Source organism: Pseudomonas sp. 20P_3.2_Bac5 (assembly GCF_025466035.1).
Lineage (GTDB): Bacteria > Pseudomonadota > Gammaproteobacteria > Pseudomonadales > Pseudomonadaceae > Aquipseudomonas.
Genome location: NZ_JANLOA010000123.1, coordinates 1 through 96,665, shown reverse-complemented (window position 1 = coordinate 96,665; position 96,665 = coordinate 1). Strand labels below are relative to the sequence as shown.

The 96,665-nt window shown below is 61.6% G+C and carries 84 protein-coding genes, 3 tRNA genes and 1 other RNA gene; 49 read left to right on the top strand and 39 right to left on the bottom strand.

Translation table 11 applies throughout. The features are described from left to right. Window positions 1–99 precede the first annotated feature (99 nt). Both NTD88_RS22570 and NTD88_RS22565 read right to left on the bottom strand, forming a co-directional pair. Entirely contained in the window at window positions 100–1,047 is a 948-nt protein-coding gene (locus NTD88_RS22570; RefSeq protein ID WP_262154044.1) for a FecR domain-containing protein, read from the bottom strand. A 1-nt stretch (window position 1,048) separates the two neighbouring features. Then, entirely contained in the window at window positions 1,049–1,549 is a 501-nt protein-coding gene (locus NTD88_RS22565; protein WP_262154045.1) for a sigma-70 family RNA polymerase sigma factor, read from the bottom strand. 143 nt (window positions 1,550–1,692) lie between these two features. Here NTD88_RS22565 and NTD88_RS22560 point away from each other — a divergent pair, with 143 nt between their 5' ends. Next, window positions 1,693–2,700: a zinc-dependent alcohol dehydrogenase family protein gene (locus NTD88_RS22560; RefSeq protein WP_262128018.1), complete on the top strand. Its 1,008-nt coding sequence runs from the start codon at window positions 1,693–1,695 to the stop codon at window positions 2,698–2,700. Between the two features lie 34 nt (window positions 2,701–2,734). Here the strand turns inward: NTD88_RS22560 and NTD88_RS22555 are convergent, their stop codons facing one another. Then, window positions 2,735–3,364 carry an HAD family hydrolase gene (locus NTD88_RS22555; RefSeq protein ID WP_262154046.1) on the bottom strand — a complete coding sequence of 210 codons (630 nt, stop codon included), beginning with the start codon at window positions 3,362–3,364 and terminating at the stop codon, window positions 2,735–2,737. 136 nt (window positions 3,365–3,500) lie between these two features. On the opposite strand from NTD88_RS22555, the gene NTD88_RS22550 reads away from it, so the two are divergent. Continuing rightward, the gene (locus NTD88_RS22550) at window positions 3,501–3,713 is read left to right on the top strand and encodes a PLD nuclease N-terminal domain-containing protein (RefSeq protein WP_095159971.1); all 213 of its coding nucleotides are present in this window, start codon (window positions 3,501–3,503) and stop codon (window positions 3,711–3,713) included. A gap of 20 nt (window positions 3,714–3,733) precedes the next feature. On the opposite strand, the gene NTD88_RS22545 is transcribed toward NTD88_RS22550, so the two are convergent. Then, the gene (locus NTD88_RS22545) at window positions 3,734–4,348 is read right to left on the bottom strand and encodes a LysE family translocator (protein ID WP_095159970.1); all 615 of its coding nucleotides are present in this window, start codon (window positions 4,346–4,348) and stop codon (window positions 3,734–3,736) included. 138 nt (window positions 4,349–4,486) lie between these two features. Between NTD88_RS22545 and NTD88_RS22540 the strand changes: the two genes are divergently transcribed. Continuing rightward, window positions 4,487–4,939, top strand: coding sequence for an Lrp/AsnC family transcriptional regulator (locus NTD88_RS22540; RefSeq protein WP_095159969.1), 453 nt, complete (start codon window positions 4,487–4,489; stop codon window positions 4,937–4,939). Window positions 4,940–5,079: 140 nt separating this feature from the next. Here the strand turns inward: NTD88_RS22540 and rtcR are convergent, their stop codons facing one another. Further along, window positions 5,080–6,693: an RNA repair transcriptional activator RtcR gene (rtcR, locus tag NTD88_RS22535; RefSeq protein WP_262154047.1), complete on the bottom strand. Its 1,614-nt coding sequence runs from the start codon at window positions 6,691–6,693 to the stop codon at window positions 5,080–5,082. A 279-nt stretch (window positions 6,694–6,972) separates the two neighbouring features. On the opposite strand from rtcR, the gene NTD88_RS22530 reads away from it, so the two are divergent. From NTD88_RS22530 to NTD88_RS22515, 4 genes are all read left to right on the top strand, one after another. Beyond that, window positions 6,973–7,041: transfer RNA gene (locus tag NTD88_RS22530), tRNA-OTHER, on the top strand. 349 nt (window positions 7,042–7,390) lie between these two features. Next, a complete protein-coding gene (locus NTD88_RS22525; protein WP_095159967.1) occupies window positions 7,391–8,536 on the top strand; it encodes a slipin family protein in 1,146 nt (381 codons plus the stop codon). A 32-nt stretch (window positions 8,537–8,568) separates the two neighbouring features. After that, entirely contained in the window at window positions 8,569–9,789 is a 1,221-nt protein-coding gene (locus tag NTD88_RS22520; protein WP_095159966.1) for an RtcB family protein, read from the top strand. A 13-nt stretch (window positions 9,790–9,802) separates the two neighbouring features. Then, window positions 9,803–10,603, top strand: a complete 801-nt coding sequence (locus NTD88_RS22515) for a nucleotidyltransferase domain-containing protein (protein WP_262154048.1) — start codon at window positions 9,803–9,805, stop codon at window positions 10,601–10,603. 65 nt (window positions 10,604–10,668) lie between these two features. Here NTD88_RS22515 and NTD88_RS22510 read toward each other — a convergent pair whose 3' ends face one another. The 11 genes from NTD88_RS22510 to NTD88_RS22460 form a co-directional block, all read right to left on the bottom strand. Next, a complete protein-coding gene (locus NTD88_RS22510; RefSeq protein WP_095159964.1) occupies window positions 10,669–11,460 on the bottom strand; it encodes an outer membrane protein OmpK in 792 nt (263 codons plus the stop codon). A 249-nt stretch (window positions 11,461–11,709) separates the two neighbouring features. Continuing rightward, window positions 11,710–12,675, bottom strand: a complete 966-nt coding sequence (locus tag NTD88_RS22505; protein WP_262154049.1) for a 2-oxoglutarate and iron-dependent oxygenase domain-containing protein — start codon at window positions 12,673–12,675, stop codon at window positions 11,710–11,712. Window positions 12,676–12,898: 223 nt separating this feature from the next. Beyond that, entirely contained in the window at window positions 12,899–13,981 is a 1,083-nt protein-coding gene (locus NTD88_RS22500) for a BMP family ABC transporter substrate-binding protein (protein ID WP_262154050.1), read from the bottom strand. A 173-nt stretch (window positions 13,982–14,154) separates the two neighbouring features. Then, a complete protein-coding gene (locus NTD88_RS22495) occupies window positions 14,155–15,081 on the bottom strand; it encodes an ABC transporter permease (protein WP_095159961.1) in 927 nt (308 codons plus the stop codon). A gap of 60 nt (window positions 15,082–15,141) precedes the next feature. Next, window positions 15,142–16,242, bottom strand: a complete 1,101-nt coding sequence (locus NTD88_RS22490; RefSeq protein WP_262154052.1) for an ABC transporter permease — start codon at window positions 16,240–16,242, stop codon at window positions 15,142–15,144. 12 nt (window positions 16,243–16,254) lie between these two features. After that, window positions 16,255–17,790 (bottom strand): ABC transporter ATP-binding protein, encoded by a 1,536-nt coding sequence (locus tag NTD88_RS22485; protein ID WP_262154053.1) that lies wholly within the window; start codon window positions 17,788–17,790, stop codon window positions 16,255–16,257. Between the two features lie 264 nt (window positions 17,791–18,054). Then, window positions 18,055–18,446: a transfer-messenger RNA gene (ssrA, locus tag NTD88_RS22480) on the bottom strand. Between the two features lie 95 nt (window positions 18,447–18,541). After that, complete coding sequence (locus NTD88_RS22475) at window positions 18,542–18,820, bottom strand: hypothetical protein (RefSeq protein WP_095159715.1); 279 nt, start codon at window positions 18,818–18,820, stop codon at window positions 18,542–18,544. A 126-nt stretch (window positions 18,821–18,946) separates the two neighbouring features. Then, window positions 18,947–21,757, bottom strand: a complete 2,811-nt coding sequence (locus tag NTD88_RS22470) for an FAD-binding and (Fe-S)-binding domain-containing protein (RefSeq protein ID WP_262154054.1) — start codon at window positions 21,755–21,757, stop codon at window positions 18,947–18,949. Window positions 21,758–21,836: 79 nt separating this feature from the next. After that, window positions 21,837–22,982 carry an FMN-dependent L-lactate dehydrogenase LldD gene (lldD, locus tag NTD88_RS22465; RefSeq protein WP_095159717.1) on the bottom strand — a complete coding sequence of 382 codons (1,146 nt, stop codon included), beginning with the start codon at window positions 22,980–22,982 and terminating at the stop codon, window positions 21,837–21,839. 69 nt (window positions 22,983–23,051) lie between these two features. Continuing rightward, window positions 23,052–24,719, bottom strand: coding sequence for a lactate permease LctP family transporter (locus tag NTD88_RS22460; protein WP_262154055.1), 1,668 nt, complete (start codon window positions 24,717–24,719; stop codon window positions 23,052–23,054). Between the two features lie 254 nt (window positions 24,720–24,973). Here NTD88_RS22460 and NTD88_RS22455 point away from each other — a divergent pair, with 254 nt between their 5' ends. Continuing rightward, the gene (locus NTD88_RS22455) at window positions 24,974–25,741 is read left to right on the top strand and encodes a GntR family transcriptional regulator (protein ID WP_095159719.1); all 768 of its coding nucleotides are present in this window, start codon (window positions 24,974–24,976) and stop codon (window positions 25,739–25,741) included. 79 nt (window positions 25,742–25,820) lie between these two features. Here NTD88_RS22455 and smpB read toward each other — a convergent pair whose 3' ends face one another. After that, on the bottom strand, window positions 25,821–26,303 hold the full coding sequence (smpB, locus tag NTD88_RS22450; RefSeq protein ID WP_095159720.1) for an SsrA-binding protein SmpB: 483 nt from the start codon (window positions 26,301–26,303) through the stop codon (window positions 25,821–25,823). Window positions 26,304–26,512: 209 nt separating this feature from the next. On the opposite strand from smpB, the gene NTD88_RS22445 reads away from it, so the two are divergent. Further along, window positions 26,513–26,947 carry a type II toxin-antitoxin system RatA family toxin gene (locus NTD88_RS22445; protein WP_095159721.1) on the top strand — a complete coding sequence of 145 codons (435 nt, stop codon included), beginning with the start codon at window positions 26,513–26,515 and terminating at the stop codon, window positions 26,945–26,947. Between the two features lie 88 nt (window positions 26,948–27,035). Here the strand turns inward: NTD88_RS22445 and NTD88_RS22440 are convergent, their stop codons facing one another. Next, on the bottom strand, window positions 27,036–27,557 hold the full coding sequence (locus tag NTD88_RS22440) for an outer membrane protein assembly factor BamE (RefSeq protein ID WP_095159722.1): 522 nt from the start codon (window positions 27,555–27,557) through the stop codon (window positions 27,036–27,038). A gap of 97 nt (window positions 27,558–27,654) precedes the next feature. Here NTD88_RS22440 and fur point away from each other — a divergent pair, with 97 nt between their 5' ends. Beyond that, window positions 27,655–28,059, top strand: a complete 405-nt coding sequence (gene fur, locus NTD88_RS22435) for a ferric iron uptake transcriptional regulator (protein WP_095159723.1) — start codon at window positions 27,655–27,657, stop codon at window positions 28,057–28,059. Between the two features lie 63 nt (window positions 28,060–28,122). Here fur and recN read toward each other — a convergent pair whose 3' ends face one another. Then, window positions 28,123–29,796 carry a DNA repair protein RecN gene (gene recN / locus NTD88_RS22430; protein WP_262154057.1) on the bottom strand — a complete coding sequence of 558 codons (1,674 nt, stop codon included), beginning with the start codon at window positions 29,794–29,796 and terminating at the stop codon, window positions 28,123–28,125. 226 nt (window positions 29,797–30,022) lie between these two features. On the opposite strand from recN, the gene grpE reads away from it, so the two are divergent. The 8 genes from grpE to NTD88_RS22390 all read left to right on the top strand — a co-directional run bounded on the left by grpE (window position 30,023) and on the right by NTD88_RS22390 (window position 40,380). Then, window positions 30,023–30,589 carry a nucleotide exchange factor GrpE gene (grpE, locus tag NTD88_RS22425; protein ID WP_110968928.1) on the top strand — a complete coding sequence of 189 codons (567 nt, stop codon included), beginning with the start codon at window positions 30,023–30,025 and terminating at the stop codon, window positions 30,587–30,589. Window positions 30,590–30,691: 102 nt separating this feature from the next. Then, complete coding sequence (gene dnaK / locus NTD88_RS22420; RefSeq protein ID WP_095159726.1) at window positions 30,692–32,611, top strand: molecular chaperone DnaK; 1,920 nt, start codon at window positions 30,692–30,694, stop codon at window positions 32,609–32,611. A 192-nt stretch (window positions 32,612–32,803) separates the two neighbouring features. Next, complete coding sequence (gene dnaJ / locus NTD88_RS22415) at window positions 32,804–33,928, top strand: molecular chaperone DnaJ (protein WP_262154058.1); 1,125 nt, start codon at window positions 32,804–32,806, stop codon at window positions 33,926–33,928. A 12-nt stretch (window positions 33,929–33,940) separates the two neighbouring features. Continuing rightward, a complete protein-coding gene (dapB, locus tag NTD88_RS22410; RefSeq protein WP_175651980.1) occupies window positions 33,941–34,744 on the top strand; it encodes a 4-hydroxy-tetrahydrodipicolinate reductase in 804 nt (267 codons plus the stop codon). 267 nt (window positions 34,745–35,011) lie between these two features. After that, window positions 35,012–36,148 (top strand): glutamine-hydrolyzing carbamoyl-phosphate synthase small subunit, encoded by a 1,137-nt coding sequence (gene carA, locus NTD88_RS22405; RefSeq protein ID WP_110968924.1) that lies wholly within the window; start codon window positions 35,012–35,014, stop codon window positions 36,146–36,148. Window positions 36,149–36,255: 107 nt separating this feature from the next. Continuing rightward, the gene (gene carB, locus NTD88_RS22400) at window positions 36,256–39,477 is read left to right on the top strand and encodes a carbamoyl-phosphate synthase large subunit (RefSeq protein WP_095159730.1); all 3,222 of its coding nucleotides are present in this window, start codon (window positions 36,256–36,258) and stop codon (window positions 39,475–39,477) included. Continuing rightward, complete coding sequence (gene greA, locus NTD88_RS22395) at window positions 39,474–39,956, top strand: transcription elongation factor GreA (RefSeq protein WP_175651982.1); 483 nt, start codon at window positions 39,474–39,476, stop codon at window positions 39,954–39,956. The genes carB and greA overlap by 4 nt, the downstream gene beginning before the upstream one ends. Next, window positions 39,934–40,380 (top strand): MFS transporter, encoded by a 447-nt coding sequence (locus NTD88_RS22390; RefSeq protein WP_262154059.1) that lies wholly within the window; start codon window positions 39,934–39,936, stop codon window positions 40,378–40,380. The genes greA and NTD88_RS22390 overlap by 23 nt, the downstream gene beginning before the upstream one ends. A gap of 12 nt (window positions 40,381–40,392) precedes the next feature. Here the strand turns inward: NTD88_RS22390 and yhbY are convergent, their stop codons facing one another. Beyond that, window positions 40,393–40,701: a ribosome assembly RNA-binding protein YhbY gene (gene yhbY / locus NTD88_RS22385; protein ID WP_262127974.1), complete on the bottom strand. Its 309-nt coding sequence runs from the start codon at window positions 40,699–40,701 to the stop codon at window positions 40,393–40,395. Window positions 40,702–40,801: 100 nt separating this feature from the next. Between yhbY and rlmE the strand changes: the two genes are divergently transcribed. From rlmE to NTD88_RS22305, 16 genes are all read left to right on the top strand, one after another. Continuing rightward, a complete protein-coding gene (gene rlmE, locus NTD88_RS22380; RefSeq protein ID WP_095159733.1) occupies window positions 40,802–41,425 on the top strand; it encodes a 23S rRNA (uridine(2552)-2'-O)-methyltransferase RlmE in 624 nt (207 codons plus the stop codon). 210 nt (window positions 41,426–41,635) lie between these two features. Next, complete coding sequence (ftsH, locus tag NTD88_RS22375; RefSeq protein WP_095159734.1) at window positions 41,636–43,543, top strand: ATP-dependent zinc metalloprotease FtsH; 1,908 nt, start codon at window positions 41,636–41,638, stop codon at window positions 43,541–43,543. Window positions 43,544–43,551: 8 nt separating this feature from the next. After that, window positions 43,552–44,403 carry a dihydropteroate synthase gene (gene folP, locus NTD88_RS22370; RefSeq protein ID WP_262127973.1) on the top strand — a complete coding sequence of 284 codons (852 nt, stop codon included), beginning with the start codon at window positions 43,552–43,554 and terminating at the stop codon, window positions 44,401–44,403. A gap of 16 nt (window positions 44,404–44,419) precedes the next feature. Beyond that, window positions 44,420–45,760, top strand: a complete 1,341-nt coding sequence (glmM, locus tag NTD88_RS22365) for a phosphoglucosamine mutase (protein WP_095159736.1) — start codon at window positions 44,420–44,422, stop codon at window positions 45,758–45,760. A gap of 66 nt (window positions 45,761–45,826) precedes the next feature. After that, the gene (tpiA, locus tag NTD88_RS22360) at window positions 45,827–46,582 is read left to right on the top strand and encodes a triose-phosphate isomerase (RefSeq protein ID WP_262154061.1); all 756 of its coding nucleotides are present in this window, start codon (window positions 45,827–45,829) and stop codon (window positions 46,580–46,582) included. Window positions 46,583–46,585: 3 nt separating this feature from the next. Further along, complete coding sequence (secG, locus tag NTD88_RS22355; RefSeq protein WP_095159738.1) at window positions 46,586–46,975, top strand: preprotein translocase subunit SecG; 390 nt, start codon at window positions 46,586–46,588, stop codon at window positions 46,973–46,975. A 19-nt stretch (window positions 46,976–46,994) separates the two neighbouring features. After that, a tRNA-Leu gene (locus NTD88_RS22350) sits at window positions 46,995–47,080 on the top strand. Between the two features lie 99 nt (window positions 47,081–47,179). Beyond that, window positions 47,180–47,256 (top strand) — tRNA-Met (locus NTD88_RS22345). Between the two features lie 131 nt (window positions 47,257–47,387). Further along, on the top strand, window positions 47,388–47,846 hold the full coding sequence (gene rimP, locus NTD88_RS22340) for a ribosome maturation factor RimP (protein WP_157969672.1): 459 nt from the start codon (window positions 47,388–47,390) through the stop codon (window positions 47,844–47,846). A gap of 60 nt (window positions 47,847–47,906) precedes the next feature. Beyond that, window positions 47,907–49,388 carry a transcription termination factor NusA gene (nusA, locus tag NTD88_RS22335; RefSeq protein ID WP_095159739.1) on the top strand — a complete coding sequence of 494 codons (1,482 nt, stop codon included), beginning with the start codon at window positions 47,907–47,909 and terminating at the stop codon, window positions 49,386–49,388. A 26-nt stretch (window positions 49,389–49,414) separates the two neighbouring features. Further along, window positions 49,415–51,922 (top strand): translation initiation factor IF-2, encoded by a 2,508-nt coding sequence (gene infB / locus NTD88_RS22330; protein ID WP_095159740.1) that lies wholly within the window; start codon window positions 49,415–49,417, stop codon window positions 51,920–51,922. Between the two features lie 119 nt (window positions 51,923–52,041). Beyond that, entirely contained in the window at window positions 52,042–52,440 is a 399-nt protein-coding gene (rbfA, locus tag NTD88_RS22325) for a 30S ribosome-binding factor RbfA (RefSeq protein WP_095159741.1), read from the top strand. 3 nt (window positions 52,441–52,443) lie between these two features. Then, the gene (gene truB, locus NTD88_RS22320; protein ID WP_175651988.1) at window positions 52,444–53,361 is read left to right on the top strand and encodes a tRNA pseudouridine(55) synthase TruB; all 918 of its coding nucleotides are present in this window, start codon (window positions 52,444–52,446) and stop codon (window positions 53,359–53,361) included. 153 nt (window positions 53,362–53,514) lie between these two features. Continuing rightward, window positions 53,515–53,784: a 30S ribosomal protein S15 gene (gene rpsO / locus NTD88_RS22315; protein ID WP_095159743.1), complete on the top strand. Its 270-nt coding sequence runs from the start codon at window positions 53,515–53,517 to the stop codon at window positions 53,782–53,784. Window positions 53,785–54,036: 252 nt separating this feature from the next. Continuing rightward, on the top strand, window positions 54,037–56,142 hold the full coding sequence (gene pnp, locus NTD88_RS22310) for a polyribonucleotide nucleotidyltransferase (RefSeq protein WP_095159744.1): 2,106 nt from the start codon (window positions 54,037–54,039) through the stop codon (window positions 56,140–56,142). 257 nt (window positions 56,143–56,399) lie between these two features. Beyond that, window positions 56,400–56,750: a BON domain-containing protein gene (locus NTD88_RS22305; protein WP_262127971.1), complete on the top strand. Its 351-nt coding sequence runs from the start codon at window positions 56,400–56,402 to the stop codon at window positions 56,748–56,750. Window positions 56,751–56,856: 106 nt separating this feature from the next. On the opposite strand, the gene NTD88_RS22300 is transcribed toward NTD88_RS22305, so the two are convergent. The 15 genes from NTD88_RS22300 to dksA form a co-directional block, all read right to left on the bottom strand. Next, a complete protein-coding gene (locus NTD88_RS22300) occupies window positions 56,857–59,793 on the bottom strand; it encodes a DUF748 domain-containing protein (RefSeq protein ID WP_262154062.1) in 2,937 nt (978 codons plus the stop codon). Between the two features lie 99 nt (window positions 59,794–59,892). Continuing rightward, window positions 59,893–60,909, bottom strand: a complete 1,017-nt coding sequence (locus tag NTD88_RS22295; protein WP_262154063.1) for a class I SAM-dependent rRNA methyltransferase — start codon at window positions 60,907–60,909, stop codon at window positions 59,893–59,895. Window positions 60,910–60,985: 76 nt separating this feature from the next. Next, window positions 60,986–62,164: an acetyl-CoA C-acetyltransferase gene (locus NTD88_RS22290; protein ID WP_095159747.1), complete on the bottom strand. Its 1,179-nt coding sequence runs from the start codon at window positions 62,162–62,164 to the stop codon at window positions 60,986–60,988. A 135-nt stretch (window positions 62,165–62,299) separates the two neighbouring features. After that, a complete protein-coding gene (locus NTD88_RS22285; protein WP_262154064.1) occupies window positions 62,300–63,169 on the bottom strand; it encodes an oxygenase MpaB family protein in 870 nt (289 codons plus the stop codon). 127 nt (window positions 63,170–63,296) lie between these two features. Beyond that, window positions 63,297–65,231 (bottom strand): acetate--CoA ligase, encoded by a 1,935-nt coding sequence (gene acs, locus NTD88_RS22280; RefSeq protein WP_262154065.1) that lies wholly within the window; start codon window positions 65,229–65,231, stop codon window positions 63,297–63,299. A 161-nt stretch (window positions 65,232–65,392) separates the two neighbouring features. Then, window positions 65,393–67,057, bottom strand: coding sequence for a glucose-6-phosphate isomerase (gene pgi / locus NTD88_RS22275; RefSeq protein ID WP_262127967.1), 1,665 nt, complete (start codon window positions 67,055–67,057; stop codon window positions 65,393–65,395). 165 nt (window positions 67,058–67,222) lie between these two features. Further along, complete coding sequence (gene panC, locus NTD88_RS22270) at window positions 67,223–68,080, bottom strand: pantoate--beta-alanine ligase (RefSeq protein WP_262154066.1); 858 nt, start codon at window positions 68,078–68,080, stop codon at window positions 67,223–67,225. Then, a complete protein-coding gene (gene panB, locus NTD88_RS22265; RefSeq protein WP_095159752.1) occupies window positions 68,077–68,877 on the bottom strand; it encodes a 3-methyl-2-oxobutanoate hydroxymethyltransferase in 801 nt (266 codons plus the stop codon). The genes panC and panB overlap by 4 nt, the downstream gene beginning before the upstream one ends. Window positions 68,878–69,128: 251 nt before the next feature. Next, window positions 69,129–69,605: a 2-amino-4-hydroxy-6-hydroxymethyldihydropteridine diphosphokinase gene (gene folK, locus NTD88_RS22260; protein WP_175651995.1), complete on the bottom strand. Its 477-nt coding sequence runs from the start codon at window positions 69,603–69,605 to the stop codon at window positions 69,129–69,131. Window positions 69,606–69,610: 5 nt separating this feature from the next. Next, complete coding sequence (locus NTD88_RS22255; protein WP_262154067.1) at window positions 69,611–70,999, bottom strand: polynucleotide adenylyltransferase PcnB; 1,389 nt, start codon at window positions 70,997–70,999, stop codon at window positions 69,611–69,613. A 704-nt stretch (window positions 71,000–71,703) separates the two neighbouring features. Continuing rightward, a complete protein-coding gene (locus NTD88_RS22250; RefSeq protein WP_262127965.1) occupies window positions 71,704–73,140 on the bottom strand; it encodes a sigma-54-dependent transcriptional regulator in 1,437 nt (478 codons plus the stop codon). A gap of 22 nt (window positions 73,141–73,162) precedes the next feature. Then, on the bottom strand, window positions 73,163–76,117 hold the full coding sequence (locus NTD88_RS22245) for a sensor histidine kinase (RefSeq protein ID WP_175651998.1): 2,955 nt from the start codon (window positions 76,115–76,117) through the stop codon (window positions 73,163–73,165). After that, window positions 76,101–76,277 carry a hypothetical protein gene (locus NTD88_RS22240; RefSeq protein ID WP_010796831.1) on the bottom strand — a complete coding sequence of 59 codons (177 nt, stop codon included), beginning with the start codon at window positions 76,275–76,277 and terminating at the stop codon, window positions 76,101–76,103. Before NTD88_RS22240 ends, NTD88_RS22245 begins: the two co-directional genes overlap by 17 nt. Window positions 76,278–76,428: 151 nt before the next feature. Further along, on the bottom strand, window positions 76,429–77,316 hold the full coding sequence (gene gluQRS, locus NTD88_RS22235; RefSeq protein ID WP_262154068.1) for a tRNA glutamyl-Q(34) synthetase GluQRS: 888 nt from the start codon (window positions 77,314–77,316) through the stop codon (window positions 76,429–76,431). A 66-nt stretch (window positions 77,317–77,382) separates the two neighbouring features. Continuing rightward, on the bottom strand, window positions 77,383–77,826 hold the full coding sequence (gene dksA, locus NTD88_RS22230) for an RNA polymerase-binding protein DksA (RefSeq protein ID WP_095159757.1): 444 nt from the start codon (window positions 77,824–77,826) through the stop codon (window positions 77,383–77,385). 213 nt (window positions 77,827–78,039) lie between these two features. Between dksA and NTD88_RS22225 the strand changes: the two genes are divergently transcribed. Both NTD88_RS22225 and sfsA read left to right on the top strand, forming a co-directional pair. Further along, window positions 78,040–79,212, top strand: coding sequence for a pyridoxal phosphate-dependent aminotransferase (locus NTD88_RS22225; protein WP_175652001.1), 1,173 nt, complete (start codon window positions 78,040–78,042; stop codon window positions 79,210–79,212). Next, the gene (gene sfsA / locus NTD88_RS22220; RefSeq protein ID WP_262127963.1) at window positions 79,212–79,925 is read left to right on the top strand and encodes a DNA/RNA nuclease SfsA; all 714 of its coding nucleotides are present in this window, start codon (window positions 79,212–79,214) and stop codon (window positions 79,923–79,925) included. Before NTD88_RS22225 ends, sfsA begins: the two co-directional genes overlap by 1 nt. On the opposite strand, the gene NTD88_RS22215 is transcribed toward sfsA, so the two are convergent. Further along, window positions 79,915–80,232, bottom strand: a complete 318-nt coding sequence (locus NTD88_RS22215) for a Rieske (2Fe-2S) protein (RefSeq protein ID WP_095159760.1) — start codon at window positions 80,230–80,232, stop codon at window positions 79,915–79,917. The two genes, sfsA and NTD88_RS22215, sit on opposite strands and share 11 nt — an antisense overlap. Before the next feature lie 168 nt (window positions 80,233–80,400). Between NTD88_RS22215 and NTD88_RS22210 the strand changes: the two genes are divergently transcribed. Genes NTD88_RS22210 through NTD88_RS22195 form a run of 4 tightly spaced genes read left to right on the top strand, consistent with a single transcriptional unit; the run spans window position 80,401 to window position 83,989 of the window. After that, the gene (locus tag NTD88_RS22210; RefSeq protein ID WP_262154069.1) at window positions 80,401–81,282 is read left to right on the top strand and encodes a hemin ABC transporter substrate-binding protein; all 882 of its coding nucleotides are present in this window, start codon (window positions 80,401–80,403) and stop codon (window positions 81,280–81,282) included. A gap of 50 nt (window positions 81,283–81,332) precedes the next feature. Beyond that, on the top strand, window positions 81,333–82,316 hold the full coding sequence (locus NTD88_RS22205; protein WP_262154073.1) for a FecCD family ABC transporter permease: 984 nt from the start codon (window positions 81,333–81,335) through the stop codon (window positions 82,314–82,316). Beyond that, window positions 82,316–83,083, top strand: coding sequence for a heme ABC transporter ATP-binding protein (locus NTD88_RS22200; RefSeq protein WP_262154070.1), 768 nt, complete (start codon window positions 82,316–82,318; stop codon window positions 83,081–83,083). The genes NTD88_RS22205 and NTD88_RS22200 overlap by 1 nt, the downstream gene beginning before the upstream one ends. A gap of 9 nt (window positions 83,084–83,092) precedes the next feature. Beyond that, a complete protein-coding gene (locus tag NTD88_RS22195) occupies window positions 83,093–83,989 on the top strand; it encodes a ChaN family lipoprotein (RefSeq protein ID WP_410017305.1) in 897 nt (298 codons plus the stop codon). A 177-nt stretch (window positions 83,990–84,166) separates the two neighbouring features. On the opposite strand, the gene NTD88_RS22190 is transcribed toward NTD88_RS22195, so the two are convergent. The 3 genes from NTD88_RS22190 to NTD88_RS22180 form a co-directional block, all read right to left on the bottom strand. After that, on the bottom strand, window positions 84,167–84,439 hold the full coding sequence (locus NTD88_RS22190) for a TfoX/Sxy family protein (RefSeq protein ID WP_095159765.1): 273 nt from the start codon (window positions 84,437–84,439) through the stop codon (window positions 84,167–84,169). A gap of 156 nt (window positions 84,440–84,595) precedes the next feature. Then, a complete protein-coding gene (locus NTD88_RS22185; protein WP_095159766.1) occupies window positions 84,596–84,940 on the bottom strand; it encodes a pentapeptide repeat-containing protein in 345 nt (114 codons plus the stop codon). Between the two features lie 102 nt (window positions 84,941–85,042). Then, window positions 85,043–86,605 carry an AAA family ATPase gene (locus tag NTD88_RS22180; protein ID WP_262154071.1) on the bottom strand — a complete coding sequence of 521 codons (1,563 nt, stop codon included), beginning with the start codon at window positions 86,603–86,605 and terminating at the stop codon, window positions 85,043–85,045. 117 nt (window positions 86,606–86,722) lie between these two features. Between NTD88_RS22180 and mrcB the strand changes: the two genes are divergently transcribed. From mrcB to msrQ, 9 genes are all read left to right on the top strand, one after another. Then, window positions 86,723–89,044: a penicillin-binding protein 1B gene (gene mrcB / locus NTD88_RS22175; protein WP_262154072.1), complete on the top strand. Its 2,322-nt coding sequence runs from the start codon at window positions 86,723–86,725 to the stop codon at window positions 89,042–89,044. 25 nt (window positions 89,045–89,069) lie between these two features. Further along, entirely contained in the window at window positions 89,070–89,813 is a 744-nt protein-coding gene (locus tag NTD88_RS22170) for a tetratricopeptide repeat protein (RefSeq protein WP_095159769.1), read from the top strand. Further along, complete coding sequence (locus NTD88_RS22165; protein ID WP_095159770.1) at window positions 89,810–90,142, top strand: YqcC family protein; 333 nt, start codon at window positions 89,810–89,812, stop codon at window positions 90,140–90,142. The genes NTD88_RS22170 and NTD88_RS22165 overlap by 4 nt, the downstream gene beginning before the upstream one ends. A gap of 425 nt (window positions 90,143–90,567) precedes the next feature. Then, window positions 90,568–92,292 carry an acetolactate synthase 3 large subunit gene (locus NTD88_RS22160; protein ID WP_095159779.1) on the top strand — a complete coding sequence of 575 codons (1,725 nt, stop codon included), beginning with the start codon at window positions 90,568–90,570 and terminating at the stop codon, window positions 92,290–92,292. 1 nt (window position 92,293) lies between these two features. Then, the gene (gene ilvN, locus NTD88_RS22155; protein ID WP_042125802.1) at window positions 92,294–92,785 is read left to right on the top strand and encodes an acetolactate synthase small subunit; all 492 of its coding nucleotides are present in this window, start codon (window positions 92,294–92,296) and stop codon (window positions 92,783–92,785) included. 54 nt (window positions 92,786–92,839) lie between these two features. After that, window positions 92,840–93,856 (top strand): ketol-acid reductoisomerase, encoded by a 1,017-nt coding sequence (ilvC, locus tag NTD88_RS22150; protein ID WP_095159771.1) that lies wholly within the window; start codon window positions 92,840–92,842, stop codon window positions 93,854–93,856. A gap of 147 nt (window positions 93,857–94,003) precedes the next feature. Continuing rightward, complete coding sequence (gene pssA / locus NTD88_RS22145; protein WP_095159772.1) at window positions 94,004–94,861, top strand: CDP-diacylglycerol--serine O-phosphatidyltransferase; 858 nt, start codon at window positions 94,004–94,006, stop codon at window positions 94,859–94,861. A 66-nt stretch (window positions 94,862–94,927) separates the two neighbouring features. Beyond that, entirely contained in the window at window positions 94,928–95,941 is a 1,014-nt protein-coding gene (msrP, locus tag NTD88_RS22140; RefSeq protein WP_095159773.1) for a protein-methionine-sulfoxide reductase catalytic subunit MsrP, read from the top strand. Then, window positions 95,941–96,561, top strand: coding sequence for a protein-methionine-sulfoxide reductase heme-binding subunit MsrQ (gene msrQ, locus NTD88_RS22135; protein ID WP_262128047.1), 621 nt, complete (start codon window positions 95,941–95,943; stop codon window positions 96,559–96,561). The genes msrP and msrQ overlap by 1 nt, the downstream gene beginning before the upstream one ends. Window positions 96,562–96,665 lie beyond the last annotated feature (104 nt).

Genomic DNA, 96,665 nt, shown 5'->3' with positions numbered 1-96,665 from the left:
TGTTCCCGCCCAAAGGGCCGGGCATCGCCTCTGAACGCCGCGTTATTCCGTAGCCGTGCTGCCGACGAAAAATGGCCACCCCCGCAGCGAATTTATTTTTCAGGCGGCTTCGATGCTGACCCAGTAGCGGGTCAGGTAACGCACCTTGACCGGCAGCGCTGCACCGAGGTTTTCCAGCAGGGTGTCGGTGTCGTCGACGGGGAACGCGCCGGACAGGCGCAGGTTCGCCACCGCCTCAGCACAGCGCACCACGCCGGGCCGGTAGCGGCGCAATTCGGCGACGAAGTCGGCCAGGCGCCACTCGATCACCGTGAGCATGCCCTGGGTCCAGGCGTCGGCTCCCGGCGCGGCGGCGCCGGCTGGGGCGATGTGCTGGCGGTCGAAGCGCACGCTCTGTCCGGCGTCCAGGCGCAGGCTTTGTTGCGGTTGCCCGTGCGTGCGGATTTCCACCGCGTGCTGCTGCACGCTGACCCGGCTGACGCCATCATCGCTGCGCACGCAGAAGCGGGTGCCGAGGGCGCGGACGCGGCCTTCGCGGGTCTGCACGATGAACGGCCGGCCGCGTGGGTCGCTGGCGGTCTGCACGCTGATTTCGCCGCTGTGCAGGCGCAGCAGGCGTTGCTGGTCGTCGTAGTCGATGTCCAGCGCGCTGTCGGTGTTGACCTGCAACAGGCTGCCGTCGGCCAGTTCGATCCGCCGCCGCTCGCCCTTGCCGGTGCGCACGCCGGCAAACAGCGCCTGGGCGGGTGCGCTGTCCTGGGCGATCCAGCCGCTGGCACCGGCGGCCAACAGCAGCGCGAGGGTCTTGAGCACCGCACGGCGGCGGGCGCGGACCCCGGCGAGGGTCGGCAGCGCGACTTCCACCGGCAGCCGGCCCATCTGCGCCTGGACCTTTTCCACCCGCGCCCAGGCCCGGGCGTTGGCCGGGTTCTGTCCCAGCCAGTCCTGCCAGGACCTGAGCAAGGCGTCGTTGGGCGTCCCGGCGTTGAGCCGCACGTACCAGTTGGCGGCGGCTTCGAGGGTGTGCAATTCCAGTGGCAGGGCCATGTCAGTCTTCCGTGAGCAGCAGGCAGTGGGTCATGGCGCGGGCCAGGTGTTTCTTCACGGTGTTCAGCGACACCCCGACGCGCTTGGCGGCGGCGCTGTAGCTCAGGCCTTCCAATTGCACCGCGAGGAAAATTTTGCGGGTGCGCTCGCCGAGGCCGTCCAGCAGGGTATCCACCGCCACCAGGGTTTCGAGGATCAGCACGCGAGTCTCCGGCGATTCGACCACCCGTTCCGGGCGCGCCGCCAGTTCGGCGAGGTACGCCTGTTCGACGGCGCGTCGGCGAAATTTGTCGATCATCAGGGCGTGGGCGATGGAGCCGAGATAACTGCGCGGCTCGCGGATAGTCTGGGCGTTGCGTGCGTTGAGCACGCGGATGAAGGTGTCCTGCGCCAGGTCGGCGGCATCGCTGGCATTGCCCAGGCGGGCGCGGAGCCAGTTTTTCAACCAGCCATTGTGTTCGCTGTAGAGGGCATGCAGGGCGGCGTGTTCGGAAGTGGACATGGCGAAGGCGAGAGGTAATTGATAATTAGTCGCAATATTGTGGTCTGTTGGTCGATTCTGCAAGCGGGCGCGCTTGACCCCGGTCGGACTCGGGCCAAGACTGCTTGACTGTCCCTTCGCATCGGCTGGATTCAGGAGAACTCATGAGCAAGGCCATTTACGTTCAACCCGGCGGCGGTTACGACAAGGTCGGCGTCGGCAACAGCGACGCCGCCGCCCCGGCAGCGGGCGAGATCACCGTGCGCCTGCACGCCAACTCCCTCAACTACCACGACTTCGCAGTGGTCAGCGGCGTGTGGGGTCCGACCGCGCCACGCATCCCCATGGCTGACGGCGCCGGCGAGGTGATCGCGGTGGGCGCGGGTGTCAGCGAGTTCGCCGTGGGCGATTCGGTGGTCAGCACCTTTTTCCCCGACTGGCTGGATGGCGAACCGCTGGTGGAAGGTTTCGCCACGGTGCCGGGCGATGGCATCGACGGCTATGCGCGGGAAGTGGTGACGGCACGGGCGACCTCGTTCACCCGCGCGCCCAAAGGCTTCAGCCACGCCGAGGCCTCGACCCTGACCACCGCCGGCCTGACCGCCTGGCGCGCGCTGATGGCCGACGATTCCCTCAAACCCGGTGACACGGTGTTGGTGCAAGGCACGGGCGGGGTGTCGATCTTCGCCCTGCAGTTCGCCAAGCTGGCCGGCGCCACGGTGATCGCCACCTCGTCCAGCGACGAAAAGCTGGAGCGGCTCAAGGCCCTTGGTGCCGACGAGGTCATCAACTACCGCAGCACCCCGAACTGGGGCGAGAAGGTGCGGGCGCTGACTGACAACCGCGGCGTCGATCATGTGATCGAAGTAGGCGGCCCGGCGACTCTGGAACAATCGATGACCGCCGTACGCATCGGCGGGCATATCTCGCTGATCGGCATCCTCACCGGGGTGGCGGGGCAGTTGCCGCTGGTCCAGGCGCTGGTGCGGCAGATCCGCCTGCAGGGCGTGCTGGTGGGCAGTCGTGCGCAGCAGCAGGCGATGATCCGCGCCATCGACGCCAACGGCCTGCGTCCGGTGATCGACAAGGCGTTCGAGCTGGAGCAGATCGTCGAGGCGTTCCGTTATCAGGAGAGCAACCAGCACTTCGGCAAGATTTGCCTGAATTTCTGAAGGCAGCCGGCCCGGGCGCAGGCCGACATGCCTGTTACCGGGCGTCCTGCTTGAGGGCGTGCAATACGTCCTGGGCGAAAGCGGTCAGCTCGCGGTAGTCACCCTTGCCGTGGTGACGGTCCAGGAAGAATCCGCGTAGCCCGAAGGCCCGCGGGCCGTCCCGATCGCAACGCTGGGAATCGCCCACCATCCAGTTGGTTTCACCGGGCGATGCCAGCCGCTCGCAGGTGGCCTGGTAGATCGCCTCGTCCGGTTTCATCATCCCCAGTTCGCAACTGAACGCGTAGGCATCCAGCGTCGGATACAGGCGCTGGACCGCTTCGCAGTAAGGGCTGGCGAGGTTCGAGCAGACCGCCACGCGAATGCCCTGATCCTGCAGCAGCGCGACAGCCTGCACGCCATCGGCGTAGGCCTCGATGCTGGCCAGCTCATCGCTCAGCAACTGCTGCAGCGCGCTCAGCTGTTCACGGCTGACGTCGATCCCGAGGGCGTTGGCGGCTTCTTCCAGGGATAACGGAGTCTGCATCAGCCAGCGTGTGTCATCCGCTTGTGGCTTGCGACCTTGCGCCTGGCCTAGCTTCAACAGGCGGCGGTACGGATGCCGGGGGCGGCGGATATGCAGCAGGGTGCCAAAGGCATCGAAGATCACGGCGGGGTGTGGCATCGGCAGGTTCCGTGCGACAGGGAGATGGCATTTGAACATCTTGTCGCGCCGGTGTGCAGCCCGCGCCGGCAACAATCCGAATGAACCCCGACGCGTCTGGCACGCCTAACGTGAACAGCCAAACGGGAGACGTCTTATGGAACACGGCTACTTGTGGATCACCCTGGCGGTGCTGCTGGCGCTGCTGGAAATCTGGGCCATCAAGCGCATCATCGGCAGCACCGTGCGGGCCGAAAGCAAGATGATGTGGGTCCTCTTCGTGGTGTTCGTGCCGGTCATCGGGCTGTTGGTCTGGGGCGTCAACGGCCCCAAATCCCGACCCGACGTGCCGCTGTCCAGGGAAGGCTGAGTGCCCTCAATACAACCGCGTCAGGCCATCAACCGTTCCGACAACAGCACCACGGCGATGGCGATCATCGCCGCGCCGGACAGCCGGCTGACGTTCCGCGCCGCTGAAGGCCGGGTTTGCAGAACGCTGCGCGCGCCGAAACCCACCATCAGGTAAATGATTGCGCAACTCACGGCGTGCAGCAGGCCGAGGGCGATGATCTGCACGGGCAGCGGCCAGTTGGACAGGGGATCGGTGAACTGCGGCAGCAACGCCAGGAACAGCAGGAACACCTTGGGATTCAGCCCGCTGACGCAAAAGCCCTTGATCGCCCAGCTCGACCAGGAGTCCGCCTTCTGCTCGCCGGCCTGTGGCGTCGACGGTTTCCACAGCATGTTGATGCCCATCCACAGCAGATACAGCGCGCCGGCGATGGTCATCACCGACAGCGCCAGCGGATTGCTCGCCAACAAGGCACCGGCCCCCGCCGCGACGATCACTGTCGCCAGCAGATGCCCGGAGAGCAGACCCGCCACCGCCGGCACCACCCAGCGCCCGCGAATCCCTGCGGAGATGGCGTAGGCCCAGTCCACGCCGGGGGTAATCACGAACAACAACGACACCGCCCAGAACGCGGCCAGCACACTGACAGTCATTTGAGGCTCCAGCTTTTTCCTGTGATATGAAGGGCGAGCCGTGAGCCTCGCCGGGTTACCAGAAGAATAAGGAAGCTTGGTCAGGATTATCTTTCGTATATCCTGACGGTCCGCCTATTGAGTGGAAGAACCTTCCAGATGGACCGCATTGACCGAAATATTCTTGCCGAGCTGCAACGTGATGGTCGGCAATCGCTGACCGAACTGGCCGACCGCGTCGGCTTGAGCTTGTCGCCATGCCACCGCCGGGTGCGGGCACTGGAAGAGTCCGGGGTTATCCAGGGCTACCGCGCGTACCTGTCGCCCACCGAGCTGGGTTTGAGTTTCGCCGCGATCGTCTTCGTCACTTTGCGCGAGGGCCACCAGCAGGCGGTTCAGGATTTCGAAGCCGCCCTGCCGGAGATCCCGCAAATCCTCGAAGCGCAGCGCCTGTTCGGCGACCCGGATTACCTGCTGCGCATCGTCACTCGCGACCTGCCGGCTTTCCAGCAGCTCTACGACGAGCACCTGGCGCGGCTGCCCAATGTGCAGCGGCTGAGCTCGACGCTGGTGATGAAGCAGGTGATTCGGGATCGGCCGTTGCCGGTGTGAAAGGGAGGTTTCAGACAGAAAAAGCGCCTTCGTCCTCCGGCGTAATGGACGTATTCCGCGATGCCTATGTGGTCGAGTTCCTCATGAGTTTTACGCATTGAACATCGCGCCAACCGATAGCATTTGAAGCGGCAACCCCCTTATGGCTGCTCCAGCCTCACCCCCTGATCCCACACCAACCCGAACCGCCCCAGATACTTGCGCAACCGGTCCGCATCATTGGGCGTCTGTTTTGCCTGTCGTGAGACGGCGAACAACTGACGTCCGGCCTCGGAAAGGCTGCGGGCCTGCTGGCACACCTCGATCACCGCCTGTAGTTGCACCCGATCGAACAGGTCAAGGTTGTCCAGATCATCCCCCAGCAAGTCCCGCAACGGCTCGCGGGCGGGAGCGCAGCCCCAGGCGTGGCGCAGACGGTCGATTTCTTCCTCGACCAGCGCTTGGTCGATTCGGCCGCTGTCAGCCAGGGTCGCCATGCGCGTGATGGACGCGGACAGTTCGCGGAAGTTGCCGGCCCAGCGCGCTTCCGGCGAATGGGCGAATGCCAGGTAGTGACGCCGCGCTTCGAGGTTGAAGCGCACCAGTCGGCCTTGTTCCTGGGCATGCCGTTGCAGTTCGAAGTCGATGTTCGGTTCGATGTCTTCGCGCCGGCCAGCCAGCCCCGGCAGTTCGAACGTCCACAGGTTGATGCGGGCGTACAGGTCTTCGCGGAACAGGCCTTCGGCGACCCGTTCGCGCAGGTCGCGGTGGGTGCCGGCGATCAACTGGAAGTCGCTGCTGACTTCGCGGTCCGAACCCAGCGGGAAGAAGCGTTTTTCCTCGATGGCCTTGAGCAGCATGGCTTGTTCGTCCGCGCCCAGTTCACCGATTTCGTCGAGGAACAACATGCCGCCATCCGCCGCGCGCAGCAGCCCTTCGCGGGCGTTTTGCGCGCCGGTGAAGGCGCCTTTGATATGGCCGAACAGCGCCGACATCGCGCCATCGCCGCGCAGGGTGGCGCAGTTGACCTCGACAAAGCGGCCCTGGAACTGATGCCGCGCCCGCTTGAGTTCGTAGATGCGCCGGGCCAGGAATGATTTGCCCGCACCGGTCGGGCCGATCAGCAGCATGGGTGCGCGGGAGCGTCCGGCGACCCGCTCGATCTGCTCGATGGAGCGGTTGAACGCGGCGTTGCGCGTGGCGATGCCGGACTTGAGAAACAGCAGGCTTTCTTCGTGCTCGCGCCGAAAACGCGAGGCGATGCGGTCGTAGCGCGACAGATCTAGGTCGATGATCGCCACCCGGCCTTCGGGCTTCTGCTCTTCTTCCCGGCGCCGTGCGGGTGAGGTCTGCACCAGGCGGCCCGGCAGGTAACGCGCTTCGGTCAGCAGGAACCAGCAGATCTGCGCCACATGGGTGCCGGTGGTGATGTGCACGACGTAGTCTTCGTGCTCGGTGTCCACGGGGTAGGCGCTGACGAAATCATGCAGCGCGCCATACACCTCTTCGAAATCCCACGGGTCGCGCAGCCGCATCGGTTGCAGGCGGACTTCGGTCTGCGGCGACACTTCCCGCACGTCGGCGGCAATGCGTTCGGCCAGCCCGGTGTCGCGGGCGTCCATGCCGTGGATCAGTTCCAGGCGGTCGACTTGCAGTTCCGCCTGCTGGCACAGCCCCACGGTCGGCCGCCATTTCCCCCAGCGCGCGGCGCCCTTGCCGACACGGTCGAGGGTGGAGCCGAGGAATCCGATGGCGACTGTTTTCTTCGCTTTCATGAGTTATCCATAAAGATAAATAGCGATAGCAAAATATAAGAAAACATTAGTGCTTACTACGCTGGTTTCGGCCTTTCTGTGTGATGTCTCTATTTAAATTCTATTTAAATCAATAACTTAATATTTATTTAGCGTGCGAAAAATAAAGCTGGCACGCCGCTCGCAATATCCTTCCCGACCATCGCTGATGCAGCCCACGGGCCGAGGTTCACAACCTCGCCGGTGCCCGAGCCCACCCTGGTGTCGGCCTCGTGCATGCCGCTGTATCGAAGTGGGGTCAATGCGATAGCTCAGTTGGTAGAGCAGTCACCTTCGGGTGATCGGCCGCAGGTTCGACTCCTGCTCGCAGTTCGATAGCTCAGTCGGTTAGAGCGGCCATCCCGGATGGCTTGTCGCGGGTTCGATTCCCGCTCGAACACTGCCCTGTTAAGGCAGCTACTCATCACTGCACTACCGCCGGTGTGGCGCAGGGAAAAGCGTCGTCAGCCCACGTGGCCGGCAACGCCCGACCCGATGCCAACGCCGACCCGCCCGGTCCGCTGATCGGGCCCGCGACAAGACAGGCTTCGGCTGGAGGATCCGGCCACAGGGACAGGATGTCCGTATGCCGCGTCTCTTGCGGGCTTCATCGGCGATACCCGGCGGGCCGGCGAACACCGGCACCCTGGACGACGAAATCAGAGAAGGAAAACAGATTATGAAAATGTTCAAGCGCTTTACCGTGAAGAAGAACGAACGTGGCCTGCTGTACTCGGAAGGCGACTTTCTCGCCATCCTCGAGCCGGGCACCCACCGCCATTTCGACTTCCACAACCGCTTGAGCGTGGAGACGTTCAGCCTCAATGCGCCGCTGTTCGAGCACCGTCTGGCCGGTTACCTGCGTCAGTCCGAGCCGGCGCTGGTGGAGCAGTACTTCACCCGCATGGATGTCGGCAGCGACGAGGTCGGCCTGCGTTACGAAGAGGACTGGCTGGTGGAAATCCTCCCGCCCGGCAGCCGCCAGTTGTATTGGAAAGGCCAAGCCGGACAGCGTCTGGAACGGCAGGATTTCAGCCAGGATTACCGGCTGGATGCCGCGCTGGTGGCGCGGCTGAGCCAGTCGAACCTGCGGGGCCGGACCCTGGCAGGGTTGGACGCGGTGTTGATGGTGCAGGTGCCGGCGTATCAGGTCGGCGTACTGAAAGTCGACGGCGTGGTGCTGGAACTGCTGCCCGCAGGGCAGTACGGTTTCTGGCGTTACAACCGTCAGGTCAGCGTGGAATTGATCGACACCCGGATTCAGGCGCTGGAAGTCAGCGGCCAGGAAATCCTCACCCGCGACAAGGTGAGCCTGCGCCTGAACCTGATCGCCAACTGGCGTTACGGCGATGTACTGACGGCTTTCTCGCAACTGAGCAAGCCGCAGGAACACCTGTACCGCGAGCTGCAATTCGGCCTGCGGGCGGCGGTGGGAACCCGTAGCCTCGATGAGTTGCTGGAGAACAAGCAACTGATCGACGAGGCGGTGAACGCCCACCTTGCGGCGCGGTTGGCGGACAGCGGGATCGAGGTCACCGGGTTGGGCGTGCGCGACATCATCTTGCCTGGCGAGATGAAGACCCTGCTGGCCCAGGTGGTGGAGGCGGAAAAGTCGGCCCAGGCCAACGTGATTCGCCGCCGCGAAGAAACCTCGGCGACCCGCTCGCTGTTGAACACGGCGAAGGTGATGGAAGACAACCCCGTCGCCCTGCGCCTCAAGGAGCTGGAAACCCTGGAGCGCGTGGCCGAGCGGATCGACCGGATTTCGGTGTTCGGCGGTCTGGATCAGGTATTGAATGGATTGGTAACGCTGAAGCAGGCCTGAGCCAGGCCTGCGGGCAATGACGGAACACGATGATGAAAGACGCAACCTATCAACTGCTGGAAGTCGCCAACGGCAAGCCGGTGAAAGCCTGGATCGAAGGCGTGCCGCTGGAGCCCGATGCGCGCCAGCAACTGCTGAACACGGCGCGCATGCCGTTTATCTTCAAACACATGGCGGTGATGCCGGACGTGCACTTGGGCAAGGGCTCGACCATTGGCAGCGTGATTCCCACCCAGGGCGCGATCATTCCCGCGGCGGTGGGCGTGGATATCGGCTGCGGCATGATCGCCGCGCGCACCTCGCTGGTGGCGGCGGACCTGCCGGATAACCTGTTCGGCCTGCGCAGCGCCATCGAGAAGGCCGTGCCCCACGGCAAGACCTTCGGGCGCCGCGACCAGGGCGCCTGGGAGCATGTGCCGAACGCTGCTGATCAGGCTTGGTCGGCGATGGCCGGGCGCTTCAAGGCGATCACCGACAAGTACCCGAAGCTGGAGAAGACCAACAACCGTGCGCACCTGGGCACGCTCGGCGGGGGCAACCACTTCATCGAGGTCTGCCTGGATGAAGTGAATCGAGTCTGGTTCATGCTGCACAGCGGTTCGCGTGGGGTCGGCAATGCCATCGGCAACCTGTTCATCGAGCTGGCCCAGGCGGATATGCGTCAGCACATCGCCAACTTGCCGGATCGCAGCCTGGCCTATTTCGAGGAAGGCAGCCGGCATTACGACGATTACGTCGAGGCGGTGGGCTGGGCCCAGGACTTCGCCCGGCAGAACCGCGAGTTGATGATGCAGGCGGTGATTGCTACGGCGCGGCAGGTGATCCGCAAACCGTTCGAGGCCAACCTCGAAGCGGTGAACTGTCACCACAACTATGTGCAGAAAGAGCAGCACTTCGGCGAAGAAATACTGGTGACCCGCAAGGGCGCGGTGTCGGCGCAGAAGGGCCAGCTCGGGATCATTCCGGGCTCGATGGGGGCGAAGAGTTTCATCGTCCGCGGGCTGGGCAACGAAGAGGCGTTCTGCTCTTGCAGTCATGGCGCCGGTCGCACCATGAGCCGGACCCAGGCGAAGAAGCAGTTCACCGTCGAGGACCAGAAACGCGCCACCGCCCACGTCGAATGCCGCAAGGACAAGGACGTGATCGACGAGATTCCGATGGCCTACAAGGACATCGACGCGGTGATGCATGCCCAGCGTGAGCTGGTGGAAGTGGTGCACACGCTGCGGCAGGTGGTGTGTGTGAAGGGGTAGGGAGAACACTGCAATGAACAGAGAAGAGCGACATCCATTGCCCGCCGCGATGCGCGAGCGGGTGCTGGAAGAACTGCGGCGGGTCGAGCGCGAGCAGCAGGTGCGTGTGTTGTATGCCTGCGAGTCCGGCAGCCGCGCCTGGGGCTTCGCGTCGCCGGACAGCGATTACGATGTGCGCTTCGTCTACGTGCACCGGCCGGACTGGTATCTGCGCGTGGAAGAGCACCGCGATGTGCTGGAGCGTCCGCTGACCGACGAGCTCGACCTCAGTGGTTGGGAACTGCGCAAGGCCCTGCGCTTGCTGCGCAAGTCCAATCCGACCTTGCTGGAGTGGCTGGATTCGCCACTGGTCTATCGCCAGGACGAAGCAGCGAGCAGGCGCTTGCGCGAGCTGGCGCTGGAGTTCCATTCGCCGGCGGCGGTGCGGGCGCACTATCTGGCAATGGCGCGGAACCACTACCGCGCGTTTCTGCGCGGCGATGAAGTGCGCTACAAGAAGTACTTCTACGTCTTGCGTCCGCTGTTGGCAGTGCGCTGGATAGACCAGGGACGGGGCGTGCCGCCGATGGTGTTTGAAGAGCTGCTGGCGGCAACCCTCGATGACCCGGTCCAGTGCGCGGAGATCAATGAACTGCTGCGCCTCAAGCGGCAGGTCGGAGAGGCCGCGTGTGGCCCGGTTCGCCCGGTGTTGCAGCATCTGGTGGAAACCGAGCTGCACCGAGCCGAGAGCATGAGCGCTCCGCGCACGTACACAGGAGACGTGTCGAAGCTGGATGCGTTTCTGCGGGAGTGCGTGAGCGCTACGGCTGTTTGATCGGAAAGGCACTGGTTTGCACCGGTGCCTTTTTGGTCTGTCCCAGGCTGCGGTTCACTGGAAGCTCAGAAGTGCGCCTTGACCAACAAGCTGATAGCGCTCTGGTTGGTGCCGCCGAGGATTTCCTCGCCCAGGTAGCTGTTGTCGCTGATCCCGTACTTGTCGCTCCAGTAGTCGTACTCCACGCCTACGTAGAACTTCTCGCCCCAGCCCATGGCCTTGGCCAGGTCGTACTTGATCTGCGGGTTGAAGTGGAAGTTGGCGTGGTAGCTCTTGTCGTTGTCGACGACCCAGTCGATGAAGCCGTCGATCACCACGTTGGAGTTGCCGACCGGCACGGTATAGCTCCACACCGGGGTGATCTGCCAGACGTTCTTGCCGTCGCGCTTGCCATCCGGGGTGCGCAGGTAGGTGTTGAGCTGGAAGTAATCGAAGCCGGGGATGTTCAGGTCGACGGCCGGGCCGATCAGGTAGGCGTCGACATCGTCTTCGCCGAACTCGTAGGTCGCGGCGATCAGCACGTCCTTGATCGGGCCGAACGACAGGTTGGCGCCGCTGATCTTGCCGAGGGACAGGCGCGGGCTGATCTCGCCGTAGAAGCTGTGGCCGTCGCCCGCACCGTTGGTGGCTTCGGTGTTGTACTTGATGCCGTCGACGAAGACGAACAGGTCACCGAAGCTCCAGCCGCTGGCGTGTTCGAAGGTCACGGTCTGCTGCTTGGGCGGATCGACCTTGAAGTCGATGCCGTTGAGGTAAGTGAGGCTGTTGTCCTGCCACAGCAGAAGGTCGCCGGCCATGGCCTGACCGGTTGCCAGCAGACCGCTCGCCAGCAGCAGGGAAGTGGTGGTGCGAGTCATCGAAAGCTCCTGATTTTTGTGTTGTTCAAGCGTTGAACCTGTCGTGTTGGTCAGGCTTTTAATGAGAGAGCAAGAACGGCGCCAATTCCTGTCTTGCCGGACAGAATTGCGGTTTTTTCCGGTGTTTTTTCGTTATTGGCGGTGGGTGGGGCGATGGTGCTGTCACAACAGCGCGCAATGGCCTGGTTGCGCGCTATTGCTCAGGGCGGAGTTGCTTCAGGATGGCGCGTTGCTGCGCCATCGCGGGGCTCAGGCCTTGGTTTCCTCGCGGCGGTAGGCGTAGGTGTCGGCGAAGCGCGAGAGCATGTAGGCGCTGCAGGATACCGGCGGGTACTTGGGCGGGTTATCGCTGCCCGAGCAGTTGGGCAGGCAACTGATTTCGGTGTCCGGGTGCGGCTCGGCGAAGAACGGCATCGAGTAGCGGTCGACGCCCAGCGGGCTGATTACCCGGTGCGGAGTGGACATGTAACGGTCGTTGCTCCAGCGCGCCATCATGTCGCCAATGTTGACCACGTAGGTGCCCTCGATCGGCGGGGCATCGATCCATTCGCCAGCCAGGTTCTGCACCTGTAAACCACCGGCATTGTCCTGATAGAGCAAGGTCACGCAGCCATAGTCGGTATGCGCGCCGGCGCCTTGCTGATCGGCGCTGCTGGCGGTCTGGCGCGGCGGGTAGTGGATCATGCGGAACACGCTGATCGGGTCGGCGAAGCGTTGGTCGAAGAAGTCCTCCTCGATGCCCAGTGCCTCGGCCATGGCGCGCAGCAGGGTCAGCGACAGTTCGTGCATGTCCTGGTAGTGCTGCTGCAACAGCGTCTCCCAACCGGAAATGTCCGGGTGACGGTTGGGGCCGCGCAGCGGTTTTTCCGCGAGCACGTCGGGATGCTCGGCGCTCAGGTGGAAACCCATGTCGAAGGTTTCCTTGAGATCGCTCGGCCGGCTTGGGTCGAGTTGCTCGGTGGCAATGGCGCCGTAGCCACGGTGGTGAGCGCTGCGGGTGATGTCGATACGCAGTTTTTCTTCCGCCGGGCGGGCGAAGAAATCTACCGCGGCGGCGTTCAGTTCGGCGATGCGCGTGGCCGGGATCGGGTGCCCCTTGATGTAGTAGAAACCCCACTGGCGGCAGGCGGCGTCGATCTGCCGGGCCACGGTCTCACGGGCGGCGGGGTCGTCTTGGTACAGCGGGGCGATATCGATGATCGGCAGGGTGTTCATGGTTGGCTCCAAGAAGTGCGGACCCCGGTGTCGATGGGCGGGTCCGTGGTGCTGCGAGTCTTCTCGTACCCATGCAGCGAAGAGATCGGCGGGGCCGATCTTGTGCGCGGTTCTCCGGTAGGAGGGACGGCGACACAGCCTTGAGGCGGCGCGCGATGGGCGCGGCGCGGTTATGAAACAGACGGGAGCGGCTGGCGCTCCCGTCCGGCGTTTGCAGCGGTACTTACTTCGGCAGTTGCGCGGTGATGCCTTTGACGTAGTAGTTCATGCCCGCCAGTTCGGCGTTGCTGGCCACGGCGCCCTCGGCGATCTTGACTGCGCCGCTCTGGTCCAGGATCGGGCCGGTGAACGGGTGGAACGAGCCGTCCTTGATGCTGGCGATGATCTGTTCGGCTTCGCTTTTCACCTCAGCCGGAACCAGGTCGCTGATCGGCAGCTCGACCGTGCCTTCCGCCAGGCCGCCCCAGTAATCCTGGGATTTCCAGGTGCCGTCGATGACCGCCTGGGTGCTCTTGATGTAGTGCGGGCCCCAGTTGTTGACGATGGAGGTCAGCACGGCTTTCGGCCCGAAGTGCGCCATGTCCGAGGCGTAGCCCACGGCATAGACCCCACGGCGTTCGGCGGTCTGGATCGGTGCCGGGCTGTCGGTGTGCTGGAAGACCACGTCGACGCCCTGGTCGATCAGCGCGTTGGCGGCGTCGGCTTCCTTGCCCGGATCGAACCAGGAGTTGACCCACACCACCTTGATTTCGGTGCCGGGGTTGTACTTGTCCAGGGCCAGTTGGATGGCGTTGATATCGCGCAGCACTTCCGGGATCGGGAAGGAGGCGACGTAGCCGATCTTCTTGCTCTTGGTCATCTTCGCGGCGAGGAAGCCACCGACGTAACGGCCCTCGTAGGACGTCGCCAGGTAGGTGCCGAGGTTTTTGTCCTGCTTGTAGCCGGTGGCGTGTTCGAAGGTCACTTTCGGGAACTGCTTGGCGACCTTGGCGGTGGGGTTCATGTAGCCGAACGAGGTGGCGAACACCAGGTCGTAGCCGCCCTTGGCCATGTTGCGGATCACCCGCTCGGCGTCGGCGCCTTCCGGCACGTTCTCGACGAAGCTGGTGTCGACCTTGTCGCCGAACTGCTTGATCAGCGCCTGGCGGCCCTGCTCGTGCTGATAGGTCCAGCCGTGGTCGCCGATGGGGCCGATGTAGACGAAGCCGACCTTCAATGGATCAGCGGCGGAGGCGGACAGCGCGGTGCTCAGGCCGATGGCGGCGGCGAGGGTGCGCAGCAGGTTTTTGCTTTTCTTCTGATGCATCTGGGGTTGGCTCCTGTAGGTCTTTTATAGTGGCCGTGTCGGGCTTTTCCCTTACTGCAAAAAGCTGACCAAGCGGGCAAAAACTGGGTTTTTGCGGGGTGTGGCGGTTGGGGGGTAGCGGATCGGTTCTGGGATGGTGCGTGATGCTTTTCAGGTCGCCTTTTGCTGGTGCATCAGTGCCCCGCCTTCCACGGCTGCCCAAGGGAAACCGGCGCATACAGCCGGGTCTTGATCGCATCCCGCGACAGCACCACCAACACCAGGATGGTCGCCACATACGGCAGCATCGCCAGCAGGTTGGCTGGGAAGCTCACGCCGATTCCCTGGGCCACCAGATGAAGAATGCTGGCCAGGCCGAACAGGTACGCGCCGAGCAGCACGCGGAACACCCGCCAACTGGCGAACACCACCAGTGCCAAGGCAATCCAGCCGCGTCCCGCGGTCATGTTTTCCGCCCACATCGGTGTGTAGGCCAGCGACAGGTAACCACCGGCCAGACCGGCCATGGCCCCACCGAACAACACCGCCAGGGTCCGCACCCGCAGCACCGGCAAGCCCATGGCGCTGGCGGCGTCGGGGTTTTCGCCGACAGCTTGGAGGATCAGGCCGATGCGGCTTTTCAGCAGCACCCAGGCGATCAGTCCGAACAGGACGAAGGACAGGTAAACCAGCACATCCTGGTTGAACAGCATGTGGCCGATGATCGGCAGGTCGGACAGCAGCGGGATGGCCACCGGCTCGAAGCCGGTCAGCGGCTTGCCGACCCACGCCGCACCGACGAAGGACGACAGGCCGACGCCGAAGATGGTCAGCGCCAGGCCAGTGGCAACCTGATTGGCCTGGCAACCGAGCGCCACCAGGGCGAACAGCGACGACAGCAGCATGCCGGCCACGCAGGCCATCAGCACGCCGAGCCACAGGTTGCCGGTGGCGAAGGCGGCGATGAACCCAACCACCGCGCCGAACAGCATCATGCCTTCCTGGCCGAGGTTGAGTACGCCGCTCTTCTCGCACACCAGTTCGCCGAGGGCGACCAGCAACAGCGGGGTGCCGCAGCGCACCATGGCGTAGAGGATGTTGCCAAACAGATCGAGATCCATAGTTGAAGCCTCAGGCTGCGCGCCGCGAGCGGCAGCCAAGCGAAAGAGTGAGTGGGGGCGTCAGGCGTTGGCCGTTTCAGCGAGCGCGGCGCGGCGACGGCGATTCAGCTTCAGCCGTGGCGTGTAGAGGATCAGCACATCGCAGGCGAGCAGGTAGAACAGCATCATTCCCTGGAACAGCCCGGTCAGTGATTGCGGCAGGTTGAGGGTCATCTGCGCGTTCTCGCCGCCGAGGTAGAGCAGCGCCATCAGCAGGCCCGCAGCGAGGATGCCGAACGGATTGAGGCGACCGAGAAACGCCACGGTAATCGCCGCGTAGCCGTAGCCGGGCGACACCTGCGGCACCAGTTGGCCGATAGGCCCGGTGACTTCGCTGACCCCGGCCAGACCCGCCAGGCCGCCGCTGATCAGCAGGGCCAGCCACACCAGACGCTTCTCGCGGAAACCGACGAAACCGGCAGCGCGCTGGTCCAGGCCCAGCACCTTGATCTGGAAGCCGAGGAAGCTCTTGTGCAGCAGTACCCACACCGCGACCAGCGCCAACAGCACGAAGTACAGGCCGATGTGCACGCGGCCGTCTTCGAACAGTGCCGGCAGGCGGCTGGCGTCACCGAACATCGCCGACTGCGGGAAGCTGAAACCGTCGGGGTCCTTGAGCGGGCCGTGGACGAAGAACAGCAACAGGTTCAGGGCGATGTAGTTGAGCATGATGGTGGTGAGGATTTCGTTGGCGTTGAACCGCGTGCGCAGCCAGGCCGCGAGCCCGCCCCACAAGGCGCCGGCGAGGCTGCCGGCGGCAATCACCCAGATCAGCGCCCAGCGGCTTTGCCAATCGATAAGGTGGATGGCCAGCGCGCTGCCGGCCAGTGCGCCCATCAGCAACTGGCCTTCGGCGCCGATGTTCCAGATGCGCGCCTGGTACGCCACGGACAAGCCGAAGGCGCAGAGCAGGATCGGCAGCGCCTTGAGCAGCAACTCGGAGATGCCGTAGAAGTCGCTGATCGGCTCGATCAGCAGGGTGTGGAAAGTCTGCAACGGATCGTGACCCAGCGCGGCGAACAGGATCGCCCCGCTGATCAGGGTCAACAGCCCGGCGAGCAACGGCGAAAGCAGGAGCATGGCGCGCGACTGCTGGGTACGGGGTTCGAGGGATAACAGCATGGTGGGCTCTCGTCAGGCGGCGTCTTGCGGGGCATCGAACTGGCCGGCCATCCAGCCGCCGACCTCCACGGGATGGGTATCGGCGGTGGCCTTGATCGGCGACAGACGCCCGCTGCACAGGGCGCCGATCCGGTCGCTGATCTGGAACAGTTCATCGAGGTCTTCCGAGATCACCAGGATCGCCGCCCCGGCGTCGCGCAGGGCGATCAGCGCGCGGTGGATCGCGGCGGCGGCCCCCACGTCGACGCCCCAGGTCGGGTGCGCGGCGACCAGCAACTTGGGGTTCTGCAGGATCTCGCGACCGAGGATGAATTTCTGCAGATTGCCGCCGGACAGGCTGCGTGCTGCGGTGTGGGCGTCCGGGGTTTTCACCGCGAAGCGCTGGATGATCTCTTCGGCCAGCGCCAGCACCTTGCCCGAGCGGATCAGGCCACGGCTGACCAGTCCCTGTTGGAAGGCGGTAAGCAGGGCGTTGTCGGCCAGGCTCATGTCCGGCACAGCGCCGTGACCGAGGCGTTCGGCGGGAACGAACGCCAGGCCCAGGGCGCGGCGGGCGTCCGGGTACAGGTTGGCCATCGGCTGATTGTCGAGGGTGACGCGCTCGCGTTCGCTGGCGGGCAGGCGCGTCTCGCCGCTGAGCAGCGCGAGCAATTCGTCCTGGCCATTGCCGGCGACCCCGGCGATACCGACGATCTCGCCGCTGCGCACTTCCAGGCGCAGGTGCTCGAAGGACGTGCCGAACGGATCCTTGTTGCGCCAGCTCAGGTCGTCCACCCGCAGGCGCGGCAGGCCGCCGGCGGTCTTCGCGTAACTGGCCTCCAGCCCCTCCGCGTCGCCGACCATCAGCCGCGCCAGTTCCAGGTCACTGCAGCGGGCCGGCACGCAGTCGCCGGATACCCGGCCGCCGCGCAACACCGTGGCGCTGTGGCACAGCGCGCGGACTTCGCCGAGCTTGTGGCTGATGAACAGAATGCTGCAGCCCTCCGCGGCGAGGGCGCGCAGGGTGATGAACAGCTCATCGACCTCTTGCGGAGTCAGTACCGAGGTGGGCTCGTCGAGGATCAACAGCTTGATCTCCTGCATCAGGCAACGAACGATTTCCACCCGCTGGCGCTCACCGATCGACAGGCTGTGCACCAGCCGTTCCGGCTCCAGGCCCATGCCGTAGCGCTGCGACACCTCCCGGATGCGCGGCGCCAACTGCTTCGGCGTACCGGCTTCGCGACCCAGCGCCAGCGCGATGTTCTCCGCCACGGTCAGCGTCTCGAACAGCGAAAAATGCTGGAACACCATGCCGATGCCGAGACCACGGGCTTGTGCCGGGTCGCGCACCTGAACCGGCTGGCCCTCCCACAGCACCTCGCCGGAATCCGGAGCGGTAACGCCGTAGATGATCTTCATCAGCGTGCTCTTGCCGGCGCCGTTCTCGCCAAGCAAGGCATGGATTTCACCGGCGTCGATACGCAGGTCAATGCGGTCGTTGGCCAGCGTGCCAGGGTAGCGCTTGGTGATGGCACGCAACTCCAGGCGCAGGGGGGATTCGGACATGGGACTGCTCGGTGGTGATTGTTTTGAACAGCTTCAAAGCAAAAACATGGCCAAGTGGTCAGATTATTTGCTGGGGCCCGTGTCAGAGGGCTTCGGGGAGGGGTGTCAGAAGATTCTTGCGTGACGGGGTAGGGCGGGTGTGTGGTTTTGGGGCGCGGGGGAGCGCCAATCTGGTGCGGGGCGGGGGCTGTGCGTGAAGCGTTTTGCGCAGGCACAAAAAAGGCACTTTGCGAGATTCGCGAAGTGCCTGATTTGTTTAGCGTTTGGTGGAGCCGGGGGGATTTGAACCCCCGTCCGCCAGTGTTCCGCTGTCGGTACTACATGCTTAGCCGTGTCTACTGAGTTAATCCGCAGCCGCCCGACGGGCAGGGTGCTTTGGACGAGTTGTGTAAGTTTTAGCCGATTCGTCCACAACGTACTGCACGGCGATCCTGTTCTGTATGACAATCACTTCGGGTTTACAGGCATCCCCTGGTGATTGCTGGAGCCGAAGCTACCAGAAGAGCGGGCTCGGCTGCTTACGCAGCGAGAGCGTAGCCCTCGTAGGTTTCGTCATTGGCAACTATAGAAAGTTGCAACAGTGGATTTACGAGTTCTGTTACCAACTCGGCATGCACCTAGAGTTTCACTACCGGCGTCGAATCCTAATCGGCCCCAATTGTTGCTCTCTAGCTGAGCGCCGTTTCCGACGCGTGAGGCGGAGTATACGCCATCATCCGGGCGGCGTACACCGTCGCCCGGATGCGCTGGCTCACTGGTTACCGCCGCCTTTGGTGCTGTCTTCCAGATCCTTCAGGGCCTTCGTGGTGAGGGCGATGCAGTCCTTGTCGTTGCCTGCCGCCTGGGCGGCGCGGGCGTCGTCGGTTTGTTCCTTGACTGACTTGGCGAGGTTTTCCGAGGTCGTGCTGAGGGTGGCCGCTTGATCGTCGATTTTCTGCAGGTTCGCAGCACACAGGTCGTCCGCGGCAAACACAGGGGATGCAAGCAGTGCGGCGCTCATGAACAGTCCGGTAATCACAGTACGCTTCATGTGAATCTCCTTGGCTGGGAAGGCCTCGGGAAGATGGGGCCTATCAGGATGGACTTCGCCGCTTGCCAGGGGTTCAGATGAATCTCGCGGCGGGCCGTTGACCGGTAACGGCCCGCCGCGATTGGCTCAGATCGCGCGGGCGCGGGTCACCCGGTCCACCAGATAGACGAGCCCGTGATAGTCGATCCCGCCATGGTTGGACAGGCCGATCTCACAGGTCCGGCTGGTGGAAATGCCTTCGCTGCAATACTGCACGGCATCCTTCAGGCTGCGCAGCGAGTGGGCATTCAGTTCCGGTGTGGTGAAGCCCTTGTCGCCGGCAAACCCACAGCAATGAATACCTTCCGGAATCACCACGTCCTTGCTGCACATTCGCGCGAGGTCGATCAGTGCCTGGCTCTCGCCCAGGTGCTGGGTGCTGCAGGTCACATGCACGGCAATCGGGGCGTCCTGCGGCGTGAACTCAAGCTTGTCCAGCAGATGGGTGCGGATGAAGCGCACCGGGTCGTACATGTCCAGGCGGGTGTCGGCCAGGTCCTGCACCAGGCGCAGGGTGCACGGGCTGGTGTCGCAGTAGATCGGATCGAGGCCGCCACGGCTGGCATGCAGCAGGGCGCTGATCAGTTCCTGACGCTTGTGCTCGGCCTGTTCGGCGTAGCCTTTGGAGGCGAACGGCTGGCCGCAGCAGAGGCTGTCCTGGTTGTCCGGGAAGATCACTTGATAGCCGGCTTTTTCCAGCAGGCCGCGGGTCTTGTCCAGCAGCGAGGTCTGTTCGCGATCCGCCGCCGCCGGACCCATCACCCGCGACACGCAGGCCGCCAGGTACACCACGCGAGGCCGGGCATCGTTACTGGCGACACTCACCAGCGGGTTCTTCAGCGGTTGCGGCATGGCCGGCGTCCACTGTGGCAGGCGGCCGTTGCTGACCTTGCTCAACGAACGGCTGATGCGGCTCAGGCGCGGTGCGCCGAGCAGGTGACGAGCACCATTGGCGACCCGCAGGGTCAGTCGCGCGCCACTGAGGGCGGTGTGGAAATTCTCCGCCAGCCAGTCGGCGGTCTTGCCGTGATGGGCCACTTCACCGCGCAGTTTCTTCACCAGCTCGCCGGTGTTGATCCCGACCGGGCAGCGCTGGGCGCAGAGCCCGGTGGCGGCGCAGGTGTCGATGCCCTGGTACTGATAGTCACGTTCCAGCGCCGCGGTATCTTCGCCGGCGCGCTTCCTTGCCTGGATGTCCCGCCACATGACGATGCGCTGGCGCGGACTCAGGGTCAGCCCCTTGGACGGACAGACCGGTTCACAGAAACCGCACTCGATGCACTTGTCGACGATCTCGTCGGCGGCCGGCAACGGTTTCAGATTTTTCAGATGGATATCCGGGTCTTCGCTGAGCACCACATCCGGGTTGAGGATGCCGTTGGGGTCGAGCAGACGCTTGAGTTTCCACATCAATTGGTAAGCGTCGTTGCCCCATTCCAGCTCCACGAACGGTGCCATGTTGCGCCCGGTGCCGTGCTCGGCCTTGAGCGAGCCGCCGAACTCCACGGCCACCAGTTGCGCTACGTCGTCCATGAAGCCCTGGTAGCGCGCGACTTCCACGGCGCTGTTGAAGCCCTGGGTGAAGACGAAGTGCAGGTTGCCTTCCAGCGCGTGGCCGAAAATGATCGCCTCGTCGTAACGGTGCTTGTCGAATAACTGGATCAGGCGGTTGACGCCTTCGGCCAATTGTTCGACGGGGAAGGTGACGTCTTCGATGATTACCGTGGTCCCGGTCTGACGCACTGCGCCGACAGCGGGGAAGGTGTCTTTGCGGATTTTCCACAGCAGGTTGTACACCGCCGGGTCTTCGCTGAAGTCGACTTTCTGTTCCAGCGGGAATTCGGCGATGGAGGCCATGATCAGCCCCAGTTGCTCGTGCAGCAGGCTCTGGCTGGCGGCGCGGGATTCGATCAGCAGGGCGCAGGCATTGTCCGACAGGCCTTTCACCCATTCCGGCATGCCCGGTTTGTTCTGCACCGAGCGCAGGCTGCGACGGTCCAGCAGTTCCACCGCCGAGACCGGTTGTTGCTTGAGCACGGTGACGGCCTTGCAGCAGCTTTCGACGGTCGGGAAGACGATCAGCGCGGAGGCTTTGTGCGGGTGATCGACGACGGTGTCGTAGGTCACGGCGCTGATGAAGCCCAGCGTGCCTTCGGAACCGACCAGCAGGTGCTGCAGGATGTCGAGCGGCTGGTCGTAGTCCACCAGCGCATTGAGGGACAGACCTGTGGTGTTCTTCAGCCGGTATTTATGCCGGATGCGGTCAGCCAGTTCGCTATTGGCGCGGGTCTCGCGGCCGAGGCGGGCGAGTTCGTTCAACAGGTCGGCGTGGCTGTTTTCGAAGGCGGCGATGCTGGCCGGATCTTCGCTGTCCAGGCGCGTGCCGTCGGCCAGCACCAGGCGCAGGCCGGCCAGGGTGTGATAGGTGTTCTGTGCGGTGCCGCAGCACATGCCGCTGGCGTTATTGGCGACGATGCCGCCGATCTTGCAGGCGTTGATCGAGGCCGGGTCCGGGCCGATCTTGCGGCCGAACGGTGCCAGCCAGGCGTTGGCCTGGGCGCCGATGACCCCGGGTTGCAGGCGGATCTGCTCGCCCTGGCCGCGAATCTCGCGACCGTTCCAGTTGTCGCCGAGAACGATCAGCACCGAGTCGCTGATGGCCTGGCCGGACAGGCTGGTGCCGGCGGCGCGGAAGGTGACCGGCACGCGGTCGCGCTGGGCCAGGTGGATCAGGCCGACCACTTCGTCCTCGGATTCGACGCGCACCACCAGCTTGGGGATCAGCCGGTAGAAGCTGGCATCGGTACCGAAGGCCAGGGTGGAGGTGGGGTCGTCGAAGCGGCGGTCGGCGGGAATCAGTCGCTGGGCGTCGCGCAGGAACGAGGCGGGCAGGCTCATGCAGTCTCCTCGCGGGGCCGCGGCGTCTGGCGCGCCGCGTGCCCCGGTCAATCAGGCGGTGTGGGGTGTGGGCGCGCTATCAGGCGCCCAGTTCGCGGACCAGCGAGTCGCGAGTGATTTCGCTGATGGACTTGGCGCCCGTGAGCACCATGGCCACGCGCATTTCCTTCTCGAACAAGTCCAGCAGGTTGCGTACGCCGGCCTCGCCGTGGGTGGCCAGGGCATAGAGGAAGGCGCGGCCGATCATCACCGTGTCGGCACCGAGGGCGATCATGCGCACCACGTCCAGGCCACTGCGGATACCGGAGTCGGCGAGAATGGTGATGTCACCCTTCACCGCGTCGGCGATGGCCGGCAGGGCGCGGGCGCTGGACAGCACGCCGTCGAGCTGGCGACCACCATGGTTCGACACGACGATGCCGTCGGCGCCGAATTTCACTGCGTCGCGGGCGTCGTCCGGATCGAGGATGCCCTTGATGATCATCGGGCCGTCCCAGAATTCGCGGATCCACTCCAGGTCTTTCCAGGAGATCGACGGGTCGAAGTTGTTGCCCAGCCAGCCGATGTAGTCGGCCAGACCGGTGGGGTTGCCACGGTATTTGGAGATGTTGCCCAGGTCATGCGGACGCCCCAGCAGGCCGACATCGAGCGCCCATTGTGGGTGAGTCATGGCTTGCCAGACGCGGCGCAGCGGTGCGTTCGGACCGCTCATGCCGGAGTGGGCATCGCGGTAGCGAGCGCCGGGAACCGGCATGTCGACGGTGAATACCAGGGTCTTCACGCCGGCTGCCTTGGCACGCTCCAGGGCGTTGCGCATGAAGCCGCGGTCCTTGAGCACGTAAAGCTGGAACCACATTGGCCGGTCGATGGCCGGGGCAACTTCTTCGATCGGGCAGACCGAGACCGTCGACATGGTGAAGGGAATGCCCTTGGCGGCAGCCGCGCGGGCAGCCTGGACTTCGCCGCGGCGGGCGTACATGCCGGTCAGGCCTACCGGTGCCAGCACGACCGGCATGTTCAGGGTTTCATCGAACAGCCGGGTCTGCAGGCTGAGTTCGGACATGTTCTTCAGAACGCGCTGACGCAGGGCGATGCTGGCCAGGTCTTCGACGTTGTGGCGCAGGGTGTATTCGGCGTAGGCGCCACCGTCGGCGTAATGGAACAGGAATGGCGGCAGCTTGCTCTGGGCCGCGGCGCGATAGTCGGTGGAGGCGGAAATGATCATGGGGTCTCGCAGCGTTTGTGTGAGAAGGCGGCTGCCGGGCGCGCCGTGACGCGCCCGGCCCCTGTCACTTTAGTGGTGAACCAGCATCCCGGTCAGCCAGTAGGCCTGGACCAGAGTGATCACGCCAACGATGGTGGCGAAGAACAGGCTGTGCTTGAGGGTGAAGCGGAACAGGTCCGATTCCTTGCCGACCAGGCCGGTGGCGGCGCAGGCCACGGCGATGGATTGCGGGGAAATCATCTTGCCGGTCACGCCGCCGCTGGTGTTCGCCGCGACCAGGAGGGTGTCGTTGACCCCGATCTGGTGGGCGGTGGTGGCCTGCAGCGAGCTGAACAGGGCGTTGGACGAGGTGTCCGAACCGGTCAGGAACACGCCCAGCCAGCCGAGGAACGGCGAGAAGAACGGGAACGCGGCGCCGGTGCCGGCCAGTACCAGGGCCATGGTCGACGACATGCCCGAGTAGTTGGTGACGAAGGCGAACGCCAGAACCATGCCGATGGACAGGATCGGCCAGCGCAGTTCGTAGAAGGTCTCTTTCAAAGTGGTCAGACCAGTTTTGAAATTGATCTTCAGGACGATCATCGACAGCAGCGCCGAGATGAAGATCGCAGTACCGGTGGCGGAAATCGGGTCGAGCTTGAACACCGCCGGCATCGCGGTTGGCGCGGTGACGATCGGGGCGGTCTTGATGACCAGTTGATCCAGGTGCGGGATGGCGAAGTTGAACACCCAGTTGTACATCGCGCCACCAGAGGCGAACGCGGCCTTGAATGGCTTCAGGGTCCAGATGGTGACCAGCACGGTCAGGATCAGGAACGGCGACCAGGCCTTGAAGATTTCACCCAGGCTGTACGGCGTAGGTTGGCTGCCGGTATTGACCACGGCGGCACCGACGCTACCAGTGGCGGTAGTGAACGAGCGCTTGGGTTGCCAGACCTTCAGGAACAGGGTCAGGGAGATCAGGCTGGCGAGGGCCGAGGTGATGTCCGGCAGCTCTGGGCCAATGAAGTTCGAGGTGAAGTACTGGGTGACGGCGAAGCTCAGGCCGGCAACCAGGGCGGCAGGCCAGGTTTCTTTCACACCACGCAGGCCGTCCATCATGAACACCAGCCAGAACGGTACGAACAGCGACAGCAGCGGCAGTTGACGACCGGTCATCGCGCCGATGTGGAACGCATCGATACCGGTGACCTGGCCCGCGACGATGATCGGGATACCCAGGGCGCCAAAGGCGACGGGCGCGGTGTTGGCGATCAGGCACAGGCCGGCGGCGTACAGCGGGTTGAAGCCGAGGCCCACGAGCAGGGCGGCGGTGATGGCCACCGGAGCACCGAAGCCGGCCGCACCTTCAAGGAAGGCGCCGAAGCAGAAGCCGATCAGCAGCACTTGCAGGCGTTGGTCGTCGGTAATCGACAGCACCGAGCTGCGGATCACTTCGAACTGGCCACTCTTGACCGTCAGTTTGTACAGGAAGACTGCGGCGACGATGATCCAGGCAATCGGCCACAGACCATAGGCGAAGCCGTAACCGGCGGCAGCGAACGCCATGTCGGCAGGCATCTGGAAGGCGAAGATCGCGACCAGAATCGACAGGCCCAGCGTGATGCTGCCTGCAATGTGTCCCTTGAGGCGGAACACGGCCAGCGCCAGGAAGAAGAAGACGATTGGAATGACCGCCGCCAGTGCGGACAGGCCGAGACTACCAAGCGGGCTATAGATTTGTTGCCATGTTTGCATGTTGGGTGGCCCCTAATTGTTGTTGGTCAGGCACTGGCATTGGTTAATTGGTAATACCAATTTACAATGTCGAGGCGCTAGGTTAAAAGCCTCCTTATCGGTGTGTCAATTTGTCCCGGTAAAACTTTCGTCGGATGCCGTGGGAAGGGGCTGACTGAGTGGTAAGGAAACTTGCCAACTGAGTGGTGTGGCGGGTGGCCGGATAGGCCAAAATAGACGGCCCCGAACTGACTCGGGATTGTGGAGAGCACGTGATGGTTTTCGACCAGGTCCGCCAGCGCCGTTTGTCCGACGATATCGTCGAGCGGCTGGAAGGAATGATTCTTGAGGGCACCCTGACCGCCGGCGAGCGCTTGCCGGCCGAGCGGGTGCTGGCTGAACAGTTCGGTGTGTCGCGCCCGTCGTTGCGCGAGGCAATCCAGAAACTGGTGGCCAAAGGCATGCTGGTCAGCCGCCAGGGCGGTGGCAACTATGTGGTTGAATCGCTGGGGACGACCTTCAGTGATCCATTGCTGCAACTGCTCGAAAACAATCCTGAAGCCCAGCGCGACCTGCTGGAGTTCCGCCATACCCTTGAGGCGTCATGCGCGTATTACGCGGCCATGCGCGCCACGGATGTGGATCGTGAGCGGCTCAAGGCGGCGTTCGATACCTTGCAGGACTGCTACACCCGGTGCGACGAAGTCAGTCGGGCGGAAGAGGGCGCTGCGGATGCGCGCTTCCATCTGGCGATTGCTGAAGCCAGCCATAACGCGGTGTTGCTGCACACCATTCGCGGGCTGTTCGATCTGCTCAAGCGCAACGTGGTGACCAACATCGGCGGGATGTACAAGCAGCGCACGGAAACCCGCGACATGCTGATCAGTCAGCACCGCGATTTGTATCTGGCGATTGTCGAAGGACGCGCGCAGGACGCTCGCGAAGTGTCGAGCCGACACATTCTGTATGTGCAGGAAGTGTTGGAGGAGGTGAGGCAGGAGGTTCAGCGGGTGGCGCGGGCGGAGCGACGCAAGGGCCGTTGAATGATGTGCACGGCCATCGCTGGCAAGCGGAGCGCCGCCCGGCCAGCGATGAGGCCTTGAAAGACTGAATGCAGATGAATCAGTCTTCGCGCCCTTTGTTGCGCACTGCGCGCTGCAATTCGCGATCGGAATCACGCTCGCGCTGTGTGTCGCGCTTGTCGTATTCCTTCTTGCCCTTGCCCAGAGCGATCTCGCACTTGATCAAGTGCTTGCTCCAGTACATGGACAGCGCGACGCAGGTATAGCCCTTCTGCTGCACGCCCACGAACAGACGTTCCAGCTCGCGGCGATTGAGCAGCAGCTTGCGGGTGCGTGTCGGGTCGGCAATGACGTGGGTGCTGGCTGCCGTCAACGGAGTAATGTGGCTGCCCATCAGCCAGGCTTCACCGTCCTTGAGCAGCACGTAGCTGTCCACCAGGTGCGCCTTGCCGGCACGCAGGCTTTTTACTTCCCAACCGGACAGGACCAGTCCGGCCTCGAATTTGTGTTCGATGAAGTAATCGTGTCGCGCTTTCTTGTTCTGCGCGATGGTCCCTGTCGGATGTTTCGTTTGTTTGGCCATAGGGGCGGCATTATAGGCAGTCGTTGCGTCGTCGGCTACGGGGGAGTGGTGAGCTTGAGCCCTCGCAATGAATCCCGGACAATGCCCGCATTTTTCGGCCACTCCGCTGTCATCAGTGATGTGGCATTTGGCCGGTTGCCGGGTGCCGCATTCTTTGTTCTAGTGGCGCCGGTTTGCTTTTTTCGCTCAGTTTTGGAAATGACGCCTGGATGACTACCCATATTCAACGGTCGGCCCTGCTGCCTTATCCCGCTCGGTCACTCTACGATCTGGTCAACGATGTTGCGCGCTATCCGGAGTTTCTGCCGTGGTGCTCGGCGAGCACGGTACTGGAAGTCAGCGAGACGCATATGCGGGCCAAGGTCGAGGTGGCCAAGGGCGGTATCAGCCAGCATTTCGTAACCCGGAATGTGCTGGTGCCGGGGCAGTCCATTGAAATGAATCTGGAGGAGGGGCCGTTCAGTCAGTTGCACGGGCTCTGGGTGTTCAAGCCGCTGGGTGAGAAGGCCTGCAAGATCAGTCTTGATCTGTCCTTCGAGTATTCCGGGGCACTGGTGCGCGCGACCTTGGGGCCGCTGTTCAACCAAGCCGCCAACACGCTGGTCGATGCGTTCTGTCAGCGGGCCAAGCAGCTCAACGGTTGAGAGGGTAAGAAGGGTCTTCAATCAAGCCGGCCGCTGAAGGCAGACGTAAAAAAGCCCGAACATGTTCGGGCTTTTTTGTGGCTTCGGATCACTGCGTTTGCAGTGGTTCCTGAACCGGGACAGGCATGACTTCGATGGTATCGACGTCGCGCTGGATCTTGTCTTCCAGCGAGCCAGGGCGTGCTGGCTTGTCCACTTTCACCGGCTTGACCTGTTGTTCAGGCTGGGTGACGGTGGTGTTGCTCTCGCTGCCGAGGATTTCCTGGTCGCGGCTCACGCCTGGCATGAAGTCGCCGGACAGGCTGGCCAGTTGGTCGCTTTCGTTGAAGAAAATACTGATGCGTTCCTGTTGGCGCTCGCCGCCGCCTGGCTGCAGGCTATACAGGTAGTCCCAGCGATTGGTATGGAACGTATCCTGGATCAGCGGGTTGCCCATGATAAACCGTACTTGCCGACGGGTCATTCCGGGGCGCAATTGGTCTATCATGTCCTGCGTCACGACATTGCCCTGCTGGATGTCGATTTTGTAAACCCCGGGAAACGAGCAACCGGCGAGTGCGAGCAGTCCCACGAGGGTGAGGCTGGTTAGCAAGAGCTTGGTGTTTTGCATCGGTGGGCGACTTCCACTATCTTGGCTGGACAACGTAAACCCCGATCATACCCGTATTCAGAGAAGCTGCGAAGCAGCATCGGCGAGAAAGCTGACCATGGTTGAAAATAGCGAACTGCGCAAAGCCGGTCTCAAGGTAACCCTGCCTCGAGTCAAGATCCTACAGATGCTCGACTCCACCGAGCAGCGCCATATGAGCGCTGAAGATGTCTACAAGGCATTGATGGAAGCGGGAGAAGATGTTGGCCTGGCCACGGTGTACCGTGTTCTGACCCAGTTCGAGGCGGCCGGTCTGGTCGTGCGTCACAACTTCGACGGCGGTCATGCGGTATTCGAACTGGCCGACGGCGGCCACCACGACCATATGGTCAACGTGGAATCCGGTGAGGTGATCGAGTTCTTCGATCCCGAAATCGAGAAGCGTCAGAAAGAAATTGTTGCCCAGCATGGTTACGAGCTGGTTGATCACAATCTGGTGCTGTACGTACGCAAGAAGAAGTAAGCGCTAGCGCTTGCGGCAAAAGCTTCGAAGGCGACCTCAGGGTCGCCTTCGTGCTTTCCGGGGTCAGGCTTTGCTGGTCACGACCATCTTCTTGGCGTGGGCGAGAGATTCCTTGGTCAGATCGATGCCGCCGAGCATCCGTGCAACTTCCTCGACGCGTTCGCGCTTGCCCAGGCTGGCAACCGCGGTGTGGGTGGCATCGCTGTTGCGGACCTTGTGCACGAACAGGTGGTGATGGCCTTGCGCGGCAACCTGCGGCAGGTGAGTGACGGTCAGTACCTGGCCGCGTTCGCCGAGTCGGCGCAGCAATTGCCCGACGATTTCTGCGGTAGGGCCGCCGATCCCCACATCCACTTCGTCGAATACCAGTGTCGGGATGCGTGAGGTCTGTGCGGTGATCACCTGGATGGCCAGGCTGATGCGTGACAGCTCGCCCCCTGACGCCACTTTTGCCAGGCCCTTGAGTGGTTGACCAGGGTTGGCGCTGACCAGCAACTCCACCTGTTCCAGGCCATGCGGGTGCAGGTCATCGCTGTTGCCAGCGCGTAGCTCGATACAGAAGCGTCCTCCGGGCATTCCCAGGCGCTGAATTTCAACTTCTACCGCCGCGGCAAGCTGATTGGCCGCACTCCGACGCAGTCCGCTGAGCTCGCTGGCCTTCTCTTGGTAATGACGGGCATACGCCTTCAGTTCTTCTTCCAGCCGCTCGATGGATTCGTCGTTGGCATTGAGGCTTTCCAGCTCTTCGCCCAGGCGTTGTTGCAGGCTGATCAATTCACTGGGGTGCACGCGATGCTTGCGCGCCAGGGTGTAGAGCGTATCCAGGCGTTCTTCCAGCTGCTGCAGGCGCGCCGGGTCAGCATCGAAGTTGTCGAGGAAACGGTTGAGCTCGCCCACCGCTTCCTCGACCTGGATCTGTGCGCTGGCAATCAGGTTGGCAGCCTCGCCCAGGGCGTGCGGTGCGTTGTTTATCGCGGTCAGGCGGTTGAGGCTGACAGTCAGTGCGCTGAGCACGTTGCCCGAATCGTTTTCGCTGCAGTGGTCGATCACTTGGCGGCAGATGCCGAACAGCGCCTCGGCATTGGTCAGGTTCTTGTGTTCCTGTTCCAGTTGCTCCAGTTCGTTTTCGCCGAGGCCGAGATTGTCCAACTCTTCCAGTTGATAGCTGAGCAACTGGTGTTGCGCGCGCTGCTCGTCACCGGAATTGCACAGTCGGTCCAGCTCTGCGCGTGTCTGGCGCCAGCGCTGGGCTGCCATCTGCACCTGGCGGGCAAGATCGGTGGCGCCGGCGTACTCATCGAGCAGACGACGGTGGGTGTCGGTTTTCAGCAGCGACTGGTGTTCGTGCTGGCTGTGGATGTCGATCAGCAATTCGCCGACCGCCTTGAGGTCGCCCAGCGGGCAGGGCGTGCCGTTGATGTAGCCGCGGCTACGGCCCTCGGCGGTGATGACCCGGCGCAGAATGCATGGGCCGTCGTTGTCGAGGTCGCGTTCGGCCAGCCAGGTGCGTGCTTCAGGAATGTCGATCAGGTCGAAGGTCGCGAGGATGTCGGCCTTGTCCGCGCCGGGGCGCACCACGCCGCTGTCGGCACGATCACCCAGCGTCAGGCCGAGCGCGTCGAGCATGATTGATTTGCCAGCACCGGTTTCGCCGGTGATGACGCTCATGCCTCGGGCGAGTTCGAGGTCGAGGTGCTCGACGATGGCGTAATTGTGGATGGACAGGTGCACCAGCATTCGGGCGGCTCCCAGAAAAATGTCTGGTTATTTATACAGTGTTTTCAAATTCCCTGACAATGCCCGCGCTTAGTCCGATTCCGTCGCCGAGGCCGCGTTTTGATCGCGGACAGTTATGTCGTCGCCACATTGATGTTCAATCACCCTTGAAGCTGCTTTTTGCGACCCCATATAGGCCGGCAGATACGCGAGTCGAGCTCGCTGACGAAATGAGAGGAGAGATTTCATGGCTGATGAACAGATGCTGGACGAACAGAATCTGAACGCCGACAAATCCGCCGACGCGGGCGCCAACGAGCTGGCTGCGCGCGTACAGGTGCTCGAAGAGCAACTGGCGGCGGCCCAGGATCAGGCCCTGCGTACCGCGGCCGATCTGCAGAATATTCGCCGCCGCGCCGAACAGGACGTGGAAAAGGCGCACAAATTTGCTCTGGAGAAGTTCGCTGGCGACCTGCTGCCGGTGATCGACAGCCTGGAGCGTGGCCTTGAGCTGTCCAACCCGGATGACGAAAGCATTCGTCCGATGCGCGAAGGCATCGAGCTGACCCTGAAGATGTTCCAGGACACCCTCAAGCGCTTCAACCTCGAAGCCATTGATCCGCACGGCGAGCCGTTCAATGCCGAGCATCACCAGGCAATGGCCCTGCAGGAAAGTGCCGAGGTCGAGCCGAACACCGTGCTCAAGGTCTTCCAGAAGGGCTATCAGCTCAATGGTCGCCTGCTGCGCCCGGCCATGGTCGTGGTCAGCAAGGCTCCAGCGCCAGTTTCGCCTTCTATCGACGAGAAGGCTTGAAATTAACCTGGCGACCCCCATCTAGGTGTCAAGCGTTTAAGTGCTACCGCAGTTGGCCAACACCACTGCGGCAACCAAATCCAAAGTTTCGGGAGAGTTAACATGGGCAAAATTATCGGTATCGACCTGGGGACTACCAACTCCTGCGTCTCCATTCTGGAAAACGGCAACGTCAAGGTGATCGAGAACGCCGAAGGCGCTCGCACCACGCCGTCGATCATCGCTTACGCCAACGATGGCGAAATCCTGGTTGGCCAGTCGGCCAAGCGCCAGGCAGTGACCAACCCGCACAACACCCTGTACGCGGTAAAACGTCTGATCGGTCGTCGCTTCGATGAAGAAGTCGTGCAGAAAGACATCCAGATGGTTCCGTACAAGATCGTCAAGGCTGACAACAGCGACGCCTGGGTGGAAGTGAATGGTCAGAAAATGGCTCCGCCGCAAATCAGCGCCGAAGTCCTGAAAAAGATGAAGAAAACCGCCGAAGACTACCTCGGCGAAGCAGTGACCGAAGCGGTCATCACTGTTCCTGCGTACTTCAACGACAGCCAGCGCCAGGCTACCAAAGACGCTGGTCGCATTGCTGGTCTGGACGTAAAACGGATCATCAACGAACCAACTGCGGCCGCTCTGGCCTACGGTATGGACAAGGCCCGTGGCGACCACACCGTCATCGTTTATGACCTGGGTGGCGGTACCTTCGACGTGTCGGTGATCGAGATCGCTGAAGTCGACGGCGAGCATCAGTTCGAAGTACTGGCAACCAACGGTGACACGTTCCTCGGTGGTGAAGACTTCGACATTCGCCTGATCGACTACCTCGTCGACGAGTTCAAGAAAGAAAGCGGCATGAACCTGAAAGGTGACCCGCTGGCGATGCAGCGTCTGAAAGAAGCTGCTGAAAAAGCCAAGATCGAGCTGTCCTCGAGCCAGCAGACCGACGTCAACCTGCCGTACATTACTGCTGATGCGACCGGTCCGAAGCACCTGAACGTGAAGATCTCCCGCGCCAAGCTGGAGTCGCTGGTCGAAGACCTGGTTCAGCGCACCATCGAGCCTTGCCGCATCGCTCTGAAAGATGCCGGTATCGACGTCAGCAAGATCGACGATGTGATCCTGGTCGGTGGCCAGACCCGTATGCCGCTGGTGCAGAAAACCGTTGCTGATTTCTTCGGCAAGGAAGCGCGTAAAGACGTCAACCCGGACGAAGCTGTTGCCATGGGTGCTGCCATCCAGGGTGCGGTTCTGGCAGGTGACGTGAAAGACGTGCTGCTGCTGGACGTCAGCCCGCTGACCCTGGGTATCGAAACCATGGGTGGCGTGATGACCGCGCTGATCGAGAAAAACACCACCATCCCGACCAAAAAGTCGCAGGTGTTCTCGACTGCCGATGACAACCAGGGCGCCGTGACCATTCACGTGCTGCAGGGTGAGCGTAAACAGGCTGCACAGAACAAGTCCTTGGGCAAGTTCGACCTGGCCGAGATTCCACCTGCTCCACGTGGCGTGCCACAAATCGAAGTGACCTTCGACATCGACGCCAACGGCATCCTGCACGTCGGCGCGAAAGACAAGGCCACCGGCAAGCAACAGTCCATCGTGATCAAGGCCAACTCCGGTCTGTCCGAGGAAGAAATCCAGCAGATGGTCCGCGACGCTGAAGTCAACGCCGAGGAAGACCGCAAGTTCGAAGAGCTGGCAGTAGCCCGTAACCAGGGTGACGCGCTGGTTCACTCGACTCGCAAGATGGTCGCTGACGCCGGTGACAAGGTGACTGCTGACGAGAAGTCGGCGATCGAAGCCGCTGTTGTTGCTCTGGAAGCTGCTGTCAAAGGCGACGACAAGGCTGCTATCGATGCCAAGGTCGAAGAACTGTCGAAAGTCTCCGCTCCGGTTGCTCAGAAGATGTACGCCGAGCAGGCCGAGAAGCCGGAAGCGGGTGCTCAGGCACAGCAGGCTGACGAAGCCAAGCACGACGACGTCGTCGACGCGGAGTTCGAAGAAGTCAAAGACAACAAGTAATTGCTGCTTGTTGTCGGCCGGTTGACTGATGTTTGACGTTGACTGGTAGGATATCGCCGCGCGGGGGCTTGCTCCCGCGTTGGCGTGTCTGGAATACCCGAATTTTTACAGCACTGGTTCACATGCCGGTGCTGTCGGCACAGCGCTCAACGCGCAGAGGTTTGCCGAACGTCCTCAAGAGTGCATAGAACCATGGCGAAGCGTGACTATTACGAGGTTCTGGGAGTCGAGCGAGGCGCAAGCGAGGCCGATCTGAAAAAGGCCTATCGCCGCCTGGCGATGAAGCATCACCCGGACCGTAATCCCGACGACAAAGAGTCGGAAGAGAAATTCAAGGAAGCCAACGAGGCATACGAAGTCCTGTCCGATGCCAGCAAGCGCGCGGCCTACGACCAGTATGGCCATGCCGGTGTCGACCCAAGCATGGGTGGCGGCGGTGCGGGCTTCGGTGGCGCCAACTTCTCCGACATCTTTGGCGATGTCTTCAGTGATTTCTTTGGCGGTGGCCGCGGCGGCTCTCGTGGTGGCGCCCAGCGTGGAAGCGACCTGCGTTACACGCTGGAACTGAACCTTGAAGAAGCGGTGCGCGGTACCACGGTCAATATCCGTGTACCGACGCTGGTCAATTGCAATCCTTGTGATGGTTCCGGTGCGAAGAAAGGTTCTTCGCCGGCGACCTGCCCGACCTGCGGTGGCATTGGTCAGGTGCGCATGCAGCAAGGCTTCTTCTCTGTGCAGCAGACCTGTCCGCGCTGCCAGGGCCAAGGCAAGATCATCACCGACCCGTGCGACGCCTGCCACGGCGAAGGTCGCATCGAAGAGTACAAGACGCTGTCGGTCAAGGTGCCGGCTGGCGTCGATACCGGCGACCGCATTCGTCTTTCCGGCGAGGGCGAGGCGGGTACTCAGGGTGGTCCGACCGGTGACCTGTATGTCGTGATCAATGTGCGTGAGCACCCGATCTTCCGACGCGACGGCAAGCATCTGTATTGCGAAGTGCCAATCAGCTACACCGATGCTGCACTGGGTGGCGAGCTGGAGGTGCCGACCCTCGATGGTCGGGTCAAGCTGAAGATCCCGGAAGGGACCCAGACCGGCAAGCAGTTCCGTCTGCGCGGTAAGGGTGTCGCTCCGGTGCGCGGCGGCGGTGCCGGTGACCTGGTGTGTCGGGTGGCTGTAGAAACTCCGGTTAATCTCAGTCGCCGTCAGCGTGAGCTTCTCGAAGAACTGCGTGCTTCACTGGAAGGCGATAGTTCCCATTCTCCCAAGGCCAATGGCTGGTTCGAGGGTGTAAAGCGCTTCTTCGGCGATCTGTAAAAAGGAAAAGGCATGCGACGTATAGCGGTAGTGGGCGCGGCAGGGCGCATGGGCAAAACCCTGATCGAGGCGATTCAGCAGACTCAGGGTGCTGGCCTCACGGCGGCGGTTGATCGTCCCGACAGCACGCTGGTGGGTGCTGATGCTGGTGAGCTGGCTGCGCTGGGGCGCATTGGTGTGCCGCTTTCCGGCGACCTCGCGCGAGTCGTGGATGAGTTCGATGTGCTTATCGACTTCACTCACCCTTCGGTCACGCTGAAGAACCTGGCTTTCTGCCGCAAGGCGGGTAAGGCCATGGTTATTGGCACCACCGGTTTCAGTGTCGAGGAAAAGCAACTGCTGGCCGAGGCGGGCAAAGAGATTCCGATCGTCTTTGCCGCCAACTTCAGCATCGGCGTCAATCTGTGCCTGAAGCTACTCGACACCGCTGCTCGTGTGCTGGGTGATGAGGTGGATATCGAGATTCTCGAAGCTCACCACCGCCACAAGGTCGATGCGCCGTCCGGTACCGCGCTGCGCATGGGCGAAGTGGTTGCCCAGGCGCTGGGTCGCAATCTGCAAGAAGTGGCTGTCTACGGCCGTGAAGGCCAGACCGGCGCCCGTGATCGCCAGACCATCGGTTTCGCCACTGTGCGTGCCGGTGATGTAGTGGGTGATCACACGGTGCTGTTTGCCGCAGAAGGCGAGCGTGTCGAGATCACTCACAAGGCATCCAGTCGCATGACCTTCGCCAAGGGTGCAGTGCGTGCTGCGCTCTGGCTCGATGGCCGTGAGCCAGGTCTGTACGACATGCAGGATGTGCTCGACCTGCATTGATTTATCGCCTCATCTCTCTCGGAAACGGGCTGGTCAGTGACGGTCAGCTCGTTTTCGCAGCCCTTGTGATGCGACTTGTCGCATTCCTGAGCCTTTCAGGCACATCAGTGGTAGACCAAAAAAGCGCATTTCTGTAAGCTACAGCTTTAGTGTGTCCACTAAAAGCGCGCAGATAATTCGACGAAGAAAGCGGGGTGACGTGTCTATACGTCATTCCGCTTTTTTGCAACCTGCGATCGCCCCTTCAGGCTATTTACGGAGGTCTTCTTGACTAAGCCAGCCATACTCGCCCTTGCCGATGGCAGCATTTTTCGCGGTGAAGCCATTGGAGCCGACGGTCAGACCGTTGGCGAGGTGGTGTTCAACACCGCAATGACCGGCTATCAGGAAATCCTGACTGACCCTTCGTACTCGCAACAGATCGTTACCCTGACTTACCCACACATCGGCAACACCGGCACCACTCCGGAAGATGCCGAGTCTGACCGCGTATGGTCGGCCGGTCTGGTTATCCGCGATCTGCCGCTGATTGCCAGCAACTGGCGTAACACGCTGTCCCTGAGCGACTACCTCAAGGCCAACAATGTCGTGGCGATCGCCGGTATCGACACTCGCCGCCTGACTCGCATCCTGCGTGAAAAGGGCGCGCAGAATGGCTGCATCCTGGCGGGTGACAACATCAGCGAAGAAGCCGCCATTGCCGCCGCTCGCGGCTTCCCGGGCCTGAAGGGCATGGACCTGGCCAAAGTGGTCAGCACCAAGACTTCCTACGAATGGCGTTCCAGTGTCTGGGAGCTGAAAAGCGACAGCCACCCGACCATCGAAGCTGCCGATCTGCCGTATCACGTCGTCGCCTATGACTACGGCGTCAAACTGAACATCCTGCGCATGCTGGTTGCTCGCGGCTGCCGCCTGACCGTGGTGCCGGCGCAAACCCCGGCCAGCGAAGTGCTGGCGCTCAAGCCTGATGGCGTGTTCCTGTCCAACGGCCCTGGCGACCCAGAGCCTTGCGACTACGCTATCCAGGCCATCAAGGAAATCCTCGAGACCGAGATTCCGGTGTTCGGTATTTGCCTTGGTCACCAACTGCTGGCCCTGGCCTCCGGCGCCAAGACCGTCAAGATGGGTCACGGCCACCACGGTGCCAACCACCCGGTCCAGGACCTGGATACCGGCGTTGTAATGATCACCAGCCAGAACCACGGTTTCGCGGTCGACGAGGCCACGCTGCCGGCCAACGTTCGTGCGATCCACAAGTCGCTGTTCGACGGTACCCTGCAAGGTATCGAGCGTACCGACAAGAGCGCGTTCAGCTTCCAGGGCCACCCTGAAGCGAGCCCTGGCCCGACCGACGTCGCGCCACTGTTCGATCGCTTCATCGATGCCATGGCCAAGCGCCGCTAAGCATCCCTGCGAGAAGGCCCTGAACCGGCTTCGGCCTGGTTCGGGCGCGCCTGACCAAGATTGTTCAAGACGGCTTGCCGACTGACCTGCGGATTTGAGTGACAACCATGCCAAAACGTACAGACATTAAAAGCATCCTGATTCTCGGCGCTGGCCCGATCGTGATCGGCCAGGCCTGCGAATTCGACTACTCCGGCGCCCAGGCTTGCAAAGCCCTGCGCGAGGAAGGCTATCGCGTCATCCTGGTGAACTCCAACCCGGCCACCATCATGACCGACCCGGCCATGGCCGATGCCACCTACATTGAACCGATCAAGTGGCAGACGGTTGCCAAGATCATCGAGGCAGAGCGTCCGGATGCGCTGCTGCCAACCATGGGTGGCCAGACCGCTCTGAACTGCGCCCTGGACCTGGAGCGCGAAGGTGTCCTGGAAAAATTCGGCGTGGAGATGATCGGCGCCAATGCCGACACCATCGACAAAGCCGAAGACCGCTCGCGCTTCGACAAGGCCATGAAGTCGATCGGCCTGGATTGCCCGCGCTCCGGTATCGCTCACACCATGGACGAGGCCAATGCAGTCCTCGACAAGCTGGGCTTCCCTTGCATCATTCGTCCGTCCTTCACCATGGGCGGCACCGGCGGCGGCATCGCCTACAACCGTGAAGAATTCGAAGAAATCTGCGCCCGTGGTCTGGACTTGTCGCCGACCAAGGAACTGCTGATCGACGAATCGCTGATCGGCTGGAAAGAGTACGAGATGGAAGTGGTCCGCGACAAAAAGGACAACTGCATCATCGTCTGCTCCATCGAGAACTTCGATCCGATGGGTGTGCACACCGGCGACTCGATCACCGTCGCACCGGCTCAGACCCTGACCGACAAGGAATACCAGATCATGCGCAACGCCTCCTTGGCGGTGCTGCGTGAAATCGGCGTCGAGACCGGCGGTTCCAACGTTCAGTTCGGCATCTGCCCGGACACCGGCCGCATGGTCGTGATCGAGATGAACCCGCGCGTATCGCGTTCTTCCGCCCTGGCTTCGAAAGCGACCGGTTTCCCGATCGCCAAGATCGCGGCCAAGCTGGCGGTCGGCTACACCCTCGACGAACTGCAGAACGACATCACTGGCGGCCGTACCCCGGCGTCCTTCGAGCCGTCGATCGACTACGTCGTTACCAAGCTGCCGCGCTTTGCATTCGAGAAATTCCCGAAAGCCGACGCCCGCCTGACCACCCAGATGAAATCCGTGGGTGAAGTCATGGCCATCGGCCGTACCTTCCAGGAATCCCTGCAGAAAGCCCTGCGCGGTCTGGAAGTTGGCGTCTGCGGCCTCGACCCTAAAGTCGACCTGGCCAGCCCGGAAGCCTCGAGCATCCTCAAGCGTGAACTGACCGTGCCGGGCGCCGAGCGTATCTGGTACGTGGCCGACGCTTTCCGCGCCGGCATGACCCGCGACGAAATCTTCGCCCTGACCAGCATCGACCACTGGTTCCTGATCCAGATCGAAGACCTGATCAAGGACGAAGAGAAGGTCAAGACCCTCGGTCTGTCGACCATCGACAAGGACCTGATGCTGCGCCTGAAGCGCAAGGGCTTCTCCGACCAGCGTCTGGCCAAGCTGCTGGGCATCACCGACAAGAATCTGCGTCGTCATCGCCACAAGCTGGAAGTGTTCCCGGTCTACAAGCGCGTCGACACCTGCGCCGCCGAGTTCGCGACCGACACCGCCTACCTGTACTCGACCTATGAGGAAGAATGCGAGGCCAACCCGTCGACTCGCGACAAGATCATGATCCTGGGCGGCGGTCCAAACCGTATCGGCCAGGGCATCGAGTTCGACTACTGCTGCGTACACGCGGCACTGGCCCTGCGTGAAGACGGTTACGAGACCATCATGGTCAACTGCAACCCGGAAACCGTCTCCACCGACTACGACACCTCTGATCGCCTGTACTTCGAGCCGCTGACGCTGGAAGACGTGCTGGAAGTGGTTCGCGTCGAGAAGCCGAAAGGCGTGATCGTCCACTACGGCGGTCAGACTCCGCTGAAACTGGCTCGCGCGCTGGAAGAGGCCGGTGTGCCAATCATCGGTACCAGCCCTGATGCCATTGACCGCGCGGAAGACCGTGAGCGCTTCCAGCAGATGGTTCAGCGCCTGAACCTGCTGCAGCCGCCAAACGCCACCGTGCGTAGCGAAGACGAAGCCATTCGTGCCGCCGGCGTTATCGGTTATCCGCTGGTAGTTCGCCCGTCCTACGTACTGGGCGGTCGTGCCATGGAAATCGTCTACGAACTGGACGAGCTCAAGCGCTACCTGCGCGAAGCGGTACAGGTTTCGAACGACAGCCCGGTCTTGCTCGACCACTTCCTCAATTGCGCCATCGAGATGGACGTGGATGCGGTGTGCGACGGCACCGACGTGGTTATCGGCGCAATCATGCAGCACATCGAGCAGGCAGGCGTTCACTCCGGTGACTCCGCGTGCTCGCTGCCGCCATACTCGCTGCCAGCCCACGTTCAGGACGAAGTCCGCGAACAGGTCAAGAAGATGGCCCTGGAGCTTGGCGTTGTTGGTCTGATGAACGTCCAGCTGGCGTTGCAGGGCGACAAGATCTACGTGATCGAGGTCAACCCGCGCGCTTCCCGTACCGTGCCATTCGTGTCGAAGTGCATCGGCACTTCGCTGGCGATGATCGCCGCGCGCGTCATGGCTGGCAAATCGCTGAAAGAGCTGGGCTTCACCAAGGAAATCATTCCGAACTTCTACAGTGTCAAGGAAGCGGTGTTCCCATTCGCCAAGTTCCCGGGTGTTGACCCGATCCTCGGCCCTGAGATGAAATCCACTGGTGAAGTGATGGGCGTCGGCGACAGCTTCGGTGAAGCCTTCGCCAAAGCGCAGATGGGCGCCAGCGAAGTGCTGCCGACCGGTGGTACTGCGTTCATCAGCGTACGTGACGACGACAAGCCACAAGTGGCTGGCGTTGCCCGTGACCTGATCACTCTGGGCTTTGAAGTGGTTGCTACCGCCGGTACCGCCAAGATCATCGAAGCGGCTGGCCTGAAAGTGCGTCGCGTGAACAAGGTGACCGAAGGTCGTCCGCACGTGGTCGACATGATCAAGAACGACGAAGTGTCGCTGATCATCAATACCACGGAAGGTCGTCAGTCAATTGCCGACTCCTACTCGATTCGCCGCAATGCGTTGCAGCACAAGATTTACTGCACCACTACCATTGCGGCCGGTGAAGCTATCTGTGAAGCGCTGAAATTCGGTCCGGAAAAGACCGTTCGCCGCTTGCAGGATCTGCATGCAGGACTTAAAGCATGAGCATTACCAAATACCCGATGACCGTCCAGGGCGCTCGCGCCCTGGAAGAAGAGCACCTGTTCCTGAGCAAGACCGAGCGCCCGCGCCTGAGTCAGGCGATTGGCGAAGCGCGCGAACTGGGTGACCTCAAGGAAAACGCTGAATACCATGCCGCCCGCGAGGAGCAAGGCATGGTCGAGGCGCGTATCCGTGATATTGAAGGCCGTTTGCAGAACTCGGTCGTGATCGACGTGACCACCATTGCCCACACTGGCAAGGTCATTTTCGGCACTACTGTGTTGCTGGAAAATGCCGAGACTGGCGATCAGGTGACTTACCAGATCGTTGGTGAGGACGAAGCCGACATCAAGAAGGGCAAGCTTTCGGCGGGTGCGCCGATTGCCCGTGCCATCATCGGCAAGGAAGAAGGTGACGTGGTGGTCGTCAAGACACCTAGCGGCGTGCTCGAGTACGAGATTGTCGAAGTCAAACACATCTGACCGGCCCCGTGGCTTCGCTGCCACGGCCGTGATCTGGCAACTGGCCCAGGTACTCTGGGTCGGTGGCCTGTGGATCCTTCATCTGGGGTTGTTGCCCGCGCTGAATCAGGTCGGCCTCGCGCCGTTGCTGGTCGAAGATGTCAGTCGTGTGGTGGCGTCATTGCTGGTGGCTTTCGCGGCTGTCGGTAGCGGCGTGCAGGTGTTGGTGCTGGTCCGGGCCGAGGGCATGACCAGTCTATGGCGGGATGCGCGTGGGCAGTTGCTGCTTATGGTGGTGCTGGCGTGTGCTGTCTACTTCGTATTGAGCACGGTGTTCGCGGGGCAACTGCGCTGGCAGTTGTTCTGTTACCTTGTGCTGGGCCTTACCGGTCTATTGCTGGTACTGCAACCGGTGCCGGGCAGGGCGCGCAAAGCGCGCCACTGATCGGAGCGAACATCACTTGTAGCGGTGAATGTTCGACAGTTGCTTGTTTGGCTGTGGGTTGCGGCGATAGATCAGTGCCTTCTTCCCGATGGTCTGCACCAGTTCGGCACGGCCAGCCTTGCACAGTGCAGCGATTGCTGCGGCGCGCTCTTCGCGGTCTTCCGAGCGGATCTCGACCTTGATCAGTTCGTGATCGGCCAGGGCGCGGTCCAGTTCGGCGAGAACGCCCTCAGTCAGTCCATTGCCTGCCACAATCAGAACTGGTTTCAGATCGTGGCCAATGGATTTGTACTGTTTCTTCTGCTCGTTATTGAGCGGCATAATCTGACCCTTTGTCTGATTCTGTAAAAATGGCGGCCATTTTACCCGAGGGCCCGTGGATCCGCCCAGTTAATCACGACCCTAATCATCGAGGTGCCCAGTGGCGCGTTCCAAGACAAGCCTTGGCTGGCTGAAAGAACATTTCAACGATCCTTACGTCAAAATGGCGCAAAAGGATGGTTATCGCTCGCGTGCGAGCTACAAACTGCTGGAAATTCAGGAAAAGTACAAAATCATCCGCCCAGGCATGAGCGTAGTTGACCTGGGCGCCGCGCCGGGTGGCTGGTCGCAGGTGACCAGTCGTCTGATCGGCGGTCAGGGGCGTCTGATCGCGTCGGACATCCTGGAGATGGACAGCATCCCTGATGTCACCTTCATTCAGGGCGACTTCACGCAGGATGACGTCCTGGCGCAAATTCTTGAGGCCGTCGGTAATTCGCATGTGGACCTTGTGATTTCCGATATGGCCCCCAATATGAGTGGTACGCCAGCCGTCGATATCCCCAAGGCAATGTTTCTCTGTGAGCTAGCCATTGATCTGGCTACTCGCGTGCTCAAGCCTGGTGGTGATTTCCTGATCAAGATTTTCCAGGGGGAAGGCTTTGATGTTTACCTCAAGGAAACTCGCAAGAAGTTCGACAAGGTGCAGATGCTGAAGCCCGATTCTTCCCGTGATCGCTCACGAGAGCAGTACCTGCTGGCGAGAGGGTATCGCGGGGAATAAAAGCATCACCGGCGGCTTCTTGAGGCAGTGATAGTTTTTTCCAATCAGTCCGTGTGTCTGATATGGATGAACATCGTGTAGTCTAGATTCACAAAGGGTTACAGACGGCGCCAACTGCTGTTGTAGGTAATGTAGTAAGTTACGCCGGTGATTATCATGCGAGGCACGGTTGCGCCTAAACCTGCTTCAGAGGGTAGCTAATTGAACGATATGGCAAAGAATTTGATCCTGTGGTTGATCATCGCGGCTGTCCTGGTGACAGTGATGAACAACTTCTCCAGCCCGAATGAGCCGCAAACCCTCAACTATTCCGACTTCATCCAGCAAGTCAAGGATGGCAAGGTCGAGCGCGTTGCGGTCGACGGCTACGTCATTACTGGTAAACGTACTGACGGTGACACCTTCAAGACCATCCGTCCGGCCATTCAGGACAACGGTCTGATCGGCGACCTGGTCGACAACCATGTTGTGGTCGAAGGCAAGCAGCCAGAGCAGCAAAGCATCTGGACGCAGCTACTGGTAGCCAGCTTCCCGATCCTCGTGATCATTGCGGTCTTCATGTTCTTCATGCGGCAGATGCAAGGTGGCGCCGGTGGTAAAGGCGGCCCGATGAGCTTTGGCAAGAGCAAGGCGCGACTGCTGTCCGAGGATCAGGTCAAAACCACACTGGCCGACGTGGCGGGTTGTGATGAAGCGAAGGAAGAGGTCGGCGAGCTCGTCGAGTTCCTGCGTGATCCGGGCAAGTTCCAGCGCCTGGGCGGTCGTATTCCTCGCGGCGTCTTGATGGTTGGCCCTCCTGGTACCGGTAAGACATTGCTGGCCAAGGCCATCGCTGGTGAGGCGAAGGTTCCGTTCTTCACCATTTCCGGTTCCGACTTCGTCGAAATGTTCGTGGGTGTGGGTGCCAGTCGCGTACGTGACATGTTCGAGCAGGCCAAGAAGCATGCGCCGTGCATCATCTTCATCGACGAAATCGATGCCGTAGGTCGCCATCGTGGTGCTGGCATGGGTGGCGGTCACGACGAGCGTGAACAGACCCTTAACCAGTTGTTGGTGGAGATGGATGGCTTCGAGATGAACGATGGCATCATCGTGATCGCAGCTACCAACCGTCCAGATGTGCTTGACCCTGCCTTGCTGCGTCCCGGCCGTTTCGACCGCCAGGTGGTGGTTGGTTTGCCAGACATTCGTGGTCGTGAGCAGATCCTCAAGGTTCACATGCGCAAGGTGCCGATTGGCGAGAACGTCAATCCTGCAGTCATTGCTCGCGGTACTCCTGGTTTCTCGGGTGCTGACCTGGCCAACCTGGTCAACGAGGCTTCACTTTTCGCGGCGCGTGGCGGCAAGCGCGTTGTCGAGATGAAAGAGTTCGAGCTGGCCAAAGACAAGATCATGATGGGCGCTGAGCGCAAAACCATGGTCATGTCGGAAAAAGAGAAGCAGAACACCGCTTACCACGAGGCGGGTCACGCGATCGTTGGTCGCGTCGTTCCGGAGCACGATCCGGTTTACAAGGTATCCATCATCCCTCGCGGTCGTGCGTTGGGTGTGACCATGTTCCTGCCGGAAGAAGATCGCTACAGCCTCTCCAAACGTGCGCTGATCAGTCAGATCTGTTCGCTGTACGGCGGTCGTATCGCTGAGGAAATGACCCTTGGCTTTGATGGTGTGACCACAGGCGCTTCCAACGACATCATGCGGGCCAGTCAGATTGCTCGTAACATGGTTACCAAGTGGGGGCTGTCGGAGAAGCTTGGTCCGCTCATGTACGCTGAGGAAGAGGGCGAAGTGTTCCTGGGGCGCGGCTCCAGTTCTGGACACGCCAGTGTTTCCGGCGAGACTGCGAAGCTGATCGATTCCGAGGTTCGCAGCATCATTGACCAGTGTTATGCCACGGCCAAGCAGATCCTCACCGACAACCGTGACAAGCTCGACGCAATGGCCGACGCACTCATGAAGTACGAAACCATTGATGCCGACCAGATCGAAGACATCATGGCTGGCCGCCCGCCGCGCGAACCGCGTGACTGGGATGGTGACTCGGGTACATCTGGAACGACGGCTTCCCAGGGTGATCGTCCAGAGTCCCCGATTGGTGGGCCGGCAGCGCAACACTAAGGGCTGACATGACTTCACAGCAGTACCCAACCCGGTTGCCTTGCGGCAACCGGGTTCTTGACCTTTCGCATACCCATGTAATGGGTATTCTCAATATCACTCCGGATTCCTTTTCAGACGGCGGCCGCTTCACTCAGCGCGACGCGGCGCTGCGCCATGCCGAGGAAATGGTGGCTGCCGGCGCTACGTTGATCGATGTGGGGGGGGAGTCAACCCGGCCAGGGGCGCGCGTTGTCACTGCTCTTGAGGAGCTTGAGCGCGTTGCGCCTATTGTCGAGGCTCTGAATCGTGAGCTGGATGTGGTCATCTCGGTGGACACTTCGACGCCGTCGGTTATTCGTGAGTCGGCGCGCCTCGGGGCAGGGCTGATCAATGACGTCCGCTCGCTCAGTCGTGACGGAGCCTTGGATGCTGCTGCGGCTACCGGCTTGCCTGTGTGCCTCATGCATATGCGTGGTGAGCCTGGAAACATGCAGGATGCCCCAAGCTACGGCGACGTGACTGCCGAGGTTGCGACGTATCTTGAAGAGCGGATGGCTGCCTGCAGTTCTGTTGGAATCGAGGCAGAACGCATAATTCTTGACCCAGGTTTCGGCTTTGCCAAAACACTGGAGCATAATCTCAGCCTGTTCAAGCATATGGACAGTCTGCAGCGCTTGGGGCGCCCTTTGCTGGTGGGCGTCTCGCGCAAGAGTATGATCGGCCTGACCCTTGGTCGGGCTGTGGATGGACGGCTATATGGCAGCTTGGCGCTGGCCGCATTGGCGATCACCAAAGGAGCGAAGATCCTTCGTGTTCACGATGTTGCTGAAACCGTCGACATCGTACGGATGATCGCTGCGGTACAAGCCGCCGAATAAGAGTGATGGAGCATTTATGAGTAGAAAATATTTTGGTACCGACGGCATTCGCGGTCGTGTTGGTGAGTTCCCTATTACCCCTGATTTCATGCTCAAGCTGGGTTGGGCGGCGGGTATGGCCTTCCGCAAGCAGGGTCACTGCCGTGTATTGGTAGGCAAGGACACCCGTATTTCCGGGTATATGTTCGAGTCTGCCCTGGAGGCCGGGCTTTCGGCTGCCGGGGCTGATGTGCTGCTGTTGGGGCCGATGCCGACTCCGGCGATCGCCTACCTGACGCGGACCTTCCATGCTGAGGCGGGCATCGTCATCAGTGCCTCCCACAATCCGCATGACGACAACGGCATCAAGTTTTTCTCCGGGCAAGGTACCAAGTTGCCTGACGAAGTCGAACTGATGATCGAAGAGCTGCTTGACCAGCCGATGACGGTGGTTGAGTCGAGCAAGTTGGGCAAGGTCTCTCGAATCAACGATGCTGCCGGTCGCTATATCGAGTTCTGCAAAAGCAGTGTCCCCAGCAGCACCGATTTCTCTGGCCTGAAGCTGGCCATCGACTGTGCTCATGGTGCGACCTACAAGGTTGCTCCAAGCGTGTTTCGTGAGCTGGGTGCCGAAGTTACCGTGCTGTCTGCGCAGCCGGATGGTCTGAACATCAATGAAAACTGTGGCTCGACTCATATCGAGTCGCTGCAGGCAGCAGTGCTGGTTGGTCATGCCGATCTGGGTATCGCCTTCGATGGTGACGGTGACCGCGTGCTGATGGTTGATCACACGGGTGCCATTGTTGATGGTGACGAACTCTTATTCATCATCGCACGTGACCTCCATGACCGCGGCAAGCTTCAAGGTGGCGTGGTGGGTACGCTCATGAGCAACCTGGGGCTGGAGCTTGCGCTGAAGGACCTGTCGATTCCCTTCGTGCGAGCGAAGGTGGGTGACCGTTACGTCATGGCAGAGCTGCTGGCGCGCGAGTGGATCATTGGCGGGGAAAACTCCGGGCATGTGGTTTGCTGTAGCCACACCACGACTGGAGACGCGATCATCGCTGCTCTGCAGGTGCTGATGGCGCTCAAGCGTCGTGGAGAGACCCTTGCGCAAGCTCGCCAGGCTGTCCGCAAGTGCCCGCAAGTGCTGATCAATGTCCGCTTCGGGGCAAGCAAGGTCGATCCGCTCGAGCACCCTTCGGTGAAAGAAGCGTGTGAGCGTATTACCGAGGATATGGCCGGGCGTGGTCGCGTGTTGTTGCGCAAGTCCGGAACAGAGCCTCTCGTGCGCGTAATGGTCGAAGGTGATGACGAAAGTCAGGTTCGCGGCCATGCCGAGGCACTGGCAAAACTGGTAAGTGAAGTTTGCGTTTGATTTACGCTTGCCAGTAGTGATCGGGTTGGGTAACATCTGCGCCCACTTTGACCGACGAGGTACAGCATGCGTCGCCCTATGGTAGCTGGTAACTGGAAGATGCACGGTACCCGCGCCAGCGTCGCTGAGCTGATCAAGAGCTTGAGTAATCAGGCCTTGCCAAGCGGTGTTGATGTCGCGGTGTTTCCACCCAGCCTGTTCATTACACAGGTGATCGACGGGCTTGAAGGCAAGTCGATCGCTGTAGGTGCTCAGGACTCCGCGGTCGAACCCCAGCAAGGGGCTTTGACGGGAGAGGTGGCTCCGAGTCAGTTGGTTGATGTCGGTTGTGAGTGGGTGTTGATCGGTCACTCCGAGCGGCGTCAGATTCTGGAAGAGCAAGACTCGACCCTGATTCGGAAGTTCGCAGCGGCACAGTCCTGTAGATTGAAGGTTGTGTTCTGTGTAGGGGAAACCCTCGAAGAGCGCGAAGCAGGCAAGACTCTTGAAGTTGTTGGGCAGCAGCTGGACAGCATCATCGATACGTTGGGTGTTGCGGTCTTTGCAAGTGCGATTATTGCCTATGAGCCAGTTTGGGCCATCGGTACTGGCCTCACAGCTACTCCGCAGCAAGCGCAGGATGTGCATAAAGCCATTCGCGAGCAGTTGGCGGTAAAGGATTCAGAAGTTGCGCAGAATGCGCGGCTTCTATACGGCGGCAGCGTGAAGGCGGCCAATGCGGCTGAGCTGTTCGGCATGCCGGATATTGATGGGGGCCTCATTGGTGGGGCTTCCCTGAACGCAGACGAATTCGGTGCAATTTGTCGCGCCGCAGGAAACTGAAAAATGCTGGAAACAGTTATTGTCGTTCTTCATCTGTTGGGCGCACTGGGTTTGGTAGTGCTGGTTCTGCTGCAACAGGGTAAAGGTGCGGAAGCAGGTGCATCTTTCGGCGCAGGTGCTTCAAATACTGTGTTCGGAAGCCAAGGTTCTGCTACCTTCCTGAGTAAGTTTACTGCTATACTAGCTGCCTCTTTCTTCTTAACTGCTCTTGGGTTAGGATACTTTGCTAAAGAGAAAGCTCATGAGCTGACTCAAGTAGGGTTGCCAGATCCAGCGGTATTAGAAGTTAAGCAAGCCAAACCGGCAGCAGATGATGTACCGGTGCTCCAGGAGCAACAGAAGAACGAAGCCGGCAACACTGGCGATGTTCCTCCCGCTCAAGAGCAGAAGTAACGGGTTTCAAAGTAGTATTGCCGAGGTGGTGGAATTGGTAGACACGCAACCTTGAGGTGGTTGTGCCCATAGGGTGTAGGGGTTCGAGTCCCCTTCTCGGTACCATTTGAAGCATGAGAGCCCGCTTTGAGCGGGCTTTCTTGTAGGTGGAGGTTGGATTGACCCTTTCGGGGGTTCGGTCGTATACTTTCGCCCCAGCTTTGTCGCGGGGTGGAGCAGTCTGGTAGCTCGTCGGGCTCATAACCCGAAGGTCGTTGGTTCAAATCCAGCCCCCGCAACCAGTTTCAGCGGAGCCCCTTTTCAAGGGGCTTTTTGTTAGCTGAACAGTTCTCAGCGCCGATGTTCAACGGCGCATTTCATGGATGGGCGCTTGCCCATTTTTTATTTGCACAGCATGCACGAGGGGGTTCAGGTGTCGAGCAAGCTAGAACAGTTGCAGGCCTTGTTGGCCCCGGTGGTCGAGGCGCTCGGCTATCAATGCTGGGGAATCGAGTTCATTTCTCAAGGCAAACATTCGGTACTGCGTATCTATATCGACAAAGAGGGCGGCATTCTGGTCGAAGATTGCGAAGCCGTCAGTCGCCAGATCAGTGGCGTTCTGGATGTTGAAGATCCAATCAGCTCCGAATACACCCTTGAAGTGTCCTCTCCTGGCATGGATCGCCCGCTGTTCACACTTGAACAGTTTGCCTCGCATGCCGGCGAACAAGTGAAGATCAAGCTGCGTACGCCCTTCGAAGGTCGTCGTAACTTTCAAGGCCTGCTCCGCGGTGTGGAGGAACAGGATGTCGTGGTCCAGGTGGACAGTCACGAATTCCTGTTGCCGATCGACTCGATCGACAAGGCCAACATTATTCCCAGTTTTGACTGAGACATGCCGGATCCGCTCCAAAAAAGCGGACCTAATGGCTTGCGAAAGGCGAGGCGTACGATGAGCAAAGAAGTACTGCTGGTTGTTGAGTCGGTATCCAATGAAAAGGGCGTACCGGCCGGCGTGATTTTTGAAGCGCTGGAAGTGGCTCTGGCCACCGCAACTAAAAAACGTTTTGAAGACGAAGTTGACCTGCGTGTGGAAATCAACCGCCACACCGGTAACTACGAAACCTTCCGCCGCTGGACTGTGGTCGAAGACGAAGACCTGGACGATCCTGCGATCGAACTGGCCGTCGACCAGGCCCAGGCGAAAAAGCCGGGCGCTGTCGCTGGCGAGATCATCGAAGAGAAGATCGAATCCATCGAGTTCGGCCGTATCGCTGCCCAGACCGCCAAGCAAGTCATTGTGCAGAAGGTTCGTGAGGCAGAACGTGCTCAGGTGGTCGATGCCTATCGTGAGCGTGTAGGTGAAATCATCTCCGGCACGGTCAAGAAAGTTACCCGCGACAACGTCATCGTTGATCTGGGTAACAATGCTGAAGCACTGCTGGCACGTGAAGATATCATCTCTCGCGAGACTTTCCGGGTAGGCGTTCGAGTTCGTGCGCTGCTCAAGGAAATCCGCACTGAGAACCGCGGTCCGCAACTGATTCTGTCGCGTACCGCGCCACAGATGCTGATCGAGCTGTTCCGCATCGAAGTACCGGAAATCGCCGAGGGCCTGATCGAAGTGATGGCTGCTTCGCGTGATCCGGGCTCTCGAGCAAAGATCGCCGTTCGCTCCAAGGACAAACGTATTGACCCACAAGGCGCCTGCATCGGCATGCGCGGCTCCCGGGTTCAAGCGGTTTCCGGAGAGCTGGGTGGTGAGCGCGTGGATATTGTGCTCTGGGACGACAACCCAGCACAGTTCGTCATCAACGCCATGTCGCCGGCTGAAGTCGCGGCGATCATCGTTGACGAAGATGCCCACGCGATGGATATCGCTGTTGCCGCTGACAACCTGGCGCAGGCGATCGGTCGCGGCGGTCAGAACGTTCGCCTGGCCAGTCAACTGACCGGCTGGACCCTGAACGTGATGACCGAATCGGACATCCAGGCCAAGCAGCAAGCGGAAACCGGCGACATCCTGCGCAACTTCATCGAAGAGCTGGAAGTCGACGAAGAACTGGCCCAGGTGCTGGTCGACGAAGGCTTTACCAGCCTCGAAGAAATTGCCTATGTACCGCTGGAAGAAATGCTCAACATCGATGGCTTCGACGAGGAGATCGTCAACGAACTCCGCGCTCGTGCCAAGGACCGTCTGTTGACCAAAGCCATCGCTACCGAGGAAAAACTGGCAGACGCCCATCCGGCCGAAGACCTGCTCTCTCTTGAGGGTATGGACAAGGACCTGGCGGCGGAACTGGCGGTGCGCGGCGTGGTTACCCGCGAAGACCTGGCCGAGCAGTCGATTGACGATCTGCTCGACATCGACGGCATCGACGAAGAGCGTGCCGGCAAGTTGATCATGGCCGCCCGAGCCCACTGGTTCGAGTAAGCAGGCTGGCCTGAGGAGAGAAGTGCATGACGCAAGTCACGGTGAAAGAATTGGCCCAAGAGGTCGCTGCACCGGTAGAGCGCCTGCTGCAGCAGATGCGTGAGGCAGGTCTGCCGCACACCGATGCCAGTCAGCTGGTGAGCGACAATGAGAAGCAGGCTCTGCTGACCCATTTGAAAAGCAGCCATAAGGCAAAGGTGGAAGAGCCGCGCAAGATTACCTTGCAGCGCAAGACCACCAGCACCCTGCGTGTTGCCGGTAGCAAGAGCATCAGCGTAGAAGTACGCAAGAAGAAAGTTTTCGTACAGCGCAGCCCGGAAGAAGTCCAGGCTGAGCAGAAGCGTGAGCTGGAAGAGCGCCGCGCTGCCGAAAATGCTGTCCGCGAGAAGTCCGAAGCCGAAGCGCGTCAGCGCACCGAGGAAGAGACTCGTCGCCAAGCGCCAGCAGCACCGGCTGCCGCGCCTGTAGCCGCTCCGGTTGCGCAGGCTGAGGCCTCGGCTGCCGTCGAGCCCGCTGCAGCCCCGGCTCCAGCTGCTGACCGCAAGAAAGATGAAAGCCGTCGCAACGACCGTGCCCGTGACGATGATCGTCGCGGTGGCGAGCGTCGCAACGAAGCGCCGCGCGTATCGGTCAAGGTCAAGGAGAAAGAGAAAGCTCCTACTCCTCGCGCCGCTCCACGTACTACCGAGGAAGAAAGCGATGGTTTCCGTCGCGGCGGTCGTGGCAAGTCCAAGCCGAAGAAACGCAACGCTCACGGTTTCCAGAGCCCTACCGGCCCGGTCATCCGCGACGTAAGCATCGGCGAGACCATTACGGTTTCCGACCTTGCACAGCAGATGTCGGTCAAAGGCGCTGAAGTCGTCAAGTTCATGTTCAAGATGGGCACTCCGGTCACCATCAACCAGGTGCTCGATCAGGAGACCGCTCAACTGGTCGCCGAAGAGCTGGGCCACAAGGTCACCCTGGTCAGCGACACTGCCCTGGAAGATTCCCTGGCCGAATCGCTGAAGTTCGAAGGTGAGACCTTTGCCCGTGCGCCGGTCGTGACCGTAATGGGCCACGTTGACCACGGTAAGACCTCGCTGCTCGACTACATCCGTCGTGCCAAGGTTGCTGCTGGCGAAGCCGGTGGTATCACCCAGCACATCGGTGCCTACCACGTGGAAACCGACCGCGGCATGGTCACCTTCCTCGACACCCCTGGTCACGCCGCGTTTACCGCCATGCGTGCCCGTGGTGCCAAGGCGACCGACATCGTGATCCTGGTGGTCGCGGCTGACGACGGTGTGATGCCTCAGACCCGCGAAGCGGTTCAGCACGCCAAGGCTGCTGGTGTTCCACTGGTTGTTGCAGTGAACAAGATCGACAAGCCGGGCGCTGACCTCGATCGCATCCGCAACGAGCTGTCCGTCGAAGGCGTTACCTCCGAGGACTGGGGTGGTGACACTCCATTCGTCAAGGTTTCGGCGAAGATGGGTACCGGTGTTGACGAACTGCTCGAAGCCGTTCTGCTGCAAGCCGAGATCCTCGAGCTCAAAGCCACTCCATCCGCGCCAGGTCGTGGTGTCGTGGTCGAGTCTCGCCTGGACAAGGGCCGTGGCCCGGTGGCGACCGTTCTGGTTCAGGACGGCACCCTGCGTCAAGGCGACATGGTTCTGTGCGGCTCCAACTACGGCCGTGTACGAGCGATGCTCGACGAGAACGGCAAGCCCGTCAAAGAAGCCGGTCCGTCTATCCCGGTCGAGATCCTCGGCCTGGACGGCACCCCGGACGCTGGCGACGAGCTGTCGGTAGTGGCTGACGAGAAGAAAGCCCGCGAAGTTGCACTGTTCCGCCAAGGCAAGTTCCGCGAAGTCAAACTGGCTCGCGCTCATGCTGGCAAGCTGGAAAACATCTTCGAGAACATGGGCCAGGAAGAGAAGAAGACCCTCAACATCGTGCTCAAGGCCGACGTTCGTGGTTCTCTCGAGGCGCTGCAAGGTTCGCTCGGCGGCCTGGGCAACGACGAAGTGCAAGTGCGCGTGATCGGTGGCGGTGTCGGTGGTATCACCGAGAGCGACGCCAACCTGGCACTGGCTTCGAACGCAGTACTGTTCGGCTTCAACGTTCGTGCCGATGCCGGTGCGCGCAAGATCGTCGAGCAGGAAGGTCTGGATATGCGTTACTACAACGTGATCTACGACATCATTGAAGACGTCAAGAAAGCCCTGACCGGTATGCTCGGCAGCGATGTTCGCGAGAACATCCTGGGTATCGCCGAAGTGCGCGACGTGTTCCGTTCGCCGAAGTTCGGCGCCATCGCCGGTTGCATGGTTGTGGAAGGTACGGTTCACCGTAACCGCCCGATCCGTGTACTGCGCGAAGACGTGGTTATCTTCGAAGGCGAGCTGGAATCCCTGCGCCGCTTCAAGGACGATGCGTCCGAAGTACGTGCCGGCATGGAATGCGGTATCGGCGTCAAGAGCTACAACGACGTCAAGGTCGGCGACAAGATCGAAGTCTTCGAGAAAGTCCAGGTGGCTCGTACGCTCTGATTCACGAGCTTGGAAGCGACGGGCGGGTGGCTGTGAAGCCACGCTTGTCGCTGAACGCAACGCCCGGTCCGGCTGATGCCTGGCCGGGCGTTTGCCGCTTTAGTTACAGGTAGCAAGACATGGCAAAAGAATATAGCCGTACCCAACGCATTGGCGATCAAATGCAGCGTGAGCTGGCTCAGTTGATCCGTCGTGAAGTCAAAGATCCCCGCGTCGGCCTGGTGACCATCACCGCCGTCGATGTCAGCCGCGATGTCGGCCATGCCAAGGTGTTCATCACCGTCATGGGCCAGGACAGCGCTGAAGACATCAAGCAGAGTCTGAAAGTCCTGAACTCCGCCTCCGGTTTCCTGCGCATGCAGCTCGGCCGTGAAATGAAGCTGCGCAGCGTGCCGCAACTGCATTTCCACTATGACGAGAGCGTCACCCGCGGCGCCCATCTGTCCGCGCTGATCGAGCGTGCCGTCGCCGAGGACAGTCAGCACCAGAGCACCGACGTTCCGGATAGCAAGGAGTGATCCGTGGCTCAGGTCAAACGTATCCGTCGTAACGTCAGTGGCATCATCCTGCTCGACAAGCCGCTGGGGTTCACCTCCAACGCCGCGTTGCAGAAGGTCCGCTGGCTGCTCAATGCTGAAAAGGCCGGACATACCGGCAGTCTTGATCCGCTCGCTAGTGGCGTACTGCCGCTGTGCTTCGGCGAGGCAACCAAGTTCTCGCAATACCTGCTCGATTCCGACAAGGGCTACGAGACGGTCATGCAACTGGGGCAGACCACCACCACCGGCGATGCCGAGGGTGAAGTCCTGCAGACCCGCGATGTGACCGTTGGTCGCGCCGACATTGAAGCGGTGTTGCCACAATTTCGTGGTCCAATCAGCCAGATACCTCCGATGTACTCGGCCCTCAAGCGCGATGGCCAGCCGTTGTACAAACTGGCGCGTGCAGGTGAAGTAGTGGAGCGTGAAGCACGTTCTGTTACTATTACCCGCTTGGAACTGCTGGAGTGCGAAGGCACCCGGGTTCGTCTCTCGGTCGGTTGCACCAAGGGCACGTATATCCGCACCCTGGTCGAAGATATCGGCGAGGTGTTGGGATGTGGTGCTTATGTCGCCGAACTGCGTCGCACCCATGCCGGACCGTTCGAACTGGCCCAGACCGTGACCCTCGAAGAACTCGAGCAGGTTCACGCCGATGGCGGCAATGAAGCGATCGATCGCTTCCTGATGCCTTCGGACAGCGGTTTGCTGGACTGGCCGTTGCTGCAGTTCTCCGAGCACAGTGCGTTTTACTGGCTGCATGGTCAGCCGGTACGTTCGCCGGACGCGCCGAAATTCGGCATGGTCCGCGTACAGGATCACAACGGTCGCTTCATCGGGATCGGTGAAGTGAGCGAAGACGGGCGCATCGCGCCGCGTCGACTGATTCGGTCGGAATGACCGAAACCGTCAGTGCCGGGCTCAGGTCCGGCACGGATGGATTAGAGGGTGGCTGTTAATAGGCATGGTCACACCTCACTTTTATGAATACAGGGAGCAGTCCCTGGCCTATTGGAAGCCTTTACCGGTTTCCCTTGATTTGGAGAAAGCCAGATGGCACTCAGCGTTGAAGAAAAAGCACAGATCGTTGGCGACTACCAGCAAGCTGCTGGTGACACCGGTAGCCCGGAAGTTCAGGTTGCTCTGCTGACCGCCAACATCAACAAGCTGCAAGGCCACTTCAAGGCCAACGGCAAAGACCACCACTCCCGTCGTGGTCTGATCCGCATGGTAAACCAGCGCCGCAAGCTGCTGGACTACCTGAAAGGTAAAGACGCCACTCGTTACAGCGCCCTGATCGGTCGTCTGGGTCTGCGTCGCTAATAGCGGCCTGGCCAGTGGTGTGCGCGGCGTGCTGCGGTCTTCAGCCAAGAGCTTTCGCTCCATGGCTGACGAGCGCGCCGCGCGTATCTATGAGGTTGGCAGTCTGTCTTGCCCGAGCGGTTTTCCGCGACGGCCGGGCAGGCTCCCAACCTTTAGTTTTATCTGGACGGTCAATGGGGCCGATTCCCCGTTCTGCCCAAGAATTCGCAAGAAACCAGTTCCCCCAGAGCCACTAAGATAAGGTAGGAAACCGTGAACCCGGTAATCAAGAAATTTCAGTTCGGTCAGTCGACCGTAACCCTCGAGACTGGCCGTATCGCCCGTCAAGCATCCGGTGCCGTATTGGTCACCGTTGATAATGACGTCACCGTGCTGGTGACCGTGGTTGGCGCCAAGCACGCCGATCCGAGCAAGGGCTTCTTCCCGCTGTCCGTGCATTATCAGGAAAAGACCTACGCCGCCGGCAAGATCCCTGGTGGTTTCTTCAAGCGTGAAGGCCGTCCTTCCGAGAAAGAAACCCTGACTTCGCGTCTGATCGACCGTCCGATCCGTCCGCTGTTCCCCGAAGGCTTCATGAACGAAGTGCAGGTTGTCTGCACCGTCGTTTCCACCAGCAAGAAGACCGATCCGGACATCGCTGCGATGATCGGTACCTCGGCTGCCCTGGCCATCTCCGGCATCCCGTTCGAAGGCCCTATCGGTGCCGCGCGCGTTGCCTTCCACGAGAGCACCGGCTACCTGCTGAACCCGACCTACGAGCAACTGGCTGCCTCCAGCCTGGACATGGTCGTCGCCGGTACTTCCGACGCCGTTCTGATGGTTGAATCGGAAGCCAAAGAGCTGACCGAAGACCAGATGCTGGGTGCCGTACTGTTTGCCCACGACGAATTCCAGGCAGTCATCCAGGCTGTCAAAGAGCTGGCCGCCGAAGCTGCCAAGCCAACTTGGGACTGGAAACCAGCCGTTGCCAACACCGAACTGCTGAACGCCATCCGCGCCGAATTCGGCGAAGCCGTTTCCCAGGGCTACACCATCACCGTCAAGGCCGACCGTTACGCTCGTCTGGGCGAACTGCGCGATCAGGCGATCGCCAAGTTCTCCGGTGAAGAAGGTCAGGCTTCGGCTGGCGAAGTCAAAGAAATCTTCGGCGAAATCGAATACCGCACCGTTCGCGAAAACATCGTCAACGGCAAGCCACGTATCGACGGTCGCGACACCAAGACCGTACGTCCGCTGAACATCGAAGTCGGTGTTCTGCCGAAGACTCACGGTTCCGCACTGTTCACCCGTGGCGAGACTCAGGCGCTGGTTGTTGCGACCCTCGGTACTGCCCGTGACGCACAGCTGCTGGACACCCTCGAAGGCGAGCGTAAAGACCCCTTCATGCTGCACTACAACTTCCCTCCGTTCTCGGTGGGCGAGTGTGGTCGCATGGGCGGTGCTGGTCGTCGTGAAATCGGTCACGGCCGTCTGGCCCGTCGTTCGGTTCAGGCCATGCTTCCAGCCGCTGACGCATTCCCGTACACCATCCGCGTTGTGTCGGAAATCACCGAATCCAACGGTTCCAGCTCGATGGCATCGGTTTGCGGTGCTTCCCTGGCACTGATGGACGCCGGTGTACCGATGAAGGCTCCGGTTGCCGGTATCGCCATGGGTCTGGTTAAAGAAGGCGAGAAGTTCGCCATTCTGACCGACATCCTCGGTGACGAAGACCACCTGGGCGACATGGACTTCAAGGTTGCCGGTACCTCCAAGGGTGTTACCGCGCTGCAGATGGACATCAAGATCAACGGCATCACCGAAGAGATCATGGAGATCGCCCTGGGCCAAGCCCTGGAAGCGCGCCTGAACATCCTCGGTCAGATGAACCAGATCATCGGTCAGTCCCGTAGCGAGCTGTCGGAAAATGCTCCGACCATGATCGCGATGAAGATCGACACCGACAAGATCCGTGACGTCATCGGTAAAGGCGGCGCGACCATCCGTGGTATCTGTGAAGAAACCAAGGCTTCGATCGATATCGAAGACGACGGCTCGATCAAGATCTTCGGCGAAACCAAAGATGCAGCAGAAGCAGCGCGTCAGCGCGTTCTGAGCATCACTGCCGAAGCCGAGATCGGCAAGATCTACGTCGGCAAGGTAGAGCGCATCGTCGACTTCGGCGCCTTCGTCAACATCCTGCCGGGCAAGGACGGTCTGGTTCACATCTCCATGCTGAGCGACGCTCGCGTAGAGAAAGTGACCGACATCCTGAAAGAAGGTCAGGAAGTTGAAGTTCTGGTGCTGGACGTGGACAACCGCGGTCGCATCAAGCTGTCGATCAAAGACGTTGCTGCAGCGAAGGCGTCGGGCGTTTAACTCCCGGCTTTCGAAAAAGGACCCTCCGGGGTCCTTTTTTTATGCGCGCGAATTGATGGGACAACTTGCATCTTGCATGCGCAATAACGCGGCAACTTGCAATTTGCACGATCCCGGCATTTTCGTATTTACGTAAGTTACTGTTTCTAAACGATTTTTAAGATATCAAAAACTGGCACAGCGTCTGCAATGTAAGGATTACACCTGCCACCAGGACCTTTCGGTGGCAGATTTCTCGAAAAACAGGAGTGTCTCGTATGAAGAAGTTCGCTATTGCTGCTGCCACCGCTACTGCCCTGACTCTGACCATGGCCAACGTAGCGTTCGCCCAACAGCCGACCCAGGCGCCACTGACTCTTGCGGCCGGTGAAGTGACCCAAGCGAAGGAAGCCACTTCCGACACCTGGATCACCACCAAGGTCAAAGCTGATCTGGTAACCGAGAAAGGTATTCCTGGTACCGACATCAAAGTCGAAACCAACAAAGGCGTAGTGTCGCTGTCCTCCGATGTGGCAGTGAGCTCCTCCCAGAAAGACGTGGCAGTGGCTATCGCCAAGAAAATCAAAGGCGTCAAAGCCGTATCGGCTGATGGCCTGAAAACCAACTGATGGTTTGTCCCGTTCGCTGATCCTGACGGTTCATGCGAAAGCCCAAAAGGATTTGAGCACCCAGAGCCCCGGCAATGCCGGGGCTCTTCTTTTTGCGGGTGGGCAATTACTCGGCGTCGAGGTGCATCGGCGAGATTACCCGGCCATCGGGTTCGGCCTGGCCGAGGCTGGCATCGACGAAGTAGACCCGCTCGTCTTCCAGCTTGCCCTTGTCCACCAGGTAATCCTTGATGCTGCTGGCCCTTGCCTGGCCGAGCTGACGCAGCAGTACAGCGCTCTCCGCCCAGGTCTTGAGCACGGCATCACGCATCTGGCCGACACGCTGCTCTGTGTCCAGTTGCTCCCACTCCACTGGCGGTTGCTGCTTGAGACGGGTGCGGTAGATGCCTTCAAGCATCGCCGGCTTATCGCCTTCCGGCACCTGCAGCATCGACGCCTGGGCCGGGACCTTGTCGCCGCGGCGCTGGAGGATCTTGTAGTAGGTGCTCTGGTATTCACGCTCCAGTCGTTGCTGGGCAATCAATGGGCCGTCGCTGCTCTGGGCGCTGGTGCCTTCGATTTCCAGGCGCAGGGCGGGGCGTTCTTTCAGGGCAGCGGACAGCTTGTCCAGGGCACCCTGGGCATCAGTGCTCAGATCGCTGGAACCCGGGGCGAAGGCAACGTTGCCGAGGTCTTCCGCACCGCCACCGGCAATCAGCCCACCGATGAACTTGAACGGCGCCTGCGCCGCGCGCAGCACCAGATTGCGCAAGGTTTGCCAAACGATCGGCATGACGCTGAACTGCGGGTTGTTCAGGTCCCCGGTGACCGGCAACTCGATGGAAATCTTGCCCTCGGTGTCCTTGAGTAGTGCCACCGCAAGGCGGATCGGCAGGTCCACGGCGTCCGGGCTGTCGACCTTCTCGCCCAGTTGCAACTGCTCCACCACCACCTTGTTCTCGGCCTTGAGCTGGCCGTTGGTAATCACATAGTGCAGGTCGAGATTCAGCCGGCCCTTGCGGATGCGGAAGCCGGCGAACTTGCCGGAGTAGGGCGTCAGTGTGGTCAGCTCGACCCGGCGGAAGCTGGTGGCGATATCCAGGCTGGCCATCGGGTTGAACGGGTTGAGCGCGCCTTTGATGATCACCGGCGCGTAACGGTCGACCTTGCCTTTGACGTCGACCTTGGCCGGCTTCGGCTGGCGATTGTCGATGGTGCCGATCTGGCCATTGAGCTGCTGGACCGCCGTGGCGAAGTTGGGCGTGAGGCTGAAGTCGGCGAAGTTGGCCGAGCCGTCGTTGATGTCGATCTGGCCGATATGCACGCCCAGAGGCTTGTCGTTTCCTGGTGCGGCCTTGGCCTGGTTTTTCGCGCCGCTGTCGGCCGGTTGCGGAATCAGCAGGTCGTCGACGTTGGTAGTGCGGTCCTCGTTGATCATGAAGCGCGCGTAAGGCTGGAGCAGATTGACCTTGGCGATGCTCAGGGCGTCACCGTGACGGTATTCGATGCCGTCCAGATCGAGTTGCTGCCATTTGACGAAGTCGCGGTTCTTGATGGTGTCCAGGGTGTGCAACTGGTTGACCCGGGCCTTGCCCGTAATGGCAAAGGCCAGTGGCTCGGTACTCTTGAGGTCGACATTAAGGTCGCTGCCGAGCATGCCGCTACGCAGTTCCAGGCGAATGAACGGGCTGATGTAGGCCTGGGCAATACGCAGGTCGATGTCTTGGGTGCTGACCTTGAGCTTCGCCGTGACCGGTGCCAGGTTGACCTCGCCGGACGCCTGCAGCTTGCCCTGCTTGCCGACGCCGCTGTCGAGCTTGAGGGTAAAAGGCGATTTGTTCAGGCTGTCGAAATTCTGCAGATCAACGTTGATCGGGCCGACATCCAGGGCAACCGCTTCCTTTTGTGTGCGATCGGCCAGATGCACCTGATAGTTGCGCAACTGGGTGTCGCGCAGCAGCACTTGCCATGGCTTGCTGGGCGCGTCCTGTGTGGCTTTTTCTTTGGCGGCAGGTTCAGCGGTGGCCGGCTCGGCTTTTTCCTTGGGCGTGGCCTTGGCCGGTTGGCTGGCGAACAGTTTCTGCCAATCCAGTTGCCCGTCGGCTTCAAGGGCTGCCCAGGTTTCCAGTTGTTCGCTGCGGATCTTGCCGACGGTTACCAACTGCTTGGCCAGGTCGACCGAGCTTTCCGTGACGTCCAGTTTGGCCAGACGCACCAGCGGCCGGCCATCGGGGGCCTTGATCGCAAAGGACGCGATGCTCAGCGCGGTGTTGTCCAGCAGAAGCTCGGTCTCTTTGGCCAGGCTGATGCTGTAGTCGGTCTGCAGGTTGTACACGCCGTTTTCCAGCACCAGCGGAACGGCGTCACGCACATAAGGCCAGAACGCTTTCATCTTGCCGTCGGTGATTTTCAGCGTGCCCTTGGAGGCGATCGGCGACAGGCTGAACGTGCCGCTCCAGTCGATGTGTCCACCGTTCGGACCGGCCGCCACCAGGGTCATGTCGGTGTTGTCGTCGGGCAGGGTGCTGAGGTTTTTCAGCTCCAGGTTCATCGAGTCGTAGAGGAATTCGATTGGCTCGCTTGGGCGGTTATCCTGGAAGTGCAGGTAGCCATCGCTCAGACGAATGCTGCCGATGCGCAGCGGGAATGGATCGCTGGCCGGCGCTTCGGGTTTAGCTTCGCTTGGCGGGAGTTTGAACAGTTGGGTCAGATTCAGGCTGCCGTCCTTGGCGAACAGCAGCTCAGTGCGCGGTTTGACCAGTTCGACGCTGTCCAGGTGCAGGGCGCCGCTCCACAGGCTGTCCAGTTGCAGATTGGCGTACAGGCGTTCGAAGCCGATCTGCTCCTTGCCCGGGTCACCGATCTGCAGGCCCCAGACCGTCAGTTCCAGGCTGAACGGATTGAGTTCGATGCGCTGCAACTGTGCCGGTACGGTGGCGTATTGGGCCAGTTGCTGGTTGGCAATGCGAAGGGCGACGCCGGGAAGGATGAAGAAGCCAAGAAGGCTGTACAGGGCGAGGGCGGCCAGCAGGGCGCCGAGGGCGCGGGTCAATCCTTTGGACATGTGCGGCATCTGCGTAGGAAGCGGGACGCTTAGAGTATGGCACGTTAATCGAGTTCCGGCGGTTGCCGGGAAAACCCGACAGCCCCCGGTCTGTGTGCCCTACAGATGCAGCACCAATGTCTTTAGCGGCGGGCGACCATCGTGCGAAGGGAAGTCCGCGGCCGGGCTGATCACCTGCCACTCGCGCACCGGGCGACCGGCTTTCTCCGCGCAGCGCAGCACCTGTTCGCGCCAGTCGTCCATGTCGACCCGGGCCAGGTTGTTGTTGCAGATCAGCACACCGTCTTCGGCGGTGGTCAGCAAGGCCGGTTTGAGCAGGCTTTGGTAATCGCGCAGCAGGTCAACCGTACCGAACGCGCTTTTGGCCCAGGCCGGCGGATCGAGAAATACCAGGTCGAACTGCCGGGCTTCCAGGCGCACATAGGACGGCAGCTTCTGCCCGCGCCGCTGGCTGATGGGCAGCCCGGCCAGTTGGCGGATTGCCGGGAAGTAGTCGGACTGGATGAAGTCCATCGGTGCCAGTTGCGGATTGAGCGCACCGTTCTCGCGACCGACAGCCAGGTTGCCTTCGGCGAAATCGAGGTTGCACACCTCGCTGGCACCGCCGGCTGCCGCGCTCAGGCCGACCCCACAGGTGTAGGAAAAGAGGTTGAGCACACTTTTGCCGGCGCTGTGCTGCTTGACCCAGCCACGGGCGTTGCGCAGGTCGAGGAACAGCAGGGGATCCTGCCCGGCATGACGGCCGCGCACTCGGTAATTCAGCCCCCACTCATGGCCGACGGTTTCCTCCAACGCTTCCTCGGTCGCCTGGTACACCGTGTCCTGACGGTCGATTCGGCTGTTGCCCCGCGAGCGGTCGTTGTAGACCAGTTGCAGCGGTTGTCCGAGGCTTTGCTCGATGCTGGCGTGCAGGTCCAGCAGGGCGTCGCGTTCCAGTGTCTGGTGAAAGCTCTGCACCATGAGTTGCGGGCCGTAGCGGTCGGCGGTCAGGCCGGGCACGCCTTCCTGGCTGCCATGGAACAGGCGGTAACAGTCGGTGCCTTGGGCATGCAGTTCAGCGAGAAGGGGTTGGCGACTATCGAGGGCGGCGCGCAGCGCCTGATTCAAGGAGGACATGCACGTGGCCTTGGTTGCGGGCGTGCAGTTTACCGTCGGGGCGGAGGAGGGGCCAGCGCGGCCCCTCCCGTGTCGATCAGCGTTCGATTGCCAGGGCAACGCCCTGGCCGCCGCCGATGCACAGGGTCGCCAGACCTTTTTTCGCGTCGCGCTTGATCATTTCGTGGAGCAGGGTGACCAGCACGCGGCAGCCCGACGCGCCGATCGGGTGGCCGATGGCGATGGCGCCGCCATTGACGTTGACCTTGCTCGCATCCCAACCCAGTTCCTTGCCCACCGACAGGGCCTGGGCGGCGAAGGCTTCGTTGGCTTCGATCAGGTCGAGCTGGTCAAGGGTCCAGCCGGCCTTGTCCAGGCAGCGGCGGGTGGCGCTGACCGGGCCAATGCCCATGATCGCCGGGTCGACCCCGGCATTGGCGTAGGCCTTGATCCGCGCCAGTACTGGCAGTTCCAGTTCTTGCGCCTTGGCCGCGCTCATCAGCATCACGGCGGCGGCGCCGTCATTGAGCGACGAGGCGTTGCCGGCGGTAACACTGCCGTCCTTCTTGAAGGCTGGCTTGAGCTTGCCGAGGGATTCGGCGGTGGTGCCGGCCCGGGGCTGTTCGTCGGTGACGAAGGCAATCGGGTCGCCTTTGCGCTGGGGGATCAGGATCGGGGTGATTTCGTCGACGAAGCGCTTGGCTTCGATGGCGGCCGCAGCTTTCTGCTGGGAAGCGGCGGCGAAGGCATCCTGTTCTTCACGGCTGATGCCGTACTTCTCCACCAGGTTCTCGGCGGTGATACCCATGTGGTAGTCGTTGAACGCATCCCACAGGCCGTCGCTGATCATGGTGTCGACCAGGCTCGCGTGGCCCATGCGCAGACCGGTGCGGGCGCCGGGCATGACGTAGTTGGACAGGCTCATGTTTTCCTGGCCGCCGGCGATGATGATGTCGGCGTCGCCGCAGCGGATGGCCTGGGCGGCGAGGTGCAGGGCCTTGAGGCCGGAGCCGCAGACCTTGTTCAGGGTCAGGGCCGGAACAGCGTGGGGCAGGCCGGCCTTGATCGCGGCCTGGCGTGCCGGGTTTTGTCCGGCGCCGGCGGTCAGTACCTGGCCGAGGATGACTTCGTCGACGAGCTCGCCGTCCAGGCCGGTCTGGGCCAGCAACTGGCGGATCACGGCGGCGCCCAGGTCAACGGCTGGAATTGTGGCCAGCGCGCCCTGGAAACTGCCGACGGCAGTACGGGTGGCGGCGACGATTACGACATCTTGCATGCGCGGGTCCTCATTGTTGTTGGATTTAGCGTAGGAACGCTGAAGCTTCTGTGGCTTCGATCGGGCGACATAGTGGCATAGATGGCGGTGGATTGGAGATGTCCGGTGCCGAGGCCCTCAAGCGTAGCGCCAGGCTTAACTGACTCCCATCCGCCGCCGTGCCCGATGCGCTGATCCATCGCGCATCGCCCAGCGCAGCACCGGGGCCACCGTATTGATGCCCAGTCCGACCACTCGCTGTTTCAGCGCTCCTTGCCTGAGCGCGAGCATGTCCGCGGCCCAGTCCGGCAGCAGCCCAATCCCGGCCTGCATCATCAGGCTGCCGACCGGCTTGGCCAGACGGCTCGGCGCCGGGGCGTCGAGCAGGACGCGGAGCACTTCGCGGCTGCGTTCATCACACTGGAGTTGCGGGCGCATGCGTCGCAGGTAGTCCGCGACTTCCTGGCGGGAGCGCGGCACGTCGCGAGCACCGAGGCGTTCGGCGATCAGGGCGATTTCGTTGTAATAGGCGTCCTGCGCCGCGTCGCTCAAGTGCGGGTTGCGGTAGCGCAGGTGAGCGGCGAGGAAGCTGCTCACTTCGCAGACATGCACCCAGGTCAACAGGTCCGGGTCACTGGCAGCATACGGGCGACCATCCGCAGCGGTGCCGACGACCTGCAGGTGGATGGTGCGCACCCGCTCGATCAGCCAGTTGGCGTCGCGGGTCGAACCGAAGGTGGTGCCGGAGATGAACTGGCTGGTGCGGCGCAGGCGGCCGAGCATGTCCTCGCGGAAGTTGGAGTGATCCCAGACGCCTGCCAGCGCCAGCGGATGCAGGACCTGCAGCATCAGGGCGCTGATGCCACCGACCAGCATGCTGGGAAAATCGCCGTGCACTTGCCAGCACACGCTTTGCGGGCCGAACAGGCCGGGGTCGCCCTTGGGGTTTTCCAGGTCGAGCTGGCCGAGGGCGAGGCCGGTGAGGCTCATGACTTGGGTTTCGATACGGCGGCGAAGGGGTTCCATGGGGGCCTTGATGTCGGTTTCCGAAGCGTGGGGGCGCTGTGGCCTTATCGCGAGCAAGCTCGCTCCTACGGGCATTGTAGGAGCGAGCTTGCTCGCGATAGGTCCCCCAATCCAGGGAAACGTTCTATCAGGTATTGAGCCGCTTATCGATCAACCCCTGCACCACGCCCGGGTCGGCCAGGGTCGAGGTGTCGCCCAGGTTGTCCAGCTCGTTGCAGGCGATCTTGCGCAGGATCCGCCGCATGATCTTGCCCGAGCGGGTCTTGGGCAATGCCGGTGCCCACTGGATCAGCTCCGGTTTGGCGAAGCTGCCGATTTCCTTGCTGACCAGCGCCAGCAGCTCTTTTTTCAGCGCCTCGTCTGGCTCGATGCCATTCATCGGTGTGACGAAGGCGTAGATGCCCTGGCCCTTGAGGTCGTGGGGATAACCGACCACCGCCGCCTCGGCGATGCTGTCGTGCAGCACCAGCGCGCTTTCCACCTCGGCGGTGCCGATGCGGTGGCCGGACACATTGATCACGTCGTCGATGCGCCCGGTTATCCACAGGTCGCCCTGTTCATCGCGGCGGGCGCCATCGCCGGTGAAGTAATAGCCGGGGAAGGGTTTGAAGTAGGTGTCGATCATCCGCTGGTGATCGCCGTAGACGCTGCGGATCTGCGCCGGCCAACTGGCCTTGATCGCCAGCATGCCGGCGCCGGGGCCTTCGATGATCTGGCCTTTCTCGTCCAGCAGCACCGGCTGGACGCCGAACATCGGCTTGGTCGCGCAGCCGGGCTTGATGTGCCGGGCGCTGACCAGTGGGGTCAGCATCGTGGCGCCGGTTTCGGTCTGCCACCAGGTGTCGACGATGGGACAGCGTTGCTCGCCGACGACGTTGAAGTACCACTCCCAGGCTTCCGGGTTGATAGGTTCGCCAACGCTGCCGAGCAGGCGCAGGCTTTTGCGCGACGTATTTTTCAGCGGGCCTTCGCCTTCGCGCATCAGGGCGCGCAGGGCGGTGGGTGCGGTGTAGAAGATGTTTACCTGATGCTTGTCCACGACTTGCCAGAAACGCGAGGCGTCCGGGTAGTTCGGCACACCTTCGAACATCACGCTGGTGGCGCCATTGGCCAGCGGTCCGTAGACGATATAGCTGTGGCCAGTCACCCAGCCGACGTCGGCGCTGCACCAGAAGACTTCGCCTTCGCGGTAGTCGAACACCACTTTGAAGGTCATGGCTGCCTGTAGCAGATAACCGGCGGTGCTGTGCAGCACGCCTTTGGGTTTACCGGTGCTGCCGGAGGTGTAGAGGATGAACAGCGGGTCTTCGGCGTCCATCGGTTCGGGCGGGCAGTCGTCGCTGACCTGGGCGATGGCATCGTGATACCAGAGGTCGCGCTGGTCGTTCCATTCGACCTTGCCACCGGTACGCTTGACCACCACCACACTGTTTACATTCGGACAACTGGCCAGGGCCTTGTCGACGTTCTGCTTGAGGGCGACGGTCTTGCCGCCGCGCACGCCTTCATCGGCGGTGATCACCGTCCGGCAGTCGGCATCGAGGATGCGGTCGCGCAGGGCATCGGGGGAAAAGCCGCCGAACACCACCGAGTGAATCGCGCCGATGCGGGTGCAGGCGAGCATGGCGAAAGCCGCCTCCGGGATCATCGGCATGTAGATGCACACCCGGTCGCCTTTGTTCACGCCGCGTTGTTTGAGCACGTTGGCCAGTCGGCAAACCTGCTGGTGCACCTGGCGATAGCTGAGGGTGGCGGAACGGCTCGGGTCGTCGCCCTCCCAGATGATCGCCGGCTGGTCGCCGTGTTTGGCCAGGTGGCGGTCGAGGCAGTTGTAGCTGACGTTGAGTTTCGCGTCCTTGAACCAGACGGCTTTGCCGGTGCGGATGTCGCACTCCTGGATCGCGCTCCACGGGCTGACCCAGTCCAGGCGTTTGGCCTGCTCGGTCCAGAATTGATCGGGCTGTTCTATCGATTGGCGGTAGAGGCGTTCGTAGTCGGCCTGGCTGATTTCGGCGGCGCGACTGACGGCGTCGGCTTTGGGGAAGGTACTGATCTCGAACATGGCACAACCTGTCCTGTTGTTATGGGACGGCGTTGCCTTCATCAACGGTGACGCTCCTGCTGCACGCGGGGGAGCGGGTCTTCGCCGTGATGTTCGAAGGCTGCCGGGTCAGGACAGTGTAGTCGCTGCCCCCGGCCATGTTCGGGGGCAGCGTTAGGCGGTCAGCCGCGGTGACGGCCGCGGAAGTAGTTGATCAGGCCTTGGGTCGAGGCGTCTTCGGCAGGTTCTTCGATGCCGCCGGTCAGGCGCTGGTAGACGCCTTTGCCGAGCTCCTTGCCCAGTTCCACGCCCCATTGGTCGAAGGCGTTGATGCCCCAGATCACGCTCTGCACGAAGACCTTGTGCTCGTACATGGCCACCAGCGCGCCGAGACGACGCGGGCTGATCCGCTCCACCACCAAGGTGTTGCTCGGGCGGTTGCCAGGGATCACCTTGTGCGGCGCCAGCCTCTGCACCTCGGCCTCGGCCATGCCCTTCTCGCGCAGCTCGGTTTCGGCTTCGGCGCGGGTCTTGCCGAGCATCAGCGCCTGGCTTTGCGACAGGCAGTTGGCGTACAGCCACTGATGGTGGTCGGCAACCGGGTTGAAGCTGACCACCGGAACGATGAAGTCGGCCGGAATCAACTGGGTGCCCTGGTGCAGCAACTGGTGATACGCGTGCTGGCCGTTGCAGCCTACGCCGCCCCAGATGACCGGGCCGGTGTCGTGGTTGACCGGCGTGCCGTCCTGACGGACGGATTTACCGTTTGATTCCATGTCCAGTTGTTGCAGGTGCTTGGTGATGTTACGCAGGTAATGGTCGTACGGCAGGATCGCATGAGCCTGCGCGCCCCAGAAATTACCGTACCAGACTCCGAGCAAGGCCAGCAGCACCGGCATGTTCTGCTCGAACGGCGCGTTCTGGAAATGCTGGTCCATGGTGTAGGCACCGGACAGCAGTTCCTTGAAGTTGGCGGTGCCGATGGCCAGGGCGATCGGCAGACCGATGGCCGACCACAGCGAGTAGCGCCCGCCCACCCAGTCCCACATCGGGAAGATGTTCTCTTCGCGGATACCGAAGGCCACTGCGGCGGCCTTGTTGCTGGAAACGGCGATGAAGTGGCGATAGAGCTCGGCTTCCGAGCCGCCCTGGGCCAGGTACCAGGCGCGAGCGGCCTGGGCGTTCTTCAGGGTTTCCAGGGTGTTGAAGGATTTCGAGGAAACAATGAACAGGGTGGTTTCGGCGCGCAGCTTGGCCGACAGCTCGTGGAATTCGCTGCCATCGATGTTCGCCAGGTAATGGCAGCGCACGCCGCGTTGGGCGTAGGGCAGCAGGGCTTCGGAGACCAGCTCCGGGCCGAGGAACGAGCCGCCGATACCGATGTTCACCACGTCGGTGATGGGCTTCTCGCTGTAGCCGCGCCACAGCCCGTCGTGGATCTTGCCAACCAGCTCGGTGACCTGGTTCAGCACTTTGTGCACTTCCGGCATCACGTTGACGCCGTTGACGCTCAGCTTGTCGCCGACCGGGCGGCGCAGCGCGGTGTGCAGGGCCGGGCGACCTTCGGAGGCGTTGAGGATCTCGCCGGCGAACAGGGCGTCGATCGCCTCTTTCAAGCCGACTTCATTGGCCAGACCGACCAGCTTGGTGCGGGTCTCGGCGTTGATCAGGTTTTTCGAGTAGTCGAGGAAAAGCCCGCAACTGCTCAGGGAGAATTGGTTGAAACGTTGCGGTTCGGCATTGAATGCCTCGCGCATGCTGAAATCCTGCATGGCTTCGCGGTGTTGCTGGAGTGCCTGCCAGGCTGGCAGAGCGGTGACATCATGAGGAGTGCGGTAATACGCCATCGCTGCAGGTTTCCTTGGTTGCTTGAACTGCCTTGGACACTGTGTACCCGGGACCGTTTGCCGGCCCTCGCGGATTATTTCGCGGCGGGCCGGCAAATGCCATTGAGATATGTCATTCAGACACGGTCTGGCCTTCGGATGATGGCACGGACTTGCTCTTCGAGCTTACTTCTCGTCGAGATTCAGGTGCAGGTTGTCGATCAGGCGGGTGGCACCGAGGAACGCTGCCACCAGGATCACCAGATCGCGGTCGGTTTCGCCGGCCGGGCGCAGGTTCAGCGCCTGGCGTACTTCCAGGTAGTCCGGTTTGAGGCCGGCGGTCTGTAGCGTTTGCTGGCCTTCGGCAATCAGCACCGGGTAGTCGCGACGGCCCTGGCGGATCGCCTCGGCCATGTGGCTCAGGGTGCGGTAGACGGTTGGCGCGATGGCGCGCTGTTCGTCGTTCAGGTAGCCGTTGCGCGAGGACAGCGCCAGGCCGTCGTCAGCGCGCACCGTCGGCTCGCCGATGATCTGGATCGGCATGTTCAGGTCACGCACCAGCGCGCGGATCACCGCCAGTTGCTGGAAGTCCTTCTGACCGAATATGGCCAGGTCCGGCTGGACCATGTTGAACAGTTTGCTGACTACCGTGGCCACGCCTTCGAAGTGGCCGGGACGGCTGGCGCCGCAGAGACCTTCCGAGAGGTGCGGAACGCTGACCCGGGTCTGTACGCCCATGCCGTCGGGGTACATCTCTTCGACGGTGGGGGCGAACAGCAGGTGGCAACCGGCCTGGAGCAGGCGCTCCTGGTCGGCGGCCAGGGTGCGCGGGTATTTGTCGAGGTCTTCGCTGGGGCCGAACTGCAGCGGGTTGACGAAGATGCTGGCGACGACGAAATCGGCGCGTTGGGCGGCCTTGGTCACCAGAGCCGCGTGGCCGCTGTGCAGGTTACCCATGGTCGGTACGAAACCGACCCGCTTGCCTTCGCTGCGGGCGCGGGCGACGGCGGCGCGCAGCTCGCGAACGGTCTTGACGGTGTTCATGCGCTGAACCCATGTTCGGTGCCAGGGAAGCTGACGTCCTTGACCGCTTGGACATAGGCCTGGAAAGCACTCTGGATGTCCGGCTGGCCGGCCATGAAGTTCTTCACGAACTTCGGTGTACGACCGGTCAGCGACAGGCCCAGCATGTCGTGCATGACCAGCACCTGACCATCGGTGGCGCTGCCAGCGCCGATACCGATGACCGGAATGCCCACGGCCTGGGTGATTTCCGCGGCTAGCTCGCTCGGCACGCACTCGAGCAGCAGCATTGCGACACCCGCCTGTTCCAGGGCGATGGCGTCGGCGCGCATCTGCCGGGCCTGGTTTTCCTGACGGCCCTGGACCTTGTAGCCGCCGAGGATGTTCACCGCTTGCGGGGTCAGGCCCAGATGGGCGCAAACCGGCACGCCACGCTCAGCCAGCAGGCGGATGGTGTCGCCCAGCCAGGCGGCGCCTTCGAGCTTGACCATGTGCGCACCGGCCTGCATCAGCTGGGCACAGTTGGCGAAGGCTTGCTCGGGGGTGGCATACGCCATGAAGGGCAGGTCGGCCAGGATCAGCGCACCTTCGTTGCCGCGTTTGACGCTGGCGACGTGGTAGGCCATTTCTGAATTGGTCACCGGCAAAGTGCTGTCATGGCCCTGCAGGACCATGCCCAGGGAATCGCCCACCAACAGGATCTCCACGCCGGCGCGGTTCGCGGTCTGGGCGAAGGTCGCGTCATAGCAGGTCAGCATGGCGATTTTCTCACCCTTGGCCTTGAGGGCCTGGAGGGTGGTCAGGGTTACGTCTGGCATGAAAAGCAATCCTCGTTCAGGCGCTGTGAAAAACCACTGCGTACAACGCATGTATTCATCTTCTGGAACAGCACATCATCGATCGTGGTGTTTGGGTTTGGATCTGTTCCAGGCCTATTTACGCCTTGTTTATGGCACTGGGGTGCCACGGGACGCCTATAGTCGTGAGCGCGAGGGGGGAAGTCAATTACCGTGTTACCGCATTGTTACGTCGTGGCTGTTACGGGCGTTACCGCTGGGGGAACGCCCGGTTACAGGCGCTCGAGGCCGACGAACGGGCAATCTGCCAGTAATTGCGAGAGGGGCCGCTGATCTGCCAGCCGGAAGCCTTCGGGCACCAGTTCGGCCAGGGGATAGAGCACGAACGGGCGGGCGTGCATGTGGTAGTGGGGCACTTTCAGTCGCGGTTCGTCGATGACCCGGTCGGCGTAGAGCAGGATGTCCAGGTCAAGGGTGCGCGGGCCCCAGCGCTCCTTGCGTTCGCGGCCCTGATCCGCCTCGATGGCTTGCAGGGCGTCGAGCAGCGCAATGGGCTCGAGTGCGGTGTCCAGCGCGGCCACGGCGTTGGTGTAGCGCGGCTGGCCGGGGGACAGCGAATCGCTGGCATAAAAGGACGAAACGCCGGCGACCTGTGTATCCGGTAGCAGTGCCAGCGCTTCAATGGCGCTGCGCAACTGCTCCTGCGGATTGGCCAGGTTGCTGCCCAGGCCGATGTAGACGCGGACCATGCTGCTTACTCGCCTGTGCCACTGTCGACGCGCTTGCGCTTGCTCGGGCTGCGCTTGCGTTTGCGTGGGCCGGCGCTGCTGCCTTCTTCACGGCCGCCCAGCTCGCGGATCATCTCGCGGCGCTCGCTTTCGTTGCATTCCTGATAGGCGGTCCACCACTGGCCGAGGTCCTCGGTTTCCTCGCCTGCGCTTTCACGCAACAGCAGGAAGTCGTAACCGGCACGGAAACGCGGGTTGTCGAGCAACAGGTCGGCACGCTTGCCGCTGCGGCGTGGCAGGCGTTCCTGCATGTCCCAGATTTCGCGGATCGGCAGGGTGAAGCGCTTCGGAATGGCGATGCGCTGGCATTGTTCGGCGATCAGCTCGTGGGCGGCTTCCTGCATGGCCGGGATCGGCGGCATGCCGCGGCTTTGCAGGTACAGGGCGCGACCCGGCAGGGCTGGCCAGAGCAGGGCGGCAAACAGGAACGCCGGGGTGACCGGCTTGCCCTGCTTGATCCGCAGGTCGGTGTTGATCAGCGCCTGACTGATCAGCGTGTGGGTGTAGTTCGGGTGCTCTTCCAGGGCCTGGGCACTGGCCGGGAACAGCGGATCGAACAGTTGCAGGTCCACCAGCATCTCGAAGGTGTCGGCGGCGTGTCCGGACAGGAACAGCTTCAGCGATTCCTCGAACAGCCGCGCCGCCGGGATTTCCCGCAGCATCGGTGCCAGTTCGCGGATCGGCTGCACGGTGTGCTTTTCGATACCGAAGTTCAGCTTGGCGGCGAAACGCACGGCACGCAGCATGCGGACCGGGTCTTCCTGGTAGCGCTGGGTCGGATCGCCGATCAGGCGCAGCAGGCGATTGCGGATGTCGTGTACGCCATTGGCGTAATCGAGAATGCGCTCGCTGACCGGATCGTAGTAAAGGGCGTTGATGGTGAAGTCACGGCGCTGGGCATCTTCTTCCAAGGTGCCGTAGACGTTGTCACGTAGGATCCGTCCGCTCTCGTTGCGGGAAGACTGGTGACTGTTTTCTTCTTCATCCACCGGATGGTTGGCGCGGAAGGTGGCGACTTCGATGATCTCGCGCCCGAAATGGACGTGGACCAGCTTGAAGCGTCGACCGATGACCCGGGCGTTGCGGAATTCCGCACGGACCTGCTCGGGGGTGGCGCTGGTAGCGACGTCGAAGTCCTTGGGGTTGATGCCCAAGAGCATGTCGCGTACGCAACCACCGACCAGATAGGCCTGGTAGCCGGCGCTTTGCAGGCGCTCGACGATGCTCACCGCGTGGCGGCTGAACTGGCTGCGCTGCAGCGAATGTTGTGCGCTGTTGATCACCTCGGGCGTGGTGCGCCGATGGTGCTGGACATGCACGGGGGGACGGAAAGACTGGAACAGCTTCTTCAGCATGGGATGCACTGTTTGAAGGAATTTTCGGCCATAAACGTAGAATGGCCGCATGATGGGCGTGGATTCTAGCATTTAGTCAGAAAAGGGTGTAGGCGCCCGAAAAATGGCTGTGTAGGAAGCTTCGCAGAAGGGAGAAACTACAAGGGGAGCCGAAGCTCCCCAAGAAGTAGTTGCGTGCTCTTATTGTTTTTTTGTCGGGCTTCTTGTTTTTATTCACGCCCTATCCACAAAACGCCACAAGGCTTGTGGATCGTCTCCCTAATCGGGAGTACAAGAGCAAACGGATTGCTTTGGTCGCCGATGTTGCGATGATCTCTCGATCCAACCAGTTCAGGCTCTGCTTGAGTGCAGTTTTTGTTGTTCTCTGCCCGGTTGTGGGGCAAGCCCCAAACACAACTCCTCTCCAAAAGAATCAGTTAGCTGCGCCTCCGCCGTATTGTTCTTATTGTGCGTGAGCCGATTCGTCTTATTTTTATTGTGTTTTGCTGTGCTTGTTATTGTTCTTGTACCGAACATATAGCAGGTGCCGTGCCAACTTTTGCAAACCCCAGTAAAACAAGGGGTTAGGTAGTTTCGGGGGCCAATTCGAGGCGAAAAAAAACCGGGATTTCGTTACCGTAAACCCCGGTTTTTGTTACGTCGCCGCCTAGAGGTAACAGTTTGTGCCACGCCGTCACTGTTACCTGTGGAGCAGCGGCGGTGCCTCAGCTCTCGCTGGTAGCGCCGCTCTTGCGACGTGGAATGCCCAGGCGCTGGCGCCGTTCCCACAGGCATTTGCGGCTGACACCCAGCTTGCGTGCCAGCTCGGTCTCGGTCATGTGGTCCTGGTGCTCGAGGACGAAGTGCTGGAAGTAGTCCTCCAGCGACAGATCTTCGGTGGGCTCGTGGCTGGTGGCGTTGGCTGCGCTGCCGATAGCCGGCAGGTTGTCGAAGTGCACGTGGTCTTCCAGGTCGCTCAGCTCGATGTCGATGCCCAGCAGGTCAGCGGAAATTTCCGGGCTCTCGCTCAGAATCACCGCGCGCTCGACGGCGTTTTCCAGCTCCCGCACGTTACCCGGCCACGAGTAATGACGGATGGCCTGTTCCGCGTCGTGGGCGAACTTCAGGTCAGAACGGCCAATGCGCGCGCCCTGGCGGGCGAGGAAGGCGTTGGCGATTTCATTGACGTCCGCACCGCGCTCACGCAGCGCCGGCAGTTTCAGCGCGATGACGTGCAGGCGGTAATAGAGGTCTTCCCGGAATTGCCCGACCTTGGCCAGGTTTTTCAAGTCACGGTGGGTCGCCGCGATCAGGCGGACATCGACCTTCTGCGACTGCACCGAACCCACCCGGCGAATCTCGCCTTCCTGTAGTACCCGCAGCAGGCGAGCCTGGGCTTCCAGTGGCAGCTCGCCGATTTCGTCGAGGAACAGCGTGCCGCCATCCGCAGCTTCGACCAGACCGGCACGTCCGGCGCTGGCACCGGTGAAGGCGCCTTTCTCGTGGCCGAACAGTTCGGATTCGATCAGGCTTTCCGGAATCGCCGCACAGTTCACCGAAATCATCGGTGCCTTGGCGCGGCGCGAAAGGTTGTGCAGGGCGCGGGCGACCAACTCTTTGCCGGTACCGGATTCGCCTTGGATCAGGACGTTGGAATCGGTGGGCGCGACCTTGCGGATCTTGCTGTAGAGGTCCTGCATCGGCGGACAGGTACCGATGATGCCAATCTCGCCATTGGCATTGCCGGCGGCGACTTTCTCGCCTGCGGCCGCCTTGCCGTTGGCGCGTTCGGCCGGTGCTGCCGGAGCGTTCTGACGATCGCGCAGGATGCGGGCGACCGCCTGGAGCATTTCATCGTGGTCGAACGGCTTGGCGATGTAGTCGACGGCGCCCATCTTCATGGAGTCGACGGCCGAGCGCAGGCTGGCGTAGCTGGTCATGATCAGCACGGGAGTGCCTTGGCCAAGCTTGATCAGTTCGGTACCGGGAGCGCCGGGAAGGCGCAGGTCGCTGACGATGAGGTCGAAGGTGGCAATGCTGAAGCGCTCTTGGGCTTCCTGCACCGACCCGGCCTCGCTGACCTGGTACTGGTTTCGTTCCAACAGGCGGCGCAGGGCGGAACGGATGATGGTTTCGTCTTCGACGATCAGAATGTGAGGCATTGATTCAATTCTCTCGACGGTCTCAGTTCACAGCGGACGTCGCTTCGACATGACGCGGCAGGGTCACTCGGATCCGGGTGCCGCGCTGGCTTTGAACATCGGCCGGGCTGTCGATGGTGATCTGTCCATAATGCTCTTCCACGATGGAATAGACCAGAGCGAGCCCCAGCCCGGTTCCCTCGCCCGGATCCTTGGTGGTGAAGAACGGTTCGAACAGACGGTCCATGATGTTTTTCGGAATGCCGCTGCCTTCGTCCTCGACGATGAGGTCGACGGTATGTTCGCTGGCCTCGCTTTTGACCCGCACCGCGGCGCCGGCGGGGCAGGCATCGCGGGCGTTGGACAGCAGGTTGATAAGTACTTGCGCGAGACGTTGCGGATCGCCTTCGACCCAGTGATCGGGATCGCACAGGTTGAAGAACTGCACTTCGAAATTGCGCCGGTTCAATGCCAGCAGGCCGATGGCGTCCTGCGCCACTTCAGCCAGGCACACCGGCTCGTCGGTTTGCTGGTGGCTGCCGGCATGGGCGAAGCTCATGAGCGACTGGACGATGCGCGAAATGCGCTTGGTCTGTTCGAGAATCTGGCTGCTCAGCTCGGTAATTTCGCTGTCATCTTCGCGCTCTTCGCGAAGGTTCTGCGCCAGGCAGGCGATGCCGGTCACCGGGTTGCCGATCTCATGGGCGACCCCGGCGGCCAGTCGGCCAATGCTGGCCAGGCGTTCGGAGTGCACCAGCTTGTCTTCGAGCATCTGGGTTTCGGTGAGGTCTTCCACCAGCACCACCAGGCCGCTGTTACCCGGAGCGAGCGGCTCGTCGATGGCGGCCTTGTGCAGGTTCAGCCAACGGGTCTGGCCATCGAGGCCCAGGCGCTGTTTATGCAAGTGTTCGTCGGGCACGTTGATGAAGCCCAGCAGCAGGCCGCGCCACGGTTCGACAATGGTGCTCAGGCGCGAGCCGACCACGCGCTTGGCGGGAATTCCGGTCAGCTCTTCCATCGCCTTGTTCCACATGAGGATTTCCTGGTCCTTGGCCAGGGAGCAGACACCCATCGGCAGTTCCTGCAGGGTCTGTCGATGGTAGCGGCGCAAGGCATCGAGTTCCGCGGCCAGGCCGGTGAGACGCGAGTGGTAGTCCTCCAGTCGACTCTCGATGAAGTGGATGTCCTCGGTAACGTAGTTCTCGCTGCCGGACTTGTAGGGCAAGAAGGTCTCGACCATATCCTGGGCCACGCTCGGGCCCATCAGCCCGGAAAGGTTGGCCTCGATGCGGTCGCGCAGGCGGCGAAGGGCATAGGGGCGGCGCTCGTCGAACGGCAGATAAAGGTCGCGCAGCGCTTGTTCGACTTCCTTCTGCGCGGCCTTGGCCCCCAGCGGCTTGGCCAGTTGCGTGGCGAATTCCTGGGGCGAGGCGGCGTGAAGTTCGCGGCGCTGCGGACGGCGGACGTTGTCCACGGCGCAGGCTTCTGCGGCGGAAACCTCTTCGGTGCTGGCATTGGTGAACAGCGATATCAGGGTGAACAGCAACACGTTGGCCGCGAGGGAGGCGATGGCCGCCATGTGCCAACTGGTGTCGTCCAGCACGTAGATCATGTTCAGCAGCGGGATATAGAAGCCCTGCAGGTTGCCGACCAGCGGCAGCAGCATGGTCACCATCCACACGGTGATCCCCGCCAGCAGGCCGGCGATGAAGCCGCGCCGGTTGGCGGTCGGCCAGTACAGTACCGAGAGCACCCCGGGAAGGAACTGCAACGTCGCGACGAAGGCAACGATACCGAGGTTGGCCAGTTCCTGTTGCGCACCCAGCAGCAGGTAGAAACCGAAGCCGGCGGCGATGATGGCGACGATCAGCGCGCGGCGGGTCCACTTCAGCCAGCGGTAGATGTTGCCCTCCGCCGGCGGTTGATAAAGCGGCAGCACCAGATGGTTCAGGGCCATGCCTGATAGCGCCAGGGTGGTCACGATGATCAACCCGCTGGCGGCCGAAAGCCCGCCGATGTAAGCCAAGAGGGCGAGGGCCTTGTTGTTGGCCGCGATGCCCAGGCCGAGGGTGAAGAATTCCGGGTGGGTGCTGGCGCCGAGCTTAAGGCCGGCCCAGAGGATCAGCGGCACCGCCAGGCTCATCAGCAACAGGAACAGCGGCAGGCCCCAACTGGCGCTGACCAGCGAGCGCGGATTGAGGTTTTCGGTGAAGGCCATGTGATACATGTGCGGCATCACGATGGCCGAGGCGAAGAACACCAGCAGCAGCGTGCGCCACGGCCCTTCCTGCAGTGGCGTGTGCAGGGCGGCGAGGGCGGTCTGGTTCTGCAGCAGCCAGACTTCCAGTTGATGCGGGCCACCGAACACGCCGTACAGCGCGTACAGGCCGATCCCGCCAATGGCCAGCAACTTGACCACCGATTCGAAGGCGATGGCGAACACCAGGCCTTCGTGTTTCTCGCGGGTAGCGATATGCCGCGAGCCGAAGAAGATGGTGAACAACGTGATCATTGCGCAGAAGGCCAGGGCCACCCGGCTTTTGACCGGCTCGCCGGTGAGGATGCTGATGGAGTCGGCCACCGCCTGGATTTGCAGCGCCAACAACGGCAGCACACCGATCAGCATGAACACCGTGGTCAGGGCGCCGGCCCAGGTGCTGCGGAAGCGGAAGGCGATCAGGTCGGCCAGGGAGGAAAGCTGGTAGGTGCGGGTGATCTTGAGGATCGGGTAGAGCAGCACCGGCGCCAGCAGAAATGCGCCGGACACCCCCAGGTAACAGGCGAGGAAGCCGTAGCCATATTGGTAGGCCAGGCCGACCGTGCCATAGAACGCCCAGGCGCTGGCATAGACGCCCAGCGACAGGGTGTAGGTCAGGGGATGGCGGATGATCGCGCGGGGGATCATGCCGCGTTCGCTGACCCAGGCCACGCCGAACAGCACCAGCAGGTAGGCGGCGCTGATCAGGATCATCTGGGTCAGGCTAAAGCTCATCGGCATCACGTTGGCTCTGCAGGATAAAGGTCACGACGATCAGGATCAGCCAGAGCAGGTAAGGGCGATACCAGGCACCGGTCGGGTCGATCCACCAGTCCATGATGGCCGGGGAGAACAGGTAGATCCCCACGACCAGAAGCAGGACCAAACGATAGATGTACATGCTGGCCTCATTGGATTTTGCCGCTGCGAACTGGACTTATTATTGGCGCAAAACTGTGGCGATGGTAACGGAAGGGCCGCTGCCTGCAAACGGACTTCATGCAGCGGCTCAAGGAATTGAATTTATTGGTCTTTCTGCCGGAAGACCGGGTTCAGCGCAGTTGGGCCTCGGGCAGGGTGAGGCGGCGCGGGATTGCATCGGCATCCCAGTGCGCGGCGGCATGGCGCAGCACCTCGGCCGGGGTGGACGCGGCCATCGCCGGATCGGTGCTCTGGCCCAGCGCGCGCAATGCCCGCAGGATCAGGGGGGTGGCCTGTTCAGCCGGCAGCGGCGCGGAGCGGTAGGACTTGCCCAGCTTGTGCCCGTCGGGTTGGGTGATCAGCGGCACGTGCAGGTAGCGCGGCTGCGCAAGACCAAGCAACTCCTGCAGGTACAGCTGACGCGGTGTGTTGTCCAGCAGGTCGGCGCCGCGAACGACATCGGTCACACCCTGCCACGCATCGTCCAGCACCACCGCCAACTGGTAGGCATACAGGCCGTCGCGCCGCTGAATGACGAAATCGCCGACGTCACGTCCCAGATGTTGCTCGAAATCACCCTGGACACGGTCGGTGAAGCGGTAGGTCAATTCCGGTACACGAATCCGAATCGCGGCATCGTCCCGCGCGTGGCAGAGGTTGCGGCACAGGCCAGGATAGATGCCGCTGTAGCCTTCCAGTTGCTTGCGCGAGCAGGTGCAGGCGTAGGCCAGGCCTTGGCGGAACAGGCGTTCGATCACTTCGGCGTAAGCATCGTGGCGGTCATGCTGGTAGACGACTTCGCCGTCCCATTCCAGGCCGTAGCTTTCCAGTGTCTTGAGAATCGCGGCCTGGGCGCCGGGGGCTTCGCGAGGTGGGTCGATGTCTTCCATGCGCAGCAGCCAGCGGCCACCCACGGCACGGGCGTCGAGCCAGGAAGCGAGGGCTGCGACCAGCGAGCCGAAGTGCAGGAAGCCACTGGGTGTCGGAGCGAAGCGTCCGATGTAGTGGGACTGTTTCATGGTGGATGCCGGGATCTGTAAATGAAACGGGGCGCAATATGCGCCCCGTTCTGTATGCGGTCAGGATCAGCCTTTGCCGATCGTCTTTTCCTTCTTCTCCGCCAGTTCCTTGCAGTCGAAGCACTGGTCAGCGGTCGGACGGGCTTCCAGGCGCTTCAGGCCGATCTCCACGCCACAGCTGTCACACCAGCCGTATTCATCATCGACGATCTTCTGGAGAGTCTTGTCGATCTTCTTGATCAGTTTTCGCTCGCGGTCACGGTTACGAAGCTCCAGAGCGAACTCTTCTTCCTGGCTGGCACGGTCTGCCGGATCGGGGAAGTTGGCCGCTTCATCCTTCATATGGTCCACGGTGCGGTCCACGCTGGTCATCAGGTCCTGTTTCCAGGCACCGAGCAGCTTGGTGAAGTGTTTTTTCATGGGCTCGCCCATGTACTCCTCACCTTTGGTTGCGACATACGGGTCGAGACCATACATGGAGCCTGCTTTTTGCTTTTCTACGGTGGACATGAATAGACCGCCTCTCACTCATCTGAATCCAATGCGCAGGCTTATTCCATCTCCGGCGCCCGCCGGCCCTGCGACTGCGAGCCGCCGAACTTACCAGATAGGACGGGGGTGCGCTACTCCCCGTTAGCTCGGGTAGGACAGCGAGGTTTAGCCATACGTTCATCGTTGCGCATGGGTAGAATCACCAGTTTAGTCCCAATTGAGAGAAGTCCCATGGCTCAGCCCTACAGTGCGCGCAGTCGCGCCATCGAACCCTTCCATGTGATGGCACTGTTGGCCCGGGCCAACGAGTTGCAGGCCGCCGGTCATGATGTGATTCACCTGGAAATCGGCGAGCCGGACTTCTCCACCGCAGCGCCCATCGTCGAAGCCGGCCAGGCCGCGCTGGGCGCCGGTCACACCCGTTACACCGCCGCCCGCGGGCTGCCGGCGCTGCGTGAAGCGATTGCCGGCTTCTATGACCAGCGCTACGGCGTGAACATCGATCCGCAGCGGATTCTCATTACCCCAGGCGGTTCCGGTGCGCTGCTGCTGACCAGCAGCCTGCTGGTGGACCCCGGCAAGCACTGGCTGCTGGCCGACCCGGGTTATCCGTGTAACCGCCATTTCCTGCGTCTGGTGGAAGGCGGTGCACAACTGGTGCCGGTGGGGCCGGACGTCAACTATCAACTGACCGCTGATCTGGTCGAGCGCTATTGGGATAACGATACGGTCGGCGCCCTGGTGGCGTCGCCGGCCAACCCGACTGGCACCGTGCTCGATCGCGAGCAATTGGCGGGCCTGTCGCGGGCGACCCGGGCGCACAATGGCCATCTGGTGGTAGACGAGATCTACCACGGCCTGACTTACGGCATGGACGCTCCCAGCGTGCTGGAAGTCGATGACCAAGCCTTTGTCCTTAATAGTTTCTCCAAATATTTCGGAATGACCGGCTGGCGCCTGGGCTGGATGGTCGCACCGCCTGCGGCCGTGCCTGAACTGGAGAAACTGGCGCAGAACCTCTATATCAGTGCGCCGAGCATGGCTCAGCATGCGGCCCTGGCCTGTTTCGAGCCCGGCACCCTGGCGATCCTCGAAGAGCGCCGCGCCGAATTCGCCCGCCGCCGCGACTTCCTCCTGCCAGCCCTGCGCGGGCTCGGCTTCGGGATCACGGTGGAGCCGCAAGGTGCGTTCTACCTGTACGCCGACATCAGCGCATTCGGTGGTGATGCGTTCGCGTTCTGTCGGCATTTCCTGGAAACCGAGCATGTCGCCTTCACCCCGGGCGTGGACTTCGGCCGGCACCAGGCCAGCCATCATGTGCGTTTCGCCTACACCCAGAGCCTGCCGCGTCTGCAAGAAGCGGTGGAGCGGATTGCCCGTGGGCTGAAGAGCTGGCAAGGCTGATGCATTTCACTCCATTGCTCGAAGAAGCCCGGCTGCTGCGCCGTTACAAACGCTTTCTCGCGGATATCGAACTACCGAGCGGCGAACAGATGACCATCCACTGCCCGAACACCGGCTCGATGCTCAACTGCATGAAGGAAGGCGGCAAGGTCTGGTTCAGTCGCTCCAACGACCCCAAGCGCAAGCTGCCCGGTACCTGGGAAATCAGCGAGACCCCGCAAGGCCGGCTGGCCTGCGTGAATACCGGACGGGCCAATGCCATTGTCGAAGAAGCGCTGCGCGCCGGCGTGATCAGTGAGCTGGCGGGTTTCACCGCGCTGCGCCGCGAGGTGCCGTATGGCGAGGAGAACAGCCGCATCGACTTTCAACTGACCTTCGACAGCGGCCTGGCCTATGTGGAGGTCAAGAGCGTGACCCTCGGTTTCGACGGTTCGGCCATCGCGGCCTTTCCCGATGCCGTGACCCAACGCGGCGCCAAGCACCTGCGCGAGCTGGCGGCGCTGGCCCGGCAAGGTGTCCGCGCGGTGCAGCTTTATTGTGTGAACCTCAACGGTATCGAGGCGGTACGCCCGGCCGAGGAGATTGACCCGGGATACGCCATCGCGCTGCGCGCCGCCGTGCTCGATGGCGTCGAAGTGCTGGCGTACGGGGTGACGCTGGACAGTGAGCAGGTGCGTATCGACCGCGCTCTGCCGGTGCTGCTCAATCCGTGAGCCAGATGCCCTGGCTGTCTTCATGACAGTCGAGGGCTTCCAGGGCATCACCCTCGCACGGCCCGGCCACGCACTCGCCGTTCTCGATAAGGAACAGTGCGCCATGCCGGGCGCAGGTGATCAGGCTGGCGCTGCTGTCGAGGAACTGGTCTGGCTGCCAGTTGAGCGCAATCCCGCGATGAGGGCAGCGGTTTCGGTACAGATAGACCTGCCCTTGCCGGCGTACGCCCAGCAGTTCGGTATTTTCGCAGGTGAAACCGCGGCTCTGGCCTTCGCCCAGTTCGGCGGAGGTACAAAGGAAGTGCATGAGCGATGGGCTCCGTTAAGGATGCAAGGCAGCTTGACGCTCAAATGCAAATAATTATCAAATTGCCGGCTCTGATGGCGTCGGGCGCCTTTATACCCTGCCTGGCGCTTCTCTCACACCGCTATCCGAGGGGTGGCGGTTCGTCCTGATCGAAAAGGAAGCCCCGTTATGCGCCGATGTGCCAGCCTGATCGCCCTTTGTATCGGGCTCGTGTTCAACCCGGCGCAAGCCGCCGACCCACTGCCGCAGCGCTGGGTCAGCGCTGGCGGGGCCTTGAGCGAATGGATCGTCGAACTGGGCGCGGAATCGCGGCTGGTGGGCGTCGATACCACAAGTCAGCACCCTGAATCGCTGAAGGCGCTGCCCAGCATTGGCTATCAACGCCAGCTTTCGGCCGAAGGCGTGTTGAGCCTTCGCCCCGATGTGCTGGTGGGCACCGAGGAAATGGGGCCGCCGCCGGTCCTGGCGCAGATCCGCGGTGCCGGGGTGCGGGTCGAACTGTTCTCCAGTCGCGCCGATCTGGAGGCCGTGCAGGGCAACCTCAAGCACTTGGGCGAATTGCTTGGCAAGCCGGAACAGGCCGAACAGCGTTTCGCTGACTATCGCCAGCAACTCGAAACCCTGCGTACCCGGATCAAGGCGGTGCAGGGTACGGAGCAGGCACCCGGGGTAATCCTGCTGGTGGGCCATGCTGGCGGCAAGCCGATGATTGCCGGCACCGACACCGCTGGCGCCTGGCTGGTGGAGCAGGCCGGCGGCCGCAACCTGGCGACTCACCAGGGTTACAAGAACTTCTCCGGGGAGGCGCTGGCCGCCTTGAACCCGCAAGTGGTGGTGTTCGCTGATCGTGCCCTCACCGGCGATGCTGCGCTGCAGGCACTGCTGAAAGAGAACCCCGCGCTGGCCGCATCCCGTGCGGCGAAAGAAAAGCGTCTGATTGATCTTGACCCGACGCTGCTGGTCGGTGGCCTCGGTCCGCGTCTGCCCGCCAGCCTGCAAGCGCTGGCCCAGGCGTTCTACCCGACGGCCAAGGCTCAACTGGCGCCATGACCCGTCTGATCCAGCCGCGCACGCTGTTCATCATCCTCAGCCTGTTGTGTCTGCTGGCGGTCTGGCTGTCGCTGGCGCTTGGGCCGGTGAGTCTGCCGCTGATGGACACCTTGCGCGCGGGTTTGCGTCTGCTTGGTCTGCCTGTCAATGGCGACGGGCTGGAGCAGGCCGAGCTGATTCTCGGGCAGATCCGTCTGCCGCGGACGCTGCTCGGGCTGGCGGTGGGTGCTGTGCTGGCGCTGGCCGGTGTGGCCATGCAAGGGCTGTTTCGCAATCCGCTGGCGGACCCGGGGTTGGTGGGCGTTTCCAGCGGCGCGGCGCTGGGTGCGGCGGTGGCGATTGTTGGCAGCGCCTGGGTGGGTGGCGTGCCGGAAGCTATCGCGCCCTATCTGCTGTCGCTGTGCGCGTTTCTCGGCGGCCTGGGCGTGACCGCGTTGGTCTATCGCCTGGGGCGACGCGACGGGCAGACCAGCGTCGCCACGATGTTGCTTGCCGGTATCGCCCTGACCGCCCTGGCCAGCTCGGCGGTGGGCCTGTTCACCTATCTGGCGGATGACGCGACCCTGCGCACCCTGACGTTCTGGAACCTGGGCAGCCTCAACGGCGCGAGTTACCAGCGCCTCTGGCCACTGGTGCTGGTGGCGACGGCGGTGGCGCTGTGGTTGCCGCGGCGTGCCGAGGCCTTGAATGCGTTGCTGCTGGGCGAATCGGAGGCTCGTCATCTGGGCATCGAAGTCGAATCGCTCAAACGCGAACTGGTGTTCTGTACGGCACTGGGTGTGGGTGCGGCGGTAGCAGCGGCGGGGTTGATCGGTTTTGTCGGGCTGGTGGTGCCGCATCTGGTGCGGCTGTTGTCCGGCCCGGACCACCGGGTCTTGCTACCCGCCTCATTGCTGGCGGGGGCTTCGCTGCTGTTGTTCGCTGATCTGATCGCCCGGCTGGCGCTGGCGCCAGCGGAGTTGCCGATCGGTATCGTCACCGCGTTCATCGGCGCGCCGTTTTTCCTTTATCTGCTGCTGCGGGGACGTGCCTGATGCTCCAGGTCGAAGATCTTCAAGTCGTCCGCGGGCGCAAGACGGTGCTCGATGGCGTCAGCCTCAAGGTCCAGCCAGGTGAAGTACTGGGTGTGCTCGGGCCCAACGGCGCGGGCAAGAGTACTTTGCTTGGTGCACTTTGCGGCGAGTTGGCGGTCCAGCGTGGCCGCGTCATGCTCCACGACCGCGCGCTTGCCGACTGGTCTGGCCATGAGCGCGCCCAGCGGTTGGCAGTCCTGCCACAGGTGTCGAGCCTCGGCTTTGCCTTCCGTGTCGAGGAAGTGGTCGGCATGGGGCGTCTGCCGCATCGGACCGGCAAGGACCGCGACCATGAAATCGTCCACGCGGCGCTGGAGGCGGCGGATGCCCTGCATCTGGCCGACCGCAGCTACCTCGCGCTGTCCGGTGGCGAGCGGCAGCGCGTGCATCTGGCACGAGTGCTGGCGCAGCTCTGGCCGGGAGAGGAGGGGCGGACTTTGCTGCTCGACGAGCCGACCTCGGCCCTCGACCCGTTGCACCAGCACACCACGCTGCAGGCGGTCCGCGGATTTGCCGATCGCGGCGCCGCGGTGCTGGTGATCCTCCACGACCTGAACCTGGCCGCACGCTATTGTGATCGTATCCTGTTGCTCGAACAGGGCCGGCCTTACGTCTTCGATACGCCGCAAAAGGTCTTGCAGCCCGAGGCCCTGAAGGCGGTGTTCGGGCTGGAGGTATTGGTCCATACGCATCCCGAGCGAGGCCATCCGCTCATCATTGCCCGTTAGGAGTCACCTATGTCCTGGTCCCGGTCGTGCGGCATCCTCATTCTGCTGGCCTGGGGCCTGGCGGGTTGTCACGCCATGGCACCGCTGCCGGCGTTGCCGCAATGGCAGAGCCCGGAAGGGCGCGAGCATGCCGATCTCGGGCAGATTCGCGAGACCGCCAGCGGTCGCCTGCTGACCCCGGAGCAATTGGTGAGCCGGCTGGCGGCCGCGCCACGGGTGCTGGTGGGCGAGCAGCATGACAATCCCGATCACCACGCCTTGCAGCGCTGGCTGTTGCAGGCCCTGGTGCAACAGCGCGCACAGGGCAGCCTGTTGCTGGAAATGCTCGAGCCGGCGCAGCAGGCCAATGTCGACGCGGTTCGTCAGCAAAAGCCGCTGCCGGCTGATCTGGCCAAGGCGCTGGCGTGGCGTGATGGCTGGGACTGGAAATTCTACGGTCCACTGCTGGAAGAAGCCTTCAGCCAAGGCTATCCGGTGCTCGCGGCCAACCTGGACCGCAGCGAGATGAAAGACATCTACCGCAACCCTCCGTCATTGTCCGGGCCTCGCTCTACCGCGCCGGCGGTGCGCGAAGCGTTGCTGGACGAAGTGCGCGAGGGCCATTGCGGCATGCTCCCGGAAAGTCAGTTGCCGGCGATGCTGGCGGTGCAGCAGCAACGCGACAGGCGCATGGCTCAGCGTCTGCTGGCGGCGCCCGCACCGGCCTTGCTGTTGGCTGGCGGCTATCACGTGCGCAAGGATGTCGGTGTGCCGTTGCACCTGGCTGACCTGGGGGCGGCGCAAGAGGATACCGTCGTGTTGATGCTGGCTCAGGTGGGCGAGGAGGTCGGGCCGGCGATGGCGGATTTCGTCTGGTTCACCGCCGCCTTGCCTGAGAAGGACTATTGCGCCGATCTGCGGCAATGAAATCGCGGGCAAAAAAAGACCCGGCAAGATGCCGGGTCAATAACCGTGATTAGCCTGATGAGGAGATAATCTGAGAGTCCGAACCAGGGGCTTTCAGCTTATCCAACCAGTCTCGCGACCAGTTGTGGTAATCATAGTGATTCTCATTTCGAAGTCAAACGATTTGTACGATAAACCTTAATTTTTTTTCCGAAGTGCCGTCGCATCCAGTTGCTGGTTCAGCGCTTCCTTGCGTTCGGCGGGGATATCGTTCCAGTGCACGTCCAGCAAAGCGCCTTCAATGGCGTACAGCAGCACCTTCGATGCCCGGAAACCTCGGGTGCGCACCGCCCGGTAAGCATCCACCGCGCCCAGGCGGCGAAGGTCCGAGGCGCTGTGGATGCCTACCGCGTGCAACCACTGTGCTGAGGTCTTGCCAAGATTCTTCAGGTGCTGAAGTTCATCGTTCATCAAGCCTCCTTGCGCCGGCTGAACGGTTCTTGTGGAGGAAGTCGCGGGTAAACACTGAGGAGTGTAGCGGCACTTGGAAAATACGCGGCGATTTGCCATGTACCGCTGGGAAGGCGGGGGCCGGCGGGCCTGTCGGGCGGGTCCGCCGGGGTCTGATCAGCGTGTGCGGTAGCGCAGGCGGGTGCCGAAATTCACCGACATGAGGATCTCGTCGGCGCTCAGTTCGGCAGGGAACCAGGTCCCGGAGATTTGCGCGTGGGCGAGGCTGGCCCCTTCCATGGGCGTGTCCCGCAGGTCGAGGCCGCGCAGGTCGGCGGCGCGGAAGTAGGCACCCGAGAAGTCGATGCCCACAGTGTCGAGGTTACGCAGGTCGAGGCCGCGAAAGTCGCCATCGCGAAAGTCGATGCTGACGTCCTTTGGTTTCTCCCGGTTGAACGCTGCGATGTTCTCGTTGTGAATCAATGCATACAGCGTGCTGTCGAGTTGCCGTGGCTGATTCATGAGAACGCCTCCTGGGTGGCCTGATAATGGCATTATAGTGTCACCCTTTGCAGGCAGCGGAATAGAGGCGTGAAGTGTGGACTGCTTCACGCCTCTACCGTTTTACAGGCCCGGCAGGCGCTGGCGGATCTGCTTGACCAGATTGTCCAGGCTGTCGCTTTCGTTGGTTTCCACGCGTTTGCTTTGCAGCAGCTCTTCGGCGCTCAGCGCTTCGCGGCTGGCTTGCTGCGCGGTGACCACTTCCAGTGTCGCGTCGGACGGATCGTTCTGGTCGGCCTGGCGCTGGGCCAGCCAACTGGCGATCACGGCGTCAGGGGCGTTGCAGTCGAGGATCAGGAACGGCACGCCGGTCGCGCTGGCCACTTCGGCCGCTGCCTGGCGCTGTGCCTGCTTGAGGTAAGTGGCGTCGATGACGACCGGGAAGCCGGCCCGCAGGATCAGCGCGGCCAATTGATGCAGGCGCTCGTAAGTGGCCTGGCTGGCATCGCTGCTGTAGATGCCGGCTTGCAACTCGCCGGCGGCCTCGCTGGTTTGTTCGCCGAACACGCGCTTGCGCTCCACGTCCGAGCGCAGGCGGATCGCTCCCAGTGCTTCCACCAGGCGCATTGCCACGTGGCTCTTGCCTACGGCGGAAACGCCATGGGTGATGGCCAGCAGACGCGAAGGAATGGCGCTGTAGCTTTCCGCCAGGTTGGCGTAGTTGCGGTACTGGCGCAGGGTGGTGGCGCGCTGCACGCCATCGGCGTCGGCCGGCATGCTGAACAGCGCGATCTTGGCCCGAACCAGGGCGCGGTAGGCTTTGTAGAAGTTCAGCAGTTCCAGGCCTTCGTAGTCGCCGGTCAGTTCCAGGTACTGGCTGATGAAGCGCCGCGACAGGGATTTCAGCCCGCGATCTTCAAGGTCCATGGCCAGGAAGGCAGCGTCGGCATAGACGTCGGTCAGGCGGAAGGGCTCGTTGAATTCGATGCAGTCGAAAATCACCACGTTACCGTCGATTACCGTGGCGTTGCCCAGGTGGATGTCGCCGTGGCATTCGCGGATGAAACCTTGAGCCTTGCGGGCTTCCAGCAACGTGTGCAAACGATCGAAGCTGCTGCGGGCCCAGGCTTGCAGGGCCTCGAGTTGTTGCAGGTCGGCCTTGTCGCTGAGGAAGGGGCGGATCTGCTCGAAGTTCTGTTCGACGGGCGCCATCACGCTTTCTGGCGTACCCAGCGGATGCTCGGCGGAAACCCGCGGTGCCTGCAGGTGGAACTCGGCGATCTGCTTCGCCATCTGGTCGATGTGTGCGGTGGTCAGCTCGCCGTTGGCTTGCAGGGTGCTGAGCATCTGTTCCTGCGGGAACTGGCGCATTTTCAGCGCGTATTCGATCGCCGTACCTTCGCCGCCGAGTTGCGGAGCCTCGGCAGTGCCGGTGATTGGCAGCACTTCCAGATAGAGGCCATCGGTCAGGCGCTGGTTCAGGCGCAGTTCTTCAGCGCAGAAGTGCGCGCGGCCCGACAGCTCGGTGAAGTCGAGGAAACCGAAGTTCATCGGCTTCTTGATCTTGTAGGCGTAGTCGCCGGTGAGCAGAACCCAGGAAATATGCGTTTCGATAACCCGGAAATCCTGCACGGGATGGGGAAACAGGGCGGGGTTCTGCAAGGCTGTGATCAAGGCTTGGCTCACGGGCGATCCTTCTGGGCAAATGGGATTCTAATCGGCCATTATGGCGACAAGCATGCCGTCTGGAAACCGCCGGGGGGCGCCTGTCGATGAACGATAAAGTGCGTATAATCCGCGCCCATGACTCGTACCCGATCCTCCCGTACCCCTAAAAAACAACCGTCTGGCCGCGTTCGCGCCTTGCTGGGCTGGGCCATCAAGCTCGGTCTCGTCGGCCTTGTCGTGCTGGCCGGTTTCGCCGTCTATCTCGATGCGGTCGTCCAGGAAAAATTCTCTGGCAAGCGCTGGACCATTCCCGCCAAGGTCTACGCGCGGCCATTGGAGCTGTTCGTCGGCCAGAAGCTGAGCAAGGACGACTTCCTTGTTGAACTCGATGCCCTCGGTTATCGGCGCGAAAGTTCGGCCAACGGCCCCGGCGCGGCGGCCGTCAACGGCAATACCGTCGACCTGAATACCCGCGGTTTCCAGTTCTATGAAGGCATGGAGTCTGCGCGGCAGGTGCGGGTGCGCTTCTCGGGTGATTACGTGGCGGGCCTCAGCGCGGCCAATGATTCCAAGCTGGCGGTGGTCCGTCTGGAGCCTCTGCTGATTGGCGGGCTTTATCCGAAGAACCTCGAAGACCGCATTCTGATCAAGCTCGATCAGGTCCCGCCGTATCTGCTCGATACCCTGGTAGCGGTGGAAGACCGGGACTTCTATCACCACCTCGGCGTGTCGCCCAAGTCCATCGCCCGTGCCGTCTGGGTCAACACCTCGTCGGGCGCCATGCGCCAGGGCGGCAGTACCCTGACCCAACAGTTGGTGAAGAACTTCTTCCTGACCAACGAACGCAGTCTCTCCCGCAAGCTCACCGAAGCGATGATGGCGATGTTGCTGGAGCTGCATTACAGCAAGCAGGAAATCCTCGAAGCTTACCTGAACGAAGTGTTCGTCGGTCAGGATGGCCAGCGGGCCGTGCATGGTTTCGGTCTTGCCAGCCAGTTCTTCTTCAGTCAGCCGTTGTCGGAGTTGAAACTGCATCAGGTGGCCTTGCTGGTGGGCATGGTCAAGGGGCCGTCCGCCTACAACCCGCGGCGTTACCCGGAGCGCGCCCTGCAACGGCGTAACCTGGTGCTCGACCTGCTTGCGGAGCAGGGCGTGGCCACGCCGGAAGCGGTCGAGGCAGCGAAGAAGATGCCGCTGGGCGTGACCAAGCGCGGCAGCCTCGCGGATAGCTCCTTCCCCGGCTTCCTCGATCTGGTCAAGCGCCAACTGCGCCAGGACTACCGCGATGAAGACTTGACCGAAGAAGGTCTGCGCATCTTCACCAGCTTCGACCCGATCCTGCAGATGAAGGCCGAAGCCTCGATGGCCGACACCTTCAAGCGTCTGGCCGGTCGCAAGGGCTCGGACGAGGTCGAAGCGGCCATGGTCGTCACCAACCCGGAAACCGGTGAGGTGCAGGCGCTGATCGGCAGCCGTCAGGCGGGCTTTGCCGGCTTCAACCGGGCAATCGACGCCGTGCGGCCGATTGGCTCGCTGGTCAAGCCGGCGGTTTACTTGACGGCGCTGGAGAAACCCAGCCAATACACGCTGACCAGTTGGGTGCAGGACGAGCCGTTCTCGGTGAAAGGCGCCGACGGACAGGTCTGGAAGCCGCAGAACTATGATCGGCGCGCTCACGGCACGATTTATCTGTACCAGGGCCTCGCCAACTCCTACAACCTGTCGACGGCCAAGCTGGGCCTGGAACTGGGTGTGCCGAATGTGCTCAAAACAATCGGTCGCCTGGGTGTCGAAGTCGACTGGCCGGCGTTCCCGTCCATGCTGCTGGGTGCTGGCGGGATGTCGCCGATGCAAGTGGCGACCATGTACCAGACGCTCGCCAACGGTGGATTCAACACCCCGATGCGCGGTATCCGCAGTGTGCTGACCGCCGAAGGCGAGCCGCTCAAACGCTACCCGTTCCAGATCCAGCAGCGCTTCGATCCGGGTTCCATCTACCTGGTGCAGAACGCCATGCAGCGGGTCATGCGCGAAGGTACTGGCCGCTCGGTCTACAGCGTGTTGCCGAGCTCGCTGAACCTGGCGGGCAAGACGGGTACCAGTAACGATTCGCGCGACAGCTGGTTCGCCGGCTTCAGCCAGGACCTTCTGGCAGTGGTCTGGCTGGGCCGTGACGACAACGGCAAGACGCCCTTTACCGGCGCCACCGGTGCCCTGCAGGTCTGGACCAGTTTCATGCGCAAGGCCGACCCGCTGCCGCTGGACATGCCGATGCCGGATAACGTCGTTCAGGCATGGCTGGATCCGCACAGCGGCCAGGGCTCGGATGCGAGCTGCCCGGGCGCGGTGCAGATGCCGTATATTCGCGGAAGCGAACCGGCGCCAGGCGCGGCCTGCGGCGGCGAACAGACACCAGCCGACTCGGTCATGGACTGGGTGAAGGGCTGGATGAATTAAGCAGCATCAGCCAAGAGGACGTGATGTGAACAAGTGGTTGTTTCCTGCCTTGACGGCGCTGGCTTTGCTCAACGGCTGTGCCAGCGTGCAGCGTGGTTCGATTCCGGTGGTGGATTCGGGCACCCGGGTATCCAACAGCGAGCGGGTTACGGCCAATCGGGCCGTGACGTCGCAGGTCAATACCGGCTCGCGCCAGAATCAAGCGATCCAGCAAGACAGTGGCGTGACCGTGATGGTCCCGCAAGGCAGCGGCGCTTCGCCGATCCAGACCTTCCCGGCCTCCACGGCGCCTGCGGGGATCAGCACCGGTCCGATCACGCCGGGTCCGGTGACATCGGAGCCCTTCACGCCGCAGTCGACCAACGCAGGCAGTTACACCATGCCATCCGCACCGAGCGGAATCCCGCGTGCTGCCACCGGCAGTGGCCTGTCGGCCGACGAACAGCTTGATGGCCCAGTGCTGGCGCTACTGACTACCGCCCAGCAACAGCAGAGCGGCGGCGACTACAACGGCGCATCTTCCAGCCTGGAACGTGCTCAGCGCATTGCCCCGCGCGAGCCGCAAGTGCTCTATCGCCTGGCCCAGGTCCGTCTCGCCCAGGGTGACGCGCCACAGGCCGAGCAGTTGGCGCGCCGTGCGTTGACCTACGCGAACGGTCGTCCTGATCTGCAATCCGGTCTGTGGAACATCATCGCCCAGTCCCGCGAGAAGCAAGGCGACGCCGCCGGCGCGGCACTGGCGCGGCAGAAAGCCCAGGTCAACCTGTGATGGACCCACGGATCCTGGATATCGCCGATCATCTGCTGCTGATCGAGCGTGAGCTGCATGTGCAGGGCTGGTGGAGTGACGAGATACCCAGCGCCGATGCGCTGGCCAGTAATGTTCCTTTCGCGGTCGACAGCTTGAGCTTCGAGCAATGGCTGCAATGGATCTTCCTTCCGCGCATGAAGGAGATCCTCGAGAAGGGGCTCGCGCTGCCCAATGCCTCGGGCATTCTGGTGATGGCGGAGACGGTTTATGTCAACCGTCCGGAAGAAAGTCGCCAGTTACGCAGGCTGTTGGCCGAGTTCGACCAATTGATCAGCCCATCCAACTGATTTCACTGTTGTTTATCCGCCGGGGCCGCGTTTTCGGCCCCGCGTCGTTGTGGCAGAGCGATTGCGACAGCCAGGCAAACGTTTCCGCCCGGCTGGCAGAGCGTCCCGGCTGGAATTAAACCTTGAAGATCACTTGACTTGGGCAGTTCGAATCAGAACAATCCAAAGTCCGCTGTAGGGGGACTGCCAGAAGCAGACCCGCTAAGCAGATCATGAGGCGCACACCCGCGCCGACCTGTTACACCCCGCAACGCGTTACCTCGCGCTGGGTGGGAAAACCCCGCAACACTTTGGGGCGCTCCCAATACTTGCTCAGTCAGTGCTGACGTAGTCGGCGACTTCGTCGCTCATGCTCTGCTTGGCAGTAAACCTATTAAGACCCGTCCCGGAGTGGACGGTATTCTGGCGTTTTAGAGGTGAACAACGTGGAGCTTTTATCTGGCGCTGAAATGGTCGTCCGCTTTTTGCGTGACGAGGGCGTTAAGCACATCTATGGGTACCCAGGCGGTGCTCTTCTTCATGTCTACGATGCTCTGTTCAAAGAACCGGAAGTGAACCACATCCTGGTTCGTCACGAGCAGGCAGCTACCCATATGGCGGACGGTTACGCCCGTGCCACCGGCAAAGCCGGCGTGGTACTGGTGACTTCCGGTCCAGGTGCGACCAATGCCATCACCGGCATCGCCACCGCCTACATGGACTCGATCCCGATGGTCATCCTGTCTGGTCAGGTGCCTAGCACCATGGTCGGCACCGATGCCTTCCAGGAAACCGACATGATCGGTATTTCCCGGCCTATCGTGAAGCACAGCTTCATGATCAAGCATGCCTCGGAAATCCCTGAAGTCCTGAAAAAAGCCTTCTACCTTGCGCAATCCGGCCGTCCTGGTCCGGTGGTTGTCGACATTCCGAAGGATATGACCAACCCGGCCGAGAAGTTCGAGTACGTCTATCCGAAGAAGGTCAAGCTGCGCTCCTACAGCCCGGCCGTTCGCGGTCACTCCGGTCAGATCCGCAAGGCTGCGGAAATGCTCCTGGCGGCCAAGCGTCCGATCGTTTACGCCGGTGGTGGCGTGATCCTCGGTGGTGGCTCCGCGCCCCTGACCGAGCTTGCGCAACTGCTCAACCTGCCAGTCACCAATACCCTGATGGGGCTCGGTGGCTATCCAGGCACTGATCGCCAGTTCCTCGGCATGCTCGGCATGCACGGCAGCTACCCGGCGAACCTGGCGATGCACCACGCCGACGTGATCCTCGCTGTCGGCGCACGCTTCGACGACCGCGTTGTCAACGGTCCGGCCAAGTTCTGCCCGAACGCCAAGGTCATCCATATCGATATCGACCCGGCGTCGATCTCCAAGACCATCAAGGCTGACGTGCCAATCGTTGGTCCGGTTGAAAGCGTTCTGACCGAGATGCTCGCTACCGTTCGCGAAATCGGCGAGCAGCCTGAAAAGGCAGCGATCGATGCCTGGTGGAAACAGATCGAAGAATGGCGCGGCGATCGCGGCATGTTCCCTTACGACAAAGGGGATGGCAGCGTCATCAAGCCTCAGACCGTTATCGAGACACTGTGCGAAGTTACCGGTGGTGATGCATTCGTCACTTCCGACGTTGGCCAGCACCAGATGTTCGCGGCGCAGTACTACCGCTTCAACAAGCCGAACCGCTGGATCAACTCCGGCGGCCTGGGCACCATGGGCTTCGGTTTCCCGGCGGCCATGGGCGTCAAGCTGAACTTCCCGGAAAGCGATGTTGCTTGCGTCACCGGCGAAGGCAGCATCCAGATGAACATCCAGGAACTGTCGACCTGCCTGCAGTACGACCTGCCGGTCAAGATCGTCAACCTGAACAACGGCGTGCTGGGCATGGTTCGCCAGTGGCAGGACATGGCTTACAACAGCCGCCACTCGCATTCCTACATGGAGTCGCTGCCTGACTTCGTCAAGCTGGCTGAAGCCTATGGTCATGTGGGTATCCGCATCACCAGCCTGAAGGACCTCAAGCCGAAGCTCGAAGAAGCCTTCGCCCTCAAGGACCGCCTGGTGTTCATCGACATCCAGGTCGACAACAGCGAACACGTCTACCCGATGCAGATCAAGGACGGTTCGATGCGCGACATGTGGCTGAGCAAGACGGAGCGTACCTGATATGCGGCACATTATTTCCCTGCTTTTGGAAAACGAACCCGGTGCCCTGTCCCGCGTCGTTGGCTTGTTCTCGCAACGCAACTACAACATCGAAAGCCTGACCGTTGCGCCAACCGAAGACCCGACCCTGTCGCGTCTGACGCTGACCACGGTGGGCCACGATGAGGTGATCGAGCAGATCACCAAGAACCTGAACAAACTGGTTGAAGTGGTCAAACTGGTCGACCTGTCGGAAAGTGCTCATATCGAGCGCGAACTGATGCTGGTCAAAGTGAAGGCCACTGGTGCACAGCGCGCCGAGATCAAGCGCACCACCGATATCTATCGTGGGCAGATCGTCGACGTCAGCGCCAGTGTGTACACCGTGCAGTTGACCGGCACCAGCGACAAGCTCGACAGCTTCATTCAGGCAATCGGCACCGCGTCCATTCTTGAAACCGTGCGCAGTGGTGTCACCGGCATTGCCCGTGGCGACAAAGTGCTCAGTATCTAACTCGACAAAATTAGCGAATGGCCTGAACAAGGCCGAGATAACCAGGGGTATTTCATGAAAGTTTTCTACGACAAAGACTGCGATCTCTCGATCATCCAGGGCAAGAAAGTTGCCATCATCGGTTACGGTTCCCAGGGCCACGCTCAAGCGTGCAACCTGAAGGACTCCGGTGTGGATGTCACCGTCGGTCTGCGTAAAGGTTCGGCTACCGTTGCCAAGGCTGAAGCCCACGGCCTGAAAGTTGCTGACGTTGCTACCGCCGTCGCTGCTGCCGACCTGGTCATGATCCTCACTCCGGACGAGTTCCAGGGCAACCTGTACAAGAACGAGATCGAGCCGAACATCAAGCAGGGCGCTACCCTGGCGTTCTCCCACGGCTTCTCGATCCACTACAACCAGGTCGTTCCACGTGGCGACCTCGACGTGATCATGATCGCGCCGAAAGCACCAGGCCACACCGTTCGCTCCGAGTTCGTCAAAGGCGGCGGTATCCCTGACCTGATCGCTATCTACCAGGACGCTTCGGGCAACGCCAAGAACGTCGCTCTGTCCTACGCCGCTGGCGTCGGTGGCGGCCGTACCGGCATCATCGAAACCACCTTCAAGGACGAGACCGAAACCGACCTGTTCGGCGAGCAAGCCGTTCTGTGTGGCGGTACCGTCGAGCTGGTCAAAGCCGGTTTCGAAACCCTGGTTGAAGCTGGCTACGCGCCAGAAATGGCCTACTTCGAGTGCCTGCACGAACTGAAGCTGATCGTTGACCTCATGTACGAAGGCGGTATCGCCAACATGAACTACTCGATCTCCAACAACGCCGAATACGGCGAGTACGTGACCGGTCCTGAAGTCATCAACGCCGAATCCCGTCAGGCCATGCGCAACGCTCTGAAGCGCATCCAGGACGGCGAGTACGCCAAGATGTTCATCAGCGAAGGCGCTACCAACTACCCATCCATGACCGCCAAGCGTCGTAACAACGCCGCTCACGGTATCGAAGTCATCGGCGAGCAACTGCGCTCGATGATGCCTTGGATCTCGGCGAACAAAATCGTCGACAAGGCCAAGAACTGATTGGTCCTGATGCGATGAAAAACGCGGCTTAGGCCGCGTTTTTTCATTTCCGGGGTCAGCTTCTGGTATAAGCTTTCATCCGTTTGTCGGCGAACCCTCGCCGCAAACCTTTGTCGAAAACTTCCACCCCGTTGCAAGGTAATGTCCATGAGCGAACGTCCCGAAGAGCCGAACAAGGCCTCTGACGCCGAAAGCCTGCTACCGATCGATGAGCATGTCGAAGAAGGGCATGACGCCGAAGGACGCAAAGTCCGGCACCGCGGTATCTATCTGCTGCCAAACCTTTTCACCACCGCGAACCTGTTCGCCGGTTTCTATTCGATCATCAACTCCATGAGCGCCCAGAGCGCGCTGAGTGCCGGTGATCCTCGCGAGGCGAGCAAGTATTTCGCTTTCGCAGCCATTGCCATCTTCGTTGCCATGGTGCTCGACGGCCTTGATGGTCGCGTGGCCCGTATGACCAATACCCAGAGTGCTTTCGGTGCGGAGTATGACTCCTTGTCCGATATGGTCGCCTTTGGTGTAGCCCCTGCATTGCTGGCCTTTGGTTGGGCACTGGGCGATATGGGCAAAGTCGGCTGGATGGTCGCCTTCATCTATGTTGCGGGCGCGGCACTGCGTCTGGCCCGGTTCAACACCCAGGTCGGCAAGGCCGACAAGCGTTATTTCATCGGCCTGGCCAGTCCGGCAGCCGCCGGTGTGGTGGCGGGTACGGTATGGGCGTTCAGTGACTTCGGTATCCAGGGGTCGAAGCTTTCGTTCCTGGTGGCGCTGCTGGTTGCGGGCGCTGGCATGCTGATGGTCAGCAACATCAAGTACAACAGCTTCAAGGAGCTGGATCTGAAGGGGCGTGTTCCCTTCGTCGCGATCCTGGCCGTGGTACTGGTTTTCGCCGTGGTATTCAGCGATCCGCCACGCATCCTGCTGCTGGTGTTCCTTGCCTACGCGGCTTCCGGGCCCGCGCAATACCTGCTGCGCATGCGTCGCCGGAAAAACGCCGAGTAGTGATGTAATTTCTCCCTGACTTCGTAGTCTACTGCTGCATCTGTCCAGCGGTTCTGCGGAGTCATCATGCTGATCAAGTTCCCCCGGGCCTCCGACTGCTCTGAGTCGGAGGTCACGCCTGAATCAATCTACCTTTCCCGCCGTACTTTGCTGGGTGGCTCGATGGCCGGCCTGGCGATTGCCGGCTTGCCTCGATGGGCCGGAGCGGGGGAGGTGTCGCGCTATGCCGACGTAGAGCCCGGCAAGGCTGCGGACTGGTTCAATGCAAAACTTCCCGAAACCCGTTGGCAGGCCGTGACTGTGCAGGGTGAAGCTATAACGCCTTTCAAGGATGCTACGCACTACAACAACTTCTATGAGTTCGGCACCGACAAAGGTGATCCCGCCGAGAATGCCGGTGGGCTACCCACCTCGCCGTGGACGGTGGTCATTGATGGCGAGGTGGGTAAGCCGGGCCGCTACGCGCTGGAAGACTTCATGAAGCCTTACCAGTTGGAGGAGCGCATCTATCGGCTGCGCTGCGTGGAAGCGTGGTCAATGGTCATTCCCTGGTTGGGTTTTCCGCTTTCGGCTCTTATCAAAGAGGCTCAGCCAACGTCCAAGGCTAAATACGTGCGTTTCGAGACGCTGCAAGATCCTCGGCATATGCCCGGCCAGCGTTCGGGTTTCGCCTTGATCGATTGGCCATATGTAGAAGGGTTGCGTCTGGATGAGGCAATGAACCCATTGGCGATACTCGCGGTGGGTATGTATGGCCGAGAGTTGCCGAACCAGAATGGCGCTCCGTTGCGGTTGGTGGTTCCTTGGAAGTACGGCTTCAAGAGCATCAAGTCCATTGTTCGGATCAGTCTGGTCACGGAGCAGCCGCAAACCACGTGGCAGCGCATTGCGCCGGAAGAGTACGGCTTCTATGCCAACGTGAACCCGACGGTGGATCACCCTCGCTGGACCCAGGCGCGGGAGCGGCGCTTACCGAGCGGGCTGTTCAGTCCCAATGTTCGCGACACCCAGATGTTCAACGGCTATGCCGAAGAGGTGAGTGGGCTCTACACCGGGCTGGACCTGAGGACGAACTACTGATGCGCTACCCACTGTTCCGGTTGTGCATCTTTATAGTGGCTTCCATCTGGCCGCTATTGTGGCTTTACCAGGCATGGATCTTCGCACTGGGTCCTGATCCGGGAAAGGTCCTGGTGGATCGGCTGGGTCTGGGTGGGCTTATCTTTCTTCTGATCACATTGAGCATGACGCCCTTGCAGCGTTTAACAGGGTGGTCCGGCTGGATCGTCGTGCGCCGGCAGTTGGGCTTGTGGTGCTTTGCCTATATTGCGTTGCACCTGAGTGCGTACCTCTTCTTTATTCTTGGTCTGGATTGGGGGCAGTTGGCGGTCGAGCTTCGCAAGCGGCCCTATATCATCGTCGGGGTTTTGGGGTTTACCGGCTTGTTCAGTCTGGCGGTAACGTCGAATCGCTTCAGTCAGCGCCGATTGGGTGCGCGCTGGAAAAAGCTGCACAAGTTGGTGTACGCCATTCTGGGGCTAGGGCTGCTGCACTTCCTTTGGGTAGTTCGAGCGGACCTCAAGGAATGGACTGTCTATGCGGTGATCGGCGCCGGGCTGTTGTTGCTTCGGATCCCAGCTATCGGGCAGCGGTTGCCGCGTCTGGGCGGGCGCAAAACGGGGCCTGTAACAAAAGTTTAAATAAACCCTTGACGCCCCGTTTTATCTGTCTATAATTCGCCCCACTTCCGGCGCAGTCGAAACGGAAAACTCCTTGAGATTCAACGAGTTAGAAGTTTCAGGTC

Coding starts and splice junctions, on each gene's coding strand:
- lldD (WP_095159717.1), bottom strand. CDS start 22,982: ATGATCATTTCCGCCTCCACCGACTATCGCGCCGCGGCCCAGAGCAAG.
- panC (WP_262154066.1), bottom strand. CDS start 68,080: ATGAACACCGTCAAGACCGTTCGCGAGCTGCGCGCCGCCGTCGCCCGC.
- secG (WP_095159738.1), top strand. CDS start 46,586: ATGCTGGAAACAGTTATTGTCGTTCTTCATCTGTTGGGCGCACTGGGT.
- NTD88_RS22485 (WP_262154053.1), bottom strand. CDS start 17,790: ATGTCCGAATCCCCCCTGCGCCTGGAGTTGCGTGCCATCACCAAGCGC.
- rtcR (WP_262154047.1), bottom strand. CDS start 6,693: ATGAAAGCGAAGAAAACAGTCGCCATCGGATTCCTCGGCTCCACCCTC.
- folK (WP_175651995.1), bottom strand. CDS start 69,605: ATGGTCCGCGTCTACATCGGCCTGGGCAGCAACCTGGCCAATCCGCAG.
- msrP (WP_095159773.1), top strand. CDS start 94,928: ATGCTGATCAAGTTCCCCCGGGCCTCCGACTGCTCTGAGTCGGAGGTC.
- NTD88_RS22300 (WP_262154062.1), bottom strand. CDS start 59,793: ATGTCCAAAGGATTGACCCGCGCCCTCGGCGCCCTGCTGGCCGCCCTC.
- NTD88_RS22255 (WP_262154067.1), bottom strand. CDS start 70,999: ATGCTGAAGAAGCTGTTCCAGTCTTTCCGTCCCCCCGTGCATGTCCAG.
- gluQRS (WP_262154068.1), bottom strand. CDS start 77,316: ATGAAACAGTCCCACTACATCGGACGCTTCGCTCCGACACCCAGTGGC.
- NTD88_RS22520 (WP_095159966.1), top strand. CDS start 8,569: ATGAAAGACGCAACCTATCAACTGCTGGAAGTCGCCAACGGCAAGCCG.
- smpB (WP_095159720.1), bottom strand. CDS start 26,303: ATGGCCAAACAAACGAAACATCCGACAGGGACCATCGCGCAGAACAAG.
- NTD88_RS22290 (WP_095159747.1), bottom strand. CDS start 62,164: ATGCAAGATGTCGTAATCGTCGCCGCCACCCGTACTGCCGTCGGCAGT.
- mrcB (WP_262154072.1), top strand. CDS start 86,723: ATGACTCGTACCCGATCCTCCCGTACCCCTAAAAAACAACCGTCTGGC.
- NTD88_RS22305 (WP_262127971.1), top strand. CDS start 56,400: ATGAAGAAGTTCGCTATTGCTGCTGCCACCGCTACTGCCCTGACTCTG.
- NTD88_RS22565 (WP_262154045.1), bottom strand. CDS start 1,549: ATGTCCACTTCCGAACACGCCGCCCTGCATGCCCTCTACAGCGAACAC.
- NTD88_RS22445 (WP_095159721.1), top strand. CDS start 26,513: ATGACTACCCATATTCAACGGTCGGCCCTGCTGCCTTATCCCGCTCGG.
- dnaJ (WP_262154058.1), top strand. CDS start 32,804: ATGGCGAAGCGTGACTATTACGAGGTTCTGGGAGTCGAGCGAGGCGCA.
- dnaK (WP_095159726.1), top strand. CDS start 30,692: ATGGGCAAAATTATCGGTATCGACCTGGGGACTACCAACTCCTGCGTC.
- NTD88_RS22455 (WP_095159719.1), top strand. CDS start 24,974: ATGGTTTTCGACCAGGTCCGCCAGCGCCGTTTGTCCGACGATATCGTC.
- panB (WP_095159752.1), bottom strand. CDS start 68,877: ATGCCAGACGTAACCCTGACCACCCTCCAGGCCCTCAAGGCCAAGGGT.
- NTD88_RS22285 (WP_262154064.1), bottom strand. CDS start 63,169: ATGGAACCCCTTCGCCGCCGTATCGAAACCCAAGTCATGAGCCTCACC.
- NTD88_RS22490 (WP_262154052.1), bottom strand. CDS start 16,242: ATGCTGTTATCCCTCGAACCCCGTACCCAGCAGTCGCGCGCCATGCTC.
- NTD88_RS22550 (WP_095159971.1), top strand. CDS start 3,501: ATGGAACACGGCTACTTGTGGATCACCCTGGCGGTGCTGCTGGCGCTG.
- NTD88_RS22210 (WP_262154069.1), top strand. CDS start 80,401: ATGCGCCGATGTGCCAGCCTGATCGCCCTTTGTATCGGGCTCGTGTTC.
- sfsA (WP_262127963.1), top strand. CDS start 79,212: ATGCATTTCACTCCATTGCTCGAAGAAGCCCGGCTGCTGCGCCGTTAC.
- infB (WP_095159740.1), top strand. CDS start 49,415: ATGACGCAAGTCACGGTGAAAGAATTGGCCCAAGAGGTCGCTGCACCG.
- NTD88_RS22510 (WP_095159964.1), bottom strand. CDS start 11,460: ATGACTCGCACCACCACTTCCCTGCTGCTGGCGAGCGGTCTGCTGGCA.
- rbfA (WP_095159741.1), top strand. CDS start 52,042: ATGGCAAAAGAATATAGCCGTACCCAACGCATTGGCGATCAAATGCAG.
- NTD88_RS22195 (WP_410017305.1), top strand. CDS start 83,093: ATGTCCTGGTCCCGGTCGTGCGGCATCCTCATTCTGCTGGCCTGGGGC.
- NTD88_RS22225 (WP_175652001.1), top strand. CDS start 78,040: ATGGCTCAGCCCTACAGTGCGCGCAGTCGCGCCATCGAACCCTTCCAT.
- NTD88_RS22240 (WP_010796831.1), bottom strand. CDS start 76,277: ATGTACATCTATCGTTTGGTCCTGCTTCTGGTCGTGGGGATCTACCTG.
- NTD88_RS22245 (WP_175651998.1), bottom strand. CDS start 76,117: ATGCCGATGAGCTTTAGCCTGACCCAGATGATCCTGATCAGCGCCGCC.
- carB (WP_095159730.1), top strand. CDS start 36,256: ATGCCAAAACGTACAGACATTAAAAGCATCCTGATTCTCGGCGCTGGC.
- pssA (WP_095159772.1), top strand. CDS start 94,004: ATGAGCGAACGTCCCGAAGAGCCGAACAAGGCCTCTGACGCCGAAAGC.
- NTD88_RS22475 (WP_095159715.1), bottom strand. CDS start 18,820: ATGAAGCGTACTGTGATTACCGGACTGTTCATGAGCGCCGCACTGCTT.
- glmM (WP_095159736.1), top strand. CDS start 44,420: ATGAGTAGAAAATATTTTGGTACCGACGGCATTCGCGGTCGTGTTGGT.
- NTD88_RS22200 (WP_262154070.1), top strand. CDS start 82,316: ATGCTCCAGGTCGAAGATCTTCAAGTCGTCCGCGGGCGCAAGACGGTG.
- grpE (WP_110968928.1), top strand. CDS start 30,023: ATGGCTGATGAACAGATGCTGGACGAACAGAATCTGAACGCCGACAAA.
- NTD88_RS22555 (WP_262154046.1), bottom strand. CDS start 3,364: ATGCCACACCCCGCCGTGATCTTCGATGCCTTTGGCACCCTGCTGCAT.
- tpiA (WP_262154061.1), top strand. CDS start 45,827: ATGCGTCGCCCTATGGTAGCTGGTAACTGGAAGATGCACGGTACCCGC.
- NTD88_RS22500 (WP_262154050.1), bottom strand. CDS start 13,981: ATGCATCAGAAGAAAAGCAAAAACCTGCTGCGCACCCTCGCCGCCGCC.
- ilvC (WP_095159771.1), top strand. CDS start 92,840: ATGAAAGTTTTCTACGACAAAGACTGCGATCTCTCGATCATCCAGGGC.
- NTD88_RS22540 (WP_095159969.1), top strand. CDS start 4,487: ATGGACCGCATTGACCGAAATATTCTTGCCGAGCTGCAACGTGATGGT.
- NTD88_RS22495 (WP_095159961.1), bottom strand. CDS start 15,081: ATGGATCTCGATCTGTTTGGCAACATCCTCTACGCCATGGTGCGCTGC.
- NTD88_RS22570 (WP_262154044.1), bottom strand. CDS start 1,047: ATGGCCCTGCCACTGGAATTGCACACCCTCGAAGCCGCCGCCAACTGG.
- NTD88_RS22470 (WP_262154054.1), bottom strand. CDS start 21,757: ATGAGCCTGCCCGCCTCGTTCCTGCGCGACGCCCAGCGACTGATTCCC.
- NTD88_RS22460 (WP_262154055.1), bottom strand. CDS start 24,719: ATGCAAACATGGCAACAAATCTATAGCCCGCTTGGTAGTCTCGGCCTG.
- NTD88_RS22215 (WP_095159760.1), bottom strand. CDS start 80,232: ATGCACTTCCTTTGTACCTCCGCCGAACTGGGCGAAGGCCAGAGCCGC.
- acs (WP_262154065.1), bottom strand. CDS start 65,231: ATGTTCGAGATCAGTACCTTCCCCAAAGCCGACGCCGTCAGTCGCGCC.
- NTD88_RS22250 (WP_262127965.1), bottom strand. CDS start 73,140: ATGCCTCACATTCTGATCGTCGAAGACGAAACCATCATCCGTTCCGCC.
- NTD88_RS22295 (WP_262154063.1), bottom strand. CDS start 60,909: ATGTCCTCCTTGAATCAGGCGCTGCGCGCCGCCCTCGATAGTCGCCAA.
- msrQ (WP_262128047.1), top strand. CDS start 95,941: ATGCGCTACCCACTGTTCCGGTTGTGCATCTTTATAGTGGCTTCCATC.
- NTD88_RS22515 (WP_262154048.1), top strand. CDS start 9,803: ATGAACAGAGAAGAGCGACATCCATTGCCCGCCGCGATGCGCGAGCGG.
- NTD88_RS22525 (WP_095159967.1), top strand. CDS start 7,391: ATGAAAATGTTCAAGCGCTTTACCGTGAAGAAGAACGAACGTGGCCTG.
- yhbY (WP_262127974.1), bottom strand. CDS start 40,701: ATGCCGCTCAATAACGAGCAGAAGAAACAGTACAAATCCATTGGCCAC.
- NTD88_RS22185 (WP_095159766.1), bottom strand. CDS start 84,940: ATGAATCAGCCACGGCAACTCGACAGCACGCTGTATGCATTGATTCAC.
- ilvN (WP_042125802.1), top strand. CDS start 92,294: ATGCGGCACATTATTTCCCTGCTTTTGGAAAACGAACCCGGTGCCCTG.
- dapB (WP_175651980.1), top strand. CDS start 33,941: ATGCGACGTATAGCGGTAGTGGGCGCGGCAGGGCGCATGGGCAAAACC.
- NTD88_RS22505 (WP_262154049.1), bottom strand. CDS start 12,675: ATGAACACCCTGCCGATCATCGATATCGCCCCGCTGTACCAAGACGAC.
- dksA (WP_095159757.1), bottom strand. CDS start 77,826: ATGTCCACCGTAGAAAAGCAAAAAGCAGGCTCCATGTATGGTCTCGAC.
- rpsO (WP_095159743.1), top strand. CDS start 53,515: ATGGCACTCAGCGTTGAAGAAAAAGCACAGATCGTTGGCGACTACCAG.
- folP (WP_262127973.1), top strand. CDS start 43,552: ATGACTTCACAGCAGTACCCAACCCGGTTGCCTTGCGGCAACCGGGTT.
- pgi (WP_262127967.1), bottom strand. CDS start 67,057: ATGGCGTATTACCGCACTCCTCATGATGTCACCGCTCTGCCAGCCTGG.
- fur (WP_095159723.1), top strand. CDS start 27,655: ATGGTTGAAAATAGCGAACTGCGCAAAGCCGGTCTCAAGGTAACCCTG.
- nusA (WP_095159739.1), top strand. CDS start 47,907: ATGAGCAAAGAAGTACTGCTGGTTGTTGAGTCGGTATCCAATGAAAAG.
- NTD88_RS22440 (WP_095159722.1), bottom strand. CDS start 27,557: ATGCAAAACACCAAGCTCTTGCTAACCAGCCTCACCCTCGTGGGACTG.
- greA (WP_175651982.1), top strand. CDS start 39,474: ATGAGCATTACCAAATACCCGATGACCGTCCAGGGCGCTCGCGCCCTG.
- recN (WP_262154057.1), bottom strand. CDS start 29,796: ATGCTGGTGCACCTGTCCATCCACAATTACGCCATCGTCGAGCACCTC.
- ftsH (WP_095159734.1), top strand. CDS start 41,636: ATGGCAAAGAATTTGATCCTGTGGTTGATCATCGCGGCTGTCCTGGTG.
- NTD88_RS22190 (WP_095159765.1), bottom strand. CDS start 84,439: ATGAACGATGAACTTCAGCACCTGAAGAATCTTGGCAAGACCTCAGCA.
- NTD88_RS22560 (WP_262128018.1), top strand. CDS start 1,693: ATGAGCAAGGCCATTTACGTTCAACCCGGCGGCGGTTACGACAAGGTC.
- NTD88_RS22545 (WP_095159970.1), bottom strand. CDS start 4,348: ATGACTGTCAGTGTGCTGGCCGCGTTCTGGGCGGTGTCGTTGTTGTTC.